Source organism: Actinomadura rugatobispora, from assembly GCF_055379765.1.
The window spans coordinates 5278857-5391298 of record NZ_AP029191.1 but is presented as its reverse complement, the minus strand read 5'-3'; the positions used below and the strand labels follow the sequence as shown (position 1 = coordinate 5391298).

110 protein-coding genes, 2 tRNA genes, 1 pseudogene and 1 riboswitch (2 of these 114 cut by a window edge) are annotated in these 112442 nt (G+C 71.8%); of the genes and pseudogenes, 58 read left to right on the top strand and 55 right to left on the bottom strand.

Features of this window, described 5'->3' with window-relative positions; translation table 11 throughout:
• From ACZ466_RS23955 to ACZ466_RS23940, 4 genes are all read left to right on the top strand, one after another.
• A protein-coding gene (locus ACZ466_RS23955) for a DUF6297 family protein (protein ID WP_378286199.1) crosses the window boundary here: on the top strand, positions 1 to 459 show its end. 939 nt of this gene lie to the left of the window's left edge; only the last 459 of its 1398 coding nucleotides appear in the window; its start codon lies off the left edge, out of view; it ends in the stop codon at positions 457 to 459.
• A 76-nt stretch (positions 460 to 535) separates the two neighbouring features.
• Positions 536 to 1042 carry a hypothetical protein gene (locus ACZ466_RS23950; protein ID WP_378286198.1) on the top strand — a complete coding sequence of 169 codons (507 nt, stop codon included), beginning with the start codon at positions 536 to 538 and terminating at the stop codon, positions 1040 to 1042.
• Between the two features lie 143 nt (positions 1043 to 1185).
• Entirely contained in the window at positions 1186 to 2964 is a 1779-nt protein-coding gene (locus tag ACZ466_RS23945; protein WP_378286197.1) for a DJ-1/PfpI family protein, read from the top strand.
• 87 nt (positions 2965 to 3051) lie between these two features.
• Complete coding sequence (locus ACZ466_RS23940; RefSeq protein WP_378286196.1) at positions 3052 to 3657, top strand: response regulator transcription factor; 606 nt, start codon at positions 3052 to 3054, stop codon at positions 3655 to 3657.
• Positions 3658 to 3725: 68 nt separating this feature from the next.
• Here the strand turns inward: ACZ466_RS23940 and ACZ466_RS23935 are convergent, their stop codons facing one another.
• Both ACZ466_RS23935 and ACZ466_RS23930 read right to left on the bottom strand, forming a co-directional pair.
• The gene (locus ACZ466_RS23935; protein WP_378286195.1) at positions 3726 to 5324 is read right to left on the bottom strand and encodes a carboxylesterase/lipase family protein; all 1599 of its coding nucleotides are present in this window, start codon (positions 5322 to 5324) and stop codon (positions 3726 to 3728) included.
• Positions 5325 to 5367: 43 nt separating this feature from the next.
• Entirely contained in the window at positions 5368 to 6216 is an 849-nt protein-coding gene (locus tag ACZ466_RS23930; protein WP_378286194.1) for a poly(ethylene terephthalate) hydrolase family protein, read from the bottom strand.
• Positions 6217 to 6506: 290 nt separating this feature from the next.
• Here ACZ466_RS23930 and ACZ466_RS23925 point away from each other — a divergent pair, with 290 nt between their 5' ends.
• Positions 6507 to 7448 (top strand): PaaX family transcriptional regulator, encoded by a 942-nt coding sequence (locus ACZ466_RS23925; protein ID WP_378286193.1) that lies wholly within the window; start codon positions 6507 to 6509, stop codon positions 7446 to 7448.
• Positions 7449 to 7468: 20 nt separating this feature from the next.
• Here the strand turns inward: ACZ466_RS23925 and ACZ466_RS23920 are convergent, their stop codons facing one another.
• Entirely contained in the window at positions 7469 to 7726 is a 258-nt protein-coding gene (locus tag ACZ466_RS23920) for a thioredoxin family protein (protein ID WP_378286192.1), read from the bottom strand.
• A complete protein-coding gene (locus ACZ466_RS23915) occupies positions 7641 to 8159 on the bottom strand; it encodes a MerR family transcriptional regulator (RefSeq protein WP_378286191.1) in 519 nt (172 codons plus the stop codon). The genes ACZ466_RS23920 and ACZ466_RS23915 overlap by 86 nt, the downstream gene beginning before the upstream one ends.
• Positions 8160 to 8289: 130 nt before the next feature.
• On the opposite strand from ACZ466_RS23915, the gene ACZ466_RS23910 reads away from it, so the two are divergent.
• The 4 genes from ACZ466_RS23910 (at position 8290) to ACZ466_RS23895 (ending at position 11075) form a co-directional block, all read left to right on the top strand.
• Positions 8290 to 8793: a mycothiol transferase gene (locus tag ACZ466_RS23910; RefSeq protein ID WP_378286190.1), complete on the top strand. Its 504-nt coding sequence runs from the start codon at positions 8290 to 8292 to the stop codon at positions 8791 to 8793.
• Between the two features lie 79 nt (positions 8794 to 8872).
• On the top strand, positions 8873 to 9454 hold the full coding sequence (locus ACZ466_RS23905) for a DUF6939 family protein (protein WP_378286189.1): 582 nt from the start codon (positions 8873 to 8875) through the stop codon (positions 9452 to 9454).
• Positions 9455 to 9539: 85 nt separating this feature from the next.
• On the top strand, positions 9540 to 10043 hold the full coding sequence (locus ACZ466_RS23900) for a GNAT family N-acetyltransferase (protein ID WP_378286188.1): 504 nt from the start codon (positions 9540 to 9542) through the stop codon (positions 10041 to 10043).
• A 249-nt stretch (positions 10044 to 10292) separates the two neighbouring features.
• Complete coding sequence (locus tag ACZ466_RS23895; RefSeq protein ID WP_378286187.1) at positions 10293 to 11075, top strand: VOC family protein; 783 nt, start codon at positions 10293 to 10295, stop codon at positions 11073 to 11075.
• Positions 11076 to 11161: 86 nt separating this feature from the next.
• On the opposite strand, the gene ACZ466_RS23890 is transcribed toward ACZ466_RS23895, so the two are convergent.
• Positions 11162 to 12037 (bottom strand): helix-turn-helix domain-containing protein, encoded by an 876-nt coding sequence (locus ACZ466_RS23890; protein WP_378286186.1) that lies wholly within the window; start codon positions 12035 to 12037, stop codon positions 11162 to 11164.
• A 102-nt stretch (positions 12038 to 12139) separates the two neighbouring features.
• On the opposite strand from ACZ466_RS23890, the gene ACZ466_RS23885 reads away from it, so the two are divergent.
• Positions 12140 to 12691, top strand: a complete 552-nt coding sequence (locus tag ACZ466_RS23885; protein ID WP_378286185.1) for a YceI family protein — start codon at positions 12140 to 12142, stop codon at positions 12689 to 12691.
• A 10-nt stretch (positions 12692 to 12701) separates the two neighbouring features.
• Here the strand turns inward: ACZ466_RS23885 and ACZ466_RS23880 are convergent, their stop codons facing one another.
• The gene (locus ACZ466_RS23880; protein WP_378286184.1) at positions 12702 to 13613 is read right to left on the bottom strand and encodes a TIGR03621 family F420-dependent LLM class oxidoreductase; all 912 of its coding nucleotides are present in this window, start codon (positions 13611 to 13613) and stop codon (positions 12702 to 12704) included.
• A gap of 140 nt (positions 13614 to 13753) precedes the next feature.
• On the opposite strand from ACZ466_RS23880, the pseudogene cbiT reads away from it, so the two are divergent.
• Positions 13754 to 14347, top strand: a pseudogene (gene cbiT / locus ACZ466_RS23875) (precorrin-6Y C5,15-methyltransferase (decarboxylating) subunit CbiT); the annotation flags it as partial.
• A gap of 223 nt (positions 14348 to 14570) precedes the next feature.
• On the opposite strand, the gene ACZ466_RS23870 reads toward cbiT, so the two are convergent.
• A complete protein-coding gene (locus ACZ466_RS23870) occupies positions 14571 to 15614 on the bottom strand; it encodes a cobalt-precorrin-5B (C(1))-methyltransferase (protein ID WP_378286183.1) in 1044 nt (347 codons plus the stop codon).
• Positions 15615 to 15632: 18 nt separating this feature from the next.
• Between ACZ466_RS23870 and ACZ466_RS23865 the strand changes: the two genes are divergently transcribed.
• On the top strand, positions 15633 to 16394 hold the full coding sequence (locus ACZ466_RS23865) for a cobalt-precorrin-6A reductase (RefSeq protein WP_378286182.1): 762 nt from the start codon (positions 15633 to 15635) through the stop codon (positions 16392 to 16394).
• Positions 16395 to 16496: 102 nt separating this feature from the next.
• A complete protein-coding gene (locus tag ACZ466_RS23860) occupies positions 16497 to 18338 on the top strand; it encodes a substrate-binding domain-containing protein (RefSeq protein WP_378286181.1) in 1842 nt (613 codons plus the stop codon).
• 25 nt (positions 18339 to 18363) lie between these two features.
• On the opposite strand, the gene ACZ466_RS23855 is transcribed toward ACZ466_RS23860, so the two are convergent.
• Positions 18364 to 19572, bottom strand: coding sequence for a PucR family transcriptional regulator (locus ACZ466_RS23855; RefSeq protein ID WP_378286180.1), 1209 nt, complete (start codon positions 19570 to 19572; stop codon positions 18364 to 18366).
• Positions 19573 to 19874: 302 nt separating this feature from the next.
• Here ACZ466_RS23855 and ACZ466_RS23850 point away from each other — a divergent pair, with 302 nt between their 5' ends.
• The 8 genes from ACZ466_RS23850 to ACZ466_RS23815 all read left to right on the top strand — a co-directional run bounded on the left by ACZ466_RS23850 (position 19875) and on the right by ACZ466_RS23815 (position 29240).
• Positions 19875 to 20696 (top strand): ABC transporter ATP-binding protein, encoded by an 822-nt coding sequence (locus ACZ466_RS23850; RefSeq protein WP_378286179.1) that lies wholly within the window; start codon positions 19875 to 19877, stop codon positions 20694 to 20696.
• Entirely contained in the window at positions 20693 to 21532 is an 840-nt protein-coding gene (locus tag ACZ466_RS23845; RefSeq protein WP_378286178.1) for an ABC transporter ATP-binding protein, read from the top strand. Before ACZ466_RS23850 ends, ACZ466_RS23845 begins: the two co-directional genes overlap by 4 nt.
• Positions 21529 to 22428: a branched-chain amino acid ABC transporter permease gene (locus ACZ466_RS23840; RefSeq protein ID WP_378286177.1), complete on the top strand. Its 900-nt coding sequence runs from the start codon at positions 21529 to 21531 to the stop codon at positions 22426 to 22428. Before ACZ466_RS23845 ends, ACZ466_RS23840 begins: the two co-directional genes overlap by 4 nt.
• A complete protein-coding gene (locus ACZ466_RS23835) occupies positions 22421 to 23575 on the top strand; it encodes a branched-chain amino acid ABC transporter permease (RefSeq protein WP_378286176.1) in 1155 nt (384 codons plus the stop codon). The genes ACZ466_RS23840 and ACZ466_RS23835 overlap by 8 nt, the downstream gene beginning before the upstream one ends.
• Entirely contained in the window at positions 23572 to 24840 is a 1269-nt protein-coding gene (locus tag ACZ466_RS23830; protein ID WP_378286175.1) for an ABC transporter substrate-binding protein, read from the top strand. Before ACZ466_RS23835 ends, ACZ466_RS23830 begins: the two co-directional genes overlap by 4 nt.
• 122 nt (positions 24841 to 24962) lie before the next feature.
• Entirely contained in the window at positions 24963 to 27812 is a 2850-nt protein-coding gene (locus ACZ466_RS23825) for an ATP-binding protein (protein WP_378286174.1), read from the top strand.
• A gap of 72 nt (positions 27813 to 27884) precedes the next feature.
• Positions 27885 to 28529 (top strand): hypothetical protein, encoded by a 645-nt coding sequence (locus ACZ466_RS23820; protein WP_378286173.1) that lies wholly within the window; start codon positions 27885 to 27887, stop codon positions 28527 to 28529.
• 273 nt (positions 28530 to 28802) lie between these two features.
• Complete coding sequence (locus ACZ466_RS23815) at positions 28803 to 29240, top strand: ATP-binding protein (RefSeq protein WP_378286172.1); 438 nt, start codon at positions 28803 to 28805, stop codon at positions 29238 to 29240.
• A gap of 1 nt (position 29241) precedes the next feature.
• Here the strand turns inward: ACZ466_RS23815 and ACZ466_RS23810 are convergent, their stop codons facing one another.
• Positions 29242 to 30861: an AMP-binding protein gene (locus tag ACZ466_RS23810; RefSeq protein ID WP_378286171.1), complete on the bottom strand. Its 1620-nt coding sequence runs from the start codon at positions 30859 to 30861 to the stop codon at positions 29242 to 29244.
• 261 nt (positions 30862 to 31122) lie between these two features.
• Here ACZ466_RS23810 and ACZ466_RS23805 point away from each other — a divergent pair, with 261 nt between their 5' ends.
• Positions 31123 to 32130, top strand: coding sequence for an alpha/beta hydrolase (locus ACZ466_RS23805; protein WP_378286170.1), 1008 nt, complete (start codon positions 31123 to 31125; stop codon positions 32128 to 32130).
• Here the strand turns inward: ACZ466_RS23805 and ACZ466_RS23800 are convergent.
• Positions 32111 to 33748, bottom strand: coding sequence for an MDR family MFS transporter (locus ACZ466_RS23800; protein ID WP_464043945.1), 1638 nt, complete (start codon positions 33746 to 33748; stop codon positions 32111 to 32113). The two genes, ACZ466_RS23805 and ACZ466_RS23800, sit on opposite strands and share 20 nt — an antisense overlap.
• 128 nt (positions 33749 to 33876) lie before the next feature.
• Here ACZ466_RS23800 and ACZ466_RS23795 point away from each other — a divergent pair, with 128 nt between their 5' ends.
• A complete protein-coding gene (locus ACZ466_RS23795; RefSeq protein WP_378286169.1) occupies positions 33877 to 34467 on the top strand; it encodes a TetR/AcrR family transcriptional regulator in 591 nt (196 codons plus the stop codon).
• Here the strand turns inward: ACZ466_RS23795 and ACZ466_RS23790 are convergent.
• From ACZ466_RS23790 to ACZ466_RS23770, 5 genes are all read right to left on the bottom strand, one after another.
• Entirely contained in the window at positions 34460 to 36058 is a 1599-nt protein-coding gene (locus tag ACZ466_RS23790) for an ankyrin repeat domain-containing protein (protein ID WP_378286167.1), read from the bottom strand. The two genes, ACZ466_RS23795 and ACZ466_RS23790, sit on opposite strands and share 8 nt — an antisense overlap.
• Positions 36059 to 36078: 20 nt before the next feature.
• Positions 36079 to 36152: transfer RNA gene (locus ACZ466_RS23785), tRNA-Gln, on the bottom strand.
• Positions 36153 to 36194: 42 nt separating this feature from the next.
• Positions 36195 to 37751: a hypothetical protein gene (locus ACZ466_RS23780; protein WP_378286166.1), complete on the bottom strand. Its 1557-nt coding sequence runs from the start codon at positions 37749 to 37751 to the stop codon at positions 36195 to 36197.
• A 21-nt stretch (positions 37752 to 37772) separates the two neighbouring features.
• Positions 37773 to 37847 (bottom strand) — tRNA-Arg (locus ACZ466_RS23775).
• 224 nt (positions 37848 to 38071) lie between these two features.
• A complete protein-coding gene (locus ACZ466_RS23770) occupies positions 38072 to 38212 on the bottom strand; it encodes a hypothetical protein (protein WP_378286165.1) in 141 nt (46 codons plus the stop codon).
• Between the two features lie 179 nt (positions 38213 to 38391).
• Between ACZ466_RS23770 and ACZ466_RS23765 the strand changes: the two genes are divergently transcribed.
• The 4 genes from ACZ466_RS23765 (at position 38392) to ACZ466_RS23750 (ending at position 41941) form a co-directional block, all read left to right on the top strand.
• Complete coding sequence (locus ACZ466_RS23765) at positions 38392 to 39573, top strand: hypothetical protein (protein ID WP_378286164.1); 1182 nt, start codon at positions 38392 to 38394, stop codon at positions 39571 to 39573.
• A 96-nt stretch (positions 39574 to 39669) separates the two neighbouring features.
• On the top strand, positions 39670 to 40245 hold the full coding sequence (locus tag ACZ466_RS23760; RefSeq protein WP_378286163.1) for an RNA polymerase sigma factor: 576 nt from the start codon (positions 39670 to 39672) through the stop codon (positions 40243 to 40245).
• Positions 40238 to 41440, top strand: a complete 1203-nt coding sequence (locus ACZ466_RS23755) for a CU044_5270 family protein (protein ID WP_378286162.1) — start codon at positions 40238 to 40240, stop codon at positions 41438 to 41440. Before ACZ466_RS23760 ends, ACZ466_RS23755 begins: the two co-directional genes overlap by 8 nt.
• A 24-nt stretch (positions 41441 to 41464) precedes the next feature.
• Complete coding sequence (locus ACZ466_RS23750; RefSeq protein ID WP_378286161.1) at positions 41465 to 41941, top strand: DUF1877 family protein; 477 nt, start codon at positions 41465 to 41467, stop codon at positions 41939 to 41941.
• Between the two features lie 10 nt (positions 41942 to 41951).
• On the opposite strand, the gene ACZ466_RS23745 is transcribed toward ACZ466_RS23750, so the two are convergent.
• Positions 41952 to 42482: a hypothetical protein gene (locus tag ACZ466_RS23745; RefSeq protein ID WP_378286160.1), complete on the bottom strand. Its 531-nt coding sequence runs from the start codon at positions 42480 to 42482 to the stop codon at positions 41952 to 41954.
• A 360-nt stretch (positions 42483 to 42842) separates the two neighbouring features.
• On the opposite strand from ACZ466_RS23745, the gene ACZ466_RS23740 reads away from it, so the two are divergent.
• From ACZ466_RS23740 to ACZ466_RS23695, 10 genes are all read left to right on the top strand, one after another.
• Complete coding sequence (locus ACZ466_RS23740) at positions 42843 to 44150, top strand: hypothetical protein (protein ID WP_378286158.1); 1308 nt, start codon at positions 42843 to 42845, stop codon at positions 44148 to 44150.
• Positions 44151 to 44357: 207 nt separating this feature from the next.
• The gene (locus ACZ466_RS23735) at positions 44358 to 44522 is read left to right on the top strand and encodes a hypothetical protein (RefSeq protein ID WP_378286157.1); all 165 of its coding nucleotides are present in this window, start codon (positions 44358 to 44360) and stop codon (positions 44520 to 44522) included.
• Positions 44523 to 44615: 93 nt separating this feature from the next.
• Positions 44616 to 44783 carry a hypothetical protein gene (locus ACZ466_RS23730; protein ID WP_378286155.1) on the top strand — a complete coding sequence of 56 codons (168 nt, stop codon included), beginning with the start codon at positions 44616 to 44618 and terminating at the stop codon, positions 44781 to 44783.
• Positions 44784 to 44831: 48 nt separating this feature from the next.
• Entirely contained in the window at positions 44832 to 45122 is a 291-nt protein-coding gene (locus tag ACZ466_RS23725) for an FAD-dependent oxidoreductase (protein WP_378286153.1), read from the top strand.
• Positions 45116 to 45457 carry a hypothetical protein gene (locus ACZ466_RS23720; RefSeq protein ID WP_378286152.1) on the top strand — a complete coding sequence of 114 codons (342 nt, stop codon included), beginning with the start codon at positions 45116 to 45118 and terminating at the stop codon, positions 45455 to 45457. Before ACZ466_RS23725 ends, ACZ466_RS23720 begins: the two co-directional genes overlap by 7 nt.
• Positions 45458 to 45489: 32 nt before the next feature.
• Positions 45490 to 46035: a MarR family winged helix-turn-helix transcriptional regulator gene (locus tag ACZ466_RS23715; protein ID WP_378286151.1), complete on the top strand. Its 546-nt coding sequence runs from the start codon at positions 45490 to 45492 to the stop codon at positions 46033 to 46035.
• A 98-nt stretch (positions 46036 to 46133) separates the two neighbouring features.
• Complete coding sequence (locus ACZ466_RS23710; protein ID WP_378286150.1) at positions 46134 to 47339, top strand: homogentisate 1,2-dioxygenase; 1206 nt, start codon at positions 46134 to 46136, stop codon at positions 47337 to 47339.
• Positions 47336 to 48184 (top strand): hypothetical protein, encoded by an 849-nt coding sequence (locus tag ACZ466_RS23705; protein ID WP_378286149.1) that lies wholly within the window; start codon positions 47336 to 47338, stop codon positions 48182 to 48184. Before ACZ466_RS23710 ends, ACZ466_RS23705 begins: the two co-directional genes overlap by 4 nt.
• Positions 48181 to 49356: a fumarylacetoacetase gene (gene fahA / locus ACZ466_RS23700; protein WP_378286148.1), complete on the top strand. Its 1176-nt coding sequence runs from the start codon at positions 48181 to 48183 to the stop codon at positions 49354 to 49356. The genes ACZ466_RS23705 and fahA overlap by 4 nt, the downstream gene beginning before the upstream one ends.
• 323 nt (positions 49357 to 49679) lie before the next feature.
• Positions 49680 to 50822 (top strand): L,D-transpeptidase, encoded by a 1143-nt coding sequence (locus ACZ466_RS23695; protein WP_378286147.1) that lies wholly within the window; start codon positions 49680 to 49682, stop codon positions 50820 to 50822.
• Between the two features lie 60 nt (positions 50823 to 50882).
• On the opposite strand, the gene tgmC is transcribed toward ACZ466_RS23695, so the two are convergent.
• From tgmC to ACZ466_RS23670, 5 genes are read right to left on the bottom strand one after another with little or no spacing between them, the layout of a single operon-like run.
• Positions 50883 to 52079 carry an ATP-grasp peptide maturase system methyltransferase gene (gene tgmC, locus ACZ466_RS23690; protein WP_378286145.1) on the bottom strand — a complete coding sequence of 399 codons (1197 nt, stop codon included), beginning with the start codon at positions 52077 to 52079 and terminating at the stop codon, positions 50883 to 50885.
• Positions 52076 to 53011, bottom strand: a complete 936-nt coding sequence (gene tgmB / locus ACZ466_RS23685; RefSeq protein WP_378286144.1) for an ATP-grasp ribosomal peptide maturase — start codon at positions 53009 to 53011, stop codon at positions 52076 to 52078. Before tgmB ends, tgmC begins: the two co-directional genes overlap by 4 nt.
• Before the next feature lie 17 nt (positions 53012 to 53028).
• Complete coding sequence (tgmA, locus tag ACZ466_RS23680) at positions 53029 to 53325, bottom strand: putative ATP-grasp-modified RiPP (protein WP_378286143.1); 297 nt, start codon at positions 53323 to 53325, stop codon at positions 53029 to 53031.
• A 6-nt stretch (positions 53326 to 53331) separates the two neighbouring features.
• A complete protein-coding gene (locus tag ACZ466_RS23675; RefSeq protein ID WP_378286142.1) occupies positions 53332 to 53616 on the bottom strand; it encodes a hypothetical protein in 285 nt (94 codons plus the stop codon).
• Between the two features lie 28 nt (positions 53617 to 53644).
• Positions 53645 to 54007: a hypothetical protein gene (locus ACZ466_RS23670; protein ID WP_378286141.1), complete on the bottom strand. Its 363-nt coding sequence runs from the start codon at positions 54005 to 54007 to the stop codon at positions 53645 to 53647.
• A 535-nt stretch (positions 54008 to 54542) separates the two neighbouring features.
• Here ACZ466_RS23670 and ACZ466_RS23665 point away from each other — a divergent pair.
• Together ACZ466_RS23665 and ACZ466_RS23660 are read left to right on the top strand one after the other, a co-directional pair.
• Positions 54543 to 55763 carry a helix-turn-helix domain-containing protein gene (locus tag ACZ466_RS23665; protein ID WP_378286140.1) on the top strand — a complete coding sequence of 407 codons (1221 nt, stop codon included), beginning with the start codon at positions 54543 to 54545 and terminating at the stop codon, positions 55761 to 55763.
• Positions 55760 to 56326, top strand: coding sequence for a flavoprotein (locus tag ACZ466_RS23660; protein WP_378286139.1), 567 nt, complete (start codon positions 55760 to 55762; stop codon positions 56324 to 56326). The genes ACZ466_RS23665 and ACZ466_RS23660 overlap by 4 nt, the downstream gene beginning before the upstream one ends.
• 1150 nt (positions 56327 to 57476) lie before the next feature.
• Here the strand turns inward: ACZ466_RS23660 and ACZ466_RS23655 are convergent.
• Positions 57477 to 58049, bottom strand: coding sequence for a TetR/AcrR family transcriptional regulator (locus ACZ466_RS23655; protein WP_378286138.1), 573 nt, complete (start codon positions 58047 to 58049; stop codon positions 57477 to 57479).
• An 88-nt stretch (positions 58050 to 58137) separates the two neighbouring features.
• Between ACZ466_RS23655 and ACZ466_RS23650 the strand changes: the two genes are divergently transcribed.
• Positions 58138 to 58509, top strand: coding sequence for a DUF4267 domain-containing protein (locus tag ACZ466_RS23650; protein ID WP_378286137.1), 372 nt, complete (start codon positions 58138 to 58140; stop codon positions 58507 to 58509).
• A gap of 23 nt (positions 58510 to 58532) precedes the next feature.
• Here ACZ466_RS23650 and ACZ466_RS23645 read toward each other — a convergent pair whose 3' ends face one another.
• From ACZ466_RS23645 to ACZ466_RS23620, 6 genes are all read right to left on the bottom strand, one after another.
• The gene (locus ACZ466_RS23645; protein ID WP_378286136.1) at positions 58533 to 59783 is read right to left on the bottom strand and encodes a DUF4032 domain-containing protein; all 1251 of its coding nucleotides are present in this window, start codon (positions 59781 to 59783) and stop codon (positions 58533 to 58535) included.
• A 4-nt stretch (positions 59784 to 59787) separates the two neighbouring features.
• Entirely contained in the window at positions 59788 to 61110 is a 1323-nt protein-coding gene (locus ACZ466_RS23640; RefSeq protein ID WP_378286135.1) for an ABC transporter ATP-binding protein, read from the bottom strand.
• 16 nt (positions 61111 to 61126) lie between these two features.
• Positions 61127 to 61957, bottom strand: a complete 831-nt coding sequence (locus ACZ466_RS23635; protein ID WP_378286134.1) for a carbohydrate ABC transporter permease — start codon at positions 61955 to 61957, stop codon at positions 61127 to 61129.
• Entirely contained in the window at positions 61957 to 62901 is a 945-nt protein-coding gene (locus ACZ466_RS23630; protein ID WP_378286133.1) for a carbohydrate ABC transporter permease, read from the bottom strand. Before ACZ466_RS23630 ends, ACZ466_RS23635 begins: the two co-directional genes overlap by 1 nt.
• Before the next feature lie 13 nt (positions 62902 to 62914).
• Entirely contained in the window at positions 62915 to 64249 is a 1335-nt protein-coding gene (locus ACZ466_RS23625) for an extracellular solute-binding protein (RefSeq protein ID WP_378286132.1), read from the bottom strand.
• A 487-nt stretch (positions 64250 to 64736) separates the two neighbouring features.
• Positions 64737 to 65711: an SCO0930 family lipoprotein gene (locus ACZ466_RS23620; protein ID WP_378286131.1), complete on the bottom strand. Its 975-nt coding sequence runs from the start codon at positions 65709 to 65711 to the stop codon at positions 64737 to 64739.
• Positions 65712 to 65935: 224 nt separating this feature from the next.
• On the opposite strand from ACZ466_RS23620, the gene ACZ466_RS23615 reads away from it, so the two are divergent.
• The gene (locus tag ACZ466_RS23615) at positions 65936 to 66997 is read left to right on the top strand and encodes a hypothetical protein (RefSeq protein WP_378286130.1); all 1062 of its coding nucleotides are present in this window, start codon (positions 65936 to 65938) and stop codon (positions 66995 to 66997) included.
• Positions 66998 to 67052: 55 nt separating this feature from the next.
• Here the strand turns inward: ACZ466_RS23615 and ACZ466_RS23610 are convergent, their stop codons facing one another.
• Positions 67053 to 67268: a DUF6243 family protein gene (locus ACZ466_RS23610; protein ID WP_378286129.1), complete on the bottom strand. Its 216-nt coding sequence runs from the start codon at positions 67266 to 67268 to the stop codon at positions 67053 to 67055.
• A gap of 255 nt (positions 67269 to 67523) precedes the next feature.
• On the opposite strand from ACZ466_RS23610, the gene ACZ466_RS23605 reads away from it, so the two are divergent.
• The gene (locus tag ACZ466_RS23605) at positions 67524 to 68594 is read left to right on the top strand and encodes a quinone-dependent dihydroorotate dehydrogenase (RefSeq protein ID WP_378286128.1); all 1071 of its coding nucleotides are present in this window, start codon (positions 67524 to 67526) and stop codon (positions 68592 to 68594) included.
• 7 nt (positions 68595 to 68601) lie between these two features.
• Here ACZ466_RS23605 and ACZ466_RS23600 read toward each other — a convergent pair whose 3' ends face one another.
• The 4 genes from ACZ466_RS23600 to ACZ466_RS23585 form a co-directional block, all read right to left on the bottom strand.
• Positions 68602 to 70092 (bottom strand): DUF7059 domain-containing protein, encoded by a 1491-nt coding sequence (locus ACZ466_RS23600; RefSeq protein WP_378286127.1) that lies wholly within the window; start codon positions 70090 to 70092, stop codon positions 68602 to 68604.
• Positions 70093 to 70128: 36 nt separating this feature from the next.
• Positions 70129 to 70974, bottom strand: a complete 846-nt coding sequence (locus ACZ466_RS23595; protein WP_378286126.1) for an N-acetylmuramoyl-L-alanine amidase — start codon at positions 70972 to 70974, stop codon at positions 70129 to 70131.
• Between the two features lie 84 nt (positions 70975 to 71058).
• Positions 71059 to 71295 (bottom strand): hypothetical protein, encoded by a 237-nt coding sequence (locus ACZ466_RS23590; RefSeq protein WP_378286125.1) that lies wholly within the window; start codon positions 71293 to 71295, stop codon positions 71059 to 71061.
• A 144-nt stretch (positions 71296 to 71439) separates the two neighbouring features.
• Positions 71440 to 72540: a LacI family DNA-binding transcriptional regulator gene (locus ACZ466_RS23585; RefSeq protein ID WP_378286124.1), complete on the bottom strand. Its 1101-nt coding sequence runs from the start codon at positions 72538 to 72540 to the stop codon at positions 71440 to 71442.
• Positions 72541 to 72867: 327 nt separating this feature from the next.
• On the opposite strand from ACZ466_RS23585, the gene ACZ466_RS23580 reads away from it, so the two are divergent.
• Positions 72868 to 73578: a TetR/AcrR family transcriptional regulator gene (locus ACZ466_RS23580; RefSeq protein WP_464043944.1), complete on the top strand. Its 711-nt coding sequence runs from the start codon at positions 72868 to 72870 to the stop codon at positions 73576 to 73578.
• A 1151-nt stretch (positions 73579 to 74729) separates the two neighbouring features.
• Here ACZ466_RS23580 and bldC read toward each other — a convergent pair.
• The gene (gene bldC / locus ACZ466_RS23575; protein WP_012850682.1) at positions 74730 to 74933 is read right to left on the bottom strand and encodes a developmental transcriptional regulator BldC; all 204 of its coding nucleotides are present in this window, start codon (positions 74931 to 74933) and stop codon (positions 74730 to 74732) included.
• Between the two features lie 271 nt (positions 74934 to 75204).
• A complete protein-coding gene (locus ACZ466_RS23570; protein ID WP_378286122.1) occupies positions 75205 to 76038 on the bottom strand; it encodes a hypothetical protein in 834 nt (277 codons plus the stop codon).
• A 108-nt stretch (positions 76039 to 76146) separates the two neighbouring features.
• Between ACZ466_RS23570 and ACZ466_RS23565 the strand changes: the two genes are divergently transcribed.
• Both ACZ466_RS23565 and ACZ466_RS23560 read left to right on the top strand, forming a co-directional pair.
• Positions 76147 to 77256: a Glu/Leu/Phe/Val family dehydrogenase gene (locus tag ACZ466_RS23565; RefSeq protein WP_378286121.1), complete on the top strand. Its 1110-nt coding sequence runs from the start codon at positions 76147 to 76149 to the stop codon at positions 77254 to 77256.
• Positions 77257 to 77559: 303 nt separating this feature from the next.
• The gene (locus ACZ466_RS23560; RefSeq protein WP_378286120.1) at positions 77560 to 77772 is read left to right on the top strand and encodes a DUF3073 domain-containing protein; all 213 of its coding nucleotides are present in this window, start codon (positions 77560 to 77562) and stop codon (positions 77770 to 77772) included.
• Between the two features lie 72 nt (positions 77773 to 77844).
• Here the strand turns inward: ACZ466_RS23560 and ACZ466_RS23555 are convergent, their stop codons facing one another.
• From ACZ466_RS23555 to purF, 3 genes are read right to left on the bottom strand one after another with little or no spacing between them, the layout of a single operon-like run.
• Positions 77845 to 78516 (bottom strand): SanA/YdcF family protein, encoded by a 672-nt coding sequence (locus tag ACZ466_RS23555; RefSeq protein ID WP_378286119.1) that lies wholly within the window; start codon positions 78514 to 78516, stop codon positions 77845 to 77847.
• Positions 78517 to 78536: 20 nt separating this feature from the next.
• The gene (purM, locus tag ACZ466_RS23550; protein WP_464043943.1) at positions 78537 to 79610 is read right to left on the bottom strand and encodes a phosphoribosylformylglycinamidine cyclo-ligase; all 1074 of its coding nucleotides are present in this window, start codon (positions 79608 to 79610) and stop codon (positions 78537 to 78539) included.
• Positions 79611 to 79641: 31 nt separating this feature from the next.
• Positions 79642 to 81099 (bottom strand): amidophosphoribosyltransferase, encoded by a 1458-nt coding sequence (gene purF / locus ACZ466_RS23545; RefSeq protein ID WP_378286117.1) that lies wholly within the window; start codon positions 81097 to 81099, stop codon positions 79642 to 79644.
• A gap of 247 nt (positions 81100 to 81346) precedes the next feature.
• Here purF and ACZ466_RS23540 point away from each other — a divergent pair, with 247 nt between their 5' ends.
• Positions 81347 to 81730, top strand: a complete 384-nt coding sequence (locus ACZ466_RS23540; protein ID WP_378286116.1) for a hypothetical protein — start codon at positions 81347 to 81349, stop codon at positions 81728 to 81730.
• A gap of 4 nt (positions 81731 to 81734) precedes the next feature.
• On the opposite strand, the gene ACZ466_RS23535 is transcribed toward ACZ466_RS23540, so the two are convergent.
• Positions 81735 to 82370 (bottom strand): LamG domain-containing protein, encoded by a 636-nt coding sequence (locus ACZ466_RS23535; RefSeq protein WP_378286115.1) that lies wholly within the window; start codon positions 82368 to 82370, stop codon positions 81735 to 81737.
• Positions 82371 to 82453: 83 nt separating this feature from the next.
• Positions 82454 to 82897, bottom strand: a complete 444-nt coding sequence (locus ACZ466_RS23530; protein ID WP_378286114.1) for a sterol carrier family protein — start codon at positions 82895 to 82897, stop codon at positions 82454 to 82456.
• A 278-nt stretch (positions 82898 to 83175) separates the two neighbouring features.
• On the opposite strand from ACZ466_RS23530, the gene ACZ466_RS23525 reads away from it, so the two are divergent.
• From ACZ466_RS23525 to ACZ466_RS23515, 3 genes are all read left to right on the top strand, one after another.
• Complete coding sequence (locus tag ACZ466_RS23525; protein WP_378286113.1) at positions 83176 to 85002, top strand: serine/threonine protein kinase; 1827 nt, start codon at positions 83176 to 83178, stop codon at positions 85000 to 85002.
• A gap of 147 nt (positions 85003 to 85149) precedes the next feature.
• Complete coding sequence (locus tag ACZ466_RS23520) at positions 85150 to 86319, top strand: S8 family peptidase (protein WP_378286112.1); 1170 nt, start codon at positions 85150 to 85152, stop codon at positions 86317 to 86319.
• Between the two features lie 138 nt (positions 86320 to 86457).
• Positions 86458 to 86634: riboswitch (cyclic di-AMP (ydaO/yuaA leader) on the top strand.
• A gap of 3 nt (positions 86635 to 86637) precedes the next feature.
• A complete protein-coding gene (locus tag ACZ466_RS23515; RefSeq protein ID WP_378286111.1) occupies positions 86638 to 87582 on the top strand; it encodes a coiled-coil domain-containing protein in 945 nt (314 codons plus the stop codon).
• Positions 87583 to 88499: 917 nt separating this feature from the next.
• Here the strand turns inward: ACZ466_RS23515 and ACZ466_RS23510 are convergent.
• On the bottom strand, positions 88500 to 88721 hold the full coding sequence (locus ACZ466_RS23510; protein ID WP_378286110.1) for a hypothetical protein: 222 nt from the start codon (positions 88719 to 88721) through the stop codon (positions 88500 to 88502).
• A 79-nt stretch (positions 88722 to 88800) separates the two neighbouring features.
• On the opposite strand from ACZ466_RS23510, the gene ACZ466_RS23505 reads away from it, so the two are divergent.
• Entirely contained in the window at positions 88801 to 89310 is a 510-nt protein-coding gene (locus ACZ466_RS23505; RefSeq protein WP_378286109.1) for a DUF2199 domain-containing protein, read from the top strand.
• A gap of 26 nt (positions 89311 to 89336) precedes the next feature.
• On the opposite strand, the gene ACZ466_RS23500 is transcribed toward ACZ466_RS23505, so the two are convergent.
• From ACZ466_RS23500 to purS, 6 genes are all read right to left on the bottom strand, one after another.
• Entirely contained in the window at positions 89337 to 89810 is a 474-nt protein-coding gene (locus ACZ466_RS23500) for an OsmC family protein (protein ID WP_378286108.1), read from the bottom strand.
• A 19-nt stretch (positions 89811 to 89829) separates the two neighbouring features.
• Positions 89830 to 90105 carry a hypothetical protein gene (locus ACZ466_RS23495; protein ID WP_378286107.1) on the bottom strand — a complete coding sequence of 92 codons (276 nt, stop codon included), beginning with the start codon at positions 90103 to 90105 and terminating at the stop codon, positions 89830 to 89832.
• Positions 90106 to 90221: 116 nt separating this feature from the next.
• Complete coding sequence (purL, locus tag ACZ466_RS23490) at positions 90222 to 92423, bottom strand: phosphoribosylformylglycinamidine synthase subunit PurL (protein ID WP_378286211.1); 2202 nt, start codon at positions 92421 to 92423, stop codon at positions 90222 to 90224.
• Positions 92424 to 93439: 1016 nt separating this feature from the next.
• A complete protein-coding gene (gene purQ, locus ACZ466_RS23485) occupies positions 93440 to 94120 on the bottom strand; it encodes a phosphoribosylformylglycinamidine synthase subunit PurQ (protein ID WP_378286106.1) in 681 nt (226 codons plus the stop codon).
• A 126-nt stretch (positions 94121 to 94246) separates the two neighbouring features.
• A complete protein-coding gene (locus tag ACZ466_RS23480; protein ID WP_378286105.1) occupies positions 94247 to 94696 on the bottom strand; it encodes an ATP-binding protein in 450 nt (149 codons plus the stop codon).
• Between the two features lie 400 nt (positions 94697 to 95096).
• Positions 95097 to 95339, bottom strand: coding sequence for a phosphoribosylformylglycinamidine synthase subunit PurS (gene purS, locus ACZ466_RS23475; protein ID WP_378286104.1), 243 nt, complete (start codon positions 95337 to 95339; stop codon positions 95097 to 95099).
• A gap of 92 nt (positions 95340 to 95431) precedes the next feature.
• Here purS and ACZ466_RS23470 point away from each other — a divergent pair, with 92 nt between their 5' ends.
• Both ACZ466_RS23470 and ACZ466_RS23465 read left to right on the top strand, forming a co-directional pair.
• Positions 95432 to 97051: a hypothetical protein gene (locus tag ACZ466_RS23470; protein WP_378286103.1), complete on the top strand. Its 1620-nt coding sequence runs from the start codon at positions 95432 to 95434 to the stop codon at positions 97049 to 97051.
• Between the two features lie 138 nt (positions 97052 to 97189).
• Positions 97190 to 99562: a hypothetical protein gene (locus ACZ466_RS23465; RefSeq protein ID WP_378286102.1), complete on the top strand. Its 2373-nt coding sequence runs from the start codon at positions 97190 to 97192 to the stop codon at positions 99560 to 99562.
• A 7-nt stretch (positions 99563 to 99569) separates the two neighbouring features.
• On the opposite strand, the gene ACZ466_RS23460 is transcribed toward ACZ466_RS23465, so the two are convergent.
• From ACZ466_RS23460 to ACZ466_RS23440, 5 genes are all read right to left on the bottom strand, one after another.
• Entirely contained in the window at positions 99570 to 100661 is a 1092-nt protein-coding gene (locus ACZ466_RS23460) for a hypothetical protein (protein ID WP_378286101.1), read from the bottom strand.
• 106 nt (positions 100662 to 100767) lie between these two features.
• Complete coding sequence (locus ACZ466_RS23455) at positions 100768 to 101274, bottom strand: hypothetical protein (protein WP_378286100.1); 507 nt, start codon at positions 101272 to 101274, stop codon at positions 100768 to 100770.
• Positions 101275 to 101325: 51 nt separating this feature from the next.
• Complete coding sequence (locus ACZ466_RS23450) at positions 101326 to 101532, bottom strand: DUF397 domain-containing protein (RefSeq protein WP_378286099.1); 207 nt, start codon at positions 101530 to 101532, stop codon at positions 101326 to 101328.
• Positions 101533 to 101592: 60 nt separating this feature from the next.
• Positions 101593 to 101799: a DUF397 domain-containing protein gene (locus ACZ466_RS23445; protein ID WP_378286098.1), complete on the bottom strand. Its 207-nt coding sequence runs from the start codon at positions 101797 to 101799 to the stop codon at positions 101593 to 101595.
• Complete coding sequence (locus ACZ466_RS23440) at positions 101796 to 102647, bottom strand: helix-turn-helix domain-containing protein (RefSeq protein ID WP_378286097.1); 852 nt, start codon at positions 102645 to 102647, stop codon at positions 101796 to 101798. Before ACZ466_RS23440 ends, ACZ466_RS23445 begins: the two co-directional genes overlap by 4 nt.
• A 158-nt stretch (positions 102648 to 102805) precedes the next feature.
• Here ACZ466_RS23440 and ACZ466_RS23435 point away from each other — a divergent pair, with 158 nt between their 5' ends.
• From ACZ466_RS23435 to ACZ466_RS23415, 5 genes are all read left to right on the top strand, one after another.
• On the top strand, positions 102806 to 103573 hold the full coding sequence (locus tag ACZ466_RS23435; protein WP_378286096.1) for an ATP-binding protein: 768 nt from the start codon (positions 102806 to 102808) through the stop codon (positions 103571 to 103573).
• The gene (locus ACZ466_RS23430) at positions 103570 to 103746 is read left to right on the top strand and encodes a helix-turn-helix domain-containing protein (protein ID WP_378286095.1); all 177 of its coding nucleotides are present in this window, start codon (positions 103570 to 103572) and stop codon (positions 103744 to 103746) included. The genes ACZ466_RS23435 and ACZ466_RS23430 overlap by 4 nt, the downstream gene beginning before the upstream one ends.
• 167 nt (positions 103747 to 103913) lie before the next feature.
• A complete protein-coding gene (gene pdhA / locus ACZ466_RS23425) occupies positions 103914 to 105044 on the top strand; it encodes a pyruvate dehydrogenase (acetyl-transferring) E1 component subunit alpha (RefSeq protein WP_378286094.1) in 1131 nt (376 codons plus the stop codon).
• A complete protein-coding gene (locus ACZ466_RS23420; protein WP_378286093.1) occupies positions 105041 to 106060 on the top strand; it encodes an alpha-ketoacid dehydrogenase subunit beta in 1020 nt (339 codons plus the stop codon). The genes pdhA and ACZ466_RS23420 overlap by 4 nt, the downstream gene beginning before the upstream one ends.
• Positions 106061 to 106082: 22 nt before the next feature.
• The gene (locus ACZ466_RS23415; RefSeq protein WP_378286092.1) at positions 106083 to 107432 is read left to right on the top strand and encodes a dihydrolipoamide acetyltransferase family protein; all 1350 of its coding nucleotides are present in this window, start codon (positions 106083 to 106085) and stop codon (positions 107430 to 107432) included.
• Positions 107433 to 107486: 54 nt separating this feature from the next.
• On the opposite strand, the gene ACZ466_RS23410 is transcribed toward ACZ466_RS23415, so the two are convergent.
• From ACZ466_RS23410 to ACZ466_RS23400, 3 genes are all read right to left on the bottom strand, one after another.
• On the bottom strand, positions 107487 to 107747 hold the full coding sequence (locus ACZ466_RS23410) for a DUF6458 family protein (RefSeq protein ID WP_378286091.1): 261 nt from the start codon (positions 107745 to 107747) through the stop codon (positions 107487 to 107489).
• 122 nt (positions 107748 to 107869) lie between these two features.
• On the bottom strand, positions 107870 to 109513 hold the full coding sequence (locus ACZ466_RS23405; RefSeq protein WP_464043940.1) for an OmpA family protein: 1644 nt from the start codon (positions 109511 to 109513) through the stop codon (positions 107870 to 107872).
• A 206-nt stretch (positions 109514 to 109719) separates the two neighbouring features.
• A complete protein-coding gene (locus ACZ466_RS23400; protein WP_378286089.1) occupies positions 109720 to 111552 on the bottom strand; it encodes an acyl-CoA dehydrogenase in 1833 nt (610 codons plus the stop codon).
• Positions 111553 to 112058: 506 nt separating this feature from the next.
• Here ACZ466_RS23400 and ACZ466_RS23395 point away from each other — a divergent pair.
• Positions 112059 to 112442: the beginning of a glycosyltransferase family 2 protein gene (locus ACZ466_RS23395; protein WP_378286088.1), read on the top strand. 891 nt of this gene lie beyond the right edge of the window; only the first 384 of its 1275 coding nucleotides appear in the window; it begins with the start codon at positions 112059 to 112061; its stop codon lies beyond the right edge, outside the window.

Below are 112442 nucleotides of genomic sequence, written 5' to 3'. Positions count from 1 at the left end.
GGTGCGCGGCGGGACGTGGACGATCCGAGCTTGGTGCGGCTGTCGGGTGTCGGCGTCCGGGCCGCCCTGGCGGCGCGTGCTCTGCTGCCCGCGCTGGTGGGCGGCGCCTGGCTCTCCCTCGCGCTGACGGGGCTCGTCGTGGTCGGCGCTCTCGGCGCGGGCCCGTGGTGGCTGTTCGGCCCCGCGGCCGCGCCCGCTCTGGCCGCCGGCGCGCTGCGGATGGCGCGGCGGGGCCCGGTCGACTATTCGATGCCGCTCGTCCCGATTCCCGGCGGTGCCATGGTCAGTGCTCCGATGCTCTGGGCGGTGACCGGGGTGGACCTGGCCGCGCTCGGCTGCGTCCCGGTGCTGTCGGCCTTGTGGGCCCAGCCGCACGCGCTCGGCCCGTCTCTGGTCGCGCAGGCGGTGTCCGGGGCGCTCGTCGCGGCGGTGTTCCTGCTCCCCCGCAGGAGCAGTTGACTCTTGGGACCGGTCCCGGGGCACTCGGTTTAGCGTCCGGTCGTCGGTGTTGTTGAGAGAAGCGATGGAGGCGCCCATGGCGACGCACTCGCCGCTCGGCGTTCTGGTGGCCGGTGTCGCGGTCCTGCTCGTTGCCGGTTGCGGAGGGGCGGAACCGCGCACGGCCCCGGACCGCACCAGCACGACCGCGGAACCGCGCACGGCCGCGGACGGTACCAATCTGGCCGCGTGCCAGGACGGTACGTGCGAGGTGAAGGTGACCGGCCCGGCGAAGCTTCCGGTGGATCCGGCGAAATTCAAGCTGGACACCTTGGAGGTCAAGCCGGAGAAGGGTGATTCCGTGTCGTTCACCGTGCGGAATTCCGGTGCGGTCGAGTCGACCTCCGTACGGGTCTGCGGTCCCGACGACCGCTGCCTGGACCTGGGCGGGGGCGGTTACGCCTCGGGGGACGGCGACTCGTCCGTGACGTCGAGCACGAGCTGGACGGCCGTCGAGGGTTCGCGCATCACGGCCAACGGACTCTTCATCACGGTGGTCTCGGCCGACGACGGTTCGGCGATCCTCCGCATGAGACCGGCCTAGTGCGTTCCGCACGGTGAGCCGGTGCGTTTCGCACGGTGAGCCTGTGCGGATCGCATGGGGAGGTGGTGCGGTCTGTTACTGGTCGCGTCCGGCGGGTCGGCTCAGAATTTCGGTAGTCCATTGCCGAGCCGGGAGCCGCCGGGATGAATCCCACCGAGTTGGAACGTGACGAACGGGCCTCCGGCTCGCCGGAGAGCGGCGGTGCGCGCGGGAGCTGGTGGCGCTTCGCGGGTCACTACCTGGAAATGGTGCTGGCGATGCTGGCCGGGATGCTGGTCGTCGGGGGCGCCGTCGGCCTGGTCGTCGACTACTCGCACGCCGACCATCCGACGGCCGGCTCGCTGGAGATGGCGTTCGCCATGTCGGTGGGCATGGTGGCGTGGATGCGCTACCGCGGCCACGGCTGGGCGGGCACGCTGGAGATGACGGCGGCGATGTGCGCGCCGCTCGTCGTGCTGCTGCCGCTGCTGTGGGCGGGCGTCATCTCTGGTGACGCGGTGATGATGCTGCTGCACGTCCTGATGCTGCCGGCGATGCTGGTCGCGATGCTCCGCCGCCGGGACGAGTACAGGGCCGTCCACCACGGGCGGGGCGACCGGGTCGTGCGGGTGGCCGGACGGGCGATGGTCGTGGTGCTCGCGCTCGCCCTCCTCCCGGCACCGGTGTACCTCGCCGGATCGCGGTCGTACGAGGCGAGCCAGTACACGAGGCCGGAGGCCACCACGGTCGCGGCGGCGCCGCCGGCGCACGATCCCGCGAAACGGACGGTCGCGGTCGTCGTCGGCAACGAGGGCGCCAACATCGCCGACGCGCTCGTCTCCTACGAGGTGCTGGCGGCCACGCGCGCGTTCAACGTGTACACCGTCGCGCCCGCGCGGCGCGCGGTGCCGCTGCTGGGCGGGCTGGACCTGGTCCCCGACCTCGACTTCGCGGAGCTGGGACGGCGGCTGGGCGGTTCGGCGCCGGACGTCACCGTCGTGCCGGCCATGGCGGACTCCGAGCCCGCCGTGACCGCGTGGGTCCGGGACACCGCGAGCCGCGGGCTGCTGCTGAGCGTGTGCACGGGCGCGGAGGTGCTGGCCGAGGCCGGGCTGCTGGACGGCCGGGACGCGACTTCGCACTGGTACCGCATCTCCGGGTTCGAGCAGGACCACCCGGAGGTGAACTGGCGGCGCGGGATCCGCTACGTCGACGACGGGAACGTGATCTCGACGGGCGGGCTGCTGTCGGCGGTGGACGGGTCGCTGCGCGTGGTGGAGCGGCTCCTGGGCGACGAGGCCGCGACGGCGGCCGCGCGGACGATCGGCTGGCGGCACTACTCCCCCGGGAAGGCCGCGACACTTCCCGATTCCAAGCTGACCGTCGGCGACGCCGTCCTGCACACGCTCAATGTCGGCTTCCGCTGGGACGCCCCCACCGTGGGGGTGGTGCTCACGAACGGGGTCGGGGAGATCGAGCTGGCCGCGGCGTTCGATCCGTACGCCGAGCACTCGATGGCCGCGCGGACCCTCGCGGTGGGGACCGCCGCGATCCGGTCGCGGCACGGTTTGACGTTCGTCCCGCGGGCGGGTGTGGCGGAGGCGGCGGACCGCGTCGACCGGCTGCTGGTCCCCGGCGCCGGTGCGGCGGCGAGGCCGGATCCGGGTGTCGCCGCGGCCGCGCGCCGCGCCGGCGTGCCCGTGAAGTACCTGCAGGACCGGCCGGGCTTCGCGTTCGACGCGGGGCTGCGGGACGTGGCCTCGACGATGGACGTCCCCACGGCGCGGTGGGCGGCGAAGATCCTCGAATACCCGGTCGCGGGGGTGGGGCTGTCGGGTCCCGGGTGGCCGTGGACGCTGCTCCTGCGCCCGCTCCTCCTCGGGCTGGCCGGTCTGGTCCTCGTGTTCGGCGCCGCGCGGGTGGTCCGCTCGCGCCGGTCGTGACGCCGCGGACAGTTGTGCCCTGGCACTGCCCGATGCCGCGCTGCTTAATTGGGTAGGGCCGGCGCAGGGCGTCTCGGGGAGGGGCAGATGATCCAGGTTCTCATCGCCGAGGACATGCGCATCCTGCGCGACACCCTGGTCTCCCTGCTGGATCTGGAGGACGACCTGAAGGTCGTCGCCGAGCTCGCGTGCGGCGCGGACATCCTGCCCGCGGCGCTCCGGCACGAGCCGGACGTCGCGCTGATCGACATCGATCTGCCCGGCACCGACGGGCTCACCGCCGCCGCCGAGCTGCACGAGCGGCTGCCGCGCTGCCGCACGCTGGTCCTGACCGGGAGGGGCGGGCCGGGCACGCTCCGCCGCGCGCTCGCCGCGCACGTGTCCGGTTTCCTCGTCAAGGACGCCCCGTCGCGGGAGCTGATCGACGCGGTGCGGCGGGTGGCCGCGGGGCACCGCGTGATCGACCCGGAGTTGGCGCTGGCCGCGCTGGAGGCCGCCGACAACCCGCTCTCGCCGCGGGAGGCGGAGGTCCTCCGGCGCCATGCGACCGGTGCATCGGCGGCGGAGATCGCCGCGGAGATCCACCTGTCCTACGGCACCGTGCGGAACTACCTGGCGTCGGCGGTCACCAAGCTGGGCGCGCGCAACCGGGTGGACGCAGCGCGCATCGCCGACGAGGCAGGCTGGCTGTAGGAGCGTCCAGTGGACGGCCGCGAGGCCCGGAACCTGGCTGGTTCCGGGCCTCGCGGGCTAGGGGCGGCTCAGGGGACGGTTGGTTGGGTCCACAGGTCGCACTTGTGGTCCTGGGGGAAGGTCGTGATGGGGCCGGTTCCCTCAGGGGCCAGGTTCTGCACTTGCGGGAACCTCTGCCAGGCCGGGGCGCCCGCGCTGTTCGGGTCGCCGGTACGGGCGAACGTGGCCCAGTACGACAGCATCCGGTCCGACAGCGCGTTCTGCTGGGGCGTCCCGCTCACGCCGCCGAAGACGTACCGGAGCTCCGAGCCGTGCGGCGCGCCGAGCGGGAAGCTCAGTGGCAGCCCGAGGTAGTCCATGGCGTGCGGGTCGTTGAACTCGTAGCCGTACGCCCTGGTGTGCCGCGCCAGCAGGGTCGTGGACGCGTGCGACGGGCAGGAGAACTGCGCGTCCGTGAAGATCGCGCCGAGCGCCTCGGCCGGAGTCCCGGACTCCGGCAGCGGGTAGCGCTCCAGGACCCGTTCGGCGTTGGACGGGAAGGCCCGCCGCACGGCCGCCGGGTACTCCTCGGCGGTGAGCCTGCGCCCGGCCAGGTCGTACATCGTCGCGACCGTGAGGCGGCCCTCGTCGCGGGTGGTGCCCTGGACGACCGGGATGCGCGGAAGGTCCCCGGTGCGGAAGGCGTCCATGACCTGGTCGCGGATCACGACGCCGTCCTCGATGGGCGTCCAGGGGAGGCGGCCCGCGGACGGGTCGGCGCCGGCGGCCTGGATCTGGTCGGCGGGTTTGCCGCGCAGGCAGGCCGCGTCGGAGCAGCCGAGCCCGGTGGCGAAGCGTTCACCGGCGGCCTCGGCGGTCTGCAGCGACGGCGTCGGGAAGGCGCAGCCGGACTGGGCCACGGCGCGGTGGAACAGCCCCCGTGCGGTGGGCGAGATCAGGTTCTGGCAGACGCTGCCGCCGCCCGCGGACTCGCCGAACGCCGTGACGTTGGCGGGGTTGCCGCCGAACGCGCCGATGTTGGCCCTGACCCAGCGCAGCGCGGCCTGCTGGTCGAGCAGGCCGTAGTTGCCCGAGGAGCCGGTGCGGGATTCGCCGGACAGCCCCGGATGCGCCATGTAGCCGAAGGCGCCCAGCCGGTAGTTCAGGGTGACGACCACGACGTCGCCGCGCTCGGCGAGGGCGCCGCCGTCGTAGAAGGTGCCCGAGCCGATGGTGTAGCCGCCGCCGTGGAACCAGACCATGACGGGCCGCGGTTTCACGGGACGCTTGGACGGGACGTGCACGTTGAGATAGAGGCAGTCCTCGCTGGGCGTGCCGGGGCCGGCGAGGTCGCCCCAGGGCGTCTTCGATCCTGTCTGCATGCAGGGGTTGCCCGGTTTGCCGCCGTCCCGCACGCCCTTCCAGGGGGCGGACGGCGCGGGCGGTTTCCAGCGCAGCGCGCCCACGGGCGGCGCCGCGTAGGGGATGCCGAGGAAGGCGGTCCCGTTCGTGTTGGAGACGCCGCGTACGGCTCCGTCGCGGGTGGGCACGACGGGTTCCACGTCGGCGGTGGCCTGGACGGGGGTGACCGCGAGCACGGCCGACATCGCGATCCCGGCCAGGGAGGCGATCAGCGTGGCGACCGTCCTGCGTCGTCGGCGCGGGTGGCGGGGGGACGGGGAGGTCATACAGATTCCCTTTCTGGGGGAAGGGGGACGAGGGTCGGTCTCCTCAGCTCAGGTTCTTCTGCAGGACGTCCCAGTCGGTGCTGCACAGGCCACAGTTCGGGCCCACGAACAGGCTCTTGGCCGCGGCGTCGCCCTTGAGCTGCCACTTGATCCAGGCGGAGCCGACGCGGCCGAACTCGCCGCCGTTGGGCTGGTCGTAGGTGGCGAAGTGGCCGACGTCGAGGTTGCCCATGAAGGCCGGCAGGGCGGAGGGGAGCCGCCGCCAGTCGTCCATGGCGTTCTGGTAGGCGATGTCGGACGGGCCGCCGATGAAGTAGCCGACGGGGGCGCGGAGCCGGGACAGCATGGGCTTGTCGGCGGCGCTCATGAGGCCGCTGTTGAAGATGCCGGTGGTGGTCACCCGGCTGTCCCTGCTGGACACCTCGTACGCCTCGATGCCGCCGCAGGACTGCCCCATCACCGCGACCCTGCCGGTGTCGATCTTGCCGCGGTACTTGCTGCCGACCCGGCCGTTCTCGGCGATGGCCCAGTCGACGGCCTCGGTGAGCATGTCGGCGTCGGTCTGGCCGAAGCCGCCCGGCCGCCCGTTGGCGATGACCAGGAAGCCGTGCGAGGCGAACTCCTTGAGGATGTTCTCGAACCAGGTGCCGTCGGCACGGCACGCGCCGTTGCCCCAGGCCACGATCGGCAGTGTGAGGCCGGCGGGGATGGTGTTCGGCCGGTAGATGGTGTGGTCCCGGAGCCGGAGGCTGGTCTCGTAGTCGGCGGGATAGGGGCCCGTGCCGCCGGGCGCCGCGTGGGCGGGCGCGACCGGGACGTGGAGCAGCGCGCCGGCCAGCCCGAAGACGATGCTCGCCTTGGCCAGCCGCCGGACGAACCGTCGGAGGTTCATGGTGCGGTCTCCTCGATGTGGGGGTGGGGGGAGGAGCGGGGAGGCGGGTCGGCTCCCCGCCGTGTCGTCGCATTGCACTTTCAGGGGCGCGCGCACGTTGAACTGTCGCAAGAGGAACGGCGGGCATCAATGGCCCGGCCGCAGGAGTGGGGACGGCACCAATCCGTTGAAAGACGGCCTTGGACGCCTCACAGACAGCTGGACATACGGCAGCCCGAAGGCCGTACGTACACCGAATCGCCGTACGTCCGGTCGGTGCCGGTGCCCGCCCGGTCCTAGACTCGGGCGGTGTGACGGGTACGCGCGCGACGACCGCCGGGCCGGAGGACGCACCGGACGGGGAGATCCGCCTCCCGCGGATGCGGAGCGGCCCGCAGCCGCAGCACCTGCTCCTCACCCTGCTGGGCGACTACTGGTACGGGCTGCACGACCACCTGCCGTCGGCCGCGCTCGTCGCGCTCCTCGGGGAGTTCGGCATCTCACCGGCCGCCGCCCGCGCGGCGCTCAACCGGCTGGCGCGGAGGGGTGTGCTGGAGTCGTCCAGGACGGGTCGGCACACCGGCTATGGGGTGACCCGCCGAGCCCCGGTGGAGGTCAGGCTCGGCCACGCGACGCGCAGCGCCATCCTGTTCGGCGGCGCCCCGCCCACTTGGGACGGGCAGTGGCGCACGGTGGCCTTCTCGATGCCCGAGGACCAGCGGAACGTCCGGCGCGCGGTCCGGGCGCGGCTGCGGTGGCTCGGTTTCGCGCCGCTCTTCGACGGCGTCTGGGTCTCACCCCATGAAAGGGAGGAGGAGGCCGGGCGGTTCCTCTCCGAGCTTGGGATACGGACCTACGTCGTCATGACCGCCCGGATCCCGCCGGGCGTCCCCCAGGGCACCGCCCCCTTGGACGCCTGGGACCTCGGAACGATCCGCGCGGGCTACGACGAGTTCATCGCCGAATGGGAGCCGCTGCTGGGCCGCGCGCGGGAGGGGGCCGTGGGCACGGCCGAGGCCCTGCTCTCCCGCACGGGGCTCATGTACGACTGGATGCACTTCCCCGGCGTCGACCCCCTGCTGCCCGAGGAACTGCTCCCGGCCGACTGGCCGCGGCGCCGCGCGCACGAGATCTTCGCCGAGCTGTACGACTCGCTGGGCCCGCTGGCCGAGACGCGCGTCCGCCAGATCATCGCGCGGTTCTCCCCCGAACGGGCGGCCCTCGTCCGCCACCACACCCACCGGGGACCCTGAAAGGCGCTGGGCGCGGAGTCTCAGAAGTGGTCGGCCAGTTCGGCCAGGAGGCGGCGCTTGGAGCGGGCGCCCACGATGCGGTGGACGACCTCGCCGTCCCGGTAGAGGTTCATGGTCGGGAAGCCCATGACGCCGTACCGCGTCACGATGTCCGTGTGCTCGTCCCCGTTGATCTTGCCGACGGTGAGCCGGTCACGGTACTCGGCGGCGATCTCCTCGAGGATCGGCGCGATCATCTTGCACGGGGGGCACCAGTCGGCCCAGAACTCGACCAGCACCGGCCGGTCGGCGTTCAGCACCCGCTCGTCGAAGTTCTCGCTGGTCAACGTGATCATTCAGGTCCTCCGGGAGGAGCGCGCAGCCCGGGCAGGCGCGCGCCAGCTGATCGGCCACCTCGGCCCGCAGCCCGACCAGTGCGCGGATCTCCGCGTCGATCTCGGCGAGCCGACGCCGGTAGACGGCCCGGGACTCCGGGCAGGCCGCCCCCGCCTCGTTGCCCGCCCGCAGGCAGTCGACGAAGGGCCGGGCGTCCTCCAGCGTGAAGCCGGCCGCCAGCAGCGAGCGGATCTCCTGGACGAGCCGCAGGTCGGACTCCTCGTACTGCCGGTAGCCGTTGTTCGAGCGCCGCGCCGCGAGCAGTCCCTGCTGCTCGTAGTAGCGCAGCGCGCGCGTGCTGACACCGGCCCGCTCGGCGAGCTCCCCGATCCGCATCGGCCCTCCCTGATCCGTGGCCGTCCACGACGCTACCCCTTGACACCGGCGTCAAGGTCAAGCCGCTTCCGGCTCCGAACTTGGTGATCACGTGAACCCGCGGCGGACGGGGCGCGCTAGCGTCGGAGGAATGACCAGTGCGGACTTGCTCGTCGACGCGTTCGGCAGGATCAGGGAGATCGTCCACCGGGCCGTCGGCGGCCTCACGCCCGAGCAGCTGGCCCACCGGGTGAACGGGGAGGCCAACTCCATCGCCTGGCTGGTGTGGCATCTCACCCGGATCCAGGACGACCACATCGCCGAGGCCGCGGCGGTGCCGCAGGTGTGGACGGCCAAGGGGTGGGACGAACGGTTCGGGCTGCCGTTCGGCCCGGCCCAGACGGGATACGGCCACTCCAGCGAGCAGGTGGAGGCGGTCAGGGTCGACTCGTGGGAGTTGCTGACCGGCTACCACGACGCCGTGCACGAGCAGACGGTCGCCTATGTGGAGACCCTGGGTGACGCCGATCTGGAGCGGATCGTGGACCGGTCCTGGGATCCCCCGGTCACGCTGGGGGTGCGGCTCGTCAGCGTCGTGTCGGACGACCTGCAGCATGCCGGTCAGGCCGGCTTCATCCGCGGCCTCCTGCCCTGAGCCCCTCGCTGGGGCGTCCCGAATGTCGGTGGCGTGCGGCAGACTGCCTGGCCTGCGCTTCCAGGGAGGTGGTGGGCCGATGGCGATCCATGTGGCGAGCCGGCGGCGGGCCCGGGCCTCGATCGAGGCCGCCCATCCGGGCGCGCTGATCGTGGACGTGACGTCCCGCGCGGAGGAGCCCTGGGTCCGGCTCAGCCCGTTCTACCCGCACGGCGGCATCCCGGTGCCGTTCACGCCGGGGGTGACCTCCTGGTCGGTGGAGGGGATCTGGCAGGCGCTCAAGGTCTTCGCGGACGAGGACGTCGACCCCGGCAGGCTGGCGATCACCTCGATGAAGGGGATCAAGCGGACCGTCCGCAAGTACGGGGAGGTCCGGGGGCATCGCCGGGGCCTGGCCGGGGCGGAGCTGCTCCCGTACGAGCGGGCCCGCCGGGAGATCTACCTGCCGTCCTACCGGTGGGTTCTGGAGCACCGCGCGGCCGATCTGGTCGCCGAGCTGGCCCGTCTGGGGTCCGAGGGCGACGTCGTGCTGCTCGACTACGGCACCAACGGCGATGTCGGTGATCTCTCCAGCCCGCTGTCGCACGCCGCCCTCGTCCGCCGCCACATCGAGGGGCCGCGCGCGGACGCCCCGAAGGCGCGGGACGCGCCCGCGACGTGATCTCCCGTCCGCGTCGCGCGCACGGCACGCACGCGGAAGGCGCGGCGCGCTACGCTCGGTGCCCGTTCCGCGACGTCGGGGGATCATGACCACCAGTGCCGAGGACGGGCCGCCCCGGGGCCCGCACATCAGGCTCGCCGGGGCGGACGACGACGGCCCGCTGCTGGAGCTGCGCATGGCCCTCGACCACGAGACCAGGTTCATGATGCTGGAGCCCGGCGAGCGCGAGCGGCGGGAGGCGCTGCCGAGCCTGTCGTTCCGGGTGGTGGCGGCCGAGGGACGGCGCCTGGTCGGGTACGTCGGGGTGGCGGTGCTGCCGTACGCGCGGGCCTGGCACCGCGGGCAGCTGGTGGTGGGGGTGCGCGCCTCGCACACCGGGCGGGGGGTGGGCCGGGCTCTGCTGGACGCCACCGTCCGCCAGGCGCGCGAGCGGGATCTGCGGCGCCTCGAACTCACCGTGATGACCCACAACCGGGCCGCCCTGGCGCTCTACACCCGCTGCGGCTTCCAGGTCGAGGGGCTGCGCCGTGCCGCGCTCCGGGTCGACGGGGCGGACGTCGACGAGTACTACATGGGGCTGCTGCTCTGACCGTCCCGAATTCATTCCGCGAGCGCATCGGCCGCGCGCTCGGCGGGGATGTAAGCGCGCGATAAAAAGCCGACGGCGGGGTTACTGAATTTTCCGGTAGGGGGGATTTCTTGGGAAATATCAGCCCGCCCGAACGTGATCGTTTATCACGGCCGGTCGTACGGTGGGGTGCAGGACACGACCGGGCCGCCGTCCGGTGCGAGGCAGGAGCCGAAGGGAGCCGCACGGGACGCGGGCGAGGAGGTCGCAATGCCGCAGATCACGTCGCACGAGCCGGGGACGCCGAGCTGGGTGGAGCTGAACAGCCCGGACGTCGGGGCGTCGAGGGCGTTCTACCGCGCGCTGTTCGGCTGGGACTCCTACACGCTGGTCGACGCGGTGACGGGCGAGTACGAGATCTTCACGCTCGGCGGCTCCGAGGTCGCCGGGCTGACCCCGCTCGCCGACGACTCGCTGTCCTCCACCTGGACGTGCTATTTCACCGTGGACGACGTGGCGGAGACGGCCGCGGCGATCCGCGAGGCCGGCGGGCAGGTGTTCGTCGACGGGCTCGCGCTGGGGCGGATGGGCCGGATGGCGCTCGCCGTCGACACCGAGGGCGCGGGGTTCGGCCTGTGGGAGCCGGGCCAGCTGCACGGCAGCACGGTCGTGGACGAGGCGAACACCGTGTGCTGGGTGGAGCTGGCCTGCCGTGACACCGAGGCCGCCCAGGACTTCTACGGCCACGTCCTGGGCTGGAAGGAGCCGGCCGAGTTCCGGGGCGTGACCGGAGACACCTCCTACCTGTGGCGGATGGCGGGCCGCCCGGTGGCCAGCCTGGCGCACAGCGGCCCCGGATCGCCCGAGGACGACGGGGTCCCGGCGCGCTGGATCCCCTGTTTCGCGGTCGCCGACTGCGACGCGTGCGCCTCGGAGGCGGTGCGGCTGGGGGCGGGCGTGACGGCGCCGTGCGCCGATACGCCCCATGGCCGATGCGCCGAGCTCGCGGACACCACGTCGGCGCCGATGTCCATCATCCGGCTGCCTTCCTGAGCGCCTTGGGGGGCGGCGGGAATCCCGCGTTCTCACATTTACCCGGAATTGCTTTCCGAATGGCGAGCAGTCCTTTTCCGCAGCGGTCAGGAGGCGTGGACGGCGCGGACGGCGTCCACGGCGTGGAGGGCCCCGGGACGCAGCCCGCTCAGGCGGTCGAGGGCGGCGGCGGTGGCGTCGTCGGCGGGCAGGTAGACCAGCAGCCGCTGGCCGTCGGCGACCGACAGCGTCTCGTACGACAGCCGCAGCTCCCCCGCCTCCGGGTGCGCGAAGCGCTCGTCCCCGGTGTGGCTCGGGAGGGGGCTCACCGACGCGATCCTGCGGGTGAACGGGGCGCCCGCGATGACGGTCAGGTCGTCGTTGAGGTGGACCAGGTGGGGATCGTCGGGGCAGGACTCGCTCTTGAGCCGGGCGATGTGCTCGTCCGCGACGCGTTCCCAGTCGGGGTAGACCGTCCTGGCGCGGGCGTCGGTGAACAGGTAGCGGAGCAGGTTGGGCCGCTCCCCGTCCAGGATCCCGGCCGGGCGGGCGAGGTGGTCGAAGCCGGTGGTGTGGGCGAGCACGTCGCTCAGCCGGTTGAGCAGGACGGCCGGGGCGGGTTCGAGCCGGTCGAGCAGCGCCCGCACGGTCGGCCGGACGGTGTGCACCGGCGGCGTGGAGGCCGGGCAGGGGAACGCGGAGGCGCCCTCGGCGGCCTTGGCGAGGCGGCGCAGGAGGAAGCGCTCGTCGGGGGGCAGCCGCAGCGCGTCGGCGAGGGCGGCCAGGACCTGGACCGACGGGTTGCGGTCGCGGCCCTGCTCCAGCCGGGTCAGGTACTCGACGCTGATCCCGGCGAGGGTGGCCAGCTCGGCGCGGCGCAGACCGGGCGTGCGGCGGCGGGTGCCGGCGGGCAGCCCCACGTCGGCGGGGGTGACGGCCTCGCGGCGGCCGCGCAGGTACTCGCCAAGCGGATTGTCGCTCACGGCCTGGAGATTACCCGCGCCGCGCGCCCGTAGCGTGGCCCTGAGAGGGCCATCATTCACGCGGCCTTCCTCCGGCCGCCGCCGGTCGGCAGGGTCTCCGGCATGACGACGAACACGACGAACACGAACACGACGCTCCCGCTCATCGCCGGACGCTGGGAGATCGACCCCTTCCACTCCTCCGCCGGGTTCTCCATCCGCCATCTCGGGATCTCCAAGGTGCGGGGGCGGTTCACCCGCGTGGACGCCGAACTCGTCGTGGGGGAGACCCTCGACGCGTCCTCGATCACCGCCACCGTCGACCTCGCCTCGATCGACACCGGGAACCCCGACCGGGACGCGCACGTGCTGGCGCCCGACATGCTGGACGTCGAGCGGCGGCCGCGGATGGCGTTCCGCTCGACCCGGATCGAGGGCGAGGGCGAGGACTGGACGCTCGACGGGGAGCTGACCATCGGGGAGGTGACCCGGCCGCTGGCGCTGGAGGTGGAGTTCGGCGGGGTCGAGGAGTCGGCCGTCGACGGGCGGCGGCACGCCGGGTTCGAGGCGAAGGGGAAGATCCGCCGGAGCGACTTCGGGCTCGGGTTCGCGCCCGGGGTCCTCGGCGAGGTCGTCCAGATCACGCTCGACGTGCAGTTCGTCGAGCCGCGCTGACCGCCGGCGGTCAGGAGCCGGCGAGCTTGGCGACGACGGGGGCGAAGGCGCCGAGGTCGGTCTCGCGGTGCAGGACGAAGTAGGACATGCCCTGCTCGTCCCGCCAGCGGCGCAGCTTGTCGGCCATGGCGGTGACGTCGCCGGTCAGGACCTGCGGCGTGTCCCCCTGACGCGAGGTGTCGGCGGCGCTCCACGCGGCGCGGGGCCCGCCGTCGCCGACCCGCATGACGCTGGTGCCGATCTCGATCCGGTCGAACCTGGGCCCGGCCGCCTCCCGCAGCAGGGCGATCTTCCGGACGAACGCCTCGGCGCCGCCGTCGGACGGGTCCGGGCCGGAGCCGTCGGGGAGCGTCCGCATGGTCAGGTTGACGATGTCGGCCTCCCGCGCGGCCAGGCGGAGCATGGTGGGGCCGCCGCCGCCGATGAGGATCGGCGGATGCGGCCGTTGCAGGGGGCTGGGCTCCTGTTCCAGGTCGTGGACGCGGTAGTGCTCGCCTTCGTAGGAGAAGGGCCCCTCGCCCCAGGCGCCCTTGAGGACGGCGAGACCTTCGCGTAGGCGGCCCAGGCGTACGCGTGGTTCGTCCAGGGTGAGACCCGCGCCGCGGTAGTCCTGGGCGAGCCATCCCGTTCCGATGCCCAACTCCAGGCGTCCTTCCGAAAGGACGTCGAGCGTGGCGGCCTCCTTGGCCAGCAGGACGGGATGCCGGAAGTCGTTGGCGAACACCATCGTGCCGACCCGCAGCCGGGTGGTGGCGTCGGCGGCGGCCATCATCGCCGCGATCGGGCCGAACCGGGGCCCGACGATGTGGTCGGGCACGAGCATCACGTCGAAGCCCGCGTCCTCCAGCCGCCGTGCCTTGCCGACCCACTCCCGCCGCGTGCCCGCCAGCCGGACCACCGCGCCGAACCGGAACGTCCGCATCCCGAACCCCTTCCACACCGAGCAACTACCAAGCATGCGCTTGGTCGCATCCCTACCGTGCCCCACGACGGCCGCGGCGTCACCCCCGCGAGTACGGTTGCGCCATGGGCGATCTCGGCGCGGCGGCGCACGGCGGCGCCGTCCCCGGCCTGCCGGACGACGCCTACGACCACGACGGCCAGCTCACCAAGCGCGAGGTCAGGGCGATCACCCTGGCCCGGCTGGCGCCCGCCGCCGGAGAGCTGCTGTGGGACGTCGGCGCGGGCGCGGGCAGCGTCGCGATCGAGTGGATGCGCGCCCATCCACGGTGCCGCGCGGTCGCGGTGGAGGCCGACCCTGAGCGGGCCGCCCGCGCCGCCGCCAACGCCGCGGCGCTCGGCGTCCCGGCGCTGCGGGTGGTCACCGGCACCGCCCCGGACGCCCTGGCGGGCCTCGACCCGCCGGACGCGATCTTCGTGGGCGGCGGGGTGACCGCCCCCGGCCTGATCGAGACCTGCTGGGCGGCGCTGCGCCGTCCCGGCGGCCGGCTGGTGGTCAACACGGTCACCGTGGAGGGCGAGCGGGCCGTGCTGGAGGCGCATCGGAGGCTGGGCGGCGACCTGACCCGGATCGCGGTCGACCGGGCCGCCCCGATCGGCGGCTTCACCGGCTGGCGCCCGCAGATGCCCGTCATCCAGTGGGCTGTGTTGTTTGAAGTCCCGGCCCACGGGGCTCGCCTGGCGGCTCGCCCCTAACCGGGCCTTTGGCGAGCGCGGCATCGCTCCGCGATCTGGCCGGTGGCGCTCGCCTCCGGCTTCGCACCACCGGCCAGGTAACGCGCTCGCGCGGTACCTCAGGTCACGTCGAAAAGTCCCGGCCTACGTTGCTCGCCTGGCGGCTCGCTCCTAACCCGGCCTTGGCGAGCGCGGCATCGCGCTCGCGCGGTATCTCAGGTCACCTCGAGAAAGGCCCTGGGTCTCAGGCGCGGCCTACGATCGTGCCGGCCCGGTCGATGACGACGACGTCCACCTCGACCGGGGCGCCGCGCAGCACGTCCAGGGCCACATCGCGGGCGCGGGCGGCGACCAGGTCGCCCAACGGCAGCCCGGCCTCCGCGCAGATCCGGAGCGCGTCCAGCGCGGTGTTGGCCTCCCGCACCCTGGCGGCGAGCCCGGCGTCGCCGCCCGCGTCCTGTAGCAGACCGGCCAGCAGGGCGAAGTCCACCTGAGAGCGCTTGGAGTGCAGGTCCAGATGCCCGGCCGCCAGCTTGGCGATCTTGCCGATGCCGCCGGCGACGGTGAGCCGGGGGACCGGGTGGCGGCGCAGGTACTTCAGCACCGCGCCCGCGAAGTCGCCCATGTCCAGCAGCGCGTCCTCGGGCAGGCCGTGCAGCTCGGCCACGACCCGCTCGGACGTGCTGCCCGTCGCGCCCGCCACGTGCTCGCGCCCGGCGGCGCGGGCCACGTCCACGCCGCGCCGGATGCTGTCGATCCAGGCCGAGCACGAGTACGGCACGACGACGCCGGTGGTGCCGAGGATCGACAGGCCGCCGAGGATGCCCAGCCGCGGGTTCCAGGTGCGGCGGGCCAGCTCCGCGCCGCCGTCCACGGAGATCTCCACGATCGCGTCGGCGTCCCCGAGCACCTCCCGCATCATCCGCCGCGGCACCGGGTTGATCGCGGGCTCGCCCACCTCCAGCGGCAGGCCGGGACGGGTGACGGTGCCGACGCCCGGCCCCGCCCGGAACACCACGCCGGTGCCGGGGGCGCCGTGCCGGACGGTGGCGCGGACCAGCGCGCCGTGCGTGACGTCGGGATCGTCCCCGGCGTCCTTGACGATCCCGGCCGTCGCGGCGCCGTCCGCCAGCTCCTCCACGGCCAGCGCGAACGCGGGCCGCTGCCCGCGCGGCAGCGTGATCTCGACCGGGTCGGGGAACTCGCCGGTCAGCAGCGCCGTGTGGGCCGCCTTGGTCGCCGCGGTGGCGCACGCGCCGGTCGTCCACCCGTACCGAAGAGAACTCACGCACCTAACATGCACCCTGTGCGTGTGCTGGTGCTCGGCGGGACCGGTGAGGCCCGCCGGCTGGCGGGGCTGCTGGCCGGCCGACGGGGCGTCGAGGCGGTCACCTCGCTGGCGGGGCGGGTCGCCGATCCCGCGCTGCCGCCGGGGGCGACGCGGGTCGGCGGGTTCGGCGGCGCGGACGGGCTGGCGGCCTGGCTGGACGCGGAGCGGATCGGCGCGGTGATCGACGCCACGCACCCGTTCGCGTCCGCGATCACGGCGTCGGCGGTCGCGGCGGCCGGGCGCGCGGGCGTGCCGCTGCTGGTCGTGCGGCGCCCCGGCTGGACGGAGGGGCCCGGCGACGACTGGCGGCGCGTGCCGTCCCTGGCGGAGGCCGCGGCGCGCCTTCCCGGCGAGCGGGTCTTCCTCACTGTCGGCCGCACGGATCTGGCGGCGTTCGCCGGGGACGCCCGCCGCTTCTTCCTGGTGCGCTCGGTGGACCCGCCGGGGCCGCCGCTGCCGCCGCGGACGCTGGCGGTGCCGGGGCGCGGGCCGTTCAGCGTGGACGGCGAGCTGGCGCTGATGCGCGAGCACCGGGTGGACGTGCTGGTCACCAAGGACAGCGGCGGTGCGATGACGGCCGCCAAGCTGACCGCCGCGCGGCGGCTCGGGGTGCCGGTGGTGATGGTCGACCGGCCGCCGGCGCCGGACGCTCCGACGGTGGGCACGGTGGACGAGGCGCTGACCTGGCTGGAACGGCAGGGTTGCCCTTCACAAAACACCCGCCAAAACCCGACTTAACCTCTTTTCCGGACGAATCCCGATTACGACGGGATCATTCCGGAGAAACGCGGCACAATACAACGCGGCGGCCTTACCCTCGCTCCGAAAACGAGGTAGGCGATGAGCGGTTCCGAGTACGGCCGGTACGGCGGCGGAGGACGGAGAAGGTGGGCCGAGGTGCTCGTCCCCCTGGCCGGGGCGGTCACGCTCGCCACACTGCTCGGCATCGGCGCGTACGCGTTCGCGAGCGCCGGCGCCGCATGCTCCGGCGATGACACGGTCACGCTGGACGTGGCCGTGGCGCCCGGCATCGAGCCCGCGATGGCCAAGGCAGCCCTCCGCTTCAACACCGACCGCCTCCCCACGAACGTCCGGCCCGGCGGCGACGCCGGCGGGGAGGGCGGGCGCTGCGCGCGGGCCGTGGTGCGCAAGGCGGACCCGGGGGCGATGGCCGCGCTGCTGGCCGGACGCAGCGTCCCGCAGGGCACCGGCGACCGGCGGCCCGACGTGTGGATCCCCGACTCGTCCCTCTGGACGGCGCTGGCCGCCGCCACGCCTGCGAGCCCCGGCTCCACCCCGTCCCCGTCCCCCGCGCCGGCGGGTGGCGGCGCGGTCGAGGTCACCCGGACCTCGGTCGCGCGCAGCCCGGTCGTCGTCGCGCTGCCCCGCACCCTGGCCGCCTCCCTCGCCCGGCAGGGCGTCACGGCCGCCCCGTCCTGGGACAACCTGCTCAACGCCGCCGGGGGCACGGCGGGCGGCGCGGTCACCAAGAACGCGGTGATCCCGCCCGGTTCGGTGCGGCTGCTGGTCCCCGACCCGGCCCGCGTCGCCGCCGGGATGCACGCGCTCGTCCTCACCGACATCCTGCTGGCCAACGACCCCAACAAGGACTCGATCTTCACCGGCATCGTCCGCACCGCGCGGGAGAGCACGCTGCCGACCGTGGAGTCGCAGTTCACCCGGTTCCGTCCGGCGGCGACCGGCAGGCAGCCGATCGCGCTGGCCTCCGAACGGGACGTGTGGGCGTTCAACCGGACCCGGCCCGCCGAGCCCGCCGTGGCGCTCTACCCGCAGGAGGGCACGCTCTCGCTGGACCACCCGTTCACGATCACGACGGCCGATCCCGGCCGCCGGGCCGCCGCGCGCCGGCTCGAACGCGCGATGGCGTCCGAGGCCACCCGCGCCGACGTGCGCGAGCTGGGTTACCGCTCCCCCGACGGGAAGGCGCCCGGCTCGTTCACCGCGGCGGCCGGGGTGAACCCGGGACGGCCGCGCGAGCTGCCCGCGCCCAAACCCGCCGCCGTCCGGCAGGTCATGCAGTCCTGGTCGAAGCTGTCGCTCGGCATCCGCATCCTGACGCTGCTGGACATCTCCGGGACGATGGCCGAGCCGATCGCGCCGGGCATCACCCGGTTGCAGGCCACCGCCCGGACCGCGCAGGGCGGGCTCAGCATGATGTCCAACGACACCGAGCTCGGCGTGTGGGCGTTCTCCACCGAGCTGCAGGGCGACCAGGACTGGCGGGAGCTGGTGCCGGTGGGCCCGCTCGGCGAGCGGATCGGGTCGGCGACGCGGCGGCAGGCGGTGCTGTCCCGGCTGGGGTCGGTCCGGCCGAAGACGACGGGCGACACCGGGCTGTTCGAGACGCTCACGGCGGCGTACCGGGAGATGACCCGCACCCACAAGGCCGAGTTCGGCAACACGGTGCTGCTGTTCACCGACGGCAAGGGCAACGACGACCCGGGCGGCCCGTCGCTGGAGCGCACGCTGGCCGACCTGCGGGAGATCACCGATCCGGGCCGGCCGGTGCAGATCGTCATGATCGGGGTGGGCCGCGACGTGGACACCCGGGAGCTGCGGCGGATCGCCGAGGTCGTGCCCGGCGGCGTGTACGTGGCCGAGTCGCCGGACCAGATCGTCAAGATCTTCCTGCAGGCGCTCTCCCGCCGCATCGGCGAGTGAGCCCGGCCGCCGCGCCCGGGCCCGATCAGGAGTCGAGGCCCGGGGCCGGGTCCAGCAGCCGGACGGCGCTCAGCGCCAGCACCACCTCGGTCAGGTCGCCGGGACGGGCCAGCAGCCGCCCGGTGAGCTGCTCGATCCGCCGCAGCCGGTTGAGCACGGTGTTGTGGTGGCAGTACAGCCTGGCCGCGGCGCGGGCGGCCGAGCCGTCGCACTCCAGCCAGGTGGTGAGGGTCGACAGCAGCACGTCCCGATAGACCGGGTCGATCTCGTACAACGGGCCCAGGACGGTGCGGCCGAGCCGTCCGGCCAGCCGGGGCTGGGAGACCACCAGCGCGGCGGGCAGCCGCCGGTCCAGCAGGGCGATCTCGGGCTCGTCCGACCAGCAGGTGCGCAGCGCCAGTTCGGCCAGCCAGCGGGCCGTGCCCAGTTCCGACAGCGCGTGCACGACGGGGCTGACGCCCGCGTGCGCCCGGACGTGCGGCCGGACCGCCTCGATCAGCTCGTCCAGGCTCGCGTTGCCCAGCGCGACCAGCGCGACCTGGGTTTCGGCGCGCATTCGCCACAGGAAGCGGATCCCGCCCGTCGTGGAGACCGACTCGGCGGCCTGCACCCCGGCGCGGGACGCGGCGGGGCCCGGCCGCGCGGCCATGTCGGCCTGGCCGAGGACGACGACGGCGTACCGGCCCTGCTCGGGCAGCCCGAGCACCTCGTTGGCGGTGGCGAGCAGGCCGCCGTCGGTGCCGTGGCCCTCCAGCAGGGCGTCCACGACCGCCTGCATCCGCTCCTCGTTGCGGCGCAGCAGGTCGTACTCGGTGCGGTGGTAGGCGGCGGCGGCCGTGCTCGACTGCTCGTCGATGGCGTACCAGGTGCGGGTGGCGTGCCGGACCAGCGTCGGGACGTGCGCGGGCTCGTCCTGCGCGACCGCCTCGACGACGGCCTCCCAGAACACCATGCCGGCCAGCCGGTACGAGCGCAGCAGCTGGTCGAGGGGCTGGCCCTGCTCGGCGCGGCGGCGGCCCAGCCGGGCGGCCCATTCCAGGTCGGTGCGGCCGCGGTCGGGGTCGAGGATCGCCTCCATGCCGTGGCCGAGACCGATGTGGCACACCTGCCACAGGTCGTCGCGCAGCCCGGAGGGGCGCTCCCATTCCTCACCGTCGCCGCGCAGGATCTCGGCGACCAGCCGGTCGGCGAGGTCGGGCAGCCGATCGGTGAGCCGCTGGACCGCCTTGCGCATGATCGCGGTCCCACTGCGGTCGGTTGACGTCGTCGGGCTCGACACCGCCTTCACCTTCCTCCACGAGAAGTGGCGCCATGGTGCCATCGGCGCGCGGTTGTGACCAGTCACCGGGGGCGGCGGCCGGAGGGATTGTGTCCGCTCACAATCGGCGGGTCCGCCGGTTGCTTCGCCTCCCTCAATGAGAACGCCGCTCTAGACCTCCTCTCACGGCCCGTGCTCTTGTTCAACCCCCGGCCCGACTGAGGCTCTGAAGGAGGCAAGGTGCGCGCTCGGCGACCGCTGCACGGGAGGGCTCCCGCATGAGTCCACCGGCACTGACCGTGACCGATCTGACGGTCGACTACGGCCCGGTGCGGGCCCTGCGGGAGGTCTCCCTCCTGGTGCCCGAGGGCGGTTTCGTGGCCGTGCTCGGCGGCAACGGCGCGGGCAAGTCCACGCTGCTGCGGGCGATCTCGGGCGTGCTCGGCTACCACGGCGGAACGGTCCGCGGCGGCACGATCGGCGCCGGCGCGGACGCCCCGGGCGGGCGTGCGGCCCGGGACCGGCGGCCGGACCGGATCGTCCGGAGCGGGGTGGTCCAGGTCCCCGAGGGCCGGGAGATCTTCGCGCGCATGACGGTCGGGGAGAACCTGCGCGCGGGCGCGCTGGGGGCCCGCGACCGCAGGTCCGTGGCGGCGGCCCGGGACCGGGTGCTGCGGCTGTTCCCGGTGCTGGCCGAGCGCGAGCGGCAGCGCGCCGGGCTGCTGTCCGGCGGCGAGCAGCAGATGCTGGCGATCGGCCGCGCGCTGATGGCCGAGCCGCGGCTGCTGCTGCTGGACGAGCCGTCGCTGGGCCTGGCCCCCATCATGATCGGCCGGATCGCGGAGACGATCCGCGCGATCAACGGCGAGGGCATCGCGGTGCTGCTGATCGAGCAGAACGCGGCGCTGGCCCTGGAGCTGGCCTCCTACGCCTACGTGCTGGAGGTCGGGGCGGTCGCGCTGGAGGGTCCGGCGCGGGAGCTGGCCTCCTCCCCCGAGGTCCGGGACCGCTACCTGGGGGTCAGCACGGAGAACGACGCCACCGACGACGCGATCGCCGCCGCCGCGCCCGTCCGCACGCTGTCGAGGTGGACCGGATGAGCGCCACCGCCCCCCACCCCGAGGCCGCGGAGGCCGCGCACCCGGACGCGCCGGAACTGGTCGTGGACCGGCTCACGGTCCGGTTCGCCGGGCTGACCGCGCTGGACGAGGTGAGCCTCACCGTCGCGCCCGGCAGCCTGCACGCGTTGATCGGCCCCAACGGCGCGGGCAAGTCCACCTGCTTCAACGTGCTGTCGGGCGTGTACCGGGCCACATCGGGGAGCGTGCGGCTGGGCGGCACCGAGCTCACCTCCCTCGCGCCGCACCGGATCGCGGCGCTCGGGATGGCCCGCACGTTCCAGAACATCGCCCTGTCGGGACGGCTCAGCACCGCCGACAACCTCATGCTCGGCCGGCACCGGCTCACCCGCACCGGGTTCGTGTCGGCCGGGCTGCGGCTGCCCGGCGGGCGGCGCGAGGAGCGGCGGCACCGCGACCGGGTCCGGGAGATCGCCGAGTTCGTCGGCATCGAGGAGCATCTGGCGACCCCGGCGGGCCTGCTGCCGTACGGCGTGCAGAAGCGGGTCGAGCTGGCGCGGGCGCTGTGCCTGGAGCCGCGGATCCTGCTGCTGGACGAGCCGGTCGCCGGGATGAACGGCGCGGAGCGGCTCGCGATGGCCGCCACGCTGCGCCAGGTCCGGGCCGGGCTCGGGCTGTCGCTCCTGCTGGTCGAGCACGACATGGACATGGTGGCGCGGCTGGCCGACGAGGTCACGGTGCTCGACTTCGGCCGGCGGATCGCCTCCGGCCCGCCCGCCGCCGTCCAGCGCGACCCCGAGGTGATCCGGGCCTACCTCGGCACCGGAGGCAACGGAGAGAGGAGCGAGAGCACGTGAGCGCGTTCGCCGAGGTCCTGGTCAACGGGCTGTCCAGCGGGGCCGTCTACGCGCTGATCGCGCTGGGCTTCGTGATCATCTACAAGGCCACCGAGGTCATCAACTTCGCCCAGCCGTCGCTGCTGCTGGCCGGCGGCTACGTCATCGCCGAACTGCACGACGACATCGGGTTCGCCGCCGCGCTGCTGCTCGGCATCGGCACCACGGCCGCGCTGGCCGCGCTGGTGGAGGTGCTGGTGCTGCGGCGGCTGAAGGCGAACGCGGCGGGCGGGCACTCCACGCTCAGCATCGTCACGATCGGCGTCGACATCATCCTCACCGTCGAGCTGACCCGGCGGATCGGCACCCGGGTGCTGCCGCTGGGCGACCCGTGGGGCGACCGGGTGGTCCGGCTGGGCGACGTCACGATCGCGCAGACCCGGCTGGCGGCGATCGCCGTCGCGGTCGTGGCCATCACCGCGTTCCTGCTGGCGTTCAAGTACACCTCGTGGGGCATCGCGATGCGGGCCACCGCCGAGCGGCGGGAGACCGCGGCGCTGATGGGCGTGCGGCTGGGCCGGGTGTCGGCGGGGGCGTGGGCGGTGGCCGGGGCGTTCGCCGCGCTGGCCGCGCTGTTCCTGTGCGTGTTCCCCACCCCCGGCCTCGACCGCACCACCTCGTTCGCCGCGCTGAAGGCGCTGCCCGCCGCGGTGATCGGCGGGGTGGACTCCACCACCGGGGCGCTGGTCGGCGGGCTGCTGATCGGGATCACCGAGTCCGCGGTGGTCGGCTACCAGGCCGACTTCTCGCTGCTGGGCGGCGGCTTCGCCGAGGTGGCGCCGTACCTGCTGATGGTCGCGGTGCTGCTGGCCCGCCCGGCCGGCCTGTTCGGGACGCGGGAGGCCGCCCGTGTCTGAACGACTGCCCCGGGTGCTCCTGGTCGCGGGCCTGGCCGGGCTGCTGGTCCTGCCGTTCTACGCGGGGTCGTTCTGGCTCCAGGCGGGGCTGTTCGCGATGTCGGCCGCGGTCGGCGCCATCGGCCTGAACGTCCTCACCGGCGCCGCGGGCCAGCTGTCCCTCGGGCACGCCTTCTTCCTCGCCGTCGGCGCGTACTCCTACGTGTGGCTGGCGGCCGAGCCGGAGAAGGCCGCCGGGCACGAGCTGACCGGCCTGGGCCTGCCCACCTGGCTGGCCGCGCTCGCCGCGGTCGCGATCGCCGGGGCCGCCGGCGGGCTCTGCGCCCCGATCGCGGCACGGCTCAAGGGCGCCTCCCTCGGCGTCGCCACGCTCGCGCTGGTCTTCCTCGGCCAGCACGTCCTGTTCCGCGCCGATCCGGTGACCGGCGGCGTCAACGGGCGCGCGGTGCCGCCGCTGGAGCTGTTCGGGTTCACGTTCGCGGACGTGCCGCAGCCGGTACTGGTGCTGGGCGTGCCGTTCGGGGGCCTGGAGCGGCTCTGGTACCTGGCGCTGGCCGTCCTGCTGCTGTCGGCCTGGTTCGCCCGCGGCGTGCTGCGGTCCCGTCCCGGCCGCGCCCTCAACACGCTGCGCGACCACGAGATCGCCGCCGGGGCGCTGGGCGTGCCGGTCGGCCGCTACCGGGCCGCCGCGTTCGTGCTGTCGTCGATGTACGCGGGCCTGGCCGGGGTGCTGCTGGCCCTGGTCTTCCAGCGGACCGTCCCCGACTACTTCGGGCTCGCGCTGGCCCTGGACTACCTGGCCATGATCGTCATCGGCGGGCTGGGCACGGTGGCCGGCGCCGTGCTCGGCGCGGTGTTCGTCGCCGTGCTCCCCTCCCTGCTCACCCGCTACGGCGAGGCCATCCCGCTGGTCGCCGAGCCCGGCGCGCCCTCGGGCGTCGCGCCCGCCGAGGCGGCCCGGCTGGTGTACGGCGCGGTGTTCGTCGCCGTCCTGCTCTTCCTGCCGGGCGGACTGCTCGGCGCGGCCGCCCGGTTCCGCCGCGGGCGCGCCTCCTCCCGCCACCGCACCGGAGCTCCCCCTCCAGCCCCGCACAGCACCGGCAAAGCCGGCCAAGCCAGCCATGAACCCGAGGAGCAACGCGCATGAAGCATCCGATGAACCGGCGGCGGGCAATGCTCGCCGCGGCGGCCGTGTCCCTCAGTGTCGCGGTGGGTGCCGCGGGATGCAGCGGCAAGGCCGCCGAGGGCGGCGGGTCCGGCGACGTGAAGGCCGGTCCCGGGGTCACCAAGGACAAGATCACGCTGTCCGCGCTGACCGACCTGACCGGGCCGTACGCCGCGCTCGGCAAGGGCGTCACCCAGGCGCAGAAGCTGTACTACGACCAGCTGAACGCGGCCGGCGGGGTCTGCGGCCGCAAGATCGAGCTGGTGGTCCGCGACCACGGCTACGACGTGCAGAAGGCGCTGGCCGCCTACAGCGAGGTCGGCCCGCGCTCGGCGGCGATCCCGCAGGTCATCGGGTCGCCGATCACGATCGCGCTGCGGCAGCGGCTGGAGAACGACCACCTGCTCACCATCCCGCAGGCGTGGTCGCACACCCTGCTCGGCAGCAAGTACGTCCAGCTCACCGGCACCACCTACGACCTGGACATCATCAACGGCGTCGACTTCCTCATGCGGGCCAAGGGCGTGAAGAAGGGCGACAAGGTCGGCCACCTGTACCTGGAGGGCGACTACGGGCTGAGCGCCCTGGCCGGCGCCAAGTACGCGGCCGGGAAGGCCGGGCTGACGCTGGTCGAGCAGCAGGTGAAGGCCACCGACGCGGACATGACCGCGCAGGCCGGCGCGTTCAAGAAGGCCGGGGTGAAGGCGATCCTGGTCAGCGTGAGCCCCAAGCAGGCCGCGTCCCTGGTGGGCGTGGCCGCGGCGAGCGGGCTGAACGTGCCGTACGCCGCGAGCAACTCCGCGTTCGCCCAGCAGCTCCTGGCCACCCAGGTGGGCGGGATCATGCAGAAGGACTACTACGTGGCCACCGCGGGCCCGCCGTTCAGCTCCGGGACCCCGGCGCTGCAGAAGCTCGCGGGCGAGTACCAGATGGCCTACAAGGGGGAGCCGCTGGACTCGGCGGTGTACTCCGGCTACGTCACCGCCGCCATCGTCGGCGAGGCGCTGAAGAAGGCGTGCCAGAGCAAGGACCTCACCCGGGACGGCATCGTCGCCGCGCACCGCTCGAACGCCAGGTTCGACCTCGGGTTCGGCGCCGCCACGATGGACTTCACCCAGTGGAACCGCCCGTCGGCGCGCGGCAGCTTCATCGTCAAGCCGGACAAGGCGTCCCAGGGCGGCACCAAGCTCGTCGAGCCGTCCAAGGAGTCCGAGCTCGCCAAGGGCTACAACCCGCCCGCGGGCTGACGGCCGGCGGGCTCCGCCTCTGAGGGGGGACGCCGCCGGGCCGGCCCATCGGCCCGGCGGCGTCCGGAAGAGGCGACAAGCGGGGGTTCGTGCGCCCGATCGACACGAACGGAGAGTGTGACGTGACCGCCACGACGACCGCCGCCCGCCTGCTGGAGGCCGTCCCGGACCGCCACCGGGACGCCGCCCCGGCCCCGGCCGTGCTGCACGGCCGTGACCGGGAGCTGGAGGCCATCGGCGGGCTCCTCGACCAGGCCCGGGACGGCCAGGGCGGGGCGCTGGCCGTGCTCGCCGGGCCCGGCCTGGGCAAGACCGCGCTGCTGGAGGCCGCCTCAGAGCGGGCCGGTCCCGGCTTCCGGACGCTGCACGCGCGCGGCGTCCGGCAGGAGTGCGCCGTCCCGTACGCGGGGCTGCACCGGCTGCTGCATCCCGTGTCCGGTGCGATCGCGCGGCTGCCGGAGGCGCTGGCCGGGTCGCTGGCGCCGCTCGCGGGCGGCGCCGACCGCGACGGGGCCGCGCCGTTCACCCTGTACTCGGCGGTGTGCGCGCTGCTGTCGGAGGCCGCCGCCGACGGCCCGGTGCTGTGCCTGGTCGACGACGCGCACCTGCTGGACCGGGTCTCGCTGGAAGCGCTGGCGTTCGCCGCCCGGCGGCTCCGCGGCGTCCCGGTCGCGATGGTGTTCGCGGCCCGGCCGGGGCCGCCCGTGTCACCGGTGGTCGAGTGCCTGGCCGACATCCCGGCGCTGCGCCCGGCCCCGCTGGACGAGGCCGCGGGCCTGCGCGTCCTGGAGGACCTGACCCGGGGCGCGCTGGACGAGGAGGCCGCCGAAGAGATCGCCGAGCTGGCGGCGGGCAACCCGCTGGCGCTGGTGGAGCTCACCGCGGCGCTCACCCCCGAGCAGTTGTCCGGCACGGCCCCGCCGCCGCGCGCGCTGCCGCCGCGCAGCGCGCTGCGCTCCCACTACCGGCGGCGCTACCTGCGGCTGACCGCCGGGGCGCGGCGGCTGGTGCTGATGGCCGCCGCCGACGACCGGCTCGACCTGAACACCCTCGCCCGCGCCGCCGGCGAGGACGGCATCGACCTGCGGGAGCTGGAGTGGGCCCGCGCGTCCGGGCTGATCCTGGTGGACGGCGACCGGGTCGAGACGCCCAGCGCGCTGATCCGCTCCAGCGTGTACGCCGACGCCCCGCCGGCCGAGCGGCGGTCCGTGCACGAGCTGCTGGCCCGCGCCCTGGACCGCGACGGGCTCGCCCCGCGGCGCAGCTGGCACCGGGCGGCGCTGGCCGAGGAGCCCGACGACGCGCTCGCCGCCGAGCTGGCCCGTGCCGCCGAGTCCCTGCGGAACGACGGGCGGCACGAGGAGGCGTCCCGGATCTGGCAGCGTTCCGCGGTCCTCACCGCGGCGCCGGAGATCCGGGCGGACCGTTATATCGCCGCGGCCCGCCAGGCCTGGACCGCGGGACGGACCCGGCGCGCCCGCGCGATGCTCCGGCAGGTCCGGCCGTGCACGTCCGACCCCGGGCGGATCGGGCGCGCCGACCTGCTCCAGGGCGAGATCGAGATGTGCGACGGGCTGCCGGTGATGGCGCTGTGGATCCTGCAGGAGGCCGCCGACCGGCTGGCGGGCGTGGACCCGGCGCTGGCGCTGGAGGCGCTGCTGAAGGCGCAGGCCGCCGCCGACACCACCGGCGACCACCACTGCTACCGCGGCATCACCGAACGCGCGATCGCGCTGCCGTCGCCTCCCCCCGGAACCGCCGTGCCGGTGATGGAGCTGTTCCGCGACTACTTCGCGGGGCTGAAGGCCGCGGCCAAGCACCGGCAGGACGAGGCGGAGCGGCGGCTGCGGCGCGTCCTGGGCGCGGCGGAGGCGATCGACGAGCCGTCCGTCCGCTCCTGGGCGAGCGTCGCCGCGATGGCGCTGGGCGACGACCGCCGCGCCCGCGACCTGGCCGCCCGCGGCGTCGCCGGGACGCGCGGGCGCGGCGGCACGGTGGTGGAGCCGCGCGCGATGACGCTGCTCGCGCACTGCGAGATCATGCTCGGCCGCTACCCGGCGGCCGAGGCCACGGCCCGCGAGGGGATGCGGCTGGCCCGCGCCGCCGGGCAGCGCAACCAGCTGATCGAGCAGCGGGCCGTGCTGGCGCTGCTGGCCGCCTTCCGCGGCGACCGGGAGGCGGCGCTGGAGCAGCTGGACGGCCTGGCCGAGGAGGGCGGGCGGCGCGGCCTGATCCGCGCCACGTCCCTGGACACCTGGGCGATGGCCTGCCTGGACCTGGCCGACGACCGTCCGGCCGACGCCGCCGCCCGGCTGCGGCACCCGGCGGGTTCGGGGTCGGCGTACCCGGTGCTGCGGCTGCTGGCGATCCCGCACCTGGTCGAGGCGGCGGTGCGGACCGGGCGGCGCGGCACGGCGCTGCGCGCGTTCGCGGCGTTCGAGCGCTGGGCGGGCGACGGCCGCGCCCCTGTGCGGGCGGCGCTGGCCGAACGCTGCCGGGCGCTGCTGGCCGAGGACGACGAGACCGCCGGCAAGCACTTCGAGGAGGCGCTGCGGCTGCACGAGGGGGGCGACTCGGCGTTCGAGCTGGCCCGGACCGCGCTGCTGTACGGGCACCGGCTGCGGCGCGGCCGGCGGCCCCGGGACGCGCGGCCGCACCTGCGCAACGCCGCGCAGATCTTCCAGCGGGCGGGCGCCGAGCGCTGGGCCGCCCGCGCCCTCGCGGAGCTGCGGGCGGCGGGGGAGACGCTGGAGCGGCCGGCGCCGGACGGGTCCACCGGGCGGCCGGGGCCGCTGGCGGAGCTGACCGCGCAGCAGCTGCAGATCGCGCGGCTGGTCGCGGGCGGCGCCACCAACCGGGAGATCGCCGCCCGGCTCGTCATCAGCCCGCGGACGGTGGACGGCCACCTGCGCAACATCTTCACCCGGCTCGGGCTGCGCTCCCGGATCGAGCTGGCCCGCCTGTTCCACTGAGGCGCCCGCGGCCGGGCCGCGGGCGGGGGGCGCCGTCCGATTCGGCCCCGCACGCGGGCTATCGTCCGGATCATGACGCGGATCGGGCGGGAGATCATCGAGCTCTGCCGTGAACGGTTCGGCCCCCCGCCCCGCGCGTTCGAGCGCGGCGACGCCCGCGAGGTCCGGCTCGGTGCCCCGGTGTGGCTGCGCCTGGCCCGCGACGGTTCGCTGCGGACGATCCTCCGCGACGTCCTGGAACGCCAGGAGATGCTGCTCGCCCACGGACGGGTGGTGTGGGGCAGCGTCGTCCAGGCGGACGCGTCGCTGTTCCGGCGCGGCCGGGGCGACCGGCCCGCGCTGGTCATCTACAGCCCCGACCCGGCCTTCGACGAGATGCCCGACGACCTGCAGGACATCGCGGGCCGGCTGTTCAGGCTGCGCGGCGCCGCCCCCGGCGACCCGGACCTGCGGAAGTTCGCGGCGATGCTCGCCGACCCGGACCGGCGGCCCTCCCGCGCCCCGGTGCCGCGCCCGCTGGTGGGCAGCCTGCCGGTGTACGCCACCACGGTGCTGGTCGCCCGCCGGCACGTCCCGGACCGCCATCTGGCCGCGGGCACGTTCCCGCTGATCATCCATCCGGAGACCGAGAGCACCATGCTGCTGCCGGGGCGCTACTGGCCGCCCCCGCTGCTGGCGCTCTGGAAGGCCGCCGCCGACGGCACCGGCCGTTCATGAATTGACAAACCGGATGTTTCACTGTGCTCATCTCCGATACGGAGACCGGTGAGCGATCCGACCGAGGAAGTTTACTTGTTCCACGATGTCCGGACGGCTCCGGCACCGATACGGTGGTCCCGCCAGATGAGCGGGCACCGGGCACCGCGAGCCGTCCCGGATTCCGGCTCGGGGCAGGGGCGCCCGGCGAATTCGATCGTGAACCGCGTACGGTGCGCGCCGCCGATCTTCCGACTCGCAGAGTGGTGACCCCGTGACCCTAGGTGCGACACCGTGAGCACGAGCACGAGCGAACCCGCGATGGACCGGCTCGGCGACCGGCTGCTGCTGCCCGCCGCGACCGGCTCCCCCGGCGACGGGCGGGCGGTGCGCCGCGCCGTCCGCGAGCGCGCGGCCAAGGTCGTCGGCGCCCCGGACGTGCTGGACGACATCGAGCTGATGACCGCCGAGGCCCTGGCCAACGCCGTGCTGCACGGCTCGGGCGCGATCGGGATCACCGTCGCGACCGACGGCCGGCGGCTGCGCGTCGAGGTGCGCGACGACGGCCCCGCCGACGTCCGCAAGGACCCGGCCCGGCGCTGCGTCGACCACGGCCGCGGCCTGGCGGTCATCGACGCGCTGTCGGCCGAGTGGGCGCTGGAGCGGTCCTCCGGCGAGACCCGCCTGTGGTTCGTCGTGGAACCGCCCGACGCTCCTGACCCGGCGTCCTGACTCAGGCGGGGTCGTCCTGGGCGGCGGGGGCCAGCCTGGCGCGGACGATTTTGCCGGTGGCGTTGCGCGGCAGCTCGTCCACGAAGTGCACGTCGCGCGGCACGGCGAAGCGGGCCAGCCGGGAGCGCACATGCTCGCGCACCGCGCCGGCGTCCAACTCCGTGTCAGGGTTCCGCACCACGTAGGCCACCAGCCGCTGCCCGAAGTCGGGGTCGGGGGCGCCCACCACGGCCACCTCCCGCACCTCCGGCAGCACGGCCAGGACCTCCTCCACCGCGCTCGGGAACACGTTCTCCCCACCCGAGACGATCATGTCGTCGTCCCGGCCGCGGACGAACAGCCGGCCCCGCTCGTCCAGGTGCCCGACGTCGCCCAGGCTCATCAGGCCGTCCCGCATCTCCTTGGTCTCGCCGCCGGTGTACCCGGCGAACAGCAGCTCGTTGGCGGCGAAGATGCGGCCGGTCGTCCCGGGCGGCACCGGCTCGCCGCGCTCGTCCAGGATCGCCAGCCGGGTGCCGGGCGGCGGGGTGCCCGCGGTGTCCGGGCAGGCCCGCAGGTCGGCCGGGGTCGCGATGCTGACCCACGACGCCTCGGTCGACCCGTACAGGTTGTAGAGGTGGTCGCCGAAGGCGTCCATGTACGCGGTCGCCAGCGCCCCGGGCAGCGCCGACCCGCTCGCGGCGGTGATCCGCAGCGTGGACGTGTCGTACCGGCCCCGCACCTCCCCGGGCAGTTCCAGGACGCGCTGCAGCATGACCGGCACGACGATCAGCGCGGTCGCGCCGGTCTCGGCGACCGCGCGGAGCGTCCGCTCGGGGTCGAAGCGGCGCCGCAGCACGATCGTGGCGCGCAGCGGGACGGCGGCCTGGAGCATCGCGTACCCCCAGGTGTGGAACAGCGGCGCCTCGATGAGCACCCGCTCGCGCACCCGGAAGGGGATCCGGGACAGGATCGAGGCGAGCGGCGTCATGCCGGGCCGCGAGTGCCGGTCGGCGCCCTTGGGCGTGCCGGTGGTGCCGGAGCTGAGCACGATCGTGCGCCCGGCGCGCGCCGGCGGCCGGATCCGGGCGCCGGCCGCCCCGGCGATCAGCCGTTCCATGTCCGAGTCGGGGCCGTACGCGGTGACCACCCGCACGCCCTCCGGGACCGCGTCCAGGAACTCCCCGAACTCGGGGTCGGCGATCACCACCTCGACGCGCTGCCCGCGCACGACGTCCAGCAGCTGCGCGGTGCTCATCCCGGTGTTGAGCATCACCAGGTCGGCGCCCAGCTTGCTGCACGCCACCAGCGACTGGACCATGCCGCGGTGGTTGCGGCACAGCACCGCGACCCGGGACGGGGAGCCGAGCGCGCCGAGGGCGGCGGCGAGCCGGTCGGTGCGCTCGTCCAGCTCGGCGTAGGTGAGCTCGCCGTCGTCGTCGACGATCGCCGTCCACCCGGGGTCGCGGCCCGCCGACGACACCACCGTGCCGCCCATGAGGGTGCCCCAGCGGCGCAGCGCGTTCAGCTGGCGGGCGACCCGGTGCGGCGGGCCGGGCCGCAGAAGCCCGCTGCGCGCCATCATGACGCCGATCCGCCAGGCCGCCAGGGCGCGGGCTCGGAGGCCCGATGGTCCGGTCATGTGCTGCTGTCACCGCCTGTGTCGTCCGGCTGCGGGCGCCGCTCGCACCACGACCGTAGAGGCCGCCTCACCGAACCGGCTTCTGCCCCAGGACAGGTATTCGGAGCGGCCGTTATTAACGTCCTGACAATCGGCGGGCGGGGGCAGCCGTCACTCAATCCCGGCCAGTACCACCGGGGCGAGTTGTCACTCCCGCCCATAGCCCGCGCCGCCGCGGTCGAGCACACTGCAGGGCAGTTCCCGAGCCGCGAGGTGAAGGCAATGACACGCATTTCCTGGCGCCGCTCCCTGGCCGCGGGCGCCCTCGCCATGGCCGCCGTCGCCGCGGCGGGCACCGTCACCGCCGGCCCCGCCCGGGCCGGCGCGGGACTGCGCGCCGACACCGGGGCGGAGATCGTCAAGGAGACCCGGCTGAGCGCCCGCCAGGTCGACGTGACCATCGACTCGCCGTCGCTCGGGAAGTCCGTGAAGACCCGCATCCTGCTGCCGGCGGGCTGGAGCGAGGGCGCCACGACCACCTGGCCCGTCCTTTACGCCTTCCACGGCGGCCAGGACGACTACACCTCGTGGACGCGCAACACCGACATCGAGGAGTGGGCGGCCCGGTACGACGTCATCGTGGTCATGCCGGAGGCGGCGAACGGCTCGTACGCCGACTGGCACAACTACGGCAAGCGCGGCACGCCCCGGTGGGAGACCTTCCACACGACCGAGGTGCGGCAGCTCGTCGAGCGCAACTACCACGGCGGGGCGCTGCGGGCCGCGATCGGCAACTCCTCCGGCGCGCAGGGCGCGGTGTCGTACGCGGCGCGGCACCCGGGCCTGTTCGAGCACGTGGTGTCGCTGAGCGGGCTGCTGTCGATGCGGTCGCCCGGGATCCCGGCGATGCTGATGTTCACGAACGCGGCCAACGGCCAGGACCCGTACGCCATCTGGGGCATCCCGCGGCTGGACGACGCCAGCTGGAAGGCGTACGACCCGTACGCGCTGGCCGAGAAACTACGCGGCACCAAGCTGCACTTCACCGCCGGGACGACCGGCCGGCCCGGCCCCGGCGACCCGGACGTGGCGCCGTGGGACATCGGCCTGCTGAGCGAGATCGCGATCGGCGCCAACAACAAGGAGTTCCGGAAACGGCTCGACCAGTTGGGCGTCCCGTACACCGCGAACATCTACGGTGACGGGCGCCACAACTGGCCGGCCTGGATCCGGGAGGCGACGGCCGTGTGGCCGTCGCTCATGGAGTCGATCAGCGCCCGGAAGGCGTGACCCCGGCCTCCTTCGGGTCGTCCGCGGGCCGGGGGGCCGGGACGGTTTCCGGGGCGGTCTCCGGGGCGGTCGCGGCCTCGGGAGCGGTGTCGGCGGGCAGGTCGAGCGCGTCCCGCAGCACGACCGGCTTGAGCGCCAGCGCCGCGACGATCCCGACGACCGCGATCCCCGCCGAGATCAGGAAGATGTGCCCGGTGGCGTCGCCGTAGGCGGCGCGCACGATCTCCCGGACGGGGGCGGGCAGCGCCGCGATGTCGAGGTCGCCCCCGGCCCCGCCGCCCTGGATGCCGAGCCGCTCCAGGCCGCGCGTGATGTTGGTGGCGACGTGGTTGGCCAGGACGGCGCCGAGCACCGACACGCCGATCGTCCCGCCCAGTGAGCGGAAGAAGGTGACGGCCCCGCTGGCGGCGCCGACCTCCTTCAGCGGCACCGAGTTCTGCACGACCAGGACCAGGTTCTGCATGGACGCGCCGACCCCGATGCCGACCAGCAGCATCCCGAACGCGACGTACGGCAGCGGCGTGGCGTGGTCGATGACGCTCAGCGCGGCGAACCCGGCGGTCAGCACGACCGTGCCGAACACGATGTAGGGCTTGACCCGCGCGGTCTTGGTGGTGAGCCGTCCGATGATCGTGGACGAGCCCAGCACGCCGACCATCATCGGAATGGTCAGCAGGCCGGCCTCGGTCGGGCTGTAGCCGCGGCCGATCTGGAAGTACTGGCCGAGGAAGACCGCGCCGCCGAACATCGCCATGCCCACGGCCAGGCTGGCCACGATCGACAGTGCCGTGTTGCGGCGGGCGATGATGTCGAGCGGGACGACGGGCTCGGCGACCCGCGCCTCCACCCAGACGGCCGCGGCCAGGAGCACGACGCCCGCGCCGGCCATGGTGAAGCTCTCCCAGGAGACCCAGGCGAACGACTCGCCGACGAAGGTGATCCAGAGCAGCAGCAGGCTGACGCCGGCCGCGATGAGCAGCGCGCCCCAGTAGTCGATCTTCACGCCGCCGCGGCGGACCGTCGGCAGGTGCAGCGTCTTGTGCAGGAGGCCGAAGGCCACCACCGCGAACGGCACGCCGATGAAGAAGCACCAGCGCCAGCCGAGCCACGAGGCGTCCACGATCAGGCCGCCCAGCAGCGGGCCGCCGACGGTGGCGACGGCCATGACCGCGCCGAGGTAGCCGTAGTACCGGCCCCGGTCCCGCGGGCTGATCATGCTGGCCATGACGATCTGGACCAGGATCTGCAGCGCGCCCAGGCCCAGGCCCTGCACGGCGCGGGCCGCGATGAGCTGCCCGGTGTTCTGCGCGAAGCCGGAGACCAGCGACGCGACGGTGAAGATCACGATGCCGATCTCGAGAAGCAGCTTCTTGTCGTAGAGATCGGCGAGCTTGCCCCAGATCGGCGTGCTGGCCGTGGAGACCAGCAGGGTGGCCGTGACGACCCAGGTGTACTGCGACTGGCTGCCCTTGAGCGCGCCGATGATCTGCGGCAGCGCGGTGGAGACGACGGTCGCGCTCAGCATGGCCACGAACAGCACCAGCAGGAGGCCGCTGAGGGCCTCCAGTGTCTGCCGCCGGCTCATCGGCGCGGACGCCGGCGCGGACGAGCTCTGCACGCTCGAAGCACCCGCCCTTCCAGGGATATAAGGATTGTGGTGACGTGACACAGAATGCTCTGGAGGCACAGAATATTCCCAGTGGGCAAAATTTCCCACTGGGAAGCCAAGGTAAGCTGGGACACATCATGGGCACCCCGGGCGGACTCCGCGAACGCAAGAAGGAAGCGACGCGCCAGGCGCTGCACGAGGCCGCCATGCGCCTCGCCGTCGAGCACGGCCTCGACGCCGTCACCGTCGAGTCCATCGCCGACGCCGCCGGGGTCTCCCGGCGCACCTTCTCCAACTACTTCGCCGGCAAGGAGGACGCCGTCCTCTACGGCGACGAGCAGCGCGTCGAGCGGATGCTGGAGACCTTCAGCGACCGTCCCGCCGACGAGACCACCTGGACCGCGCTGCGCCTCGCCTTCCACAGCCTCTACGACGAGGCCGGCGAACCCGACCCCCAATGGGCCGCGCAGTCCCGCATCGCCCGCCAGCACCCCGGCGTCCTGGGCCGCCAGCTCGCGCACTACGCCACGCTGGAGCGCCGCCTCGCCGAGGAGATCCGCGCCCGCGAGGGCCTGCCCGCCGGGAACCGCCGCGCCCGCGTGATCGCCGCCGCGTTCCTCGGCTCCATGCGCCTGGCCGCCCACATCTGGGCCGAGGAGCAGCCGCCCGGCCCGCGCCGCGCCCTCATCGACGAGATCCTCGACGAGATGGCCCGCCCCTTCACCTGAGGAAGTCCTGGCCGGTCCGCGTCACGCGGTGGACGGCCTCGGCGAGCGACTCGGCCCCCCAGATCGCCGCGCTCCGCACGTCGGTCCGGGCCCCGGCGTCGACAAGCGCCCGTACCGCGGGCGCCGGGGCGCCGGTGAGCACGGCCGCCACCAACGGCGTCCGGTCCCAGAAGTCGCGCGCCTCCAGATCGAACCCCTCGTCCAGCAGCCGGGGCAACAGCACCTCATGGTCCAGAACGTGCAGCCAGTGCAGCAGCGAACGGCCATCACCATCGCGCGCGTGCGCGTCGTAACCCACGTCCAGGCACCGCAGCACGCCTTCGGTATCGCCGCGCTCGACGCGGCGGAACAGCTCACGGCGCTGCTCCCGCAACGCCCGCGGCAGGAAACCGGCGCCGTCCCAGCTCTGCCGCACGGCGAAGCAGCCCGCGACCTTGCCTCCGAAGGCGCGCAGCGCCTCCTCCCACCGCCGCTCCTCGTCCGTGTGCCCGCGGATGCGCAGCGCGCCGCGCTCGAACGACACCTCGTGCCAGGCGTCCCCGCACCGCACCCGGGCGACCTTCGGCGGCGCGGATTCCCCCGGCCCACCGCCTCCGGCCGCGTCCCGTCCCGGAAAGAGCGCCTCCCGCACGAGCGGATGCAGCTCATCCGGAGTGAGCCGCCCCGCCCGCACGAGATCCAGATCCGGGGACCGGTGCCAGAACAACTCCGGCAACGCCACCAGCGGCTCGGGCCCCAGATCAGCGCGGTTGCGCACATAGGTGACCCGCAACCCGTCGTCCAGCGCCTCCAGCAGCAGGCTCATCAAGCTCACCTCGGTCGGCCGGGGCAAGGGCAGGAACGGCTGCAGCGGCCAGTTGAGGCGAAAGCGCCCACCCCCCAGCAACCCCACCTCCGCCTCGATCCGGTGCAGGGCCAGGGGAAGCATCCCGAGCTTCCACCGCCGCTCGTCCAGGTCCTGCGGATCATCCGGGTGGAGTTGCAAGCGGATGCCCGCCTCCGCGAACGCGTCCTCGACGAGGCCCCGCTCGTGCAGCACGCTGACCCGCTCCGCCCACCCGACCGGATCACCCGGGCTCTCCGCGGCCTCGCGGGGCGTGCCGTCCGCCTCGAAGAACGGCGCACGGCCGCGCCCGCCATGCCGGGCCAGGATCTCCCCCGCCCGCCGGACGTCCCAGACGTATCCGGGAGCGAGGAACCGTCCGGGCCTGGCCGGCCCGAACTCCAGACTGTTCGGACGCGGCCGTGGACGGAAGAGCCGCAGATCGCCGTACGCGGCCAGCTCATAGCGGTCGGCGTCCCCGCTCAGATGCCAGCGCAGCAGGTCAGGAGCCAGATAGAGCAGATCATTCTCCAGCGCCTCGGCGACACCCGTCCCGTGCTCGGAGGCCACCCGCGCCAGATCGAACCCGACGACCACACCCGCTTCCCGGCACGCGCCCCGCCAGTCCCCGGCCAGCCGCCGCTCCGTCGCCCGCTCGATCAACCAGCGGGGCACCTCGTACCGGCGCTCCCGCTCCCAGAACCCCGCGACCTTCCGCCCGAACGGCCCGCACTCGGACGTAGCCGGATGCGGCCCCGACCTTCCCATGCCCCTCCACGACGTTCAGGTGGCGAACCGGCCGGATTCGAACCGGCGTCCTCCCGGATCAGGGCCGGGTGCGTCGACCTCTGCGCGACGACCCGCCACCGCGCAGCCTAACCACCCCAGAACGCATATCTCGCCCCTATTCACCGGCGTCCTGGAGGAAGGCCAGGTCCTTCCTGTTCCAGATCCGGGCGATCTCGGCCGGCAACCCGCCGCTCACGTCGGCGCAGGCCCCGGCCCCGATGAGCGCCCGCACGGCCGCCGCCGACGCGCCGTTCGCCACGGCCGCCACCAGCGGCGACCGACCCCAGACGTCGCGCGCCTCCAGATCGAACCCCTCGTCCAGCAGCCGGGGCAGCAGCACCTCATGGTCCAGAACGTGCAGCCAGTGCAGCAGCGAACGGCCATCACCATCACGCGCGTGCGCGTCGAACCCCGACTCCAGGCACCGCAGGACGCCCTCGGTGTCACCGCATTCGACCCGGTGGAACAACTCCCGGCGCTGCTCCCGCAACGCCCGCGGCAGGAACCCGTCGCCGTCCCACCTCTCCCGTACGGTGAAGCAGCCCGGAACGGTGCCGCCGAGCGCCCGCAGCGTGCCCTCCCGCCGCCGCTCCTCATCCGTGTGCGCGTGAACCCGCAACTCCCCGCGCCGGAACGACACCTCGTGCCACTCCCCCCGGCACCGCACCCGCGCCACCTCCGGCGGCGCGCCCCCTGGCCCGACCGGACCGTCCGGGACGCGCTCCGGGAACAACGCCTCCCGCACGAGCGGATGCAGCTCATCCGGAGTGAGCCGCCCCGCCCGCACGAGATCCAGATCCGGGGACCGGCGCCAGAACAGCTCCGGCAACGGGTCCGCCGGCCCGTCCACATCGCCCGGCCGCATCCACGTGACCCGCAACCGGTCGTCCATCGTCTCCAGCAGCAGGTCCGTCTGCGCGTCCCACGTGTTCGGTGTGAGGGAGAAACGCCACATCTGCACGAGAAAGCGCCCGCCGCCCAGCAGCCGCACCTCCTTCTCGATCCGGTGCAGGTCCAGTGGGACCCTGCCGACCAGTGGGACCCTGCCGAGGAACTCCAGCGCCCGAGCGTTCCCGGGGGCCAGCAACTCGATCCCCGCCTCCGCGAACGCCTCCTGCACCGCCCCCCGCTCGAACAGCGCGGTGAGCCGCTCGGCCCGCTCCACCGGACCGTCCGGCACCTCCGGCGGCTCCCGCGGCGTCCCGTCCGCCTCGAAGAACGGCGCCCGCCCACGTCCCCCGAGCCTCGCGAGCAGTTCCCCGGACCGCCGCACGTCCCAGACATGACCGGGAGCGAGCAGGACATCGGGCTTGGCCCCGAACCCCAGCCCCTCCGGCCAGCTGAGGAACAACCGCGACTTCCCGTACGCGGCCAGCGCATAAGCGTCGGCGTCCCCGCTCAGATGCCAGCGCAGCAGGTCGGGCGCGAGATGCAGGAGATCGCGCTCAAGCCTCTCGGCGACGCGCGCCCCATGCTCGGAGGCCACCTCCGCCAGGTCGAACCCCACGTCCACACCCGCCGCCCGGCACGCACCGAGCCAGTCACCCGCCAGCCGCCGCTCCGTCGCCCGCTCGATCCGCCAGCGGGGCGTCCCGTACCGCCGCTCCCGCTCCCAGAACCCGGCGGCCTTCCGCCCGAACGGCGGGCACGCCGCCGTCCCCGGCCTGCCCATGCCCCTCCACAACGATCAGGTGGCGGAACGGCCGGAATCTAACCGGCGTCCTCCCGGATCGAGACCGGGTGCGTCGACCTCTGCGCTACGGCCCGCCACCGCGCAGCCTAACCACCCCAAAACCCCACCGCCCGCCTTTCCGATCGCCCTCACCAGCTCCGCCGGCGTGGCGGCCTCGACCAGCCGGTGGCGCCCGTACCCGTCGAGCGTCATCGCCCACCAAGCACCCGTGTACCTCCCCCACCACACGCAGACGCCCGGAAACCGCCGCCCGACCTCGGCCACGACCCGTTCGACCTGCCACGACGCACCCCCTCCCGTCACCGCCCACGCTCCGCGACCCGCCGCTCGGCGAAGAAGCCGAGAACGAAGACGACCGCATCCGCGATCCGCTCCACGTGCTCGCAGCACCCCGGCGCGTCGGGACCGGTCACCCGCAACCCGCGCCCCGTCAATTCCACGGCGAACGCTCACCCATAGCCGGGACCCTTCTTCTCCAGACCACCTCGCCACTGATCCGGGACGTACGCGTCCCGCTACCTTGAGTGAACCCTTGGCGCGTCCCACCAGCCCAGAGAGAGAATCGTGGAGGACCAGGGAGGCGCCGCCTCCCCTTCCCCCCGGCGAGAGGTGCGCTTCCATGCCCACCGACAAGAAGGCCATCGGCCTCCGGCTGCGCGAGGTCCGGGAGGCCACCCCGTACTGGTCACGCGGAAAGCTCGCCCGCCTCCTCCGCGCCGCCGCCGACCCCCGCGAACGCGAGGACCTGCCGCACGTCCAGAGCCTCACCGACATGATCAAGCAGTGGGAGTCCGGCAAACACCTCCCCGCCCCCCGCTACCGCAAGCTCTACGCCAGGGTCCTCGCCGAACCCGAGCCGACGCCGGCACACCTCCTCCCCGTCATGGACCTCCCGACGTCGAGCGGGCATCCCGCCGACGGCGCCTTCGTCGAGGCCCTGCGCCGGACGAACGAGGATCTCGTCCGGCTCGACGGCCAGTGGGGCGGCCACGACGTCCTGTCCCTCGCCGTGCGCGTCTTCCGCCGCGCCCACCACAAGATCGGCACGGGCGCGCACGAGCCGGCGATCGAACGCGACCTGCTCGCGGCGGCGGGCGAGACCGGCGAGATCACCGCCTGGCTCGCCTACGACGCCGATCAGCAGGCGCTGTCGCGGCAGCTCATCATGGAGGCGCTCATGCTGTCCCGCCAGGCCGGGGACCTCGACATGGAACTCTTCGAGCTGAGCCACCTCGCCATGCAGTCGCTCCACCTGAACCGGCCCACCGAGGCGATGAGGATCACCGCCGCCGTCCTCGACGAGGACCTGCCACCCCGCGTCGCCGCGCTCTTCGAATTGCGCCGGGCCCGGGTACTCGCCCAGTCCGGCGACGAGCACCGCGCGATGGCCGCGATCGAGAAGGTCAGGTGCGTCCTGTCCGACAGCGTGAGCCCCCGCGACCCGCGCTGGACGTGGTGGCTCAACGAAACCGAGGTGAACCGCCACAAGGCCACCGCGTACACCCGTCTACGCCAGTGGGAGCGAGCCGTTCCACTTCACGAGGAGGTCGTCGTCGACGATCGGGCCGCCCACGTCTACGGCAACCTCGACATGACCCAGCTACTCGAAGCGCTGGTGCACGTCAGAGATTGGCGCCGGGCCGAGGACGTCATCACCGAGATCGCGGTACTCGGAGAAGCCATCACCCGAGGGCGGGCCGCGAGTCTCCTACGCGGCGTCCTCAAACAGATCCGCCGAGCGGGCAACGCCCCGTCCACGGTCACCGACACCGCCGAAACCCTCGAACGCGCACTCGCCTAACACCCAGGGAGCGGGGCGCAACCGGGGGGTGGGGATCGGGATAGAGGAGGTGTCAGCAACCCCCCGAAACGAGGACACCCCCATGAAGAGACGCCCATGGCCGTGGTGAGCCATGCCAGGGACGAGTCCGACGATTCGATGATCGTCGCGGCCTCCCTGGAGGATCCGGAGGCGTTCGGTGAGTTGTTCCGGCGCCATTCGCCGCGCCTGCACGCGTACGTGAAACGGCGGCTCGGGGTCGCGCTCGCCGACGACCTGGTGTCGGAGACGTTCGCGATCGCGTTCCGGCAGCGTGAGAAGTTCGACGGGCGCGCGGAGTTCGGCGCGTGGCTGTGGGGCATCGCCAGCAAGCTGATCGCCAAGCACCACCGCCAGGAGACCCGCATGTACCGGGCGTTCGCCCGGACCGGCGTGGACCCGGCCGAGGAGGGCGTCGCCGACCGGGCCAGCGAGCGGACGACGGCCGCCGCGCTCGGCCCCCGGCTGGCCAAGGCCCTGGCGGGGCTGGGCGCCCAGGAGCGCAACGCCCTCCTGCTGCTGGCCTGGGGCGAGATGTCGTACGCCGAGATCGCGGCGACGCTCGACCTGCCCCTCGGCACCGTGAAGGCCAAGATCCACCGGACCCGGATCAAGCTCCGCAAGACCCTCCCCGAGGTGACGAACGATGGATGAACTCGACGCTCTGCGGCAGATGCGGACCGGCCTGGCCGAGGAGGAGCACCCGGACCGGATCGCGCTGCGCACCAACTGGCGGGCCGGAATGACCGGGCGTCCCCGCCGGGGATTCAAGCTCCCGCTGCTGAGCCTGGCGGCGACGGCGGCCGTGGTGGCGGGGGCCGTCGCGGTCGTCTCGCTGCCCTCGGACGAGGTCCCGGCGCCCGGCCCGAGCGGGACGACCGTCCCGCAGCGGCAGGGCGACGTGCTGCTGATGGCCGCCACCAACGCGGAGAAGGCGCCGATCGGCAAGTACTGGCACACCAGGACCGTCATGGGCGAGATCTACGCGGTCGGGTCGTCCCGCGCGGACCACTACAAGGTGGATTCGCGGCAGGGGAACGAGTACTGGATCGACCGGAACGGTCAGGGGCGATTCGCCCACCTCGACTTCACCGACGTGCCGGTGACCGCCCAGGACCGGCGGAAGTGGCAGGCGGCCGGTTCACCGACGTGGGTGTCGATCCCGAACTCGGAGGGGTCGGACGCCGAGATGCGCCTGGACATGCGGCCACTGTCGGGAAGGGCGTTCCGCTGGATGCCGGCCGATGACCGGTACTTCGGCATGACGCAGAAGCAGATCGCCGAGCTGCCCACCGAGCCGAAGGCGCTGGAGAACGCCTTGCTGAACCTCAAGGGTCGGTGGCGGGCGGTGGGCCAGAACGGCCCGGATGAGCGGATGCGCGCCCTGAAAGGGCAGGAACGCGCCCGGGCGCTCAGCGAGGCGGCCGGGGATCTGCTGTCCAGGATTCCGGCGCCTCCCGCGGTTCGGGCCGCGGCGTTCCGGATGCTCGCGGCCCAGCCCGGGGTCAAGGCGGAGGGCGAGACGACCGATCCGCTGGGCCGTAAGGGAACGGTCGTCTCCCTGCCGCTGAAGACGACCACGCCCCTGGGCATCTTCACCGCGCCCAAGCAGCTCGGCACCTACCGGCGCCAGTTCATCGTCGACCCCGGAAAGGGAATGCTGCTGGCCGTCCGGGATCTCGTGGCGACGCCGCCGAAGGGCAGCCTGAGACTCCCGCCGGGGGACGACGGGAAGCCCCGCAGCCTGAAGGCCGAGAACATGCCCGACCGTTTCCACCGCCCCGGCGAGCCGGCCTCGTACAAGGTCTTCGAGATCGCTGAATGGACCGACGCGGAGCCGCCACAATAGCGGCATGACCAAGGGAGGACGGCCGTGAGTCTTGGAGTTCATTTCGCCCTGGATCAGGAGCAGGAAGGTCTGGTTCTCGGCGCCGCGGACGATGAGGAACTCGCGGCCGTCATCGAGGAGATCGAGGAGAACTCCGACTCGTACTGGCACATGCCGAGCGACAAGGCGTGGGACGCGATCCACCGCTGCCTGGCGGCGGTGGACCGTCCCGGCGCCGATCTCTCCCTGGTGGTCCTGGGCGGCCGGGACCTGTACGAGGGTGCCGACTATTTCGTCGCCCACGTGACCGCCGAGGAGGTGCGGGCCCTCGCCCAGGTGCTGCCGTCCCTTGACCGTGAACTCCTGCACCGGCTCTTTTTCGCCATGGACGTCGACGATTACTACGGTCCCCACGACGAGCAGGATTTCGACTACACGTGGGAGAACTTCGAGGACGTCCGGGCGTTCTTCACGCGCGCGGCCGAGGCCGGGCGCGCGGTCGTCTTCACCGTGGACGCCTGACGCGTCCTCGTCAAGATCGAGGCGTGTTGGCCGGGGAAGTGCACACCGGGCATTGGCACTCGCCGCGCGCCTTGGCGACGAACGCGCGTTCATCGACGGTGAGTTCTTCCAGGGGAATCCACGCGTCGTCACCGCCCACACCGTCGTCCGAGGCGCTCCAGATATCGCCCCGGAGGGTGACGAGTCGTCCTTCCGCGGTGGTGGCGGCGAGTTCGGGAGGCCCGCTCGCGAAGGTGAGGCCCCGGTGGTCGCCCATCGCGGTGAAGATCTCCCAGTCGACGGCCAGGAAGTACCGCAGCCAGTGCATGCCGGCGCGCTCCGACCGCGAGCAGCAGCCGCCGGGGTTGCCGAACCACCAGGTCAGCGAGGTGTCGTCCGCGGTACAGGTGACCTGCTCGAACAGATACTCGGCCATCCGGGTGTAAAGGGGCTCTCCGAGATCGCCCCAGATGAAGTCGCACACGGTTTCCCAGATGATCGACCCCAGCCTGACGCGGTCGCCGTCACCGTTGACGTCCAGAGAGAATCCGCTCGCTCCCATGCCGCGGCACCGTACACGCCCCCGCCGACACCGGCCCGGTCAGCGGAGAAGGGCTCCGGGCTCGGCGCGCGCTCGCCGCGGTCAGCGCGCAGAACGCCTGCCGCAGGCAGGGCTGAGTATGACGCCGAGCGGCGGATCGCGGCAAGGGCTGGCGGAAGCGGCTGGTGACGCGTGGCTCAACTGTTCGTCAAGGCCCTGATCATATTGCCGGATCGCCCTTTTATGGGCTCCTTGAAGCTCTTGGCGCGCTTTGCTGTGATCGTTTGGATTTAGGGGTGTTCTTCTGCGGGTGTTATCAGCGGCGGGTTTCCGGGACTTCGCCGGTGTCGGCGCCTGTTCTGCCAGCCAAGGAGTGTGACCATGACCCTGCTGACCTACACCGTGCTCACCGATCCGGCCCCCCTGGAGGCGTCCAGGGCGGGGCAGTCCAACTCCACCGGGACGGTGTACCTGGTGGTCACCAACACCGACAGGATCGCGGCGCACTGGTCCGAAAACAAGGTGACGGTGCCCGTCGGTGACGGCGCCGACGACCTGACACGCGACATCACCAAGATCACCGCCACGGCCAAATACCACAGCCTGAAGACGGGCGCGCAGCCGCTGAAGGTCCAGCCCCAGGCCACTACCAAGTCCTTCCAGGTCACCGACCCGTCGAGCAAAAGTATCCCTTTCGCCGCCGGCGACTACCTGGTGCTGAAACTGGAGGGCGTTCCGGTCGCCGCAGCCGCCGGGCTGGCCGTGCTGACGGTGACAGAGGCCGCCAGCAGAAAAGCCGGCGCGAAGGCGAGCACCAGCGTCGCGGCGGTGCCGCTGGTGAAGACCGCCGCCAAGCAAGCCCCGGCGCCCAGCAACTTCCGCCCCGACAAGGCCATGGTGGACGACGGAGACAGCATCGTCCTGCGCTGGGACGGGCCCGCCGACTGGAAATACACGATCAATTCGCCGGACGGCACCCCGGCGACCCCACCCGTCACCACCCCGGGCCAGTGGAAACCGAACCCCGGGACCGGCCCGAAACGCGACAGCACCTACACCCTCATCGCCACCGACCCCACCGGGCGGGAACACTTCCTCACCACCACCGTCCAACTGCGCACCCCCACCTTCGAGACCGGCATCCTCACCCCCCAGGTCCAGGGGACGACGGCGAGCACCGGGATCCTGGCCCTCACCACCGACGGGGTGCGGGTCGCCAACACCTCCGGCGGCGAGAAGACGATCCTCGCCGACAAGATCACCGTCAACCAGGTGAGAGCCGAACGGTTCCAGGGGCTGAGTTACACGGGGAGCCTGACCTTCACCGGCGACGGCGTGGAGATCTCCAGCAGCTACAACACTCAGGGAGAGGTCGTCGCCGACCGGGTCGTCGTCAACCGGGTGAACGCCACACGGGTCCAAGGAAAAAGCACCACCGACGGATGGATCAGCTTTCCTGAATCTGGCATACAGGTAAGCCATGGCGCGTACAACGACCCCCCTCGAATCGGCGCCGTGTACGCCGAGAGCGGTATATATCAGAGGCAATTCGCCCCTGGGCAGGAGAATCGCTGGATCCGTCTGTCAGATGGCGGAGAGATATCCCTGCAACAAAGGAGTACGGATGGGACGGACAGCTACGCGCGCCTGACGGTGTCCAGGCTGGAAACCAGTACTTCCCAGTGGTGAGTGCATGATCGGTGGCCTGCTGCCCCGGCTCGTCGAGGGATTTGCCTACGTGGGGGCCGACCGCCATCGCCAGCATCGCCAAGGCCACCAACGTCCCGTTCCAACAGGCACTCCAGGGTGTCCAACCGCTGACGGACATTGCCTTGTGGCCTGAGCTGATTGTTGGACCGTGGGAGTAGATCCTGAGCCTGGCCAGTGCAGTGAAGGGTGAACTCCGTCCACGCGGACGCGTTCGTGGACGCGGCGGTCGCCAGCATCCCGGCGGGGCGCATGGCGCGTCCCGAGGAGGTCACCGTGGACGGCGGCCTGGTCTCCAACGGCCTCTACCACCACATCATCACCGAGTCCGGGGGTCTCTCCGATGGAACCTGACGTGATCGTGGTCGGCGGCGGGGGCATCGGCGGCCGGGCGCGGCGCCTCGGTGCTGCTGAGGCGGAGGGCGAGCTGGGCGGCTCCACGCAAGTGTGGGCGGGGATGTTCACGCGGCGGGCACCACCGTGCAGGCCGGACTCGGGATCGAGGAGTCGCCCGAGCGCTTCTTCCAGCCCTACATGAACCTCAAGCAGTGGATGCTCAACCCCGGGCTGGTCAGGGCTTCTGCGAGCAGGCCGGGCCGACGCTGGAATGCCTGATCGGGCTGAGCGTGGAGATCTTCGCGGCCGTGTCGCACAGCGCGCCACATGCCAGGGCTGTGCCGGGCCGGGGTCGAGGACGTGTGGCGCGGCCACGTGCCCAGGGACCAGGGGTACGAGCTCGTCCAGGTGCTGGCGCGGGCGTGCCGGGCGGGCGGTGTGGAGATCGTCCCGAACACGCGGGTGCAGCGGCTGGTGGAGGAGGACGGCCGGGTCGTGGGCGTGGTCGCCGACGACGTGGGGGACAGGGCGGGCGCGGTCGTGTTCGCGCACGGCCCCGATCTCCTGGCCCGCCACTACCCGCCGCAGGGCGGGCCGGGGACGCGCTGTTCGTGGTGACGGCGCCCGGCAGCCGCGGCGACCACCTGCGGTTCGGCGAGCAGGTCGGCGCGGCCGTCGCCGGCGAGGAGTGGGGGCTGATGCTCCGACCGCCTACTTCCAGCGGCTACACCAACTGGCAGTCGGGGTTCCCGCCGGTGTCGCGGGAGCGGACGGCGGTGGGGCCGGCGGCGATCAACTCGATTGGGTCGCTGGGCGGCTTCTTCGGCCCGTGCGTGATCGGCAAGAACGCCACGATCGGGCTGTACTTCCCGATCGGCTGCCTGGTGGTGTGCGCGGTCATGCCGGCCTTCCCCGCGAACCGAGGCGACGGCGCCGAAGTAGTACATGTGTGAATCATCTTGCCCGCGCCGCTAGGGTGGTGGCCATGGCCGCCGCAGACGAGGACGCCACCGCCCCGGAGCTCGATTTCTGGTCGTTCGTCGAGCTGGCCGACCGCCGGCTTTCGGAGGAGTTCGGGTTCCCGCACCGGCTGGCCACCCAGGTGCTGCTCACCCTCAACCGCGCCTCCATGATCGTCACCTATGACCTGGAGGCCGCGGTGCACCGGCCGCGCGGGCTGTCCTGGGCGGGCTTCCGCCTGCTGTTCGTGACCTGGCTGGCCGGCCCGCTGGAGTCCCGGCGGGCCGCCACGCTGGCCGGGATGAGCCGCGCGGCCGTGTCCAACCTGGCCAAGACGCTGGTGGCCGACGGCCTGCTGGCGCGCTCGCCCGGCGAGCGCGACGGCCGCGCGGTGCTGCTGTCGCTGACCGAGCGGGGGCGGAGCGCGATGCTCGAGGTGTTCCGGGCGCAGAACGAGCGCGAGCACCAGTGGACGAGCGTGCTCACCGAGACCGAGCAGCGGATCCTGATCATGCTCCTGGACAAGCTGATCGCCAACCGCGACCAGTTCGACGTCCGCGAGCGCAGCTGACGCCCTTTCCCTTGGACGCCCGGTCGCGGGCTTGACGTCCCCGCACGTCCGACAGATAGTCAATGTGTTAACTAGTTTCCGGAGGAGGAGGGGCAGGCATGGCGTACTACCGCCGGGTCGGCGACGTCCCGCCCAAGCGCCACACCCAGCACCGCGACGCGGACGACCGGCTCTACCACGAGGAGCTGATGGGCGAGGAGGGCTTCTCCTCCGACTCCTCGCTCCTCTACCACCGGGGCCTGCCCTCGGCCATCGTCGACTCCCGCACCTGGGAGATCCCCGACGCCTCGACCACCCCCAACCACCCGCTCAAGCCCCGCCACCTGCGGCTGCACGACCTGTTCCCCAAGGACGCCCAGGCCGCGTCCGACATCGTCACCGGCCGCAGGCTGATCCTGGGGAACGCCGACGTGCGGCTGTCGTACGCCGTCTCCACCGCCGACTCGCCGCTCTACCGCAACGCCACCGGCGACGAGATCGTCTACGTGGAGTCCGGGGAGGCCACGGTCGAGACCGTCTTCGGCGCCCTCGCCGCCGGGCCCGGCGACTACGTCGTCCTCCCCGCCTCGACCACGCACCGCTGGCTGCCCAAGGGCGAGGGCCCGCTGCGCGCGTACGTCATCGAGGCCACGGGGCACGTCGCGCCGCCCAAGCGGTACCTGTCGCGCTACGGGCAGTTCCTGGAGCACGCCCCGTACTGCGAGCGCGACCTGCACGGCCCCGCCGACGTCCTCCAGGCCACCGGCACCGACGTGGAGGTCCTGGTCAAGCACCGCACCTCGCGCGGCCTGGCCGGGACCCGGCTGGTGTACGCCGACCACCCCTTCGACGTGGTGGGGTGGGACGGCTGCCTCTACCCGTTCACCTTCAGCGTCCACGACTTCGAGCCCCTCACCGGCCGCGTCCACCAGCCGCCGCCCGTGCACCAGGTGTTCGAGGGGCACGACTTCGTGGTGTGCAACTTCGTGCCCCGCAAGGTCGACTACCACCCGCTGTCGATCCCGGTGCCCTACTACCACTCCAACGTGGACTCCGACGAGGTCATGTTCTACTGCGGCGGCGACTACGAGGCGCGGAAGGGCTCGGGTATCGGGCAGGGCTCGGTGTCGGTCCACCCGGGCGGGCACCCGCACGGGCCGCAGCCGGGCGCCTACGAGCGCAGCATCGGCGCGGAGTTCTTCGACGAGCTGGCCGTCATGGTCGACACGTTCCGGCCGCTGGAGCTGGGCGAGGGCGGCCTGGCCTGCGAGGACCCCGGCTACGCCTGGACGTGGGCGGGCCGCCGCGCGGAGGGTTCCCAGTGAGCGTTCCGAGGTTCGCGGTGGGGCTGTGCGACGACGCGGCCGTCTTCCCGCCGGGGTCGATGCCGCTTCCCGAGGCCGTGCCGGCGCACGTCCGGCACAAGCGGTCGCCGTACGCGGCGCTGGTCGGCTCGTTCATCGTCGCCGCACCCGCCCTGGAGGAACTGGGCACGCTGCTCGCCGGCGGCGATCCGGTGCTCGATCTGGTGGTCACGCTGCCCGGCGGGCCCGATCAGCTCCCCGGCGCGGTCTCGGCGGCGGCCGGGCTCCCGGTCCGGCTCGCGGGCGTCGAGGTCGCCGTCCCGCCCGGCCTGGCCGCCGCCGACCTGCTGGCCGCGCTCGACCGCGCGGCGCCCGCCGGGGTGCCGGTCTTCGTCGAGGTGCCCCGGGACGAGCTGCGCCCGGAGATCGTCGCCGCGCTGCCCGCCACTCCGTACCGCGCCAAGTTCCGCACCGGCGGGGTCAAGGCCGGACTCCACCCGGACGAGGCGGAGCTGGCCGCCGCGATCAGGGCCGTGGTGGACGCCGGAGTGCCGTTCAAGGCCACCGCCGGGCTGCACCACGCCGTCCGCAACACCGACCCGGAGACCGGGTTCGAGCAGCACGGCTTCCTGAACATCCTGCTCGCCGTCGACGCCGCGCTCGCCGGCGCCGCCGAGGACGACCTGGTGACGATCCTGGCGCGTCGCGATGGCACGGCCGTGGCCGCGGGTATCACCGACCTGGACGGTTCCCGTGCCGAGGCCGTCCGCGCCCGGTTCCTGTCGTTCGGCACGTGCAGCATCACCGACCCCCTGGCCGACCTGACCGCCCTGGGCCTGGCCGACGGAGAAGGAGACCCCGCGTGACCACGATCCCCATCCCGGAGGGCTCGCCGTTCGGGCTCGCCAACCTGCCCTACGGGGTGTTCTCCTCCCCCGGCGGGGCGCCGCGCGTGGGCGTCCGCGCCGGAGACTCCGTCGTCGACCTCGCGCGCGCGCTCGGTGACGAAGTCTTCGCGCGGCCGTCGCTCAACGCGTTCATGGCCCAGGGGCACGAGCGCTGGGCCGAGGTCCGGAGCCGCGTCACCGAAATGGTGTCGGGCGAAGTGCCCGGCGACGCCGTGTTCGCGGTGGACGCGGTGACGCTGCACCTGCCGTTCGAGGTCGCCGACTACGTGGACTTCTACGCCTCCGAGCACCACGCGTCCAACCTCGGGCGGCTCTTCCGTCCCGACGCCGAGCCGCTGATGCCCAACTGGAAGCACCTGCCCGTCGGCTACCACGGCCGCGCCGGGACGGTCGTCGTCTCCGGCACCGGCATCGTCCGGCCGCGCGGCCAGCGCAAGGCTCCGGCCGACGCCGCGCCGACGTTCGGGGAGTGCCGGCGGCTGGACATCGAGGCCGAGCTGGGCTTCGTCGTCGGCACCGGGTCGCTGCTGGGCACCCCGATCGGCTGCGACGACTTCGCCCGGCACGTCTTCGGCGCCGTCCTGGTGAACGACTGGTCGGCCCGCGACATCCAGGCCTGGGAGTACGTACCGCTCGGCCCGTTCCTCGGCAAGAGCTTCGCGACGTCCGTCTCGCCGTGGGTCGTCCCCCTCGCCGCCCTGGAGCACGCCCGCGTCCCCACCCCGCCGCAGGACCCCGAGCCGCTGCCCTACCTGCGCGAGAGCGCCCCGTGGGGTCTGGACGTCGACCTGGCCGTCGAGTGGAACGGCGAGGTCGTGTCGCGGCCGCCGTACCGGGAGATGTACTGGTCGCCCGCGCAGATGCTGGCGCACCTGACGGTCAACGGCGCCTCCGCCCGCACCGGCGACCTGTACGCCTCCGGCACCATCTCCGGCCCCGCGCGCGAGCAGCGCGGCGCGTTCATCGAGTTGACCTGGGGCGGCAAGGAGCCGGTCAAGGTGAACGGCGAGGAACGAACGTTCCTGGAGGACGGCGACGAAGTGGTCATCTCCGCCACCGCGCCCGGACCGGACGGCGCCCGCATCGGCTTCGGCGACGTGCGCGGCCGCGTCCTTCCCGCCGCCCACTGAAACCGGGGAAACGCGGAGGAAACCGTCGTCCGAGCATCATCACCCCGAACGATCCGGCGGGCCGCGCGCACCGCCACGGACGTCCCACCGGCGGCCGCGTGCACCACCGTGATCGTTCGATAGCAAATCGCAACATTGAACGCAGGGGACGGGACCGTCCTTACCGGGTATTTTTTCAACATCATCAAATTTGGACCTTCATCGGGACAAGCCTTGGTACAGGCTGGCGGGACAGGTTCGGTACGGCGGGAAGCCGGCTCGGGGTGGCACAAGTGCGCATGAACGGCAGAATCATTCGACGTTGGACGGCCGCTGGGGTGGCGGTGGCCGGAGTACTGGCGCTCACCGCCTGCTCCTCCAGCCGCGAGGGGACCACCGCGGGCGGTGACACCAAGGTCCCGGCGGCCAAGGTGTCCATCACCCCGGCGCAGGGCGCCGAGAAGGCCCGCCCCGACAAGGGCGTGGTCGTCACCTCGGCGGGCGGCACGCTGGAGAACGTCACCGTCCAGGCCGGCGGCAAGGCCATCCCCGGCGACTTCAACGCCCAGAAGACCCAGTGGCGCTCGCGCTGGACGCTCAGGCCGTCCACCACCTACACCGTGAACGCCTCCGCGAAGAACTCCATCGGCACCGCTTCGCAGGCCGCGAGCAAGTTCAGGACGCTCAAGCCGAAGGAGACCCTCTCCGCCTCGGTGGACTGGATCCTGGAGGGCAACAAGGGCAAGAAGTACGGCGTCGGCATGCCGATCATCCTCGACTTCGACCGCGCCGTCCCCAACAAGGACCTGGTCGAGAAGGCGCTGGAGGTCAAGGCCGAGAAGCCGGTCGAGGGCGCCTGGCGCTGGATGGGCGACCAGCGCGTCGTCTACCGTCCCAAGACCTACTGGCCCGCCCACCAGAAGGTCACGCTGAACGCCCGGTTGGCCGGGGTCCGCGCCGGCAAGGACATCTACGGCACCAGGAACCTCAGCCGCACCTTCGAGATCGGCGCCGCCCGGATCGCCAAGATCAACCTGAAGAAGCACAAGATGACCGTCAGCATCGACGGCAAGAAGGCGCGCACCGTCCCGGTCAGCGGCGGCAACGCCAGCACCCGCGAGTACACCACCACCAGCGGCGTGCACCTGACCATGGAGAAGGGCAACCCGGTCCGCATGGTCGCCCCGGGCCGCAAGAAGGGCGACCCCGGCTACTACGACGAGCTGATCAACTACGCGGTCCGCATCTCCAACAGCGGCGAGTACCTGCACCAGACCTCCGGCCAGGAGTACTGCCTGGGCGAGATGAACTGCAGCCACGGCTGTGTCCGGCAGCCCGCCAAGGACGCGCTCTGGTTCTACCGGAACGTCCAGCCGGGTGACGTCGTCACCATCACCGGCACCAAGCGCGACCTGGAGTACGACAACGGCTGGGGCTTCTGGCAGCTGTCCTTCGACAAGTGGAAGAAGGGCAGCGCCCTCGCCTGACCCTTCCCCGCACAATGACGCCGCCCCACCCTGCCGAGGGTCGGGCGGCGTCGTTCTGGTCTACCGCAGCGACCAGGACACCGGGCCGTCGTCGGTGTCCAACCACACGCGTTGTTCGTGACCGTCGGTGCGTATGCGGAACTGGTCGATCTCGGGGGAACCGGCGCGGCGCCAGATGGCCACGGCGGATTCGGCGTCATCCCACAAGCGGATTCGACCGGACTGCCGGACGGTCCATCCGCCGCCGGGCTCGGGTGTGAGCGAGGCGGCGGACCCGGTCGCGGTGTCGACGTAGTAGGTGATCAGTGGTCCGCCGTCGATGCTGATCGTCTTCACCTGGGCCGCGGGTAGGGCGAGTTGCGTGACGAACGTGCCGGCCCAGTCCTGGCGGATGTCAGGGCCGACGACGGCCGCCCGCGAGGTGGCCTCGGTGAGCGCCTTGAACGCCGTGCTCATCTGATCGTCGCTGATCGGGGACGGTGCCTGCGGACGGGCGATCATGAACGAGACCGTTCCGGGCAGGAACCGGCCCTCGGCGACCCCGTCGTCGCCCATGTCCAACATGGCAAGCCCGTACCCTCCGAGCCATCCGGTGACGGTGACCAGGATCCGGCCCCCGGATCGGGTCTGGTCGAGCCACGCGCGCGGGATCTTCCGGACGGAACAGGTCGCGATCACACGGTCGTAGGGAGCGCGCCCGGGGACACCGTCGAGGCCGTCACCGTTCACCAGGTTCGGGGCGAATCCCGCACGCCGCAGCGCGGCGGCGGCGTTCGCGGCGACGCCGGGGTCGACCTCGATCGAGGTGATCCTGCCGTCGCCGAGACGGTCGCACATCAGCGCCGTCGAGTACCCGGTGCCGGTGCCGATCTCCAACACCGTGGTGTCGTCGGCGACGGCGAGGTACTCCAGCATCCGAACGACCAGGCCGGGCAGTGTCGAGGACGAGGTCGGGTCTCCGCTGACCGGCTCGGTCACATCGTGCGGGGTGATGTGCCGGTCGAGTTGGGTCACCCATGTCTCGTCCCGGTAGGCGAGTTCGAGCCATCGGTCCGGGTCGTGATCGCCGCTGACCGGCGCCCACAGGGTGACCCCGTTGGGGCCGTCGGTCCAGCGGAAGAACTCGGGCACGAACAGATGGCGCGGCACTCGCTCGACCGCGCGTCGCCATTGCGGCGAGTGCAGTTCGCCGACCCGTTGGAGTTCGTCGGCGAGCGCGTGCCGTAGCGAAGCGGCGTGTGCGTCGTGGTCGGTCATGCGTGTCCCCGTTCGAGGAGATCGGCGAGCGCGGCGGTCATGGGGAGCCCGGTCTCGTTCTCCAGCCAGGCCCATTGGCCGTTGGGGTTGCACTCCAGGAACACCGGCGTGCCGTCGGGCTGTAGTGCGAAGTCGAAGCACCCGAAGACCAGATCGAACCGCTTGAGGTAGGCGGCGATGAGATCGGGCATGCCGGGCGGCGGGTCGGTGGCGGTGTAGGTGAGCGCGTCGTAGTCGTACCGCCAATCCAAGAGGTCACCGGAGTCGATCCGCACGCAGAACACGCGGTCGCCGATCGCCGTCACCCGCAGATGGCCAACGGCCTGCACCTTCGTTTGGAACAGGTGCGCGGTCGCGGCGATCGACTCGTCGAATTCGGCCGGGTCTACCTCGGTGACCCACACGGTTCTCGCTTGGCCGTCCTGACGGTACGGGCTCGCGCGAAGCGGCTTGTAGATGACCGGCCCGTGCTCGGACGCGAACATCTGAGCCTGGCCAGGGTCGTTGGTGACCAGCGTCGTCGGCACAACGAACCCGAGGTCGGCGGCGACGGTGAGCTGCGCGGGCTTAAACTCGGCGTCGGCGATGGCGTGCGGATGGTTGACGTACGAACACCGCGGAAGCGACGCCAGCACGCCACCGAGCCCGAAACGGGCCTGCAGCGTGGCGAAATGGGCCTCCTGCTCGTCGAGACCGGGGAAGGTGAAGCCGCGCGGGCGCCGGTAGTACAGCGACCGCGCGGCATCAAGGTCGGCACAGCGCGTCGAGGTCGTCAGGCTGCCGCGCAGCCCGTCGCCGTCGATCGTCGCCGAGAACGCGAGCGTGTGCGGGAACTCGGCGGGATCGAATCGCACGACGGGCACGTCCCGCCGGTTGAGTTCAGCGACGACGATGTCGGCGGTCACATCATTGGGTTGCGTGACCACCAGCACGGGGCGTGATGGGGGCATCAGTCCTGGTCGCTGTCCTGCGCGTGGTCGGTGTCGGTGCCGGAGTCCCTTCCGTCGCCCTTGTTCGTGCTGGTCTGGCCCTCGGTGCCGGTATTGGAACGCTTGTGCTTGGCGTCGATGAGTTCACCGTCGGCGGCTGCCCCCATCTGCGTGGCGGCGTCGATCTGCGTCGCGACGAAGCCTGCGACGCCTGTGTTCTTGTAGGGCGCCATACGCCGCAGACCCCAAGGCCGCACGGTGCCGGGGGCATCGGGGCGCGGCGCGCCGGCGGGGAGACGATCGGCGTTCTTGAACATGGGACTTCAACTCCTCCAGGGTGAATTGCGCTCGCTGACCTGGACTATCGCCTCGGCGAGCGCGACGCGCTCGGCCAGCAGGTTGTGCGCGTCACACAGAATCACCAGCTCACCGACCGCCGACACGGTGATCTCGCCGAGACAGCCGTGGCCGAGTTGGTAGTCGGACAGCTTCGCCAGACGTCGCGCGACCAGCCGACCGCCCGTCCGTTCGGTGTGCCATCCGGGGCACAGGTCACCCAAGACGACGCTGTCACCTCTCGCTTCATTCGCCGTCGGCGCGTTCGCCATGGCGGCACCTCCTCTCTCTAGGGATCGCCTACCGCCGGAACACCCTCCGCCACCACCCGCCGCGGGACGCCGCCGCACCCCGCCTCCGAGCCTGCCGCGAGTACGCGGCGGAACGCGGAGCCCGGGACGGCGAGGGCTCAGGCCGTAGCGGGGCCGCCCGGGACAACCGCGGTGCCATCCGGCCGCAGATCTCCTCCAGCCGCCGCCCCAACTCCGCCGGGTCGGACGCCTCCACCAGACGATCCCGCCCCGACCGATCCCGCGTGATGGCCCACCACGCGCCGGTGTACTCCCCGTACCACGCCCGCGCCCCCGGGAACCGGCGCCGCAGTTCGGCCACGATCCGATCGGGGTCGATGTCCAGCGCCGCCCACGGCGCGGCCACGCTCACCGCCCGCCTCCCGCCGCGTCCCGCGCCGCAAGGTTGATCTTCACCGCGATCAACGCGTCGGTGATGCGGTCCGCCTCGGCCAGCGGCTGGCCCCACGAGCTGAAAACCACAACCGGCCGCCGTCCTCCTGACGCGAACGGCATGTGATGGTGTCGGACGCGTGCGCCACCTCGGGGCAGCAGCCGGCGACCTGGGGGTTGGACACCTTCAACCCGCGGTCGGTCAGCTCGACGGCGAAGCCGTGCGCGCCCAAGTGCGCGCCCAGTGCCGCCAGGGGATTGGGTCGGGCCAAACTGGCCATAGCCGGACTCACTTTCCGGTCAGGCCCCGGCCGACGCTCTCATCGTCGCGTCCGGGGCCGCCTTGTCATGGGACACAGAACGACCACCCGTCTGTCCGAGCTCGCCGTCATCGACAGCACCGGTTTCAGATCGTCATGCTGTGAGCGCTCTCCGTGAAGCTAGACCTCCACAAAGAGTGGTGACCGTACAATTTGTGTGGGTCGTGCACTCAGGAACCGGGGATTCTCTTTTCGATGGCTGAACACCAAGAGGTCGGGCACCGGGTCGCCTACTGGCGAACGCGCCGCGGCATGACTCGGAAGCACTTCGCCGACCTCGTCGACCGCTCGGTCAGTTGGGTCGAGAAGGTCGAAGCGGGCGATCGTCGCCTCGTCAGACTGCCGATGATCCAGAAGGTGGCCGAGGCTCTCCAGGTCGATTGGCGAATCCTCGTCGACGAATCGGAGGCTGAGGAGGCTACTCGCCTACCCGACGCCGCCGAGATCCAAGCGATCAAGACGGCGCTTGCCCGATACGAGATGCAGAGTCAGCCGTCCGGCCTCGACGGGGCACCCGACCTCGGCAGCCTCGCCCAGCACGTCGAATACGTACAAGAGGCGTTCCTCGCCTCGGACTTCGCGGTTGTGGGGACGGCGCTTCCCAAGCTGATCAGGGATTGTCAACACGCGGTCCGGCTCCACAGGGGGGCCGACCGGTGCGAGGCTGCCTCACTACTGGTCATGGTCTACAAGGTGACCAGCTCAACCCTTCATAAGTTCGGCAGTCACGAACTCGCATGGCTTGCAGCGGATCGCGCCGTTCTGACGGCGGACATCGCGGGGGATCCCGTATCCCTTGCGCGTGCCGCGCGGTGCGCTGGGCGCGCGCTGATGTCGAACGGCCTGCCCGGCGAAGCACTCGACTTGATCAAGCGGACGACTGCCCGTCTTGAGTCCACTGTCGCCACGGCTTCGAGGGAACTGCTGTGCCTGGTCGGAATGATGTGTCTGGCCGGAGAGATCGCCGCCGCTCGCGAAGGCGACGCGGACACGGCCAAGACCATGCACGACAAAGCGGACGCCGTGGCCGATCGCCTTGGCGTTGATTTCAACGATCGCACGACGGCGTTCGGCAAGGCCAACGTGGCACTCCATCGGGTGTCGTCCCTGGTGCGGCTCGGAGACGGCCGCGCGGCGCTCGTTCTCGCTGAGAGTCTCAACACGGCGGCTCTCGCCCGGCTCCCGCGGGAGCGCCGGGTCAATCACCTGCTCGACGTCGCCCAAGCGCACCGGCAGTGCGGGGACGCCGGACGCGCGGTTGCCGCGCTCCGGGAGGCCGACGCAACCGCCCCGCAGGAGATCCGGCGCCGTCCAGTGGCGCGAGACCTCATAGCGGAATTGTCCGCCACCACCACTGATCCTGAAGTGTCGTCCCGCTTGCGGCAGCTCGCCGCCAACGCTGGACTGTCTCTGTGACCGACACTGATCAACGCCCTATCCTGTACGTGATCGTCTGCGCTGCCGGTCCGGCTTCACAGGTCGACCGGCTCGTGACTCTGGCGCACGGCCGAGGGTGGGAGGTCTGCGTCGTCCCCACGCCAGCGGCCGAGGGGTTCCTCGACGTCCCCGCACTCGTCGACCTCACCGGACATCCTGTACGGAGCCGTTACCGCAAGCCGGGCGAGCCAGGGAGGCTTCCCAAGGCTGACGCGATCATCATTGCTCCCGCCACATACAACACGATCAACAAGTGGGCGCACGGAAACGCGGATAACTATCCGCTTGGTTTGCTCGCCGAGCTTGTTCCCCTTGGCGTCCCCACAGTCGCCCTGCCCTTCGTGAACTCTGCGCTCGCCGCGAACCCCGTACTGTCCCGCAGCATCGCGGAACTTCGAGCTCTCGGGGTTCGCGTCTTGTTCGGCCCCGGGGAGTTCGAGCCGCATCCCCCGGGCACCGGAGGGGCCCGTCTGAACTCCTATCCATGGGGCATGGCTCTCGACGCCATAGACGACATCCGATCCACCGGAGGCAAGATCTAGCGTCCATTTCGCGGGGTCCCTGGGCAAGCCCGAAGAGGAGCTGTTCCCCGCCCTTCCGCGCCCCGAAAATCGACCGGCAGCCGTTTCCGTGGAGAAACCAGGCAGTACGGATTGGGGCGATATGGAGCGTCGGCTACTGCTGCAAATGGTCGCCCTGGGAATCGGCGCGGGGGCCCTCCAACCCGGCGAAACGGCCCGGCACCTGGTGGACCTGGCCTTGACCGCCGAACCCCGCGACCTGGACGAATGGCATTTGGCATGCGGTGACCACCTGCACGCCATCCGCACCCGCCCGCCCGCACAGGCACGCCAGGACATGGCGGTCGATTTTCTCGCGCTCGGACGGCAGATCAGCACCGCCGACGCCGCCGACCTCACCGAACTACAGCGGGTCAAAGCCGCCCTGTCGGTCCTGCACGCCAACGTGCTGACACGACTGGGCGACCACGGCGCCGCGATCCGCTGGTGGCGCACCGCCAAGGCCGCCGCCGACGCGGCCGGCGACCTCGCACTGCTCCTTTTGGCATGCGAATCCGAAGCGGGCTTCGGGCTCTACGGCCAGCGTTCCCCCGAAACCGTGCTTCACCTGACGCGGAAGTCCCGCCACCTCGCGTCGAGCAAGCCGTCCGTGGGACTGGCACTTCTCGCAACGGCAGAGGCGAAGGCCCTGTCCCTCCTGGGCAGACACACCGAAGCCCAAGAGACGATGCGCGGTTTCACCGACGTCACTCCCGGCGGTTCTCTTTCCACCCTGCTTCCCACCTACTGGACTCCTGACCAGGTCAATTTCACCGAGAGCTGGGTCTATGCGGGTTCAGGAGACGAAGCCGGAGCCGACGAAGCCCGTGAGCGTGTCCTGGTTCAAACGTCCGACTACCAGTACAACGCCAACGTCCGGCTCCACGAAGCGCTGTGCACCGTCGTGAACGGTGGCACCGACCAGGGCGCGCAGCAGGCCGCGAGGCTCCTCGACTCACTCCCGGCGGCGCACCGGAGCCAAATGATCACCGAGACGGGCACCACCGTGCTCCGGGCCGTGCCGTACGGCCAGCAGGACCGCCCCGCCGTGCGGGCGTTCCGCGAAGTGCTGGACAGACCGCGCCCACGCCCGCGCTGCCCTCCGGAACCTGACCCCCGACGCACCGAGCGGTCAGCAGGCGAAGCGGCTGATGAGGATGGTCAGGCGTTCGTCGTGGTCCTCGCGGAGGAGGCGGCCGCTGCGCATCAGGGTCATCAGGCCGTGCAGCCCGCTCCAGAACGTCTCGGTCAGCGCCGGAAGATCATCGTCGCCCGCGAGCGGACGCAGGGCCTCCACCAGCTCGCCGAAGGCTTCCTTCAGGGCCGGTGGAGCCTGCGGGGTGGCGAACGGCAGGTCGCTGGCGTGCGTGAACATCGCGTCGTACAGCGCGGGCCTGCGCTCGGCGAACGCGGCGTACGCCGCGCCGACGGCGGCCAGGGCCTCCCGCGGTCCCGGTGCCGCGGTCCGGGCCGCGCGCAGCTCGGCGGCCAGATCGGCGCAGCCCTCGACCGCGACGGCGGCCATGATGGCGCCCTTGCCCTTGAAGTGGCTGTAGAGGACCGGCTGGCTGTACTCGATCTCGGCGGCCAGCCGGCGGGTGGTCACCGCCTCCCACCCCTCGGATTCGGCCAGCTCCCGGGCCGCCGTGACGATCAACCGCTCTCGCTCTGCCCGCTCGCGCTCCCGGCGTGCCTGGATCGACATGCTTCCGATCCTAGCAGTGATAGCAAGCCTGCCAGCGCTCTGCTAGTGTCGTTCTCGTTCCTAGCGCTGCTAACCACTGGAGGTCCCCGTGCTCACCCCGATCGCCTACGGACTCGCCATCGCCCTGGTCGCCTTGGTCGTCTTCATCGGACTGCGGTTCCTGGTGGTCCCCCGGCCCGCGGCCGCCGGGTACGGCGTGCCCGCCAAGCAGGACGGCGACCCCGCGTACCTCACCATCAAGGGCCTGCGCGACCTCACCTTCGGCGTCCTCGGCGCGGCCCTGCTCATCTTCTCCAGCCCGCACGCCGCCGGCCTGTACATGCTCGTCGTCGCGATCGCTCCCCTGGGCGACACCCTCATCGTCCTGCGCCACGGCGGCACCAAGGCCGTGGCGTTCGGCATCCACTTCGCCACCGCCGTCGCCGTGCTCATCAGCGCCGCCCTGCTGTTCGCCATCTGAGCCCCCGGCCAACCGCGCCGCGGCTACGCCTGATCGGGCTGGCTGCGGCGCTGTGCTTTGGCCGCGGTGACCGTGAGTTCGTCGGGGACGTGCGGGAGGACGGTGCGGAAGTAGTCGCGGGCCGCCTCGGTCGTGTCCAGGTCGTGGCCCGACCGCTCCGACAGGAACCAGCGGTGCTCCAGCACCTCATGGAACACCTCCACCTCGTCCAGCCGGTCCTGCAGCTCCTCAGGGATCGCCTGGACGACCGGCTCGTACACCTCGGCCAGCCACATGTTGGCCGCCACGACCTCCGGTACCGTACGGCCGCCCTGGCGTTCCAGATGGCCCCGGTAACTGGCGACGTCGTTCAGGAGGCGCCGCGCCTGGTTCTCCTGCGCGGCCAGCCCGGTCCGGGTCAGCAGCAGCTGCCGGTGGTGCCCAGGCTCCGCCACCCGGGTGCGGACGCGGAGCCGGGCGCCGTCCTCGCCCGCGTCCACCAGCTCCACCTCGTCCACGTCGAAGCCCAGCTCGTTGATCCGGCGCAGCCGCTCGGCGATCCGGTACCGCTGGTCGTCGGGATGCAGGATCTCCTCGCGGGTCAGCTCGTCCCACAGCGCCTCGTACCGCCGCACCGTGTCGTCGCCGACGCCGATCGGGTCGACCTGCGCCGGGAGCTGCCCCGCCGCCTGCAGGTCGAACAGCTCCCCCGCGATCCGCTCCCTGGCCAGCTGCACGTCGTAGTGGCGCTGCCCCTCGGTCAGGGACGGGTGCAGCTCCGCCGTCTCCGCGTCCACCAGATACGCGGCGAACGCCCCCGCGTCGAACCGGAACAGCACGTTCGACAGCGAGCAGTCCCCCCACATGAACCCGGCCAGATGGAGCCGGACCAGCAGCTCCACCAGCGCGTCCAGCAGCCGGTCCGTCGGGTGGCCGCCGCGCGGGTTGGCGAACAGCGCCCGGTAGGAGCTGGAGAACTCCAGGAACCGCGTCACCAGGACCGCGTCCATGTCCTCGCCCCGGTCCACGACCGCGCCGACGACCTCCACCGCCGGCAGCGCCAGCTCCCGCAGCCGCCGCAGCAGCCGGTACTCGCGGCGGGCCAGCCGCGCGTCCAGCTCCTTCAGCGCGTACACCGAGCCCTCGTCCACCACGAACCGGACGACATGCCGGGACAGACCGCGCTGGCGGATCTCCACCAGGCGGTCCTCGTCCCACTCCTCCAGCGGTTCCCGCCACGGCAGCCTCAGCAGACCCGCGGCCGTCTCCGCCGGAGGCGTGAAGACGAAATGCACGGGTCTAGTCGCTGCCGCTCTCGGCGTCGGCCCCCTCACCGGCCCCTCCGGTCGCCCCCGTCGCCGCGGCGGCCACCGTGGGCGCGCCCGGCTCCTCCCGCTGCTGCGCACGGCGCTGCGCCGCCCGCGCCCGGTCGGCGCGGCGGCCCAGCTCGGCGACGCGCTCCTCGTCCCGGGTCAGGTTCTCACCGGACGCCGGGTCGAAGATGTGCGCCTTCCCCGTGTCGATCCACAGCTCCGCGTCCTCGCCCGCGTTGATCAGGCTGGCGGCGTCCAGCGCCACCACCGCCTGCGTGCGGAGCTGGTCGCTGTCCAGCTCCCGGGACAGGTCGCGCAGCTGCGCCGCCAGATCCTCCGGCGCGTCGTACGGCACGTACGCGTACTGCTCGTTGCCCAGCCACTCGGTCACGTCCACGTGCGCCCGCGCGATCGTGCCGCGCGCCCGCTTCTCGTCCGAGATCAGCGAGGCGTCCTCGAAGTCCTCCGGCCGGATCCCGACCAGGACGACGCTGCGGCCCGCCACCGCGGCGGCCTTGCGCGCGTCCATCTCGAACCGGCCCAGCGGCGTCTCCAGATGCCCGTCCTGCACGGTCGCGGGCAGGAAGTTCATCGACGGCGACCCGATGAACCCGGCCACGAACAGGTTGGACGGCTGCTCGTACAGCTCCCGCGGGCTCCCGACCTGCTGCAGCACCCCCTTGCGCAGCACCGCCACCCGGTCGCCCAGCGTCATCGCCTCGGTCTGGTCGTGCGTGACGTACACGGTGGTGACGCCGAGCCGCCGCTGCAGCCGGGAGATCTCGGTGCGCATCTGGCCGCGCAGCTTGGCGTCCAGGTTCGACAGCGGCTCGTCGAACAGGAACGCGTCCGCCTGCCGGACGATCGCGCGGCCCATCGCCACCCGCTGCCGCTGCCCGCCGGACAGGTTCGCCGGCTTGCGCTGCAGGTGCTCGGTCAGCTCCAGCAGCTCGGCGGTGTCCTTGACCCGCCGCTCCACCTCGTCGCCGGGCGTCTTCGCCAGCCGCAGCGGGAACGCGATGTTCTCGTACACGGTCAGGTGCGGGTACAGCGCGTAGTTCTGGAACACCATCGACAGGTTCCGCTCGCGCGGCGCGATCCTGTTCACCACCCGGTCTGCGATCCGCATCTCACCGGAGGTGATGTCCTCCAGGCCGACGATCATGCGGAGCAGGGTGGACTTTCCGCAGCCGGACGGGCCCACCAGGATCATGAACTCGCCGTCCTGGACGTCCAGGGTGACGTCGTTCACGGCCGGGAAACCGTCGCCGTACTGCTTGACGATGTTCTTCATGGTGATGGCGGCCATGCTCGGCTCCCTACCCCTATCCCTTGACGGCGCCGGAAGTCAGCCCGGCCACGATGCGACGCTGGAACAACAGGACGATGACCACGACCGGGACCGTGACCACCACGGCGGCGGCGCAGATCGCGGTGGTGGGCTGCTCGAAGTACGACTCCCCGGTGAAGAACGCCAGCGCCGCCGGCACCGGCCGCGCGGCGCTGGACGAGGTCAGCGAGATGCCGAAGACGAAGTCGTTCCAGCAGAAGAAGAACGTCAGGATCGCCGCGGTGAACACCCCGGGCGCGGCCAGCGGCACGATCACCCGCCGGAACGCCTGCCAACTGGTGGCGCCGTCCACCTGCGCCGCCTGCTCCATCTCCCACGGGATCTCGCGGAAGAACGCCGACAGCGTCCAGATCGCCAGCGGCAGCGCGAACGAGATGTAGGGGATGATCAGGCCGGGCCAGGTGTCGTACAGGCCGATGTTCCGCCACAGGTCGAACAGCGGCCCGACCAGCGACACCACCGGGAACATCGCGATGGCCAGCGCGAACGACAGGATCAGCCGCTTGCCCGGGAACTCCAGCCGGGCGATCGCGTACGCCACCAGGGTCGCGAAGACCACGCCGACGAACGTCGCGATCAGCGAGATCCCGATCGAGTTGATCAGGGCCGAGGTGAACAGGTCGGTCTTGAAGACCGTCTCGTAGTTCTGCCAGGTCCAGTCCTTGGGGAAGAACCCCTTCACGTTGCCGATCTCGCTGGGGTTCTTGAACGACAGCATCACGATCCACAGGATCGGGAACGCCGTCCAGACCAGGATCAGCAGCGAGGCGACGATCCACAGCCACTTCGACCGCGCCGTTTCCATCAGCGATCACCCCGCACTTGCGAGAGGTCCACCCGGAACCCCTTGATGAACACGGCGGCGATCAGCACCACCGACAGGAACAGCAGCACCCCGACCGCGTTGCCGAGCCCGAGCTCGGTCCGGGTGATGATCTGCTGGTACGTGAGGAACGACAGCACCTGGGTCTTCTCCTGGCCTGCCGTCATGATGAAGACGTTGTCGAAGATCCGCCAGGCGTCCAGGGTGCGGAACAGCACCGCGACGAGGATGGCGGCCTTCATGTTCGGGATCGTCACCCGCCACAGCCGCTGCCAGGCGGTCGCGCCGTCCACCGTCGCGGCCTCGCCGAGGTCGCGCGGCACCTGCGCCAGCCCGGCCAGCAGCAGCAGCGACACGAACGGGGTGGTCTTCCAGATCTCCGACAGGATGATCACGAACAGCGCGGCCCAGCGGTCGGAGAACCAGGCGAAGTCGCCGAGGCCGAACCAGGAGTTGACGAACCCCGACTGGACGTCGAAGGCGTACTTCCAGGCGAACGCCGAGATGACCGTGACGATGCCGTAGGGCAGCAGGATCGCGGTCCGCACCGTCCGGCGGGCGAAGATCGCCCGGTGCATCACCACGGCCAGCGCGAAGCCGATGACCAGCTCCACCCCCACCGTGATCACGGTGATGACCAGGGTGGTGACCACCGTCTGCCAGAACAGGCCGTCGGTCAGCGCGGTGGCGTAGTTGCCGAGGCCGACGAAGCTGCGGTCGTCGGGCGCGGTGAGCCGGTAGCTGAACAGCGACTGGTAGAGCGCGCTGGCCAGCGGGTACGCGGTGACCAGCAGCATCACCACGACGGCGGGCGTCGACAGCAGCAGCCCCAGCTTGCGCTCGGCCCGGCCGCGGTCGGAGATCTCCGCGCGCGGGCGGGCCCCGGGTCCGGGCTTGAGCTCTGGTGCCGATTCGACGGACGTCATCCGAACACCTCCGTTAGAGCAGGGCCTGGCCGCGCAGGACCTGGCGGATGAAGTCGCTGGACCCGCGTGGCGTCGTCTCGGGGTTCACCGAGGCCGGTGGATGCCAGCGGTTCTGCACGGCGCCGGACACGTCCGGGTAGTACGGGGTGGCGGGCCTGGGCGCGGCGGCGGCGATGGAGTCCCGCATCAGCGGGGCCATCGGGAACTCCTTGAGGATGTCCGGATCGCTGAAGATCGCCGGGCGGGCGGCCGCGTTGCCCTCGTCGAGCATGTACTGCTTCATGTTCGCGGGCGAGGTGATGCAGCGGACGGCGTCGATCGCCAGGTCATTGCGGTGCTTGCCGTAGGCGCCGATGCCGACCTCGATGCCGCCGAACGGGGGCTTGCTCTCCTGCTGGGGGTTGACCCGCGGGTAGCGGGCCCAGCCGAGGTCGTTCGGGATGTTCTTGTCGATGACGCCGTCCGCGGCGTCGCCCTTCTCGGCGCGCCAGACGTACCCCCAGTTGAGAAGGAACCCGCCGCGCGGCCCGTTGATCGTGGCCCGGGACGGCTCCTCGATGTCGGTGGACAGCGTCGGGCTGGCGGCGCTCGACCGGGCCAGCTTGGAGATGATCCGCGCGGCCTCCCGGCCGGCCGGCGAGTCGATCTCGATGGTGGCGTCGTCGCCCCGCTCCGCATGGCTGATGATCCGGCCGCCGGCGGAGGCGATGAGGGCGTTGATCCACACCATGTAGCCCTCGTACCGGTTGCCCTGCACGCCGATCGTGGTGTTGGTGCGGATCGCCGCGTCGATCATCTTGTCCCAGGTGAAGTCGGGCGCGTCGGGGTCGATGCCCGCGCGCTTCGCCACCGACTTGCGGTACCAGAGCAGCTGCGTGTTGGCCCAGAACGGCGCCGCGTAGAGCTTGCCCTCCCACGTGGAGCTCTGCACCGCGCTGGGGAACACCCCGTCGGTCAGCGGCTTGGCCTCGCTCGCCGTGAAGGGCCGCAGGAACCCGGCGTTGGCGGCCTCGGCGACGAAGACGGGGTCCAGGCTCATGAGGTCGAGCCCGTGGTCCTTGGCCGCCAGCCGCCGCACCAGTTGCTCGCGCTGCTGGGTCGCGTCGCTGGGCAGCAGCGAGGTCGCGATCCGGTACCGGCCGCCCGCCGCCTTGGTGCACGACTCGGCGATCTTCGCCTGGCCGCCGTTGTCAGGGTTGATGTACCAGTTCAGGGTCGGCGGCCCGGCGTCGCCGCCACAGGCGGCCAGGCCGGAGGCGACCAGCACCGCCGCGACCGCGCACCGCACGCTCCTGCCCGCACCACGGCCTCCGCCGTACCGGGTACGGGTCCTGATCGGTTCCACCATCGGACCTCCCGCAGTTCCCACCACGTGCGGGCACTTCTCCGGGCCGCATACATGGCGAGACCGGTCTCCACATAAACACCCGGCTTGAAACCTGTCGAGATCCGGATAAGTACCACGAACGGATCGTGAGAAACACGCAACCCAAAAGAAACAGAAACGCGCTGGCATCCCGCCACCGTTCCCCGAGATAACGCGCCCGCGCGCGCGAACCCCCATCGCACACCCCCCAAGCGCCCGCCAGATCCACCTTCGCCCGGCCTTGCCAATCACCCCCACCCACCTCAGGTACATTTCTGGCAAATCTGGCATTTCTGCAGTTCATCGAGGTCCGGACCGGAGGCGCGCAACCACCTCCCAATGAACACGAGAAGGCGTGGAGACTGGCGGACCCCGACCGACCCGCGTTGTCTCCACGCCTTCGCCCGTGGGGCGCGGCGGTGCTCGCCGCGCCGTGGCCCCCCAGGTCAGGGGAGCCTTGGTGAGGTGCTCAGTAGCCGCCCCCGTAGCCTCCGCCGGCATCGGTGGTGATCTTCTTGCCCTGCGGTGACACGACCCACCACACGTTCTGCGCGCCCTGACCCGTGGCGTCGCCCGGCTGCTCGTCCTCGGCGTAGTAGTACATCGGCCAACCGTTGATGGTGAGCTGGCAGGAACCGTCGTCCCTGCGCTCGATGAAGTCGACCAGATCGCGGTCGACGCCCTCCACCTTGAGCTTCTTCCAGTTCGTGAACGTGACCACCGGCCACGCCTTCTTGCACGCGCCGAAGCAGGTGGTGGTCTTCGGACGGTCCTTGTCGAACCGGTACATCACGCGGCCCTTGCCGTCGGTCACGATCGGCCCGAGTTGAGGATCCTGCCTGACCTTGACGACCGTCCAGCCGGCCCAGCGGTCACCGCCGCCCTCGTTCCGGTCCGGCTGCGCCTGCTGGGGCGCGGTCGCCTTCTTGCCGTCGGGCGCGGCGGCGAACCAGGCGTTGCTCTTGCCCTGGCCCTTGACGTCCCCGGGGCCGTCGTCCTGCGCGAACCGGTAGAGCGGCCAGCCGCCGAGGGTGACCTGCCACGCGCCGTCCGGGCGCCGCACCTTGCCGACCAGGTTCTCGTCCACGCCCTTGACCTCGATCTGCCCCTGCCCGGTCATCACCGGCGGCCACGCCTCCGCGCACGCCTGGTCGGTGCAGTTGGACGCCGGCGGCCGCGCGGTGTCCTTGTCGAAGCGGTAGAGCGTCCGACCCTCCTTGTCGGTGACCACCCGCCCGATCCGCTCGACGTCGGCGGCCTCCAGCGTGGCCGGCTGCGCGGGCGGCGGATCGGACGGATCGTCCGACGGGTCGGCGGCCGGGCTCTGCCGCGACCCCGCCCCCGAGTTCAGGGTGCCCGCCGGCTCCTGCCCACAGGCCGTGAGGAAGACCCCCGACGTGGTCAGAACGGCGGCCACCGGTAGGGCCCACCGTGGGAATTCCATGTCTGTCCTCCAAGTCGGACCTTCGATCGAGGCGGAGCGGCCGCACCGCTCTACCGGATCGACGAGCAGTACGCGGGGCCGCGGACGGAGGGTTCAACGCCGGTTCGGGATCACTACTGGAACTTCGCAGACAGAAGGGACATCCAACATGAAAGGACGCGGCCGCGTCCGGACCCGCACGGCCGGGACCGCGGACCGCGTCGATCGCCATCGGGAGCACAGCAGTGAGCAGGCCGCCGGAGAACGACCACGTCCCCCCACCGCCCGTCGACCTGACCAAACCGCCGGCCGCGCGGACCCGTCCCGCGGCGACCGGCCCGGCCTGGATCGTCGTCCCGGCCCGGGTGGTGGCCGTGGTGGTCGTGCTGCCGCTGCGACTGGTGTACGACCTCGTCGCGCTGCTCTTCCGTGGCCTGAAGCGGACACCCCGAGGGGTCGGGCGGTTCCTGCTGGCCGCGTACATGGCGCTGCTGCACCCGGTCGTCCGCGTGATCGGGCAGGGGGCCGTCGCGCTCTGGTCTGGTCTGGTCTGGCTGTGGACGTACGCCGTTTACATCCCTCTTCGCTGGGTGGCCGTCGTCGTCATGCTCGGGGGGCTGCGGCTGTTCGGGCGGGGCTCGGGACGGCTGGCGCGCTGGTTCTACTCGATCTTCGTGGCCCCGGTCGTCCGGCTGCTGGCCGCCATCGGGTCCGTGCTGGGCTCGGGGCTGGCGTGGCTGGGTTCGGGGGTGCTGCGCTTGCTGGAGCTGGTCGTCGCGCGTCCCCTCGTCGCCCTCTGGGCGGGTCTGGTGTGGGCGGCCAAGGGCGTCGGCGCCGGGCTGATGTTCCTGCTCAGCGTGCTCGTGGTGGTGCCGGCGGTTGCGCTGTGGCGGTACGTGCTGCGCCCGCCGCTGCTCGGCCTGGCCTGGCTCGGCCGGACGGCGGGAACCGGCGTCGCGGCCCTGGCGGCCATCTTCGCGGGCGCGCTGGTGTGGGCCTGGCGGATGCTCGGGCGGCTGCTGTACTGGGTCGCGCGGATCCTGTTCGTCATCCCCGCGCTCTTCGTGTACCGCTACCTGCTCCGGCCGATCGGCCTGGCCGGGCGCTTCCTGTGGACGAACGGGGTGGTGGCGCCGTCCCGCTGGGTCAAGGACGCGCTGCTCGTCCCGGTCGGGAGGGGCTCGCGGGCCGTCTGGCGGGTCTCCGTCCGCGACCCGGCGCGCTGGGCGCGGCGGAGCGTGCTGGCCCCCGTCCGGGACGCGGGCCGCGACGTCCGGCTCCAGCTGCGGCGCGCCTTCCGCGGCTGAACGAACGGGCCGCCGCCCCGGTGATCATCACCGGGGCGGCGGCCCGCCACTTCGGTCAGCTCTCGCTCGTGTCGTTGTCCTGCCCGGAATCGCTCGCCCCGGTCTCGGCGGCGGCGTTGCGGGCGCGCATCCGCTCCAGCAGCTCCTTCTTCTGGGCGGCGGCGTCCTTGCGGCCCTGCGAGGACGGCCCGCCCTCGCCGCGCAGCGCCTTGCGCGAGATGTTCCTGCGCTGGCCGCCCACGCCGAGCATGCCGTTCTTGCTCCTGGCCATGCCTGTACTCCCGTTCGGCTGGGTGTGTGCGATGAACCTGCGTGCACCCACGTCCGGCACGGAAACCGGCGGCCCCGACTGGATCGGCGTCCTTCGGTCCCTTACCGGATGGGCCCGGCCGCGGAGCGGTCGCGGTAGATGCGCTTGGGCACGTGCCGCCACAGGAGGACGGCCGTATTGGTCAGCATGCGGCCAGGTTAGGACGCGCCGCCCCGGCGCCTCAAACGAATATCGGTGCTGACAGAATCGGGGCCGATGTACAGACTCCTGTTCTCACTGGTCATCTCCCGGATCCCGGCCGAGACCGCGCACCACCTCACGATGCGCGCACTGCGCGCGATCCAGGCGGTGCCCGGCGCCGCCCCGCTGCTCCGGCGGGCCCTGGCGCCCCACGACCCGGCGTTGACCGTACGGGCGATGGGCCTGGAGTTCCCGGGCCCGGTCGGGCTCGCGGCCGGCTTCGACAAGGACGCCCTGGTCTACGACGCCGTGGGCGCGTTCGGGTTCGGGCACGTCGAGATCGGGACCGTGACGGGACGGCCGCAGCCCGGCAACCCGCGGCCCCGGCTCTTCCGGCTGCCCCGCGACCGGGCGATCGTGAACCGGATGGGGTTCAACAACGAGGGCTCGGAGGCGGCGCTGCGGCGGCTCCGCGCGCGGCGTCCCGGCACGATCGTCGGGGTGAACATCGGCAAGACCAAGGCCGTCCCGGAGGCGGAGGCGGTCGGCGACTACGTGCTCAGCACCGAACGGCTCGCCCCGTACGCCGACTACCTCGTCGTCAACGTCAGCTCGCCGAACACGCCCGGCCTGCGGAACCTGCAGGCCGTCGAGCACCTGCGGCCGCTGCTGGCGGCGGTCCGCGAGGCGTCCGGACGGGCCGCCGGGCGGCACGTCCCGCTGCTGGTCAAGATCGCCCCCGATCTGGCGGACGACGACGTGGACGCGGTCGCCGACCTCGCCCTCGAACTCGGCCTCGACGGGATCATCGCCGCCAACACCACCATCGGCCGCGAGGGCCTCGACAGCCCCGCGGAGCTGGTGAAGGAGGCGGGCGGGCTGTCGGGCGCGCCCCTGAAGCGGCGTTCGGTCGAGGTGCTGCGCAGGCTGCGGGCGCGCACCGGCGACCGGCTGGTGCTGATCTCGGTCGGCGGGGTGGAGGACGCCGACGACGCCTGGGAGCGCATCCGGGCCGGGGCCACGCTCGTCCAGGCGTACACGGCGATGATCTACGAGGGGCCGTTCTGGGCCCGCCGCGTCCACCGCGACCTGGCCCGCCGGCTGCGCGGCAGCGCCTTCCCCACGCTGGACGCCGCCCGCCGCTGACGGCCCGTCAGTCCTCGGGGACGAGTTCGAAGAAGCCGTCGGCGACCAGTTCCGGGAGGACGGCCCGCGCGTGCGCCCGCACCTGGTCCGCGTCGAGACCGGTGAGCTGGGCGATGGCGTCCAGCAGCGGCCCCAGCGGGAGCGTCCCGTCGCAGACCCCGGCCAGCGCCGCCTCGACCGTGCCGACGCCGGCCACGCGGCGCAGCCGGCCGTTCTGGCGGAGGAGGATGCGTTCGGGGTCCTCGGCGCCGGGCGGGCCGATCTGCTCCTGGACGACACCGTCCGCCGTCCGCAGCCGCCGCTCGAACACCCCACCCTGTCCACAGCCTGTGGAAAACTCCCGGGCTGCGGCGAGACCGTCCAGGACCGCGCCCGCGTACGCGCCCACGGGCTCCTCGACCGCGTGCCGCAACTCCTCCACCCGCGTCACGGGACGCTCCGATCCCGTACGCCGCAGGGCGATCCACCCGAAACCGACACCGGTCACCTCGTGCCGCTCGAAGTAGTCCAGCCACGCCTCGTACCGCACCCGGTACTCGGGCGTGCCCGCCTCGCACGAGTCGCGCAGCCACAGCTCCGCGTACTCCGCCGGGTCCTGGACGTCCCGCCGCACCACCCAGGCGTCGCACCCGGACTCCTCCGCCCAGGCCCCCACCCGCTCCTCCCACGGAACACCCCTGACCTGCAGCCAGTTGGCCAGCAGCCGGCAGTGGCCGCCCTCGTTCAGCAGCGCCGGAGCCTCGGCCACCAGCCGCCGGCAGAAGTCGTCGCCGGGCAGGCCCGACTCGCGGTACACGTACCGGGGCCCCGCACCCGGCGGCGCGATCACGAACGGCGGATTGGACACGATCAGGTCGAACCGGCGCCCGGCGACCGGCTCCAGCAGCGGCCCCTCCGCGAACTCCACGCCCTCGGCGCCCGACAGCGCCACGCTCATCGCGGCCAGTTCGAGCGCCCGCGGATTGACGTCGGTGGCGGTGATCCGCCGCGCCCGGCCCGCCGCCAGATGCAGCGCCTGGACGCCGCATCCCGTGCCCAGATCGAGCGCGTTGTCCACAGGGCTGTGGACAGCGAGCCGCGCCAGGCTCGCCGACGCGCCGCCCGCGCCCACCACATGATCGGGACGGACCGTCCCGCCGCTCCCCGGCCGCACCCTCAGATCGGACACCACATACCCGGCATGCCCGCCGGCCCCGGAAACGACCGACTCGAGCGGCTCCACCCGCAGCAGCGCCCGGACCTCACCGCCCGACTCCTCCGCGAGCCCCGCCGCCACCAGATCCCCGGCGAGCGCCGGCGCCGCCACCGGCACCTGCAACCAGAACAGCCGCGTCAGCGCCTCCAGCAGCGACCCTCCCGCGGTCGCCCGCAGCGCCGGGACGATCTCGTCCCGCGCCAGCGCACCGCCCGCCACCGGGCCGAGCAGCGCCCGCACCCCGCCGACGGTGTACCCCGCCCCTTCGAACGCGGCACCGAGCCGCCGCAGATGATCAGACACCCGCCCATCTTGCCCTGCCGCGAGGCCCCAGGCGGCTCAGCCCTTCCGGAAGTAGTCGTCCAGCCCGGCCGCCAAAGCGACCGCGACGCGCTGCCGGAACGCCGGCGTCGACATCTTCGCCGCCTCCGCCGCGTTCCGCATGTTCCCGCACTCGATGAACACCTTCGGCACCGTCGACAGGTTCAGCCCGCCCAGATCGCTGCGCGGGTCGAGCCCCTTCTCGCCGATGTAGTTCGAGTACGGGACGCCGGTGCCGGACCGGTACGCGTCCCGCAGCGACCGCCCCAGCCGCTGGGCGTCGGGCACCATCTCCGAGTTGTGCCCCTTCACCGCCACCGGCTGGATGATGTGGAACCCGCGCCCGGACGGCTTCGCCCCGTCGGCGTGCACCGACACCGCGGCGTCGGCCTTCGCCCGGTTCCCGATCGCGGCCCGCTCGGTGATGCACGGCCCCACGCCGGTGTCGTTCTTGCGCGTCAGCAGCACCTTGGCGCCCTGGGCCCGCAGCAGCCTCGCCAGCCGGTTGGAGACGTCCCAGGTGAAGGCGTGCTCGGGGTACCCCGCGTTGGTGGAGGTGCCGGTGGTGTCGCACTCCTTCCGGCCGTTGCCGATGTCGACCTGCCGGTTGATGTACGCCGGGTTCTTGGCGTTGCCGCCGTTGTGCCCCGGATCGATGACGATGACCTTGCCGCGCACCGAGCCGTCCTGAGACGCCCCCTGCCGGGTCACCGATGTGCCTGATGTGGCCTTCGCCCCAGCGGTCGGCGGACCGACGCCCTCCCCCTTGGCGTCCGAGGCGGGCGAGCCGCCACCGCACGCGGTGAGCGCGCCCAGGCAGAGCGCCAGGGCGGCCGCCGCCGAGCCGCGCCGGTGGAATCCCATGAATGGCCTCTCCCCGTGATGACTTCGTTACCGACCCTGCCAGTCTGCACACCGGCATGCGTACGTCAAACGAAGTCCGGGAAATCAGCCCGGCGCATCCTCCTTGCCCAGCAGCGCCGCCAGGGCGCGGGCCTCGTCGGCATTCAGGCCCAGCACGACGCGGGGCCGCCCCCACGGATGGTCGATCGAGTGCGCCACGTAACTGGCCACCGACTCCGACAGCTGCTCCGTCAGCCCGCGCCCGTGCCGCCACTCCGACCAGGCGCGTTCCAGCTCGCTCGCCGCGCGCTGCGCGCACGACACCAACTCCGGATCACGCACGACCCGTCCCCCCGCTGCCTGCGATCCTTTCCGATGGCCCCACGGCGAGGTCCCCCGACCCGCCGAAGGGTCCACCCATTAACCCGCCGGCCGCGTCCCGCGACCCGCCGGTTGCAGCAGCCTTGGCCGTGCCATTACCGGAACCTAGGGCGCCACCGGCTGGGGCACCGGCCCCGTGGTGGACCGCACCACCAGATGCGGGACGACCAGGTTCTGCCGGGCCACCCGCCCCGGATCGTCGATCCGCGCGGTCAGCAGCTCGGCCGCCACCCGGCCCATGTCGCGCCGCGGCTGGTCGACGCTGGTCAGCGAGATGTGCCGGATCGCCGCCAGATGCGTGTTGTCGTACCCGACGATCGAGACCTGCTCCGGAACGGGCAGCCCCAGCTCGTCGGCCGCCGACAGCGCGCCCGTCGCCACCAGGTCGTTGGGAGCGAAGATGGCGGTGGGACGGCGCTCCAGGGAAAGCAGCGTGCGGGCGGCCCGGTAGCCGCCCTCCTCGGTGAAGTCCCCCATCTCCACCACGATCTCGTCGGTCAGGCCGTGGCGCCGCATCGCCTTCTCGTAGCCGGCCCGCCGGTACCGCGCGGTCGTGGAACGTGCCCCCTCGATATGGGCGATCCGGCGGTGCCCCAGCTCCACCAGATGGTCGACGGCCAGGCTGGCGCCCAGCTCGTCGTCGTCCACGACGATGTCCACCCCGACCACGTCGCGTTCCCCGACGACCACGACCGGCACGCTGGCCGCCGCCTCCTTGAGCGAGTCGGGGACGACGCTGAGCAGCACCAGGCCGTCCACCCGCATCTCCAGGAACGCCTCGACCGCCTCCGCCTCGAACAGCGGATCCCAGCGCCCGCTGCCCACCAGCATCCGCAGGCCCTCGCCGTGCAGGGTCTCCTGCAGGCCGTCGAGGAACTCGGCGAAGAACGGGTTGTGCAGGTCGGCCACGATGGCGCCGATCAGCCTGGTACGGCCCTCCACCAGGCTCCGGGCGACCGCGTTGGGCCGGTATCCCAGTTCCCGGGCGGCCTGCAGCACGGCCTGCCTGCGCCGCTCGCTCACATGGGGCGAGCCTCGCATCACCAGGGACACCAAAGATTTCGATACGCCCGCGCGTTCCGCGACATTTCGGATCGTCGGTTTGGGCACGGGCAGCGTCCGCCCCTCACCGCTCCGCGGCAGGGGGACGCCGTTCTCTCGCTTCTCTCGCTCGCGCGGGGGACTACTACCTTCACCAGCTGACATGGCACTCCGTCCAGGGGGGCCTGCAGGACCTGCCGCCTCGGCGCCCCGGGCCCGCTGCGGTGGGCCGGCGCGCCTTCCCCACTCGTGGGGAGATGCCATGATGCCTTGCCTTCACCCGAAATCGTCGCAACAGCGAGTAACGGGCAGCCGTCAATGGCAGTTCGGGTATGTGGTGTCCTGGGTCACAACCATGGAATTCTCTGTTCACAGGACGAAAGAAACGGCCTGGAACCGATCGAACACGGGGTGAATGTTCACCGGTGGGGGATCCGCCGTGCGCGGTCGCGTCCCGCGCTCGGATAGGCTTCCCAGGTGGGAGATCGTGCAGTGGCCGCGGAGAAGTCGAAGAACGGGCGGCGTTCGGGGGGCTCCCCCCGCGCACAGCGCCCCGCCCCGCGGACCCGCCGCAGGCTGAGCGTCGACGAGCGCCGGGACGAGCTGATCGAGGCGGCGCTGCAACTCTTCAGCACCCGCCCGCCCGAGGACGTCTCCATCGACGACGTCGCCGCCGCCGCGGGCGCCTCCCGCGCCCTCGTGTACCACTACTTCGGCGGAAAATACGAGCTGTACCTCGCCGCCCTGGGCAGCGCCGCCAAACGGCTCGCCGACCTCCTGGAACCCCCCACCGAGGGCAAGCCGCTCGAACGGCTGCAGATTTCCCTGGAGCGCTACTTCGATTTCGTGGAAAGCCACGCCGCGGGCTTCACCGCCCTTCTTCGCGGCGGCCCGGCCGACCGTTCCGGCGAAGTCGGAGAGATTGTCGACGGCATGCGCAGGCTCCTCCTGGAGCGCATCCTGCACGCCCTGAACGCGGAGACCGCGCCGCCCGTCCTGCGCATCACCCTGCGCTCCTGGATGGCCTCGGTGGAGACCGCCGGCCTCGACTGGCTGGAGAACCGCGACCTCACCCGCCCCGCACTGGAACGCCTGCTGGTCGACCAGCTGGTCGTCCTCCTGGACGTCGCCGGCAAGCACGAACCGTCCGTAGGCGCCCTCTTCAGCACCCTCGCCCACCGAGAAATGGCCCACGAGAACTAAGCCACGTTCCCCTGGCGCCGTAGCCGCGTGCGAGCTGCACACCGAGGCAGGCAGTCGATCAAGCGGCCGCTGCCAGGCCATGCTCGGCTGGCCGCCAAGCGGGACACCGAAGCACCCACGGCCCTACAGCGCGTAGCGGCAGCCGTGCAGTCGCGCAACAAGGCACACCGCGATCAAGCCGACGAGGCGTGCCGCGTGGTGGCCGCCGTCCGAATCGCCCGACACCACCCACGGCGAACAGCGACGAAGCGGCCGTGAGCAGGCACGGCGGACGAGCCGCGATCGCGTCGCCGCAGTGCAGGCGCGCGGCACCGTCCGACTGAGGCGCACGACGATCAAGCGGCCACGCTCACGCGTCCCCGACGCAGGCATGCCGCACGGCGGCCGCAGCGCGAACCGCGCGACACCACCCAGTCAGGGCGGACGGCGACGAAGCGGGCACGGTCAGGCGTCGCTAGCGGAGTCGCGTCGTCGCCGCAGCGTAGGCGTGTCATCGTCCAGATGGGCGCGCGGCGATCAAGCGCCGCGATCACGCGTCCTCGACGCAAGCATGCCGCGTGGTGGCCGCCGTGCGAATCGCGTGACACCGCCCAGGTAGATATGGCGAACGGCAACGCAACAGCCGTGATCGCACATCGCGGACGGGGCACGATCGCGCCGCTGCCGCGGCGCAGGCACGGGGCGCACGGCGATCACGCCGGGCGTGGTCACGCGTCGCGGACGAGGCGTGCCGGGTGGCGGCTGCGGCGCGTGACACCGCTCGGGTGCGTGCCGCGATGACGTGTTGTGGCTGGGTTTGTGGCGTGTGCCCTACGGGCGGGCGCGGCCCTGGTCTGGGCCGTTGTGGTGCGGTGTTGGCGGTCCCGCCCCCCAGCGGGGATCCGCCGTGCGCCTGGTCCTGGGTGTGGCAGGGCCGGGCGCGATGACCGGAGGTGTCCGGTCGGTGTTCTGAAGAGGTGTCCCGTTCGCCAGGCGAACGGGACCTCACTCCAGTGTTGAGTGATCCGGGACCGCGATTCTCGGATGATCGTGGTCCCGGATCCGTCGTCCAGGAGATGTCCGGACAGTGACCGTCCGGGCACTCCTGTCCCCCCTCAAGGTGAGCCAGGTAGGGCCGGCGAGTGCCGAGGGCGCTCGCCGGGCGGAGTGTGCTACTCCGACCTCTGCTGCGGGATTCCCGCCAGCAGCGCCCGCACCTCGGCCTCCCGGTAGCGCCGGTGCCCCCCCAGCGTGCGGATGGACGTGAGCTTTCCAGCCTTCGCCCACCGCGTGACGGTCTTGGGGTCGACGCGGAACATCGTCGCCACCTCTGCCGGCGTCAGCAGGGGCTCGGCCTCTGGCGTACGTGCTGACATGTGTGCGGCCTCTCCTCCGTGGACCGATGACAGCGATCCTGCGATTGATCCTCGCGCGGTCACTGATGTCCCCTATGGCCCGAAAGAGCCACTATGACATCACAACGTGTAACCTTGCCACCACTCAACGCGACAAGCAAGCTCCTGGCGAGAGTTGCGTGGGAACATCCCCGCGACCACCGGGAGCGGTGCGTCATCATGGCAACCGAGTCACGCAGCGTGATTCTAGCGATACGTATAGTCGTATCGCGCGCGGATTCGGGAAATTTGTTCAGTTCGCCGATTCCAGCGCCCTGACGTGGCGCCATCGGGCCCGCAGGCGCCGCCGCATCGCGGTGGCGAGCTCGGCCTCGCCGCGGGCCGCCGCGGCGAGCGCCACCCCCGTCTCGGCGACCGACTCGTCGGCGCGGAGGAAGTCGTCGTCCAGCAGGTGGACCAGGCCCCCGTAGTCGAGTTCGACGAGTGCGCGCGGGTGGAAAGCGGCCAGCCAGCGTGCGACCGTCTCCAGGTGGCCCGTGCCGGGGGCGTACGGGAGGGCGGCCTCCACCCGGGTCCGCGCCTCGGCCATGGTGGTGACGTAGATCAGGGTACGGGTCGCGGCCGCCGTCGCGGGTCCGCGGCCGCGTTGCTCGGCGGCGGTGCCGCCCAGCAGCAGGCAGCGCTCGGCGGCGGTGAAAAGGGCGAACCACGACGGTGGCACGTGCCAAGTGCTGGAGAGGATGTGCGGGCGGGACGTGCCCTGCCGGGACTCCTCCTCCACGCGCCGCATCACGTCGGGGGGCATGTAGCAGGCGGCCATGAGGGCTGAGGTCTCCTGCCTGAAGCGGGAGAAGGCGTGCCAGGAGCGCAGGCGGGTCTCCCAGGGGCAGATGTAGAGCATGTCGTGGGAGCGGCGTACGTAGGCGTCCGCGCTCTCCCGTTCGGGGGCGACTACAGGGGGTGACGCCACGAGGCGGCGCCTGGCCTGGAGGTGCTCCGCTCTGAGGGCGTGTACGCGCCGGGGCCGCTTGCGGGAGTCGGCGTAGGCCGTCCAGAGGGTGCGGGCCGGTTCGGGGAAGGCGGTCACCGGCTCGTATACGCGTAGGTACGCGGCGTACGGAAGCACACCCGCATCGTGACATGTCCAAGGTGCGGGCAAAGGGACCACCGCGCCACCGAGATCCCCGTGTTACCTCCTCTAGGCTGATCTACAGACGGAGAGGAGGGCACTACCGTGCCTAATGTCTTCGGGTCGCCCCACAAGGGCACAGGACCCACCGACCAGCCCGTATCCCGCTTCGGCAGCCACGAACAGGTCGTGTTCTGCCAGGACGAGGCCAGCGGCCTGCGCGCGATCATCGCGATCCACTCCACCGCGCTGGGCCCGGCTCTGGGCGGCACCCGCTTCTACCCGTACGGGTCGGAGGACGCGGCGCTGACCGACGTGCTCAACCTGTCCCGCGGCATGGCGTACAAGAACGCCCTGGCGGGCCTGGACCACGGCGGCGGGAAGGCGGTCATCATCGGTGACCCCGCCACCGTCAAGACCGAGGCGCTGCTGCGTGCCTACGGGCGGTTCGTGCAGTCGCTGAACGGTCGCTACTACACCGCGTGCGACGTCGGCACCTACAGCGAGGACATGGACGTCGTGGCCCGCGAGTCGCGCTTCGTGACGGGCCGTACGCGCGCGCACGGCGGCGCCGGAGACTCCTCCATCCTCACCGCGTTCGGCGTCTTCCAGGGGATGCGGGCCGCGGCCGAGGCGGTCTGGGGCGCTCCCACGCTGCGGGGACGGCGCGTAGGGGTCGAGGGGGTCGGCAAGGTCGGGCACCGGCTCGTGGAGCATCTGCGGGAGGACGGCGCCGACGTCGTCATCTGCGACGTGAGCGAGGCCGCCGTGGAGCGCGTCCGGGCCCGCCACCCGGATGTGGAGGTGGTCGACGGCAAGGACGCCCTCGTACGGGCGAATCTGGACGTCTACGCCCCATGTGCCCTGGGGGGCTCCCTGGACGACGACAGCGTCCTGACGCTCACGGCGAGGATCGTGTGCGGCGCCGCCAACAACCAGCTCGCCCACCCGGGCGTGGAGAAGCAGCTCGCCGACCGCGACGTGCTGTACGCGCCCGACTACGTGGTCAACTCCGGCGGCGTGATCCAGGTGGCCGACGAGATCGGGGGGTTCGACTTCGAGCGGGCCCGGGCCCGGGCCGGCGAGATCTTCGAGACCACACGGCGGATCTTCGCGCTGGCGGCGGAGGAGGGGGTGCCTCCGGCGGTGGCGGCGGACCGTCTCGCCGAGCGCCGGATGTCCGACATAGGACGGTTGCGCGGCATCTGGCTGTGATCGTCGCGGACGCGTCGCGGGCCGCGTGTGTCCCGGTCCCGCGACGCGTCCGGACCTCGACCGACCCGGCCGGGCGTCCGTTTGGTGGCGCGTCGTCCGGAGCGAGAAGACCCTTGCGCAGCGGATACACTGGTGTTCTCCGCAACGAGCATGCCGCCACGGACTGACGATGTACCGAGCCGGGCGCAAAACGGGTACGGTTGTATCCGTGACTGACGCATGGCTCATCAGGCATCGGTTCGTGTGGTACACGCGCGCGTTGATGGGCCCACGAAAGCCCTGACCATCGAGGGGGTCGAGCCAATGGGTCGCGGCCGAGCCAAGGCCAAGCAGGTGAAGGTTGCCCGCCAGCTCAAGTACCAGAGCGGCAACACGGACCTCGACCGCCTGAAAGGCGAACTGGGAGTCCCTGACCCCGCCGGCGACGACTACGACGCTTACGACGAGCTCGCCGAGAAGTACGCCGACTACGCCGACGACGGCCCCGAGGATCGCAAGGACGGCACCTCCGGCTGATCGCCAGGCCACCACGCCACCGCCCGCCGATTCACGCGCGGGCGGTGGCGTTTTTTCCGCCCTGGAGGGCGGTCAGCGGGCGGCCAGGGCGTCGTGGACGCCGGGTTCCGCGCGGCCCAGGTGGGCCGGGTCCGGGCGGGTGGCGAGGCTGGTCATCGCCTTGAGCATCGCGAGGGGTTCGCGGCCGTAGCCGATGGTGGTGCCGGGCATCGTGCGGGGGCTGGGGTCGCCGACGCCTCGCGCGTCCAGGCCGGCGGCGCGGCAGAGGGCGACGGCGCGGGGCAGGTGGAAGCCCTGGGTCACGACGGTGAGCCGCTGCACCCCGAAGATCCGCTTGGCGCGGGTGCAGGAGTCCCAGGTGTCCAGGCCGGCGAAATCGCGGACGATCTTGCGGTCGGGGACCCCGGCGGCGACCAGGTGGTCGCGCATCACGGTCGGCTCGTCGTAGCCCGCGACCCGGTTGTCGCCCGACACGAGAATGACTTTGACCTTGCCCCGCTGATAGAGATCTCTGGCCAGTTCGAGGCGGCGGGCCAGGAAGATCGACGGCTGGTCGCCGCGGATCCCGGCGCCCAGCACCAGCGCCACCGGGCTCGGCGGCACGTCCGCCGCGGTGTGTCGGTAGCGGGCCGTGTCCGCGTACGCCCAGCCCATCGGGGCCGTGACGGCGTAGGCGGCCAGCGCGGCCAGGACGAGCAGCGGCCCGGCCCAGCGCCGCGACGGCCGCGGCAGACGTCTGATCACAATGTCAGGGACGTCCGATCTCATGCCGGAGTTCCCGGCCCCGAGCGACGCGCTCGGGGCCGGGTCAGGAGAACCTGGCCGTGCCGGTACCGGGGGACGATCTCGCCGAGCCGCCAGGCGGGCACGCCGCGCTCCTCCAGCAGGCGCAGCGCCGCGTCGGCGGCGTCGGCGGCCACGATGGCGGCCATGCCCACGCCCATGTTGAACGTCGTGTCCATGTCGGCCCGGGCCACGTCCCCGTACGCGCGGAGCACCTCGAAGAGCGGCGGCACCGTCCACGACGCGCGGTCGAGGACGGCGTCGAGCGAGCCGGGCAGCGAACGGGCCAGGTTGCTCTCCAGCCCGCCGCCGGTGATGTGCGCGAACGCGTGCACGCCGCCGGCCCGGGCGAGGGCCAGGCAGTCCTGGGAGTAGATGCGGGTCGGGGTGAGCAGTTCCTCGCCGAGCGGACGGCCCAGCTCCGCCGGCCGCGACTCCAGGGTCAGGTCGGTGGTGGCGAGGATGTGGCGGACGAGTGAGTACCCGTTGGAGTGGATGCCCGAGGACGCCATCGCCAGGACGGCGTCCCCGGCCCGGACGCGGCCCGGCCCCAGCAGCCCGTCGGCCTCCACGACGCCCGTCCCGGCGCCCGCGAGGTCGAACTCGTCGGGCGCCAGGAGGCCGGGGTGCTCGGCGGTCTCGCCGCCGACCAGGGCGCAGCCCGCCAGCGCGCAGGCGTCGGCGATGCCGCCCACGATGTCGGCGATGCGCTCCGGGACGACCTTGCCGCACGCGATGTAGTCGGTCATGAACAGCGGCTCGGCCCCGCACACCGCGAGATCGTCGATCACCATGCCGACCAGGTCGTGGCCGACGGTGTCGTAGATCCCCAGCCGCCGGGCCAGGTCGACCTTGGTGCCGACGCCGTCGGTGGACGTCGCCAGCAGCGGGCGCCGGTAGCGCAGCAGGGCGGAGGCGTCGAACAGGCCGGCGAAGCCGCTGGCGTCGTCCACGACCTCGGGCCGCCGGGCCCGGGCGACCCTGGACTTCATCAGCTCGACGGCGCGTTCGCCCGCCGCGATGTCGACCCCGGCCGCCTCGTAGGAGGTGCTCATCGCCGTTCCGTTCCCCTGCCTTCCTTGGTGTTCACGTTCTGGACGGCTCCAGGAGGTGCTTGCCCCGCGCGCCCTCGTCGACCGGGATCGGGTACTTCCCGTCGAAGCAGGCCCGGCACAGGTTGTCCTTGGGGATCTGGGAGGCGGCGATCAGCTCGTCCAGCGAGATGTAGCCGAGCGAGTCGGCGCCGAGGGAGTCGCGGATCTCCTCGACCGACAGGTTCCCGGCGATCAGCTCGGCGCGGCTGGCGAAGTCGATGCCGTAGAAGCACGGCCAGGCCACCGGCGGGCTGGAGATCCGCACATGGACCTCGGCGGCCCCGGCGTCCCGCAGCATCCCCACGATGGCGCGCTGGGTGTTGCCGCGGACGATCGAGTCGTCCACCACGATCAGCCGCTTCCCCTCGATCGCCTCGCGCAGCGGGTTGAGCTTGAGGCGGATGCCGAGCTGGCGGATGGTCTGGGACGGCTGGATGAACGTGCGGCCGACGTAGGAGTTCTTCACCAGCCCCTGCCCGTAGGGGATCCCGGACGCCTCGGCGTAGCCGATCGCGGCCGGGGTGCCCGACTCGGGCGTCGGGATGACCAGGTCGGCCTCGACCGGGTGCTCGCGGGCCAGCCGCCGGCCCACCTCGACCCGGGTCGCCTGGACGCTGCGGCCCGCGATGGTGGTGTCGGGACGGGCCAGGTAGACGTACTCGAACAGGCAGCCCTTGGGCCGCGGCTCGGCGAACCGCTCGGACCGGACGCCGCCGCCGTCGATCGCGATCAGCTCGCCGGGCTCGATCTCCCGGACGAACCGGGCGCCGACGATGTCGAGGGCGGCGGTCTCGGACGCGACGACCCAGCCGACGTCCTCGAAGCGGCCCAGCACCAGCGGCCGGATGCCCTCGGGGTCGCGGGCGGCGTACAGGGTGCCCTCGTTCATGAAGACCAGGGAGTAGGCGCCGCGCACGACCGGGAGGATCTCGCGGGCGGCCGCCATCGGGTCGCCGCCGGGGTGGGTGGCCAGCAGCGCGGTCAGGACCTCGGTGTCGGTGCTGGCGGTCAGCACCCCGGGGTCGAGCCGGGCGGCCAGGTCGGGGGTGTTGATCAGGTTGCCGTTGTGGGTGAGGGCCAGCCCGCCCGCGTCGGTCGAGCGGAACGTGGGCTGGGCGTTCTCCCAGGTCGGGGAGCCGGTCGTGGAGTAGCGGCAGTGGCCGACGGCCAGGTGGCCGCGCAGCGTGTTCAGCACGGATTCGTCGAAGACCTGGGCGACCAGGCCCATGTCCTTGAAGACGACGATGCGGGAGCCGTCGCTGACGGCGATGCCCGCGGACTCCTGGCCGCGGTGCTGCAGCGCGTACAGGCCGTAGTAGGTGAGCTTGCTCACTTCGGCGCGGCCCGCCTCGGCAGGCGGCACCCAGACGCCGAACACCCCGCAGGCGTCCTGTGGGGGGCGGTCAGAGGGATCGATGTCGTGGCTCAAACGTCCATCACCGAGAGGCACGCCCGCCAGTCTAGATGCCCGCCTCACCTGCTCCGATCGGCGGATCTCCTGGAAGGACCTTTACCCGGCGGTACGGGGCCGCGGCGACCGGGCGCGCCACCCTTGACCCGGACGTCCGCCGCGGGGACGCGGACGTCCACGACGGGAGATCACGGGAGCGCGCATGACGACGCCGGGGAGCCGGCCCTACCCGCCACCGCCGCCGCGGCAGGGACCGCCTCCGAAGCCGCGCGGCAGGGGCCCGGCGGTGACCTCGCTCGTGCTCGGGCTGCTGTCCGTGCCGACGCTGCTGATCTGCGGGCTGGGGATCCTGCTGGCGCTGGCGGGGCTGGTGGTGGGGATCATCGCCCTGGTCCAGGCCCGGTCCAGGGCGTCCGCCGCGTGGGCGCCGCCGGACGCGTGGCCGCCGCCCGCGACCGGCCCTGGGGCGCCGGGACGCCGGGGCGTGATCGTGATGGCGGTGGTCGGGATCGCGGCGTCGGTGGCGACGCTCGGCCTGACCGCCTGGCTGGTGATCAAGGTGGCGGGGTGCGGGAATCCGGCCCGGTACCCCGACGACGCGGCCCGCCAGCGCTGTGTGGAGCGGGAGTTCCCCTTCACCCGGGCCGCGACCGATCCCGCGGCCCCGTAGAAGGTCAGGACGGGGGGCGGGCCAGGGCCTGGACGGTGCCGGCGTCCAGCGCCGAGGCGTACACCCGCAGATCGTCGAGCAGTCCCGTGAAGCCGGGGCGGTCGGGCTGGCCGCCCAGGTAGATCGGCCCGTACGGCGGCACCACCTCGTGCTCCAGCGGGACGCCCACGTCGAGCCGCCCGTCAATGTAGAGGTACATGCCGTCGGCGTCCGCGACGAACGCCACATGCGTCCACTCACCCACCCGCAGGGACGTGCGGCTGTCGACGTAGTCGGGGCCCTTGGCGGTGAACACCTGCCCGCGGACCCGCATCGCGTCCGGGTAGAGCCACATGCCGACGCCGCGGGCGTCGTTCTCGCCCACCGGCTTGTAGAGCAGGCCGCGCCACTCGCCGTCCGGGGGCGCGGTCACGTTCACGAAAAAGGCCAGCGCGAACCCGAACACCTGGCTGAGAACGAGCTGCGGCGCGGCGGGGATCACGGCCTGCGCGCGCCCGTCGAACGCCAGCGCCTCGCCGTCCCGGCCCGGGACGACCCGGACCGACTCGTCCAGCACGACGGCGGGCGCGGCGCCCTGGACGTCGGCCGCGCTCCGGCCGTCGATGGTGTCGATGTCGAAGATCCAGCGTGCGATGAGCATGGCATCGCCTCTCCGTGCCGTCCCCCGGAGCGGTCGTGGGTCCGCCGTCCACGCTGGCAGCGCCGGGCCGCCGGGACAACCCCTCAGGCGGCGGGCGGCAGCGGGAGGTGGCCGGAGAGGTCCGCGCGGGCGCCGCTGGCGCGGATGCGCCCGGACTTGAGGGCCTCGTCCCAGGTCAGGCGGCCGGTGGCCAGGGCGATCCAGGTGGGTGCGTCCATCTCGACCACGTTTGGGGGGGTTCCACGGGTATGGTGCGGCCCGTCGATGCATTGCACGGCGGCGTACGGGGGCACCCGGACCTCCACCGACCGTCCCGGCGAGAGTTCGGCGAGCCGGTCCAGCAGGAAGCGCACGGCCCCCCTCAGGACCGGCCGGGCCGGCTCGGCGCCCGCGTCGCGGGCGGCCAGCACGGCCTCCAGCGCGGACCTGCGCAGGTCCGCGGGCTCGTCGGACCCGGCGTGCGGCGGCAGGCCGAGCGCGCCGCGCTGCTCGTCCAGCACGGCACGGGAGAGAGGTGTTCGCGACATCGGCACCGACGCTACCGTTCCCCCCGGTGCGGCGGCGTGGCCGAACCCCCGGGAGACCGCTCCCGGGCGCTCCTGTCCGTCACGGCCCGGCTCCCGCCGGTCACCGCCCGGCATCCGCCGGTCACGGTACTGCCGCCGCGACGGTCACGGTACGGCCGCCACGGCATCGGCACGCTCGCGCAGCCGGTAGAAAGGGACCGCGCCGGCCGGGGGCGAGGACGGTTTCGGGGGGCCGGCCGGGGAGGGATCCCCGGCGGGATGACACGGAGGTTGTGTAGATGGCCGAGGCGCTGCCCCTGCAGCCCGGTGACCCTCGCGGACTCGGCGAGTACGAGATCACCGGCCGGCTCGGCGTCGGCGAGCACGGCGCCGTCTTCCTGGGCCGGGACCGCTCCGGCCGGAAGGTCGCGATCAAGCTGCTCCACCTGCGGCTGAGCGGCGAGCCCGCCGCCCGCGACCGGTTCGCCGGGTCGTTCGCCGCCGCCCGCAAGGTCTCCGGCTTCTGCGTGGCCGGGATCCTGGACGCCGACGTCGAGGGCGGCCGGCCGTACGTGGTGAGCGAGTGGGTCGACGGCCCCTCCCTGCTCCAGCTGGTGGCCGAGGAGGGCCCGCGCGGCGACGCCGTGGCCGAGCGGCTCGCGGTCGGCACCGCGGTCGCGCTGGCCGCCATCCACCGCGCCGGCGCGGTGCACCACGACTTCAAGCCCGCCAACGTCCTGCTCGGCCGGGACGGACCCCGCGTGAGCGACGTGGCCGTCACGCCCGCGCTGGACGCGGTGGACGCCGCCCCCAACGGCCGGGTCTCCGACGACCCGTCCTACAAGGCGCCCGAACAGCTCAGCGGCATCGACATCGGCCCGGCCGCCGACGTGTTCGCCTGGGGCGCCACGCTGCTGTACGCGGTGACCGCGCGCCCGCCGTTCGGGGACGACGCGCCCACCGAGGTCATGCAGCGGATCATGTACGACGACCCGGACCTGAGCGCGTTCCCGGAATACCTGCGGGGCATCGTCGCCGAAGCCCTGGCCAAGGACCCCGCCGGGCGCCCGACCCCGGCCGGGCTCCTCGAACGGCTGCTGGACGAGTCCGGCCCGCTGGCCGAGCGGATGCCGGAGGGCCTGGTCGCCGAGGGACGGGCGCTGGCACGCGGCACCACACCCCCGCAACCGCAACCGCAGACCGCCCCCGCCGCCCCCGCCGCCCCACCGGCCGCGCCGCCCCCGCCTCAGCCGCCGGAGCGGCCGTCGAGCACCGCGCCGGCGTCGTTCGGGCAGGGAGCGCAAACGGGCGGGGACGGGTCGTCCAGCGGGGACCCGTGGCCGCCGGAGGAGCCCGCCGAACTCACCCGCGTGGACTTCCCGCTGCCGTTGCAGAGCGCCGCCGTCCCGCCCGCGAACGCGCCGGTGCACGAGGACGCCGCCACGCAGGCCATCCCGTCCGTCCACCCGCGGCCGCAGCCGCCCGCCCAGGCGGATCCGGCCGACCGGACCGAGCCGACGCCGCACCTCATCCCCGGCATGGGCGCCTCCCGCGACGAGGACGAGCGGAACTCCACGGCGGTCCTGTCGCTGCCGCCCGAGGAGCCGCGCCGCGGCGTCCCCGGCGCCCTGGACCGGCTGACCCGGCTGCGCCCCGGCAACCACCTGCTCGGCGTGGCGCTCTCGCTGACGATCGGGGTGCTGGTCGGCGTCGCGATCATCGCGCTGGTGCTGCTGCCGCAGTGGCGGGACGACGCCGGCGGCTCGCCCGGACCCGGGGCCGCGCCGCCCGACGACCGTCCGGTGAGCGCCGTCCCCGACGGGTTCTCCGGAACGTGGAAGGGCACAGCGGTCAATCCCTCCCGGGGCGCCTCGTTCCCGATCGAGGTGACGTTCACGGCGGGCGAGAAGACCGCCAAGGCCGTGTACCCGCGGAGCCACTGCACCGGGACGCTCACCCTCACCGAGGGGACGAACCGGCAGCTCACCATGGCGCTGGCCATTCCGAAGCCGTGCACGAACGGCACCGTGCAGGTCAGCCGGCAGCCGGACGGCACCCTCCAGTACGCCTGGAGCACGCCCGGCCAGCCGCAGCTCGGATACCAGGGAAAGCTCACCCGCGGCTGACCCGTGCCACCTCCGGCCGGAATGCCGATTTAAGCGTGATTTAAGGGCTCTTTTCGCAGGAGATCCATTAAGGTACCTCCGGGCCGATCGATCATCTCGGCCACCCGCGGGCACCGCGTACGGTCCCGCCGGAGAGAAGGAGAACTCTTGCGGACTGTCCACCGAAGGGTCCTCGTCGTCGGCGCGGCCGCCTCGTGCGTCACCGCCGCCGGCGTCCTGCCCGCCTCCGCAGCCCCCGGGGCGGGTGAGCCGGTCACCGTCACCGCGGCGCGGGGCACCCCGCTGCCGGGCCGGTACATCGTCACGCTGAAGTCCGGGGCGTCCACCGCCTCGGCGGCCCAGCGGGTCCGCGCCACCTCCGTCAAGCGCTTCGACGGGGTGCTGAACGGCTTCGCCGCCAAGCTGAGCACCGCGCAGCTGGACAAGCTGCGCCGCGACCCGGCGGTGGCCGCGATCGAGCACGACCAGGTCGTCAAGCTCGTCGCCACGCAGAGCAACCCCACCTGGGGCCTGGACCGCATCGACGAGCGCCCCCTGCCGCTGTCGAAGTCCTACACCTACACCTCGACCGGCACCGGCGTGAACGCCTACGTGATCGACACCGGGCTGGCGCACAGCCACCCCGAGTTCGGCGGCCGGGCCAAGACGGTCTGGGTCGCGCCGGAGTTCAACGGCGACGGCTGGGACCACAACGGGCACGGGACGCACGTGGCCGGCACCATCGGCGCCAAGACCTGGGGCGTGGCCAAGAACGTCAACGTGCGCGGCCTGCGGGTGCTGGACGCCGACGGCTTCGGCTCGGTGTCGACCATCGTCCAGGCCGTCCAGTGGGTGCAGCAGAACGCCGCCAAGCCCGCCGTGGCCAACCTGTCGATCGGCGGCCCCAAGTCGGCGGCGCTCAACACGGCCGTGCAGCAGCTGTCGCAGTCGGGCGTCTTCGTCTCGGTGGCGGCGGGCAACGAGAACCAGAACGCCTGCAACACCTCGCCGTCCAGCGCGGGCTGGGTGATGTCGGTCGGCGCGACCACGATCTACGACAACCGGGCCACCTGGTCGAACCACGGCTCGTGCGTCGACATCTTCGCGCCCGGCTACGGGATCACCTCGGCCTGGCCCGGCGGCGGCAAGTCGACGATCTCCGGCACGTCGATGGCTGCACCGCACGTGAGCGGGGTCGCGGCGCTCTACCTGGCCGGCAACCGCGGGGCCACGTTCCCGCAGGTGCAGAAATGGCTGAACGACAACTCAACAAAGGGAAAGATCGGACGGCTGCCGTCCGGGACCGCCAACCGGCTCCTCTACAAAGCGGGTCTGTGAGCCCGGTCACGTAGGATGGCCCGGCCATCGAGCCATCCCAGGTGCCGCTGGGGTTTAATCTTGGCGAGGATCTTACAGTTCGTTGGCATCCGGCCGCCGAGCCGCCCGTTTCGGGCGGGGCGGCGGCCGGCCACGCCGAGTCCCGCGGCGCTACCCCGCCCGGGAGCCGGGGACCCACAGCCATCAGGTCCGGGGGCGCGCCCCCGGACCAGACCGGCCGGGGTGAATTCACCACCCGTGACCGCGGGCGGTGATAGGGCTGACTCCCGGCCCGAATCCGTCAGCTAACCCGGTAGGCGATCGAGGAGAGGAGAGGACGTGGAGGAGACCCCCAACTCCACCCGCCGCTGGCCCGCCCGGCTACGGCGTCCCGCCTTGGCACTCGCGGCGCTCGCCGGTGCCCTGCCGCTCGCCGCGGGCACCGCGCCCCCCGCTCAGGCCGAGCCCGGCGACGCGGGCCGCATCCGCAAGCTGAACGCCCAGATCGAGAAGCTCGACAAGGCGTACGGCGGCGACCTGGCGAAGCTGAAGGACACCCGGTACAGCGTCAAGGTGGCCCTGGACAAGACCAAGGTGCTCAGCAAGGACCTCCAGACCGCCCGCGGCCTGGTCGCCCAGCTCGCCGCCAACCAGTACATGACGGGCGGCGCCGATCCCTCGGTCAACGTCCTCTCCAGCGACGACCCCTCCAACGCGCTCAGCAACCTCAGCCTGGTCAGCCACGTGGCGCAGAACCAGTCCGCCCAGGTGCAGCAGATCCAGAAGCTGGTGAACGAGCAGGAGAAGTCCAAGCGCGAGGCCGAGCAGAAGATCAAGGAGCTCGAGAAGGAGATCCGCGACCTGGTCAAGGAGAAGGCCAGGATCAAGGCGCTGGTCAAGAAGTACAAGCCGGAGTCGCCCAGCGTCGGCATGGGCGGGGTCACCCCCCGCATGCTCAAGGCCAAGAACAGCATCGACATCGAGTTCGGACCGTTCCCCACCATCGGCTGCTTCCGCGGCGGCGTCGACGCCCAGGACCACGCCACCGGCCAGGCCTGCGACTTCATGGTCAGCACGGGCGGCTCGATGCCCTCGGCCAACGGCCGCGCCCAGGGCGACCAGACCGCCGCGTACGCCATCGCCAACGCCAGCAGGCTCGGCATCAAGTACGTGATCTGGCGCCAGCGCATCTACGACATGCGCAGCCCCGGCTGGCGCAGCATGGAGAACCGCGGCGGCACCACCGCCAACCACTTCGACCACGTCCACATCTCGGTCTTCTAGACCGGGGGCGCAGGTCATGCGCTCGCCTTGCGCATCAGGTGCGTGTACGTCCGGATGTCGACGCCGCGTTCGAGTAGGACGCCGGCGAAGCGCGTGGTACCCGTTCTCGCGCATCGACGGCACACCGGCCCGCTCAAGGACCGGTTTCCAGGCCTCAGTACGGCTGATCGGCGTGCGCTGACGAGTCGTGAAGACCAGCCGCGCCGTGACGGGCTTATCGTCCGGGACCCGCCAAGGCAGGGTCAAAGGAATCGGCCATCATTTCGCCGTCTCGCTTGGGCGCTCGCGCCGCTTTCTAGGAGGCTGTGCCATCACCCGGCACCCATGGTGCAGTGCGAGTCGATGGTGTCAGGTGTTGAAAGCCATGACGTAGACGGTCAGGGTGCTGGGGTCGGATGTGTCGATGACCACTTGGCGCACGGGTGCCTCTTGTTCAGGGTCGATGGGGTCGTGGATGCCTTCAAAGTGTGAAAGCTGATCCAGATGCCAGCCCAGGTTGTCGCCGGAGCCGGGTTGGATCGCCGACAGGCCGGGCTTGGGCCTGGGAAGGCCGCTGCCGTGCAGGAAACGCTGTCGGATAGACGCGGAAGTCTAGAACTTCGGCACATAGCCCAGGTTCATTCGCCTCCGGCGGGGGCCTCTGACTCTGGGAAGCCCATTCCGCGCCCGTGACGGTCGTTGCGGGATGGCCGCTTATCTATCAGGTAGACGCTAACCATCGCGCGGCCGCCGGCCGGCCCTCCGGCGAACGGCGGTCACGTGGTGCGCGCCGCCGGAGCTCGAAGCGACGAGGCAGATGGCCCAGTCCGCACCCCGGGTCCCACCCTTTACCGTGCGGACGACCCCGCCGCCGCGAACAAGATAGCGAGTACCGCGCCTCCGGCGGGCCTCCGGCTCTGGGACCGCACCCCGCGCGGCTAGGAGGCCCCGGCGGGGTCGGCGGGGTGGAAGTAGACGGTCGCGCTCACCCACGGCCCGTCCTCGGTGATCTCCTCGTGCAGGATGAGGTCCTGCACCTTGACCGGGCCCAGTTCCTCGATGGAGTCGGCGACCCTCCGCAGCAGCGCGGGCACGTCACCCTGGTCCCGCCCCTTCGGATTCGCCTGGGAGAAGTGCCGGATCGTCCATGAGGGCGTCATCCGGCGATGATGCCAGGTTCCGCGATCAGTCGGTCGTGAGCGCGGGCCGGCGGCGGCCCGACCGAATAGGCTCCCCTGCATGTCCAGCCATGTCGGATTCGTGCGTTCCTGCTGCGGCGAGAAGCACGACGAGTTGCCCCAGCACTACTCCTCCGAGGCGCCGGCGTACTGGTCCGAGGAAATCGCCGCGCACCCCGACAGCGAACTCACCTCCGACCAGTGCGTGATCAATGGAGAGCACCTGTTCGTGAAGGGCCTGATCGAGATCCCCATCATCGGCGGGGACGTCTTCTCCTGGGCCGCCTGGGTGTCGCTCAGCCCGCAGAACTTCGCCCGCATGAGCGAACTGTGGGAGAGCCCGGGCCGTGAGAACGAGCCGCCCTACTTCGGATGGCTGGCCACAGAACTGTTCCTCTACGACCAGAGCACGCTGAACCTGAAGACCCACGTCCACACGCGACCGGTGGGCCGGCGTCCCTCCATCGAGCTCGAGCCCACCGACCATCCGCTGGCCGTCGAGCAGCGGACCGGCATAAGCACGGAGCGCCTGCAGTGGTTCGCCGAACAGCTGATGCACCCCGAGGCGTGAGGTTCGGTGGCACGTGATCGGGGGCGTCAGGCGGTCGCTGTCTCGACGGTGGGTTCGTGGCGGACCTTGAAGTTGACCGAGTTGGCGATGAAGCACATCCGGTGGGCGCGTTCGTGCAGTTCGGGCGTGAGCGCGGCCTGGTCCGCGGTGGCCACGGTGACCTTCGGCCGCAGGACGACCTCCTCGAAGTGGCCGCCGTCGCGGGTCTCGACCATGGTGCCGTGCGGGCGGTCGGTGTACCCGGTGACGATCACCCCGGCGCCGACGCACAGGTGCAGGAACCACAGCATGTGGCACTGCGACAGCGAGGCCACCAGGAGTTCCTCGGGGTTCCAGCGCTCGGGGTCGCCGCGGAGCGCGGGGTCGGAGGACGCCGGAATGACCGGTTTGCCGTCCGCGGTGAGTTCGTGGGCGCGGTCGAAGTCGCGATAACCGCTGGTACCGGTGCCGCGGTCGCCCGTCCAGGTGACATCGAGTTCGTAATGATGGGTCCTGGCCATGTTCGTCCCCTCCGGTTCGCTAGGCGCTCAGCCTCTGCTTCAGGGACCGCCACGTCTTCCGCACGAGCCAGACCAGCGCGATGAAGAGGAAGAATGAGAGCGGCGCCGGTGTGAAGGGCATGTCGAAGACGACGACCGCGGCGAAGCAGAAGAGGAACCACAGCCCGCCGATGAGCGGGAGCAGAGCCTCTTTGACCTGCCTGCGGTGCGTGGATCCGCGCAGGGACCACAGCGCCCAGGAGGTCGCCGCCACCCCGACCACGCCTATCAATGCGATCTGCAGACCGGCCCACATGACGACCCCCTGCGGAGATCATCCCTAGTGGTGGCCGCCGCGACAAGGGGCGGCGTGGAAGACGCGGCCTGGAAAGACCGAACGGGCGCCCGGGGTGGGCGCCCGTTCGGCGGCGGTCAGCCGGCGTAGCTGGGGAGGGTGCGCTCGTGGGCGTCGCGGAGTTCCACGAGCGGAATGGAGAACAGCTCCTGGGCCTCGCCGTCGGAGCCGAGGGTGGAGATGTCCAGGGAGTCGCCGCCGATGACGCCGAGCTGGGAGACCGGGACGCCCGCGGCCTCGCACAGCTGGACGATGCGGCCCTCGCCGCCGGGACGGATGGCGACCACGGTGCGGGCGACCGACTCGCTGAACAGCGAGACGAACGCGTCCCCGCGCAGGGTGATCTTGGCGCCGAGGCCGCCGCGCAGGCAGGACTCCACCAGCGCCTGCGACAGCCCGCCGTCGGACACGTCGTGCGCGGCCGTCAGCAGGCCCTCGCGGGCCGCGTTGACCAGGACCGAGGCCAGGGCGCGCTCGGCGGCCAGGTCGACCAGGGGCGGCAGGCCGCCCAGGTGGCCGTAGACCACGTGCGCCCATTCGGAGCCGCCGAACTCCTCGCGGGTCTCGCCCAGGAGGGCGAGGGTGGCGCCGTCGGAGGTGAACGACATGTTCACGTGGCGGCGCACGTCGTCGTGGACGCCCAGCACGCCGATGACCGGCGTCGGGTTGATCGGCGTGCTGCCGGTCTGGTTGTAGAAGCTGACGTTGCCGCCGGTGACCGGGACGCCCAGGTACTGGCAGGCGTCGGCCAGGCCCTCGACCGCGCGGGCGAACTGCCACATCACGCCCGGGTCCTCGGGGGAGCCGAAGTTCAGGCAGTTGGTGACCGCGAGGGGGCGGGCGCCGGTGGCGGCCACGTTGCGGAACGCCTCCGACAGCGCGAGCTGCGCGCCCGCGTACGGGTCGAGCCGGGTGTAGCGGCCGTTGCCGTCCAGGGAGAGCGCGATGCCCAGGCCGGACTCGTCGTCGATCCGCACCACGCCCGCGTCCTCGGGCATGGCCATGACCGTGTTGCCCAGGACGTACCGGTCGTACTGCGAGGTCACCCAGGTCTTGCTCGCCAGGTTGGGCGAGCCGGCCAACCACAGGACGGTGCGGCGGATCTCGTCGGCGTTGGACGGCCGGGTCAGCCGCCCCGGGGTGTCGGACTGGAGGGAGCCCAGGTCGGCCGGGGGCTCGTAGGGCCGCTGGTAGACCGGGCCCTCGTCGGCGGCGGTGGTCGGCGGGATGTCGACGATCGTCTCGCCGCGCCAGGTCATGACCAGGCGGCCGGTGTCGGTGACCGCGCCGATCGTGGTCGCCGGGATCTCCCACCTGGCGCAGATCTCCAGGAAGCGGTCGACCTTGCCCGGCTCGACCACCGCCATCATGCGCTCCTGCGACTCGCTCATGAGGATCTCCTCAGGGCGCAGCGTCGCGTCGCGCAGCGGGACGGAGTCGAGCTCGACGTGCATGCCGCCGGTGCCGGCCGCGGCCAGCTCGGTGGTCGCGCACGACACCCCGGCCGCGCCGAGGTCCTGGATGCCCACGACGAGGTCCTCGCGGAACAGCTCCAGGCAGCACTCGATCAGCAGCTTCTCCATGAACGGGTCGCCGACCTGCACGCTGGGCCGCTTGGCCTGCGACTCCTCGTCGAAGGTCGCCGACGCCAGCACCGAGGCGCCGCCGATGCCGTCCGGGCCGGTGCCGGCACCGAACAGGATCACCCGGTTGCCCGGGCCGGGCGCCACCGCCCGCTTGATGTCCTCGTGCTTCATCACGCCCACGCACAGCGCGTTGACGAGGGGGTTCTGCGCGTAGCACTCGTCGAAGACGGTCTCACCGCCGATGTTGGGCAGGCCGAGCGAGTTGCCGTACCCGCCGACCCCGGCCACCACGCCCGGCAGCACCCGCTGGGTGTCGGGGGCGTCGGCCGGGCCGAACCGCAGCGAGTCCATCACCGCGATCGGCCGCGCGCCCATCGACATGATGTCGCGCACGATCCCGCCGACCCCGGTCGCCGCGCCCTGGTACGGCTCGACGTAGGAGGGGTGGTTGTGCGACTCCACCTTGAAGGTGACCGCCCAGCCCTGGCCCACGTCGACGACGCCGGCGTTCTCGCCCATCCCGACCAGCAGCGCGTCGGTCTGCGGCGCCTTGTCGCCGAACTGCCGCAGGTGCACCTTGGAACTCTTGTACGAGCAGTGCTCGCTCCACATCACCGAGTAGATCGCCAGCTCGGCCGAGGTGGGACGGCGGCCCAGGATGTCGCGGACCCGCCGGTACTCCTCCTCCTTCATGCCCAGCTCGGCGTACGGGAGCGGGCGGTCGGGGGTGGAGGCGGCGATCGCGACGGTGTCGGTCGGGGCCTCGGGACGCCGCACGGCGGGCTGAGGGCCCGTCTGAGAGACGACGGGCTGGGGGCCGGTCTGCGACACCGCCGACTGGGGCCCGGTGTCGGACACGGCCCGCTGGGGCCCGGTGTCCGACACGACGAGCGGCGGGCCGGTCTCGGTCGTGGGAACGCCGGGGGCGGGGGCGGGCTGCTCGGCGGGCTCGTCCTGCCGCCCGGACTCCGCCGCCGGGGCCTCAGGGGCCGTGACCGCCGGATCGGCGGGGGCGCGGTCCTCCTCCGATGCCCCGGGGAGCCCGGCGTCGCCGAGCCGCTCGAGGATCTCCGCGGCGGTCGCCGGTGCGGGCGCCTCGGCGGCGACCGGGGCGGCGAGCGGCTCGGGAGCGGTCTGCTCGGGCTCCCGGTCGCCGTCGTCCGCGCGGGTCTCGGCGGGGTCGGCGTCCTCGGCGGGGGCGGCGCTCTCGGCGCCCTCCGATGCCGCGGGGACGGCGGGCTGCGGACCCGTGTCGCCGGAGACGGCGGGCTGCGGGCCCGTGTCGCCGGAGACCGCGGGCTGCGGGCCCGTGTCACCGGAAACGGCCGGCTGCGGGCCGGTGTCGCCGGAGACGGCCGGCTGCGGGCCGGTGCCACCGGAGATCGCGGGCTGCGGGCCCGTGTCACCGGAAACGGCCGGCTGGGGGCCGGTGTCACCGGAAACGGCCGGCTGGGGGCCGGTGTCACCGGAAACGGCGGGCTGGGGGCCCGTGTCGGACACGACGGGCTGCGGGCCGGTGGAGGCGGCGGCCTCGCGGGCGCCTTCCTCCGCGACGGCCTCGTAGGCCTGGGCCACCGAGCGGTCGACCGGCTGGAGCTCCGGGTCGTCGGCGTCGGACTTCAGGCCCGCGAGCCACTCCAGGCTCGGCTCGTCGTGATCACCGGACGCGGGGGCGTCCGGGCGGCCTGAGGAGGTGGGCGGCTGCTCGCTCATGCGTTGACCAGTCTCTTGACGATCGAGGTGAAGAAGCCGAGCCCGTCGGTGGACGGGCCGGTGAGGGACTCCACGGCGTGCTCGGGGTGGGGCATCAGGCCGACCACGTTGCCGGCCTCGTTGCAGATCCCCGCGATGTCGTCGAGGGAGCCGTTGGGGTTGAGGTCGAGGTAGCGCGCCACGATCCGGCCGCTCTCGGCGAGTTCGGCGAGGGTCTCGGGGTCGGCGGTGAAGCGGCCGTCCCGGTTCTTGATCGGGACGACCAGTTCCTGGCCCTCGCTGTAGTCGGCCGTCCACGCCGTGGTCGCGTTGTCGACGCGCAGCCGCTGGTCGCGGCACACGAAGTGCAGGCCGGCGTTGGGCAGCAGCGCGCCGGGCAGCAGGTGCGACTCGCACAGCACCTGGAACCCGTTGCAGATCCCCAGCACCGGCAGTCCGGCGCCGGCCGCGGCGACCAGCTCCTCCATCAGCGGCGCGAACCGGGCGATCGCGCCGGCCCGCAGGTAGTCCCCGTAGGAGAACCCCCCGGGCAGCACCACCGCGTCGACTCCGCGCAGGTCGTGCTCGGCGTGCCAGAGCGCGACCGGCTCGGCTCCGGCGAGCCGGACGGCCCGCGCGGCGTCGCGGTCGTCGAGCGAACCGGGGAAGGTGATGATCCCGACCCGGGCAGCGTCCATCTCTTCTGTTCCTCCGAAATGAGGGCGGCCGGGACTGGGCGGTTCTTCCGCCGGACGTCGCCGCCGGGAAGCGGCGGCGGTGCCGTTCATCGATGAGCGGCGCGATCCCCCCGCGCGGGTCCCAATCTACCCGGCGCTGTGCATGAGGCTGCGGTCGAGGCGCCGGATCAGGGCCTCGTCGCGCCAGGTCAGGCGCTTTCGCATCTGGACGACGGTGCCCTGCTCGGGCGCGGAGTCAATGCTCAAATCGTCCACCAGCGCCCGCATGATCCTAATACCGCGGCCCGATTCGGCCAAATCGCCCTCTTCGGGGGCGGGCGGCGGCACTTTCCGCGGCCCGCGTCCCCCGTCCGTGATCTGCAACCGGCAGATGTCGTCGTCGACCCGTCCCGCGACGTGGAAATCGCCGGTGGCGCGGGCGTGCAGGACGGCGTTGGTGCATGCCTCGGAGGCGGCCACGACGATGTCGCCGACGCAGTCCTCGGCGACCCCGAGGCCGCGCAGCGCGTCTCCGAGCACGCGCCGGATCACCGGGATGCTCAGCGCCTCGCGCGGTAGCGCGAGCGAGAACTTCATGTCCACCGGTCACCTCGTGCTCTTGCCGCGCCCCTGGTCAGGCCCGGTCCCCCCGAGCGCGTTCGACGTACTCGACGCAGCTAAGGCTTCCCCGGCGGTATCTTCCGTAATCGTTGGACCGCCGGGTCTTTTGCGTGAACAGTGGGTGGCGGTCCCGCCGGAGCCCGGTGCGGCAGGGCCCCCGGGGCGGGGCCCGAGGGACGCGGCGGGGCGGCCGGCGCACATTCTGGAGGGCGTTCTGGAAAAGGGTCTGGATCTGTTGCGCCGAGCCGGCGCCGACACTTTCCGGTGCCGTTTCCCATACCGTTCGGAATGCTTTTCCGGAACGGTCCGGGGGGAAGAACCGGGACGAACCGTACGGCCGGCGCGCCGTCCGCGGTCCGGACGGCGCCCGCCGGGTTCAGAGAACGCGCACCTCGAAGTTCTCGATCACCGGGTTCGCCAGCAGCGTCTCGGCGATCCTGCGGACCCGGTCCAGGGCCTCCTCGTCCGCCGCCCCGTCGAGCTCGAGCTCGAACCGCTTGCCCTGCCGGACGGCGCCGATCCCCTCGAACCCCATCTGCGGCAGTTTGCGGGCGATCGCCTGCCCCTGCGGATCGAGGATCTCGGGCTTCAGCATGACGTCCACGACCACGCGCGCCACGACCGCTCCCTTACTGATCTGCGGTTTCATTTCCGTCAGAAGCGTACGGCACCATGGCCGGAGCAGGATCACCAGCACCCGGAGTCGAGCCGATGAACATCGATGAGCTGTCCCTCGCGGAGCGCCGCCTGTGGGAGGCGTTCCCGCGCGGTGAATCCGTCGACCTGTCCAGTGCCGACCCCGCGCTGAACGATCCGTCGTACTCCGACCGGTGGGGGCCGGAGCGGCTGGTGCGGGCCGAGGTGCTGGTGGCGCTGCTGGCGGGTGCGCTGGAGGCGGAGTCGGGGCATGTGGCGGCGGTCCGGCTGACCGGGGCGCGGATCATCGGGTCGCTGAACCTGGGGCACGCGCGCGTGACGGTGCCGCTGGCGCTGACGGGGTGCTCGTTCGACGAGGCGCCGCACCTGTACTGGGCGGAGATGAACAGCGTCCACATGATGCGGTGCCGGCTGCCGGGGCTGGTGGCCTCGGGCACCCGGGTGGACGGCCATCTGTGGTTGGAGGGCAGCCGCATCGCGGGGGGCCTGTGGCTGGACGGCGCGCACATCGCCGGCATCCTCAACATGTCGGGCGTCCACCTGAACAACCCGGGCGGTGACGCGCTGCTGGCCGACCGGCTGACCGTGGACGCCAACGTGTACTGCGACCAGGGGTTCACGGCCAACGGCGAGGTGCGGCTGCCGGGCGCCCGGGTGGGCGGGCAGCTGATCTTCCGGGAGGCGCGGCTGCTCAACCCGGGGGGTGCCGCGCTGTACGCCAGCCGCCTGGACGTGGCCGCCAACGTCTTCTGTGACGGGGGTTTCTCGGCGCAGGGCTCGATCCGGCTGCGCGGCGCCCGGGTCGGGGGCTACCTGTCGTTCGTGGGGGCGCAGCTGTCCAACCCGGAGAGCATCGCGCTGAACGCCGACGACCTGGCGGTGGAGACCGACGTCTACTGCTCCGACGGGTTCCGGGCCGACGGAGGCGTGAGTTTCGCGGGGGCGCGGATCACAGGGCAGCTGAGCCTGCGCGGGGCGTACCTGAACCACCCGTCGGGCACGGCGCTGAGCCTGCAGCGGCTCCAGGCCGAGGAGGTGCTGCTGCGCCCGGCCGAGCAGGTGAAGGGTGTGGCCGATCTCTCCTACGCCCGGATCAGCCTGCTGCGCGACGACCGGGCGACCTGGCCGGAGCGGCTGCAGCTGGACGGCCTGCAGTACGAGAACCTCGACCCGCCGCTGTCGGCCCGCGACCGGCTGGACTGGCTGCGCCGCGACACCGACGGCTACCAGCCGCAGCCGTACGAGCGGCTGGCGCACACCTACCGGGCCCTGGGGCTGGACGCCGACGGCCGCTCGGTCCTGCTGGCCAAGGCCCGCGACCGGCGGAAGACGCAGGGTCCGTCCCGCAAGACCATCGGCTGGTTGCAGGACGTCCTGGTGGGCTACGGCTACCGCCCGTTCCGCGCCGCGAGCTGGCTGCTGGGCCTGCTCGCCTTCGGGACGATCGTGTTCTCCATGCACAAGCCCGCGATCCTCAACGACGACGACCATCCGCACTTCAACCCGTTCATCTACTCCCTCGACCTGCTGCTGCCGATCGGCGACCTGGGCCAGGAGCGGGTCTTCGCACCGGCCGGCGTCTACCAGTGGATCGCGAACTTCCTGGTCGTCTCGGGTTTCATCCTCGGCCTGACGGTGGCCGCCGGCGCCACCCGCTCCCTCTCCCGCGAATAGCACCTGCCCCATTATCGGCTTTTGTCCACTTTAACCCGTGGCTGGCCATAACAACGCCATCACCCGCCGATCTCACGTCATTGACGATGTTGGTCAAGTGCGCTATTTCTGGCCGCTACGGGCGGAAGGGGCGGCGGGGTGGCCGACACGAAGGTGGACGCGCAGGCCGTCCAGGCGGAACTCCGGGGGATCGCCGGCCTCATGACCGAGGTGACCCGGCTGATGGGCCCCCAGGTCTGGCAGGGCGGGTCCGCCGGCGCGTTCACCACCGACCTCCAGGGCCACAACCGGTCCCTCGGACGGATGATGGTGGAGATCCTGCGCACCGTCTCCGAACGGAACCGCGCCCCGATGGTGCTGGACCCACCGGACATCCCACGCGTCGCCCCCGCGCAGAGCCCGCCGGGACTCGCCTCCGTTTCGGTCACCGGCCTGGAACGCCTCGAAACGGCTCTGAAACGCGCCGCCGACGGCCTGCCCCGCCACGGCGGCCGCATACGTTCCCTGCTGCGGGCGGCAGGCCCGGGTGCGGGCGGCACGATCCAGTGCGAGCGCACGGGCAACTGGTGCCACGAGCAGGCGGTCCGCATGCGTACCCGACTCCGGTACGCGCTCGCCGAGAACCAGACCAACCCCGCGTGGGTCCTCAACGGCGGCATGACACGAATCCCAGATCAGGAACGCCTCGGCCCCAAGGAGATGGCCGAACTAGGCCGCCTCCAGGCGACGGTCTTTGGAAGGCACCTCACCCATCCCGACGCCACGAGTTCCGGCCTCCTCGCCGACATCGCCGCGTCCCTGCGGGAGAACCACAAGAACCAGGCGTACCTTGGCGCCTTCTTCGGCAACGTCCCCCCGGGTTCGGTCGGCAAGCTCGCCCACCACCTCCACAGGCGCAGCGGAGGCGAGGGGGTCACCGCGGCCGACAAGAAGGTGATCGGCGACATGGGCACCGCCCTCGCCGCCCTCTCCCGCAAGAAGGAGAACCAGGCCACCGTCACCCGCGCGCTGGGCCCCACCGGCTCCGACATGCCCGGGCAAGCCCTGCTCGTCGGTCTCAGCGCCCCGGACGTCAAATGGGGCTCGGCCGTCCTCCTGGACCTGGCCAAGGCCGCCCTGCGCTGGCGGCAGAAGTACCCGTCCTATGAGATCAGGAGCAACACCGGCCTGCCGGGGTCGGGCGTCACGTCCGTGGCCAACCAGCAGCACCGTCCGTGGTGGCACGACTGGGGCTTCCAGCAGCAGGTCGGGGATCCCGGCCCCGCGAAGCTGCGCGGCTACGATCCCGCCCTCAACGTCCTGGGCCGCATCGCGTCCCAGAACGACCGCACCGCCGCCCGCGAACTGGCCGCGACCCATCTCGGCACCGCGTTCACCATCAAGGACGCCGCCAAGGCCGACAAGCTGACCTGGCTCACCCGAGGCACGGGCCACACCTACGGCGCCCTCCTGGTAGCCCCCGACTGGATGGACCAGGGTAAAGCGGCAGGCCAGGTCATCAAGCTGGCCACGACACCCGAAAAGGGCCACGAGGTGAAGGCCGCCCAGAACGCGGCGAACTTCATGACCACGGTCGCCTGGTGGAACGACGTCGGCCGCACCATGCTTCACAAGGCGCTCGACAAGGGCAAGGTCGCCGACTACAACCCCCTCGCGTCCGACGGCCGAGCCCTCGGCTGGCTCCCGCACAACGGCGAGAACCACTTCGCCGAACTCGGCCCCGGCCTGCGCGACGGCCTCCTCCACATGACCCGCATGTACATCCCGGCCATCGCCGACGCCGACCGCACCACGAGCGGCACGAACCGGCCCAACGTCGACCCCGTCACCAAGACCACGTACGTGGACATCGGCGGAAAGGCCATGCAGGACTTCCTGCGGACGCTCGCGATCGACGACAAGTCCTGGGCCCAGCTCGTCTCCGACACCCAGCTCTACCGCCAGCGCCTCTACGCCTGGGGCCTGGAGGACCGCATCATCGGCGACGCCGTCGTCCGGGCCGGACGCCTCGAAGGCAACCTCATCGCCGCCTACGGCAAGGAACGCATCAGCAACGAGGAGCTCACCAAGAAGCAGTACGAGGACGCCCAGAAACAGATCGCCCTGCTCCGCGACGTGGCAGCCGGAATCATCGGCGCCACTCCCGCCGGCAATGTCGGCGCCTCCGAAGCCTTCGAGATCGGCACGACCCCGCTCCTCGACAAGATCAAGCACTCGGACTTCGAGAAGAACGTCGCCCAGATCAAGAGCAAGCACGAAACCTATTCCGACCAGCTCTACATAGACCTGGCCCGCGGCTACTACCTCAGCCGCGACGGCAAGATCGAGGACAAGGAACTAGCGTCCCTCCTACGCAAACCCACTCTCTCCCCCGAAGAACAAGCGGCCGTCATCGACACCATCAGAAGGCATTACTTCAGCGGCGGCGAGGACACAGAAGAAGTGATCACCGGTCGAAGCATCATCCATCAGACGCAGGGTGCCGCAAACGACAACATCCCGCCAGAGTGATCGATGGTCAGGACATTCCAGGTGCCCGGAAGGCTAGGACACGACCGCAGAACTTATCACTGATCACGATGCTCCCGTCCGGTCGCCGGGCCGCTCCACCTGGGCTGGCTGCCGCGATGGCGGTCATAGAGCCATCGAAATCTTCACACAGGACTCTCGGCCGCCCCCACGCCAGAGACTCAACCGTCCCATCACGCTTCAGCAAGGCCGAAGCCGGCCTTCTATCCACTCCCACCGGCTCCCCCAGCAACAACAATGAGTCATTGTTGTAGGGGACAGCAACGACATATGGACTCTTCTCGCCTTTCCGAGTTGCCAACGACGCCTCTACAGCCCTGCCGTCTCGGGGCAACCGGATGACCCCCCGGGAGCCGAGCAAGATTAGCCCACCTTTGCCATCACTCCTGATATCGGTCGGCCCGAACTCTTCTTCTCCAGCGACTCGGGCAAGAGCTTCCTCGTAGCCGGGCGGCTTCCATCGCCGGAGTATTCCATCCGTGGCCTCGTAAAGGTCACCCCTTCGAGAGACGACCATGGGGTTTCCGTCATCGCGTACGGCGAATCGCGAGCCAGGCCAATATCGATCCACCTCGACACGCTCACGACTTGACAGGGTACGCCCTTCTTCACTGACCACCCTGAGCTTCTCACCAGACGCAGTCTTCCAGGCAATGACCGTACTCTGACTCAGAGATTTCCGGTCGACCTTCGCCAAGTCCAGCCCTCTATATGAACTGAACACCCACAACAAACCGCCGTGAAGGGCCAGTTGATTCGGGACATTACCCAGCTTCATCAGAGAGATCGTTCCATCACGTTCGAGTCGCGCAATGCGACCACCGTTGCGATGGGACACCTGGAAGTAGACGACTCCATCACCGGCAACGGCGAGACCGCCATCGGTGTATGCACTGGTCTTCAATGCCACCTCGCCGTCACGGGGATCACGTTCGACCGTGTGGTCGCCGGCGATGATCACGACCTGCCCGGGGCGGGTCGGCTTGGGGGTGGGGTTGAAGGCGGGCTTGGGCGCACCACCGGTGCAGCCGCCGAGCATGCCGAGGACGGCACCGAGGGCGATGATCCTTATAGCGCGCACGACACCGATGATGACAGTCCGGCACGCCTTCGGTCAGCCACATGCCAGGACGGGAGCTTCGGACGCCAACGGTAGGCAGCCTTCGGAGTTGATCTCGCGATGGCCGTTAGCGGGGCACACGCTCTTCCCCGCCTCGGGGAGATCTCGGAGTGCGGCTCGCGGCTCGCCAGCGGGCAGCGGCCATACACCTGAAGGCAACTGCCGAACTCGCCCCCACCGTCACCACCATTCCCGAACCGACACTCGCCGTATCTGTCCGGATAGCAGCGATCAACGCCCCCAGGAAGATCACCGTGATGACGGAAATGATGACGGCCGCGCCAACCGCAGACTCGACATCATCCCCAGTGGCCGCGATTGCAACCAGGATGACCACGAGCAGGGCCAATCCATAAATGATGTTCTCTGCCTGCGCGAAGTCTGGCGGCAGGTCCCAGACCGCGCGAGGCTCTCTGGAGACGACCTCTGGCAGGCTGCCTGGCTCACTGCCTCCCAGCCACGGCATCCCCAACGAGGTGAGCAACAGGAAGGTGGATGTCAGTAGCCAGACGATGTCGACGGTCCGCCGATCGAGATCGCGACACCTCTCGCATCCATCAGTAGCACCGCTCATGCCAACAGTCACCTCCGAGGAAACATGGCTGAGGGCGTTGCCCGAACAGTGCTACAGGTCGTGGGCACCGCTCTTGATGTCAAGCAGCAGTTTTCGCCACACCTCTGGATGCACGGCGATGACATCGCCGTGAGGATCCTTCGAGTCACGGAACGCGCATATGGGGCCGATCGCGGCGATCTCAACGCACTCGGTTCCACCTAGCTGCGATCGGCTGCTCTTACGCCACGTCGCGCCGGAGAGGATTACGAAGCTCATCAGATCCCTCCCAACAGATGTGCGCTCAGCCTCCGCTCAGCCGCCCACGAGGGGCAGGAACTACAGATCGTAGGCGCCGCTCTTGATGTCGTGCAGCAACCCTCGCCACACGTCCGGACGGACGGCGATGACGTCGCCGTGAGGGTTCTTCGAGTCGCGCAGCGCGCGCACCGGGCCGACGGCCGCGACTTCCACGCAATCGGTTCCGGCAGGTTGGGATCGGCTGCTTTTGCGCCAGGTCACGCCGGAGAGGCTCACGAAGCTCATCGGATCCTTCCCGACAGATGCGCGCGGGTGGCCTCCGGGTCGAGCGCAACCTCACACAACCTGTCAAATCGGATCATATAACGCTTGAGATCATCCTTCTCTTCGAGCATGCGGTCGTCGAAGGTCGTCTCCAGGAAGACGATGTCCCGCTCGCCGGGGTCCGCGAAGCCGAGGTAGGTGAATGACTCACCCGAGCCCGCGTAGAGGCCGGCCTCGAACGGGATCAGCTGGATGACCACGTTCGGCCGCTCGGACATGGCCAGCAGATGGCGTAGTTGGGGAACCCGCACCTCAGGGTCGGCGATTCTCGCGATCGCGTTCTCGTCGATGACGGCGTGCAGGCGGCATGGATCAGTGGGACGGAAAAGGATCTCCTGGCGGGCCATCCGAGCTGTTACATGACGCTTGATCTCCGCTGGGTCGTCAACGTCTCTGACCGGCGGGAGTGCCTCCGCGTACTCCTTGGCCTGGAGGAGACCGGGTAGGTAGAGGTTCTGGTACGTGCGGACGAAGGACGCCGCGGCCTCGAAACCGGGGTATTCGTTGCGGAAGACGTCGTTGTAGCGGGTCCACCAGCCGCGTTCGCGGGCACCCTGGGCGAGTTCGATCAGCGCGGCGCGCTCCGGGCCTTCGACGCCGTACAGCTCGCAGAGGATCTCCACCGAGTCGTCGCTCGGCTCGATCCACTTCGCCTTCTCGATGTAGTTGAGCTTGCTGGGGCTCCAGCGCAGCCGCCTGCAGACCTCCGTGGTGGTGAGTCCCTGATGCTTGCGGAGCTCGACCAGCTTCCGGCTGAGGGCTCGCTTCTTGATCGTCGGGCTGTAGCCGGCGGCTTGGATCTCAGGCACGCCGTCACTCTCCCATTCCGGGCGGTCACGCGCCGTCAGAACGAGGTGATTAGATTTTCTATCCGGGAATCTATGCGACCCTCCAAACCTTCTGCCACACTCTGCATTGACGTGCTCACCGTCAGCGATCGTCGCTGGCATGCTCCCAGGTGGTGACCATGCAGAACCCCCCGGCCGACGAGTACCGCCCGAGCGACGAACCGCCCCCGGCCGGGTGTGCGGTGTGGCCGTTGCCCGTTGACGGGACGTGTCCGCGAGAGGCACGTGCGCATGTTCGGGAGGCGCTGCGGGCGCTGCATGTCTCCGATGAGATGACCGACGATGCGTGCACGATCGTGTCCGAGCTCGCGTCCAACGCGTTCGTGCACGCGCTGGACGGTGTGGTGCCGGTCGCCGGGCTTCCCGAGCTGTGGGTGTACCGCCGGAACTCGCGGGCGGAGGTCGTGACCAAGGTCTTCGACAGTGCTCCGTGGAAGGGGACGCTGCCCCTCGGGCGGCTGCGGCCTCCGGTGGGGTCCGAGCGTGGGCGCGGGTTCGAGATCGTGGACGCGCTCACCAGAGAGCACGGAGGAAGCTGGGGCGTTCACCGCACCAGATCGAGGCTGGGCGAGATGCCCGTCTCCGGGAAGGTCGTCTACTTCACGCTGCCGGTTCCGGCGGCCGAAGGGGGCGTTGGGCGTAGTTGCCGTGCTGTCGTGCGGGAGTTGGAGGCGGCGCTCGCGCTGCGGGGGCTCGGCCCCCTGCACGGGTGCGAGGGCTGGAACATGGCGGTGCTGTCGGTGCGGGCCGAGATCACCGTCTGGGCGCGGCGGGACCACGTGGTGTTGACCACACCGCAGACGGGGATCAGGCGGTTCTCGCTGGACGATGTGGTCGAGATCGCCGAGGTGATCGTCCAGTGCGGCGAGGAGTTGGACGCGCGGTGACGGACGAGCTGCTCACGGCCAAAGAGGTCGCGGTGATCTTCCGGGTGGCCAGGTCCACGATCACGCAGTGGGCGGCGCGGGGGCTGCTGCCCCACACGCGCACGCCCACCGGGCGGCTGCGGTTCTACCGGGCGGACGTCGAGCGGGTGCTGCGGGAGAACGCCGGATCGTAGGGGGCGCGGCGGGGTAGGGAACGGGGTACCCGGGGGTTGCGCTTCCGGGTGTGATGTCTGCCACCATGGCTTTAGCGGCATTTATCCCTTACCGGGGAACGATGCCACTGACGTCGGCCGGCGAGCGGCGACCCCGCGGACCGGCCCCGAACGAGGAGTAGTCATCGATGACGATCGACTCCGTGCGCGGCGCTCCGGCCAACCCTGGGCACGCCGAACCCGAACTCGTGCAGCTGCTGACCCCCGAGGGTGAGCTGGTCGAGCATCCCGACTACCCGCTGGACCTCTCCCCCGAGGAGATCCGCGGGCTGTACCGGGACCTGGTCACCGTACGCAGGATCGACCTGGAGGCGGTGGCCCTCACCAGGCAGGGCGAGCTGGGCATCTGGGCCTCCCTGCTGGGCCAGGAGGCCGCCCAGATCGGGTCGGGACGGGCGCTGGGCGCGCACGACATGGTCTTCCCGACGTACCGCGAACACGGCGTGGCCTACTGCCGCGACGTCGAGCCGCTGCGCCTGCTGGGCCTGTTCCGCGGCGTCAACCACGGCGGATGGGACCCCGCCGAGCACGGCTTCCACCTGTACACGATCGTGATCGGCAGCCAGACCCTGCACGCGACGGGCTACGCGATGGGCGTCCAGCGGGACGGGGTGCTCGGCACGCCGTCGGCCGGGGGGACCATCGCCTACTTCGGCGACGGCGCCACCTCGCAGGGCGACGTGAACGAGGCCTTCGTGTTCGCGTCGGTGTTCAACGCCCCGATCGTGTTCTTCTGCCAGAACAACCAGTGGGCCATCTCCGAGCCCCTGGAACGTCAATCGCGTATTCCGCTCTACAAGCGCGCGCAGGGGTACGGCTTCCCCGGCCTCAGGGTGGACGGCAACGACGTGTTCGCCTGCCTGGCCGTGACGCGGAAGGCTCTGGAGGCCGCGCGGACGGGCCAGGGCCCCACGCTCATCGAGGCGTACACGTACCGCATGGGCGCCCACACCACGACCGACGACCCGACCCGCTACCGCCTCAAGGCGGAGGAGGAGTCGTGGAAGCTGAAGGACCCCATCGAGCGGCTCAAGGCCTTCCTCGTACGGGGCGACCTGGCCGACACGGCCTTCTTCGAGGAGGTGGAGGCGGAGGCCAAGGCGGGCGCGACGGAGCTGCGCAAGCAGTGCCTGGCGCTGCCCGATCCCAAGCCGCTGGAGATCTTCGACAACGTGTACGCCGAGTCCCACCCGCTGATGACCGAGGAGCAGGAGCAGTTCGCCGCCTACCTGGCGTCCTTCGAGGAGGTGTCCTCATGACCACGATGGAGACCACCCCTGCCGCGGCTCCGGCGGAGGCCCCCGTGCTCACGCTCGGGAAGGCGCTGAACGAGGGCCTCCGGAAGGCCATGGAGAACGACCCGAAGGTCCTGGTCATGGGCGAGGACGTCGGCAAGCTCGGCGGCGTGTTCCGGGTGACCGACGGGCTGCAGAAGGACTTCGGCGAGGAGCGGGTGATCGACACCCCGCTCGCCGAGTCCGGCATCGTCGGCACCGCGATCGGGCTGGCGCTGCGCGGGTACCGGCCGGTCTGCGAGATCCAGTTCGACGGCTTCGTGTTCCCGGCCGCCGACCAGATCATCACGCAGCTGGCCAAGATGCGGCTGCGGTCGCTCGGGAAGCTGTCGCTGCCGGTGGTCGTCCGGATCCCGTGCGGCGGCGGCATCGGCGCGGTCGAGCACCACAGCGAGTCGCCGGAGAACTACTTCACCCACACCGCGGGGCTGCGCGTGGTGGCGTGCTCCAACCCGGCGGACGCGTACACGATGATCCAGCAGTCGATCGCCTCCGACGACCCGGTGATCTTCTTCGAGCCCAAGCGCCGCTACTGGGACAAGGCGCCCGTGCCGGTCGAGACGGGCGGGTGGACGCCGCTGCACGAGGCACGGGTCGTCAACCCGGGTGAGCACGTCACTGTGTTGGCGTACGGGCCGGCGGTGAAGACCTGTCTGGAGGCGGCGTCGGCGGCGGCCGAGGAGGGCCGCTCGCTGGAGGTCGTCGACCTGCGCTCCCTGAACCCGCTCGACATCGGCACGGTCGTGGAGTCGGTGAACCGCACCGGGCGCTGCGTGGTCGTCCACGAGGCCCCGGTGTTCAGCGGGTACGGCGCCGAGCTGGCCGCGCGGATCACCGAGAAGTGCTTCTACCGTCTGGAGGCCCCGGTGCTGCGCGTCGGCGGCTTCTCCACCCCCTACCCGCCCTCCCGGCTGGAGGACCACTACCTGCCCGACCTCGATCGCATCCTGGACGCGGTCGACCGGACGTTCACGTGGTGACCTGGGGAGCGGAGATCACAGCATGAGTGAGCTGAAGCACTTCAAGCTGCCCGATGTGGGCGAGGGGCTGACCGAGGCCGAGATCGTCCGGTGGCATGTGCAGCCGGGCGACCGGGTCGAGGTCAACCAGACGATCGTGGAGATCGAGACGGCCAAGGCGATCGTGGAGCTGCCGTGCCCGTTCGAGGGCGTGGTGGCCGAGCTGCTGGCCACCGAGGGCGCCACGGTGGACGTGGGCGTCCCGATCATCGCGGTGGACGTGGCGCCGGACGGGCCCGCGGTGGCGACGCCGGTCTCGGAGCCGCCCGCGCAGGCCGCCGCGCTGAAGGAGGACCTGGTGCCGCCCGCCCCGGCGGCGGCGCCGGAGGAGCCCAAGCGGCAGCCGGTGCTGGTCGGGTACGGGGTGAAGCCGGGCGCGACCAAGCGGCGTCCGCGCAAGCAGGCCAACGGCACCCCGGCGACGGTGCCGCCGCCCGCTCGTCCACAGCCTGTGGAGAACCGGTTGCCGCTGGCCAAGCCGCCGGTCCGCAAGCTGGCCAAGGATCTCGGCGTGGACCTGTCCACGATCACCGGGACGGGCCCGCAGGGCTCGATCACCCGCGATGACGTGCGCTCCGCCCAGTCGGCCCCGGCGCCGCAGGAGGCGGCGGCTCCGGCCGCGGCGGAGCGGGAGGAGCGGATCCCGGTCAAGGGGGTGCGCAAGACCACCGCCGCGGCCATGGTCGGCTCGGCGTTCACCGCCCCGCACGTCACCGAGTTCCTCCAGGTGGACGCCACCCCGACGGTGGAGGCGGTGCGGCGGCTGCGCGAGCTGCCCGAGTTCGCCGAGGTCAAGGTCTCGCCGCTGCTGCTGGTGGCGAAGGCCCTGCTCACGGCGGTGGCCCGCAACCCGATGGTGAACGCGACCTGGGTGGACGGCCCGTCCGGCGCCGAGATCGTCGTGAAGCGGTACGTCAACCTCGGCATCGCGGCGGCCACCGACCGCGGCCTGATCGTCCCGAACGTCAAGGACGCGCAGGCCAGGTCGCTGCCCGAGCTGGCCGCCGCGCTGGCCGGGCTGACCGCGACCGCGCGGGCGGGGAAGGCCACCCCGGCCGACCTGACCGGCGGCACGATCACCATCACCAACGTGGGCGTGTTCGGGGTGGACACCGGCACCCCGATCATCACGCCGGGCGAGTCGGCGATCCTGGCGTTCGGCCAGATCCGCGACATGCCCTGGGTGCACGAGGGCGAGCTGGCGGTCCGCAAGGTCACCACGCTGGCGCTGTCGTTCGACCACCGGGTCATCGACGGCGAGCTGGGCTCGCGGGTGCTGCGGGACGTCGGCGCCATGCTGGAGGACCCGCTGCGCATCCTCGCCTGGGACTGACCGGAGACGCGGCGTACCGCGGGCGCACGGCCCGCGGTACGCCGCACCTCGACATCAGCGCGGCGGCTCGTCGTCCCCGCCGTAGTAGGAGCCGCGGTCCCCGTCGCGGCCGCGGGTCAGCCGTCCGCCGCCCGCGCCGCGCTGCGACATCCGGCTCATCATCAGCAGCTGCAGCGCGAACGTCACCCCGCCGACGATGATCAGGATGACGCCGACCACGTGGATGTCCAGCGGATCGGTCATCGCGTCCTCGGCGATCGCGAACTTGAGGATCAGCCCGAGGGTGATCGTGAAAATGCTGACGCCGACACCCATGCGATGACCTCCGCCAGACGGTCCGGACCCGTGTTCTTTAACTATCCGCCCGGATCGCCGGTCACACGTGCGGCGATCACTTCGGTCGGGTCACGATCGCCGCCGTCCCGATCAGGGCGCGGTCAGGAGACGGGGACGTTGTTGGTCTTCCCGAACGGGCCGCCGTCGAAGACGACCGTGCTCGGGTTGCCGGGCGGCGCCGGAATGTAGACGAATCCGCGCACCGGCTCGTTGACCGCGGTCCGGAACACGGCGCGGCCCGGGTCGACGTAGGTGGCGCTGTTGGCGGCGGGCGCCCCGATCCGTACCGCGCGGTAGACGTCGGTGCCGCCGGGCAGCAGCACCGAGAACGAGGTGAACGCCCCGCCCAGGTAGTCCTTGTGCGGGTATGCCGCGTCCGGGGGCGTGGTCCCCGGGCCCTCGTTGACCAGCTCGAACACCGCGACCAGGTAGGCGCCGTCGCGGTAGAACGGCTTGACGTCCAGCCGCCGCTTGGCCCCGGCGAACCGGCCGAACCGGCTGGCGACCGTCTTGCCGTCCTGCGCGCGGAACGCGGCGGGCTGGACGGTGCCGCCGCGGCCGTCGGCGGCGGCGGTGGAGGTGCCGGTGGCGCCCGCGGTCTGCTGCCGCACCACGTAGGAGATCTCCACGCGGCGGTTGCGGGAGCGGGCCTTGGCGTCGTCCGAGCCGCCCTCCTTGGCGATCAGCTCGGCCTCGCCCTTGCCGTGCGCGGAGTACCTGAAGGTGGTGCCGAGGCGGTTCTGCAGTTCCTTCTGGACGGCCTCGGCGCGCTCCCGCGACAGCTTGAGGTTGTAGTCGTCGGCGCCCTTGCTGTCGGTGTGGCCGTTGATGGTGAGCGGCCGCTTGCCCGGGTCGGCCTTCTCCCGGATCTCCTGGGCGGCCTGGTCGAGGACCTGCTTGGCGCGTCCGGACAGCTTGGCCGAGTCGAAGTCGAACAGCACGTCGGTGCGCAGGTTCATCTTGACGTCGGAGCCGCTGGAGGTGACGTCCTTGATCTCGCCCTCGGTGATGTCGTACAGGTCGGCGGGGTTGGCGTTCGCGTCGGCCGGGCCGTCGGGCGCGGGCTGGTCGCCCGCGGGGGCGGGCGCGGGCTGGTCGCCCGCGGGGGCGGGCCCGGTGCCGGTCACGGGGACGCCGGTGAACTCGCCCGCGGTCCCGGTGGTGATCACGGTGACCTTCTGGACGTTCGAGGGGATCGGCGGGAAGTCGGCGGTCAGCTCCTGCGTCGCGCCGGGCGCGAACTGCACGGGTGCGGGCGCCGCCGCGGGCGCCGCGGGGGCCGCGGGCGTGCTCGCCCCGCCCGCCGGCGTGCTCGCCCCGCCTGCGGGCGTGCTCGCGCCGTCCGTGGGCGTGCTCGCGCCGCCCGCCGGGGCGCCGGCCCCGCCCCCTCCGGCGGGGGTGCCGGTCGGCCGGTACAGCTTGCGGCCGACCGGGTCCAGCAGCGTCACCCCGAACGGGACGGACTTGGCGGCCGAGTCCATCGAGGTCACCGCGTAGCGCAGCACCGACTTGGCGCCCTGCCGTTCGAGCCCCTTGATCTCCACCCGGGCGCGCAGCCCGTCGGCCGAGCCGAACCAGCCCTCCTTGACGAGCCTGCCGCCGGTCTGCGGCGCCCCGCTCGACCCGCCCGCCTTGGTGGTCGGCGGGTCGGACTTCTCCGTACCGTCCGACCCCGAGCACCCGGTGGCGACCATCAGTCCGGTCAGCGGTACGGCGATGGGGAGGAGGAACTTGCGAGCCGGCATGGACACTCCGGTCTGTCGAGATGGCAGGGGGCTACGGGTGCGGGGCGCTGGCATTCCCGGCCAGCGTATAGAGCCCGCGGCCGCCGTACCGTCCGATTCCTCCCAACCGGTGCCTCACGCCCTCAGACCGGGACACCGGAACGGCCCGGTCCCGGACAGGGTCCGGGGCCGGGCCGGGAGTGCCGTCCGCGGTGCTCGCGCGAGGCTCAGAAGGCCGACTCGGGCAGCTCCATGATGTCCAGCGTGGTGCCCTCGACGACGGCGCGCTCCGCCGCGAGCCGGGGCAGCACGGTGGCGCAGAAGAACTGGGCCGCGGCGACCTTGCCCGTGTAGAAGTCGCGGTCGGCGCCGGACACCTCGCCGCCCAGCTTGGCCAGGGCGACCTCGGCCTGGCGGCACAGCAGCCAGGCCACGATCACGTCGCCGAGGGCCAGCAGCAGCCGGGAGCTGTTGAGCCCGACCTTGTAGATCTCCTTGCCGTCCTCCATGGACGCGAGCGCCCAGCCGATCATCGGCTCCAGCATGCCCTGGACGTCGTCGAGGGCCCGGCCGAGCCGCTCCCGCTCGTTCTTGAGCCGCCCGTTGCCGGCCTCGCTGCCCGCGAACGCCCTGATCTCGCCGGCCAGGTGCTGGAGGGCCGCGCCGTTGTCCCGCAGGATCTTGCGGAAGAACAGGTCCATGCCCTGGATGGCCGTGGTGCCCTCGTACAGGGTGTCGATCTTGGAGTCGCGGATGTACTGCTCGATCGGGTAGTCCTGCAGGAAGCCCGAGCCGCCGAGGGTCTGCAGCGACTCGGAGCCGAGCAGGGCGTACGCGCGCTCGGAGCCGAACCCCTTGACGACCGGGAGCAGGAGGTCGTTGACCTTCTCGGCCAGCTCGTCCCTGCGGCCCTCGTGCTCGGCGATCTGGACGGCGTCCTGGTACGAGGCGGTCAGCAGGACCAGCGCCCGCATGCCCTCGGCGTAGGCCTTCTGGGTCATGAGGCTGCGCCGCACGTCCGGGTGGTGGGTGATGGTGACGCGGGGCGCGGTCTTGTCGGTCATCTGGGTGAGGTCGGCGCCCTGCACCCGCTCCTTGGCGTACTCCAGCGCGTTGAGGTAGCCGGTGGAGAGGGTGGCGATGGCCTTGGTGCCGACCATCATGCGGGCGTACTCGATGACGAGGAACATCTGCTTGATGCCCTCGTGCACGTCGCCGACCAGGTACCCGACGGCGGGGTGCCGCTCCCCGAAGGTGAGCTCGCAGGTGGTGGAGACCTTGAGGCCCATCTTCTTCTCGACGTTGGTGACGTAGGCGCCGTTGCGCTCGCCGAGCTCGCCGGTCTCCAGGTCGACCAGGTACTTGGGCACCAGGAACATCGACAGGCCCTTGGTGCCGGCTCCGGCTCCCTCGGGACGGGCCAGCACGAGGTGGAAGATGTTCTCGGACATGTCGTGCTCGGCCGAGGTGATGAAGCGCTTGACGCCCTCGATGTGCCAGGTGCCGTCGGGCTGCTGGACGGCCTTGGCGCGGCCCGCGCCGACGTCGGAGCCGGCGTCCGGCTCGGTCAGCACCATGGTGGCGCCCCACTGCCGCTCCGCCGCGAGTTCGGCGAACCGCTTCTGCTCGGGGGTGCCGATGTTCCACAGGATCTGGGCGAAGCCGGGGCCCGAGGAGAACATGTAGACGGCCGGGTTGGCGCCGAGGACCTGCTCGGCCAGCGCCCAGACGAGGCTGCGCGGGGCGCCGGTGCCGCCGAACGCGGGGGCCAGGTCGACCCGGTACCACTCGGCGTCCATCCACGCCTTGAACGACTTCTTGAAGCTCTCGGGCATGGTGACCGTGCCCGCGGCGGGGTCGAAGACCGGCGGGTGGCGGTCGGCGTCCTCGAAGGATTCGGCCAGCGGGCCCTCGGCGAGCCGGTTGACCTCCTCGAGGATGCTGCGCGCGGTGTCCTCGTCCAGGTCCTCGTAGGGACCGCTGCCGAGCAGGTCCTGGCGGCCGAAGACCTCGAAGAGGTTGAACTCCAGGTCCCGGAGGTTGCTCTTGTAGTGCCCCATCGAACACTCCGTCTGTCCGGCGGCGCTCCTGGGCCCCGCGCACGTACTGGTGGGTAACTCGACATCATGCTACCCGCTGGTAACCGGGTTGCAACCACAACGGATCGGACGATTTCAAACATCCACATGTCGGACACGATCAAGGTCAAACGTAGGACGTGACGCAACTCACAGTTGCCAACTGGTCACATGTCCAGAGTCTTGAACGTTCCAATGAATCACCACAAACCGAACATTTCACCCCCGACAATGAGGGTGACCATTGTCAGGAGTTTCGGAAATGTGTCCGGCGCACAGCCGTCCGATTGCCGATGCGTCGATTTCTCGACTTTTCGCGACATTCGCTTGACGGCGAAGACGACAAACCGGTATCAGAACCGCCTCTCCGGACCTCCCTGGCCGCATCTGGCAATACTGAACCTTTCCGTAGGGTCGTCACTCTTACTGGAGGTGGCACGGGGTCGCAAGGGTCAGGAGCTCTCCTCGGGCCCACGGAAGGAGGAGTCTTGTCGTCTGTCACGGGGTGGCTCGCAGACGCCTGGGAGGCGATAGCGGGGGCGACGGCGGGGGGCGACTGGCGCAAATTCGTCCCCCTGGGCTTCGCCGGACTGCTGGTCTGGGGGCTCTGGCTGTACCGGGTGATCTTGAGCCGCATGGACAAGCCGGTCGTCAACAATTTCCGCACCACGGTCTCGGTGGTGGTGCCCTCCTACCGCGAGGACCCCGAGATCCTCATCCGCTGCCTGGAGAGCTGGCTCGCCCAGAACCCCAGCGAGGTCATCATCGTCGTCGACGTCGGCGACACCGAGGCCCACCGCAGGCTCGCCCAGGTCACCGACCCCCGCCTGCACGTGCTGGTGTACGAGCACTCCGGCAAGCGCTCCGCCCTC

What these genes read in the sequence shown, in the direction of transcription:
- ACZ466_RS23950 (WP_378286198.1), top strand. Translation starts at nt 536, where the DNA reads ATGGCGACGCACTCGCCGCTCGGCGTTCTGGTGGCCGGTGTCGCGGTC.
- ACZ466_RS23945 (WP_378286197.1), top strand. Translation starts at nt 1,186, where the DNA reads ATGAATCCCACCGAGTTGGAACGTGACGAACGGGCCTCCGGCTCGCCG.
- ACZ466_RS23940 (WP_378286196.1), top strand. Translation starts at nt 3,052, where the DNA reads ATGATCCAGGTTCTCATCGCCGAGGACATGCGCATCCTGCGCGACACC.
- ACZ466_RS23935 (WP_378286195.1), bottom strand. Translation starts at nt 5,324, where the DNA reads ATGACCTCCCCGTCCCCCCGCCACCCGCGCCGACGACGCAGGACGGTC.
- ACZ466_RS23930 (WP_378286194.1), bottom strand. Translation starts at nt 6,216, where the DNA reads ATGAACCTCCGACGGTTCGTCCGGCGGCTGGCCAAGGCGAGCATCGTC.
- ACZ466_RS23915 (WP_378286191.1), bottom strand. Translation starts at nt 8,159, where the DNA reads ATGCGGATCGGGGAGCTCGCCGAGCGGGCCGGTGTCAGCACGCGCGCG.
- ACZ466_RS23910 (WP_378286190.1), top strand. Translation starts at nt 8,290, where the DNA reads ATGACCAGTGCGGACTTGCTCGTCGACGCGTTCGGCAGGATCAGGGAG.
- ACZ466_RS23905 (WP_378286189.1), top strand. Translation starts at nt 8,873, where the DNA reads ATGGCGATCCATGTGGCGAGCCGGCGGCGGGCCCGGGCCTCGATCGAG.
- ACZ466_RS23900 (WP_378286188.1), top strand. Translation starts at nt 9,540, where the DNA reads ATGACCACCAGTGCCGAGGACGGGCCGCCCCGGGGCCCGCACATCAGG.
- ACZ466_RS23895 (WP_378286187.1), top strand. Translation starts at nt 10,293, where the DNA reads ATGCCGCAGATCACGTCGCACGAGCCGGGGACGCCGAGCTGGGTGGAG.
- ACZ466_RS23885 (WP_378286185.1), top strand. Translation starts at nt 12,140, where the DNA reads ATGACGACGAACACGACGAACACGAACACGACGCTCCCGCTCATCGCC.
- ACZ466_RS23880 (WP_378286184.1), bottom strand. Translation starts at nt 13,613, where the DNA reads ATGCGGACGTTCCGGTTCGGCGCGGTGGTCCGGCTGGCGGGCACGCGG.
- ACZ466_RS23860 (WP_378286181.1), top strand. Translation starts at nt 16,497, where the DNA reads ATGAGCGGTTCCGAGTACGGCCGGTACGGCGGCGGAGGACGGAGAAGG.
- ACZ466_RS23855 (WP_378286180.1), bottom strand. Translation starts at nt 19,572, where the DNA reads ATGCGCAAGGCGGTCCAGCGGCTCACCGATCGGCTGCCCGACCTCGCC.
- ACZ466_RS23850 (WP_378286179.1), top strand. Translation starts at nt 19,875, where the DNA reads ATGAGTCCACCGGCACTGACCGTGACCGATCTGACGGTCGACTACGGC.
- ACZ466_RS23845 (WP_378286178.1), top strand. Translation starts at nt 20,693, where the DNA reads ATGAGCGCCACCGCCCCCCACCCCGAGGCCGCGGAGGCCGCGCACCCG.
- ACZ466_RS23830 (WP_378286175.1), top strand. Translation starts at nt 23,572, where the DNA reads ATGAAGCATCCGATGAACCGGCGGCGGGCAATGCTCGCCGCGGCGGCC.
- ACZ466_RS23820 (WP_378286173.1), top strand. Translation starts at nt 27,885, where the DNA reads ATGACGCGGATCGGGCGGGAGATCATCGAGCTCTGCCGTGAACGGTTC.
- ACZ466_RS23810 (WP_378286171.1), bottom strand. Translation starts at nt 30,861, where the DNA reads ATGACCGGACCATCGGGCCTCCGAGCCCGCGCCCTGGCGGCCTGGCGG.
- ACZ466_RS23805 (WP_378286170.1), top strand. Translation starts at nt 31,123, where the DNA reads ATGACACGCATTTCCTGGCGCCGCTCCCTGGCCGCGGGCGCCCTCGCC.
- ACZ466_RS23795 (WP_378286169.1), top strand. Translation starts at nt 33,877, where the DNA reads ATGGGCACCCCGGGCGGACTCCGCGAACGCAAGAAGGAAGCGACGCGC.
- ACZ466_RS23790 (WP_378286167.1), bottom strand. Translation starts at nt 36,058, where the DNA reads ATGGGAAGGTCGGGGCCGCATCCGGCTACGTCCGAGTGCGGGCCGTTC.
- ACZ466_RS23780 (WP_378286166.1), bottom strand. Translation starts at nt 37,751, where the DNA reads ATGGGCAGGCCGGGGACGGCGGCGTGCCCGCCGTTCGGGCGGAAGGCC.
- ACZ466_RS23765 (WP_378286164.1), top strand. Translation starts at nt 38,392, where the DNA reads ATGCCCACCGACAAGAAGGCCATCGGCCTCCGGCTGCGCGAGGTCCGG.
- ACZ466_RS23760 (WP_378286163.1), top strand. Translation starts at nt 39,670, where the DNA reads ATGGCCGTGGTGAGCCATGCCAGGGACGAGTCCGACGATTCGATGATC.
- ACZ466_RS23755 (WP_378286162.1), top strand. Translation starts at nt 40,238, where the DNA reads ATGGATGAACTCGACGCTCTGCGGCAGATGCGGACCGGCCTGGCCGAG.
- ACZ466_RS23745 (WP_378286160.1), bottom strand. Translation starts at nt 42,482, where the DNA reads ATGGGAGCGAGCGGATTCTCTCTGGACGTCAACGGTGACGGCGACCGC.
- ACZ466_RS23740 (WP_378286158.1), top strand. Translation starts at nt 42,843, where the DNA reads ATGACCCTGCTGACCTACACCGTGCTCACCGATCCGGCCCCCCTGGAG.
- ACZ466_RS23725 (WP_378286153.1), top strand. Translation starts at nt 44,832, where the DNA reads ATGCCAGGGCTGTGCCGGGCCGGGGTCGAGGACGTGTGGCGCGGCCAC.
- ACZ466_RS23715 (WP_378286151.1), top strand. Translation starts at nt 45,490, where the DNA reads ATGGCCGCCGCAGACGAGGACGCCACCGCCCCGGAGCTCGATTTCTGG.
- ACZ466_RS23710 (WP_378286150.1), top strand. Translation starts at nt 46,134, where the DNA reads ATGGCGTACTACCGCCGGGTCGGCGACGTCCCGCCCAAGCGCCACACC.
- tgmC (WP_378286145.1), bottom strand. Translation starts at nt 52,079, where the DNA reads ATGACCGACCACGACGCACACGCCGCTTCGCTACGGCACGCGCTCGCC.
- tgmA (WP_378286143.1), bottom strand. Translation starts at nt 53,325, where the DNA reads ATGTTCAAGAACGCCGATCGTCTCCCCGCCGGCGCGCCGCGCCCCGAT.
- ACZ466_RS23675 (WP_378286142.1), bottom strand. Translation starts at nt 53,616, where the DNA reads ATGGCGAACGCGCCGACGGCGAATGAAGCGAGAGGTGACAGCGTCGTC.
- ACZ466_RS23665 (WP_378286140.1), top strand. Translation starts at nt 54,543, where the DNA reads ATGGCTGAACACCAAGAGGTCGGGCACCGGGTCGCCTACTGGCGAACG.
- ACZ466_RS23655 (WP_378286138.1), bottom strand. Translation starts at nt 58,049, where the DNA reads ATGTCGATCCAGGCACGCCGGGAGCGCGAGCGGGCAGAGCGAGAGCGG.
- ACZ466_RS23640 (WP_378286135.1), bottom strand. Translation starts at nt 61,110, where the DNA reads ATGGCCGCCATCACCATGAAGAACATCGTCAAGCAGTACGGCGACGGT.
- ACZ466_RS23635 (WP_378286134.1), bottom strand. Translation starts at nt 61,957, where the DNA reads ATGGAAACGGCGCGGTCGAAGTGGCTGTGGATCGTCGCCTCGCTGCTG.
- ACZ466_RS23630 (WP_378286133.1), bottom strand. Translation starts at nt 62,901, where the DNA reads ATGACGTCCGTCGAATCGGCACCAGAGCTCAAGCCCGGACCCGGGGCC.
- ACZ466_RS23625 (WP_378286132.1), bottom strand. Translation starts at nt 64,249, where the DNA reads ATGGTGGAACCGATCAGGACCCGTACCCGGTACGGCGGAGGCCGTGGT.
- ACZ466_RS23620 (WP_378286131.1), bottom strand. Translation starts at nt 65,711, where the DNA reads ATGGAATTCCCACGGTGGGCCCTACCGGTGGCCGCCGTTCTGACCACG.
- ACZ466_RS23610 (WP_378286129.1), bottom strand. Translation starts at nt 67,268, where the DNA reads ATGGCCAGGAGCAAGAACGGCATGCTCGGCGTGGGCGGCCAGCGCAGG.
- ACZ466_RS23605 (WP_378286128.1), top strand. Translation starts at nt 67,524, where the DNA reads ATGTACAGACTCCTGTTCTCACTGGTCATCTCCCGGATCCCGGCCGAG.
- ACZ466_RS23595 (WP_378286126.1), bottom strand. Translation starts at nt 70,974, where the DNA reads ATGGGATTCCACCGGCGCGGCTCGGCGGCGGCCGCCCTGGCGCTCTGC.
- ACZ466_RS23585 (WP_378286124.1), bottom strand. Translation starts at nt 72,540, where the DNA reads ATGTCAGCTGGTGAAGGTAGTAGTCCCCCGCGCGAGCGAGAGAAGCGA.
- bldC (WP_012850682.1), bottom strand. Translation starts at nt 74,933, where the DNA reads ATGTCAGCACGTACGCCAGAGGCCGAGCCCCTGCTGACGCCGGCAGAG.
- ACZ466_RS23560 (WP_378286120.1), top strand. Translation starts at nt 77,560, where the DNA reads ATGGGTCGCGGCCGAGCCAAGGCCAAGCAGGTGAAGGTTGCCCGCCAG.
- purM (WP_464043943.1), bottom strand. Translation starts at nt 79,610, where the DNA reads ATGAGCACCTCCTACGAGGCGGCCGGGGTCGACATCGCGGCGGGCGAA.
- ACZ466_RS23535 (WP_378286115.1), bottom strand. Translation starts at nt 82,370, where the DNA reads ATGCTCATCGCACGCTGGATCTTCGACATCGACACCATCGACGGCCGG.
- ACZ466_RS23530 (WP_378286114.1), bottom strand. Translation starts at nt 82,897, where the DNA reads ATGTCGCGAACACCTCTCTCCCGTGCCGTGCTGGACGAGCAGCGCGGC.
- ACZ466_RS23525 (WP_378286113.1), top strand. Translation starts at nt 83,176, where the DNA reads ATGGCCGAGGCGCTGCCCCTGCAGCCCGGTGACCCTCGCGGACTCGGC.
- ACZ466_RS23510 (WP_378286110.1), bottom strand. Translation starts at nt 88,721, where the DNA reads ATGACGCCCTCATGGACGATCCGGCACTTCTCCCAGGCGAATCCGAAG.
- ACZ466_RS23505 (WP_378286109.1), top strand. Translation starts at nt 88,801, where the DNA reads ATGTCCAGCCATGTCGGATTCGTGCGTTCCTGCTGCGGCGAGAAGCAC.
- ACZ466_RS23500 (WP_378286108.1), bottom strand. Translation starts at nt 89,810, where the DNA reads ATGGCCAGGACCCATCATTACGAACTCGATGTCACCTGGACGGGCGAC.
- ACZ466_RS23495 (WP_378286107.1), bottom strand. Translation starts at nt 90,105, where the DNA reads ATGTGGGCCGGTCTGCAGATCGCATTGATAGGCGTGGTCGGGGTGGCG.
- purL (WP_378286211.1), bottom strand. Translation starts at nt 92,423, where the DNA reads ATGAAGGAGGAGGAGTACCGGCGGGTCCGCGACATCCTGGGCCGCCGT.
- purQ (WP_378286106.1), bottom strand. Translation starts at nt 94,120, where the DNA reads ATGGACGCTGCCCGGGTCGGGATCATCACCTTCCCCGGTTCGCTCGAC.
- ACZ466_RS23480 (WP_378286105.1), bottom strand. Translation starts at nt 94,696, where the DNA reads ATGAAGTTCTCGCTCGCGCTACCGCGCGAGGCGCTGAGCATCCCGGTG.
- ACZ466_RS23470 (WP_378286103.1), top strand. Translation starts at nt 95,432, where the DNA reads ATGAACATCGATGAGCTGTCCCTCGCGGAGCGCCGCCTGTGGGAGGCG.
- ACZ466_RS23455 (WP_378286100.1), bottom strand. Translation starts at nt 101,274, where the DNA reads ATGAGCGGTGCTACTGATGGATGCGAGAGGTGTCGCGATCTCGATCGG.
- ACZ466_RS23450 (WP_378286099.1), bottom strand. Translation starts at nt 101,532, where the DNA reads ATGAGCTTCGTAATCCTCTCCGGCGCGACGTGGCGTAAGAGCAGCCGA.
- ACZ466_RS23445 (WP_378286098.1), bottom strand. Translation starts at nt 101,799, where the DNA reads ATGAGCTTCGTGAGCCTCTCCGGCGTGACCTGGCGCAAAAGCAGCCGA.
- ACZ466_RS23435 (WP_378286096.1), top strand. Translation starts at nt 102,806, where the DNA reads ATGCAGAACCCCCCGGCCGACGAGTACCGCCCGAGCGACGAACCGCCC.
- pdhA (WP_378286094.1), top strand. Translation starts at nt 103,914, where the DNA reads ATGACGATCGACTCCGTGCGCGGCGCTCCGGCCAACCCTGGGCACGCC.
- ACZ466_RS23420 (WP_378286093.1), top strand. Translation starts at nt 105,041, where the DNA reads ATGACCACGATGGAGACCACCCCTGCCGCGGCTCCGGCGGAGGCCCCC.
- ACZ466_RS23415 (WP_378286092.1), top strand. Translation starts at nt 106,083, where the DNA reads ATGAGTGAGCTGAAGCACTTCAAGCTGCCCGATGTGGGCGAGGGGCTG.
- ACZ466_RS23410 (WP_378286091.1), bottom strand. Translation starts at nt 107,747, where the DNA reads ATGGGTGTCGGCGTCAGCATTTTCACGATCACCCTCGGGCTGATCCTC.
- ACZ466_RS23405 (WP_464043940.1), bottom strand. Translation starts at nt 109,513, where the DNA reads ATGCCGGCTCGCAAGTTCCTCCTCCCCATCGCCGTACCGCTGACCGGA.
- ACZ466_RS23400 (WP_378286089.1), bottom strand. Translation starts at nt 111,552, where the DNA reads ATGGGGCACTACAAGAGCAACCTCCGGGACCTGGAGTTCAACCTCTTC.